The sequence below is a fragment of the Streptomyces sp. NPDC002776 genome (genome assembly GCF_053592195.1).
The window spans coordinates 112,858-225,005 of sequence record NZ_JBSFVG010000002.1 but is presented as its reverse complement, the minus strand read 5'-3'; the positions used below and the strand labels follow the sequence as shown (position 1 = coordinate 225,005).

Below are 112,148 nucleotides of genomic sequence, written 5' to 3'. Positions count from 1 at the left end.
CGGGCCCGTGCACCCATCACTCGCTCGCCGAACTCCGTTACACGCGGCAGGAGTTGGCGAAGGCCGCGCGCGAGGGCCGCCGTGCCAGGCCGAGGCCGCTGCTGCGGAGCTTCGCCGCCTACCGGTACCCGCGGAGCTTGGGCGAGCGAGGAGTGAGCCCGTACGAGTCGCGGGCGCGGGCGGGGCTCAGGTCGTTCCGTGTCACGGCGGTCAAGCAGGTGCGAGCGGCGTCTGCCGGAACCCTCGAAAGGGTGGCCGAGACCCTGGACCACCCGCCCACACGGCACCGCCACCGTGACCTCTGGGAGGCTTGAGCGACCATGCCCGACTTCCTCGAAGCGACGGCGGACCGCCTGGCCGCCCTCCCCGCCGTGCGGGCGGTGGCCCTGGGCGGTTCCCGGGCCCAGCGCACCCACCGCCCCGACAGCGACTGGGACTTGGCGATCTACTACCGGGGTCCCTTCGACCCGGCCGATCTGCGCGCGGTGGGCTGGGAGGGCGAGGTGTCGGAGATCGGCGACTGGGGCGGCGGTGTCTTCAACGGCGGCGCCTGGCTGACGATCGACGACCACCGCGTGGACGTGCACTACCGGGACCTGGACGTCGTGGAACACGAACTCGCGGAAGCGGAACAGGGGCGCTTCCGGGTGGAACCACTGCTGTTCCATCTCGCAGGAATCCCCAGCTACTTGGTGGTGGCGGAGCTGGCGATCAACCGGGTGCTGCGCGGTGAACTGCCGCGCCCGGCGGGCTATCCGGAGAAGCTACGGCGCACGGCGAGCGCGCGCTGGCACGGCACGGCCCGCGCGACCCTGGCCTACGCCGAGGCGAACCACGCGCCGGCGGGCCGCCTCACCGAGGTGGCCGGCGTCCTCGCCACCGCCGCCGTCCAGACGGGACACGGGGTGCTGGCGGCGCGGGGGGAGTGGGTGACCAACGAGAAGCGGCTGCTGGAGCGGGCGGGACTGCGCGCCATGGACGACGTCCTCGCGTCGCTCCCTGCCGCACCGCATCCGGAGGCCCTGATCCAGGCGATCCACCGGGCCCGGGCGCTGTGCGAAGAGGCGAGCCGGGAACGATAGCGTTCACAAAGAACATGGCGTTACCAAGCATGGTCACGCGGAGGTAATACGCCCGTTTCTCAACCTCCGGTTTTCCGGTCTACCGTCGGGGCACACCAGAAAACCCGGCCACCGTCGCCCGAAGGCACACCGCGCCCTCGTCCGGACAGGAGCCCTGTGTCCCGCCCCGTGTTTGCCCTGCCGCCCTGGCTTGCTCATGCTCTTCGTGCTCAGCGGGGGCCCGTGCCCTGGAGTGCCGTGGGGCGGGGAGGGCTGGCGGCCGGGCCGTTGCTGTGCGGGGCCGTTCTCGCCGGTCAGGCGTCCGTCGGGGTGGTGGCCGCGATCGCCGCCATGCTCGCCGGGATCAACGACCGGCCCGGGAGCCGGCGGGCGGCCGTCAGGCGGATGGGGGTGCCCGCGGTCGCGGGGGCCGTCGGGCTGCTGGTCGGCACGTACGGCGGGGAGCGCCTGGGGGCCGTCGGGCTCGCGCTGCTGCTCACCTTCGTCGGGCTGTTCGCCGGCGCCGTCAGTGCCGTCGGGCCGGTGGCCTCCGGTGCAGGGACCCAGTTGCTCGTCGCTTCCGCGATCGGCGCCGGGATGCCGTTGCCGGAGCCGGGATGGCAGCGGGCGCTCGCCTTTCTGTGCGGGGCCGGATGGCTGCTGGTGCTGCGGCTCGTGCTGCCCGGTCCCGGGTCCTTCGTCGGTGACTTCCGGTTCGACGGGGAGCGGGCCGCCGTCGCGTCCGTCTACGACGCCATCGCCGATCTCCTCGACGGCGCCGGTACCGACCGGGCCAACGCTCGGCGTGTCTCGCTCACCGCGGCGCTCGATCACGCGCAGGACGCCCTCGCCGGACCCCGGCTGCGGCGGTACGCCTCCTCCTCCGCCGAGCGACGCCTCCGTGCGCAGTACGCCGCCGCCCTTCCGCTCGCCGAGGCCGCCACGGCGCTCGCCTGGGTCGCGGAGGCGGTACCGGCGCGGGCCGCGGTGGGACCCCGGCGCCTCGCCTCCGCCGTACGCGCCAACACGGCCACCGGGCCACTGCCCGCGCCGTCCCGGAACGCGCCCGCTCTGCGCGCCCTCGACGACGCCCTGCTCCATGCCGCCGTGACCTTCGACCGGGGCGAAGGCGGCGCGGATCTGCACACCCGGCGGCGGTCCCTGTCCTCCCTGATCCGCAGTGTCCTCGGCGCCGGTGGGCGGGAGTACGGCCTTCGGGTCGCCCTCTGCTTCGGGGCCGGCGTCGCCGCCGCGCAGGGCCTGCACCACTCCCACTGGTACGGGCCGCACACGCACTGGTACTGGCTGCCCGCCACCGCCGTCTTCCTGGTCAAGCCCGATCTCGGGCCGCTGGTGTCCCGGGTGCTGTGCCGGGCGGCCGGGACCGTGCTGGGGGCCCTGCTCTTCGCCGGGTTCGCCGCCGTGCTGCCCCGGCCGGAAGGGCTCGTCGCGCTGGTCGCGGTGTGCGGTGCGCTCATTCCCGTCGCCACCCGGCACTTCGCCGCCCAGACCGCCGTCGTCACGCTGCTCGTCCTCGCCCTGGTGATGGTCGGGGGCGAACCGCAGGCCTCCGCCGGCCGCATCGGGGAGACCCTGCTGGCCTGCGCGATCGTGCTGGTCGTAGGACATCTGCCGATGCCCGGGCAGCGGGACGGGGGAGTACGGGCGCGACTCGGGGCGGCGGAGAACGCGGCGCGGGCGTATCTCGCGCATGTGCTGCGGGAGGCGGAGGGCAAGGCCGGTGGGATGGACGGTGAGGTCGGTGGAGCGGGCGGCGGGGTCGGTCGGGGGTGTGGCGGGGCTGGTGGGGCGGATGGCGGGGCCGGTCGGGGGTGTGGCGGGGCTGGTGGGGCGGATGGCGGGGCCGGTGGAGTGGGTGGCGGGGACCGTCGGCAGGGGCGTGGCATGGGCGGCGCGGCCGTCGGCGGCAGCCGGGTCGGTGGCGATCCCCGGGGCACCCGTTGGACCCTCCGCCGCGAGGCCTACCGCACGCTCGCCGAGGCCCGGGCCGCCATCTCCCTCGCCGCCGCCGAGCTTCCGCCGCTCGCCCGGCACGCGGAGGGGACCGAGGAGGTGGCCGGTGCTCTGGAGCGGCTCGTGGACACCACCACCGCCTGCGCGGTCCACCTCGACGACTCCGGCCGCCTCACCTCCCGGTACGAGCGGCAGCTCACCGGAGCGGTGGACGAATTGGCCGTACTCCGCCGCGCCGGCTGAACCGCGTACGAAGGCCGAACCCCGACCGCCGCCCTAGCCGAACCGCGCCCACACCGGCGCATGGTCCGAGCCGGGCTTTCCCCGGCGGTCCGTCGGGTCCGGGCCGATCGACGGCAGGTGCGGGGCGTTCGCGCCGGGGAGGCCCGTGCCGGACTCCGTCACGCGGTGGACCAGGCGGTGGCTCAGCAGGACGTGGTCGATCAGCTCGCGGCGGCCGGAATTGACGCGGGAGAAGCGCTGGGCGGCGGGGATCAGGGGCGCGGTGTTCCACAGCCGTACCGCGTCGCCCCGGTCCGGGGTGTCGAAGCCCGCCGTGCCGATCTCCGAGCCGGACGGGCCCAGCAGGATCTGGGTCGTGGCCGCCTGGACCTCGTCGTTCAGGTCGCCGACGACCGCCACGTCCCGCTCCTGGCCCGCGCCCGCCAGCAACTCGTCCGCCAGCGCCCGCACCGCCGCCGCCTCAGCCGCCCGTCGGTAGAGCGCGTAAGCTCCAAAACGCGCCCGCTCGCCCTCGTCCCGCGGCTGGAAACGGTCCCCGGGATAGCTCAGCAGCTTCGACTTCAGGTGGCAGACGGCGGCGCGCAACGGCCCCGCCTCCACCGCGAGGAAGCCCCGCCCCGCCACCGCGGTCTCCCCGCCCGTGTCGTCCACCTGCACGGGCCGCAGCTTCCGCGGGAACGCGCTCGTGTCGGCCAGCACCCGCAGCGGCACCCTGCTGAGGAAGCCGACCCGGATCCCCCGCCCGTCGGGATGCTCCGAGAGCGCGGTGTGCCAGTCGCCGCCCACCCTGTCGGCCAGGTCGCCGAGCGCCGCCGGATCGCCGACCTCCTGCACGCCGAGCAGCGTCGGGTCGAGTTCCGTGATCACGGCGGCCAGGGCGGCCAGTTTCGCCTCGTAGGCGGCCTTGTCCTTCGGGCCGGACGGGCCGCCGGGCAGGAAGAGGTTCTCCAGGTTCCAGGTGCCGAGGAGCATGCCGGGGCCCTTTCCGTAAGCCGTTGCGGCGGGCGGTGATGAGGCCAGGGTGCTCGCCCGGTGGGGTTCGCGACAGAGCTGCGGCGACATGCGCGGTCCGGGTCACACCGGGCGGGTACGCCGTCGTACGTTGGCGGCATGACGTCGACCGTCGCCGAGCTCATCATCACCGGATGCACCGTCCTGCTGCACGACGATCAAGAGCGGATCCGCTTCGAGGAGGACGCCGCGATCGTCGTACGGGACGGGGTGATCGAGGCCGTCACGGGTGCCGCGGAGGTGGGGGACCGGCCTGCCGTGGAGCGGCTCGACGGCCGTGGTCAGGTCGCCCTGCCGGGGCTCGTCAACTGCCACACCCACGCCCCGATGGTCGCGCTGCGCGGGGTCGCCGAGGATCTGCCCACCGAGCAGTGGTTCAACGACGTCGTCTGGCCCGTCGAGTCCAACCTCACCGGACGGGATGTGGAGTTGGGGGCGCGGCTCGCCTGCGCCGAGATGATCCGCGCGGGGGTGACCTGCTTCGCCGACCACTACTTCGCCATGGACGCCGTCGCCCGGGTCGTCGACGAGTGCGGCCTGCGGGCCCATCTCGGCGAGGCCTTCTTCTCCTCCCAGGGCCCGCAGGGCCGGGAGCGCTCACTGGAGTTCGCCCTCCGGCACCGGGGCGGCCGTATCACCACCGCCCTCGCTCCGCACGCCCCCTACACCGTCACCGGCGCCGATCTCGCCGCCACCGCCGCACTCGCCCGCGAGCACCACCTCCCCGTCCATCTGCACGCCTCCGAGAACCGCGACCAGACCGAGGCGAGCCTGGCCCGGCACGGAGTCACACCCATCGAGGTCCTCCGGCGCACCGGGATCCTCGACACCGACGTCCTGATCGCCCACGGCACCGGCATCCTCGACGCCGACCTGCCCCTTCTCGCGGAAGCCGGTGGCCAGGTGGCCGTCGCCACCGCTCCCCGTGGCTACCTCAAGTTCGGCTGGCCCACCACCACCCCGGTGCGCGCCCTGCGCGAGATCGGCGTTCCCGTGGGACTCGCCACGGACGGCGCCGCCTCCAACAACTCCCTCGACGTCTGGGAGTCGATGGCGCTCACCGCGCTCATCCAGAAGTCGACGACCGGTGACCCCCGCTGGCTGACGTCCCGTCAAGCCCTGCACCACGCGACCCTGCAGAGCGCGCGGGCCGTCGGACTCGGCGACCGGATCGGCAGCCTCGCCCCCGGCCGCCGGGCGGACATCGTCCTGGTCGACCTGACCGGCCCGCACACCCAGCCCGTCCACGACCTCGCCGCGACCCTGGTGCACAGCGCCCGCTCCTCCGACGTACGCACCACGATCGTCGACGGCCGTGTCCTGATGCGCGACCGCGAGCTGCTGACCCTCGATGTCGGCGCGGTGGTCGGGGAGTTGACGGAACGCCTGCCGGGGCTGCTCGACCGGGGCCACGGCAGGCGGATCCAGGAGTACGAAACGTAGCCGCGGGGCCCTCGGAAAGGTCGCACCAAAAAATCTTGGGCACGAGCGATGAGTTCCGCTCCTCCCCCCGGTCACCCCTCGGAACGGACCGTTCGCACAGGAGGGGCCCATGTCGCTTCCGGAGATCGTCTCGCGCGCTCAGTGGCGCGCGGCACGCGAGGAGTTACTGCTCAGGGAGAAGGCGGCCACGCGCGCGCGTGACGCGCTCAACGCCGAGCGGCGTCGGCTGCCCATGGTCGAGATCGACACGGAGTACGTCTTCGAGGGCGGCGACGGCAAGGCCACCCTCCTCGACCTCTTCGAGGGGCGGCACCAACTCGTCGTCCACCACTTCATGTTCGCGCCCGAGTGGGAGGCCGGCTGCCGCAGCTGCTCGGCGTTCCTGGACCAGGTCGGCCATCTCGCCCATCTGCGGGCCCGCGGCACCTCGTTCGTGGTGGTCTCCAGAGCGCCGTACACCAGGATCCTGCCGTTCAAGGCACGGATGGGGTGGACGCTGCCGTGGTTCTCGTCCCACGGCAACGACTTCAACCGCGACTTCGAGGTGACCCTGGAGGATGACGGGGAACCCGTAGAGCGTCCCGGCGTGAGCTGCTTCCTCAGAGTCCGCGACCGGGTGTTCCACACCTACTCGACGTTCGAGCGCGGGCTGGACGGTCTTGGCTCGACCACCAGCTTCCTGGACCTGACCGCGCTGGGCCGGCAGGAGGAGTGGGAGGAACCCGAGGGGCGTGCGTCGTCCCTGGGGACGCCCGCGGGCAGTGAGCGCGTGCGCTATCACGATGAGTACGAGGACTGAGGCGGAAAGTAACCGAAAACTACATAAAGCTGGGGCCCCGTTCACCCTCCGTGGTGAATGAGTGTCAACAATGTCTCAGTCCCGTCACTTCGCGAAGCGTTCACCCCGCTGTTGGCGTTTAACTCTTCGAGTACAGCGCTAGATGGAGGTGCAGGGTGAACAGGCGAACGGTGCTTGAGCGCTTTCCCGCCGGCGGTCCGCGAGGCTCCTGGCCGGCGGAGGAGTTCGCGCAGGCGCGGCGTCGGGAAGGCCTGGACGCCGAGGTCGTGATGGACCTGGCGACGGACACCTTCCTGGTGATCGTGCGCAGCGAGATGACCGTCGACGCGGCCGCCTGAGGGCGCCCCGAAGGGGCGCGGGGGACCGCGCGACCAGCCACGGCGTAGCGGCGGACGAAAGCCTGCCTCCCCGCGGGGCGCTACGCGCTGACCTGCCGGGCCCAGGGCGGATTGGTCCCCGTCAGCCGGCACAGCGCCAGGTACAGCGGGATCGGCGGCGTGTAGGGCACCGCCCCCTCCGGCCGGTGGATCAGCCGGACCTCGTCCGGAACCACCGCGCCCGTCGCGTACCGGCAGGGCTCCGGCCACTCCAGCGCGTAGTCGGAGTCGGACGGGACGATCCACCACCAGTACGCGTCATCGGCGTAGACACACCCCACCTGAGGCAGCCGGGGCAGGATGAGCGGCCCGAGGCGAGCGGGTACGGCCACCGCGTCGAAACCCAGCGGCGTGGTCATGCCTTCCGGCACCGCCAGCCTCGACGGCTCCAGCCGCGAAGCGAGCCCGCGGCGAAGCCGGACCAGTGTGTCCAGGTTCAGTACCTGACCGCCGCCGGACGTCACGCTCACGCAGGCCCCCCGTCCTCGTCTTCGCCGTCGGATCCCCCGGCGGGGCCGCCCGGCTTGGGCCGGGCTCCCCAGCCCAGGTCGTTGCGCGGCCCGGTGTCCTCGCGAGGCTCCTCCGCCTTGCGCGGCAGTTCCGCCCAGACCAGCAGGCCGGGCCCGTGCTCATGGGCGCCCCAGGAGTGACAGAGGGCGTCGACGAGGAGCAATCCCCTCCCGTGCTCCTCGTCGCCGCGCTGCGCCGCCGGGTGGGGCTCACCCGGTGCGCACCCCTGGTCGCGCACGGCTATTCGCACCAGGTCGTCGCCGTCGTGCAGCTCGCAGACGATGTGCCTGCTCGCCGTGTGCACGATGGCGTTGGTGACGAGTTCGGAGACCACCAGGGCCGCCGTGTCGCAGGTGTCCTCGCAGACCGACCAGCCGGTCAGCCGGGCCCTCGTCAGGCGTCTGGCCTGCGCGGGGGAGCCCGGATGTGCGGCCAGCTCGAAACGGAACCGGCGCTCGGCGGGGCCCCGCTGAGGGCCTACCGCCGTGGCGGCACCGAGGCCGAGCAGGCCTGCGGCGGCGTCTGTTCCTAAGGGCGCGGACGGAATCACGCTTGCCACTATCGCCCCGCCGTGAACACTTGGCAAGTGTCACTCTGAAAAATGCAGAGTGCTGTGTGACGCGGTGGATGGCCGTGGCACACTGCTCGCAACAGCTTGTCGAGCGGCGCCAATTGGGATCGCCGGAGGTCTGTCCAGATCTTCGAATAGGTCTTCGAATGGCGCCGCAGGGCTGTCAGGATTCATTGGTGGAGGTGGGAGCGTGAGCGAGCCGCGGTCCGCGCCGACGGTCGGCCAGGTCGTCCTCGGCCGGCGCCTGCTGGACCTGCGGGAACGCGCCGGGCTCAAGCGTGAGGAGGCCGCCCGCGTCCTGCGTGTCGCCCCCGCCACCGTCCGCCGGATGGAGATGGCCGAGGTCGCCTTCAAGATCCCGTACCTCCAGCTGCTGCTGAAGGCCTACGGGGTCGGTGACGAGGAGGCCGCGGCCTTCGTGCAGCTCGCCGAGGACGCCAACAAACCCGGCTGGTGGCAGCGGTTCCACGACATCCTGCCGGGCTGGTTCTCGATGTACGTCAGCCTGGAGGGGGCCGCGAGCCTCATCCGGTCGTACGAGCCGCACTTCGTGCCCGGCCTGATGCAGACCGAGGACTACGCGCGCGGGGTGCTGCGCTCGGGCGCCATCGGCCAGACCAAGCCCGACGACATCGAACGCCATGTGGCGCTGCGCATGCAACGCCAGGATCTGCTCACCCGGCCCGACGCCCCCCGCATGTGGGCCGTCATGGACGAGACCGTGCTGCGCCGCCAGGTCGGCGGCCCGGAGGTGATGCGTGCCCAGATCGACCGGCTGCTCGAGATGACGAAGCTGCCCAACGTGACGCTGCAGGTCGCCCCGTTCGAGAGCGGGCCGCACCCGGGCACGTACGGGCCGTTCGTGCTGTTCCGATTTGCCATGTCAGAACTGCCGGACATGGTCTACAGCGAGTACCTGACCGGCGCCGTCTACCTGGACGCGCGCCCCGAGGTGGCGACCCACCTGGAGGTCATGGACCGCATGGCGGCGCAGGCCGCTACGGCGCATCGCACGAAGGAGATTCTCCGGGATCTCCGCAAGGAGCTGTGAATGGATCGCATCAAGCCGCGGATACCCGTCTACAACGGCATGCCCGCGCGGGAGTTGGGCAGCGAGGGCTGGCACAAGCCGTGGAGCGGCGGCAACGGCGGCAACTGCCTGGAGGCGATGAAGCTTGCCGACGGACGGATCGCCGTCCGTCAGTCGACCGACCCGGACGGGCCGGCGCTGATCTACACCACCGACGAGATGACGGCATTCATCGAAGGCGCCAAGGCGGGTGCGGCGGACTTCCTGATCTCCTGAGGCAGTTCCCTCATCGGGTGTGCCGGTTGCTTTTCTAAGACACTGAGTTGCTGTGCTGCATTGCTGACTGACGGAAAGAACAGCCTTTTCGGACATACGGGAGGAGATTCACGGATCCGGAAACGCCGCGCAGAGGGCGTCCAGAGCCGCCGGGTAGGCGTGCTCGGAGGGCGTGGCGTAGCCGACGACCAGCCCGTCATGGGCCGGTACGGCGGCCTCCGACGCTCCCGGATGCCGGAACGCGGCGAGCCCGTCGAGGGCCACGCCGAGCCGCCCGGCCCGCTCGACGGTGGCCGCCTCGGACCCCGGCGGCAGTCGCAGTACGGCGTGCAGTCCGGCCGCCACCCCGGTGACCTCGATGTGCGGCGCCCGAGCGGCGAGCGCCGCGACGAGCCGGTCCCGGCGGCTCCGGTACCGCTGCCGCATGCGCCGCACATGACGGTCGTAGGACCCCCGGGTGAGGAAGTCGGCGAGGCAGAGCTGGTCGAGCACGCTCGCCCAGGCCTCCCGCTCGCCCTTGGCCGCGAGCACGCCCTCGACGTACTCCCCGGGCAGCACCATCCAGCCCAGGCGGACCGCCGGGGACAGGCTCTTGCTGACCGACCCGATGAAGATCACCCGTTCCGGGTCGAGCCCCTGCACGGCGCCGACGGGCTTGCGGTCGTAGCGGAACTCCCCGTCGTAGTCGTCCTCCACGATCACCGCGCCACGCGGGCGTGCCCAGTCGATCACCGCGGCGCGGCGGTCGGCGTGCAGCGGCCCGCCGGTCGGGAACTGGTGCGCGGGCGTGAGCAGGACCCCGCGCTCGCGGGTGAGCCGATCGACCCGGGCGCCGTCCTCGTCGAGAGGCAGCGGCACGGTCCGCACCCCGGCACCGGTCAGCAGTTCCCGGTGGAAGGGCAGCCCGTACGCCTCCACGGCCAGCGGAGCCCGCAGCACGCGCCCTTCGACGAGGAGCCGCAGCGCGTGGGCGAAGCCGGAGCAGATCACGATCCGGTCCGGATCGCAGCGGACGCCACGCGCGCGTGCGAGGTACTCCGCCAGCGCTTCCCGCAGCTCGACCCGGCCGGCGGGATCGCCGGGCCCGAATACCTCGTTGGGCGCCTGCTGCACGGCCCGCCGGTAGGAGGCGAGCCAGTCCGCGCGCGGGAAGCCCGAAGCGTCCGGGGTGCCCTGGCGCAGGTCGTGGCGCGGGCCACGCGCGCGTAGAGGGGTCCTCGGCGGGGTTTTCACGGCATGTCGCGGCGGTTCGGCCCGTTCGGCGACCCGTGTGCCCGAGCCCTGACGGGCGGTGAGCCAGCCCTCGGCGACGAGCTCGGCGTACGCGTCGGCCACGGTGTTCCGGGCGACACCCAGGTCGGCGGCGAGCGAGCGGTACGGCGGGAGCCGGGTGCCGGGGGCGAGCCGGCCACCGCGTACGGCGTCGCGCAGGGCACGGGTGAGGGCGGCCCGTCTGCCGCCGGGGCCGGACAGCTCCAGATGCAGGTCGGCGCCGATCCGCTCGGCGGAATTGACCCATGATTCGGACACAAGAATGCACCCTACCGGGGGTCTTTCCAGGCCGTAGGTTGAAGGCATGACGACGAACACGCCGGTCAGCACCGAGACGCCCCGCATCAACTTCGCCCGGACCGCCCCGAAGGCCTTCCGCGCCCTCGTCGGGTTCGACGCCGCCGCTCGTGAGGGCCTGGACCCGACGCTCGTCGAGCTGGTCCAGATCCGTGCCTCGCTGCTCAACAACTGCGCGTACTGCCTGCACATGCACACCAACGACGCCCGCAAGGCCGGCGAGAGCGAGGACCGGCTGCACATGGTGGCGGTCTGGCGGGAGGCCCGGCACTTCTTCTCCGAGCGCGAGCAGGCGGCGCTGGCCCTGACGGAGGCGGTGACGCTGGTCGCCGAGGGCGGTGTCCCGGACGCCGTCTACGCCGAGGCCGCGGCCCACTTCGACGAGGAGGAGCTGGCCCGGGTGCTGGCCCTCATCTTCACGATCAACACCTGGAACCGCGTGGCGCTGGCCACGGCAAAGGTGGCGGGGACGGACGAGCGGTAGGCGCCTGCTCCCGATGCGGGGCCTGCGCGGCCTGGGGGCGGTCGTGCGGCGTCCGATGTGGGGCCTGTGCGGTCATCGGGCGGTTGTACGACGTCCGATGTGGGGCCTGTGCGGCCATTGAGCGGTCGTACGGGGCCGGATGGGGTCTACACGGCCATCGGGCGGTCGTACGGGGAGATCGGCGCCGGCAGCCGCGAACTCCCGGTCAGATACCGGTCCACCGCCGCGGCCACCGCCCGCCCCTCCGCGATCGCCCACACGATCAGCGACTGGCCCCGGGCGGCGTCCCCGGCGGCGAACACCCCGGGGACGGCGGTGGCGAAGCCGACGTCCCGCGCGATCGTGCCGCGGGGCTCCAGCTCAAGACCCAGCTGCCCGATCAGCCCGTCCTCCCGGTCGGGCCCCGAGAAGCCGAGCGCGAGCAGGACCAGATCGGCCGGAATGGCCCGCCCGGTGCCCGGCACCGGCCGACGTCCCGAGTCGACCTCGACCAGGTGCAGGGACCGTACCCGCCCCTCCCCGTCCCCCGTGAAGCGGAGCGTTGACGCCGCGAACAGTCGCGCGTCCGCGTCCGCCGCCGGGGCGGTCCGCAGCTCCCCGGCCTCCTCGTGGGCCGCCGAGAGCCGGTAGATCCTCGGATACGTCGGCCAGGGCTCGGTGTCGTCGTCGCGCTCGGCGCCGGGCTGGGCGTAGATGTCGAGCTGGGTCACCGAGGCGGCGCCCTCCCGCACCGCCGTGCCCAGACAGTCGGCGCCGGTGTCCCCGCCGCCGACGATGACGACGTGCTTCCCGGCGGCGGACATCGGCGATGCCGGAAGGTCGCCCTCGCACACCCGGTTGGCCAGCGGCAGATACTCCATGGCCTGCTGGATCCCGGCCAACTCCCGTCCAGGCACGTCCAGTTCACGCCACGCGGTCGCACCGGTGGCGATCACCACGGCGTCGTGGCGGGTGCGCACTTCGTCCGCCCCGATGTCCCGCCCGACCGCCGTGCAGGTACGGAACCTGGTCCCCTCGGCGCGCATCTGGTCGATACGGCGCTCCAGCCGGGCCTTCTCCATCTTGAACTCGGGGATGCCGTACCGCATCAGCCCGCCGATGCGGTCGTCCTTCTCGTACACGACGACCGTGTGCCCGGCCCGGGTCAGCTGCTGCGCCGCCGCGAGCCCTGTGGGCCCCGACCCGATCACCGCGACCGTCCGTCCCGACAGCCGGTCCGGCGGCCGGGGCGGGGCGAACCCCAGCTCCCAGGCGCGGTCGGCGATCGCGCACTCGACGTTCTTGATGGTGACCGCGGGCTGGTTGATGGCGAGTACGCACCCCGCCTCGCAGGGCGCCGGGCACAACCGGCCGGTGAACTCGGGGAAGTTGTTGGTGGCGTGCAGCCGGTCGGCGGCCGACCGCCAGTCCTCCCTCGACACCAGGTCGTTCCACTCCGGGATCAGATTGCCGAGCGGACAGGCGTCGTGGCAGAACGGGATCCCACAGTCCATGCACCGGTCGGCCTGCTTGCTGACGATGGGCAGCAGCGCGCCGGGGACGTACACCTCGTCCCAGTCCCGGACCCGCTCCTCGACCGGCCGGCGGGGCCAGTCCTGGCGGGGTGTGGTCATGAATCCCTTGGGATCGGCCATGGCCGTCTCCCTCGCGTGCGGAGCGGGGCCGTACGTCATCGGTCGGCACTCTTCCGGCCACGATACGTCTCGTCAGCCTCTTGCGCTTTCGCTGGCCCGTGGCGTTTTCGCTCAGGTGAGGGCCAGGACGTAGCAGACTGTGGCGGCGGCCGAGGCGACCGTGCGGACGTGGTTCCAGGCCGTCCACTCCCGCACGTACGCGGTCCAGTACGCGGCGGCCTCGCGGGTGCCCGCCTCCATCTTCACCAGCTCGTCATTGCGGGGCACGTTGGCGAGGACGGTCACCCCGAACGAGCCGAACAGATACAGGGCGCTGCCCAGCAGCAGCTCCACCGTCCCCTCGTCCGGCCACACCACGAACGTCACCACGGCGAGCACGGCGCACAGGGCCGCCGAGCCGATGAACACGGTCATGAAGGCGGGGGTCACCGCGGCCACGTTGATCGCCTGCATCGCCGCGACGCCCTGCGCGGGCGGCAGCGCGGCGAGCCCCTTCATCACGAAGGCGGAGAACGCGCAGAAGGCCCCGGCCACCAAGCCGGTCCCCAGCACGCCCAGCACGGTCAGTACGAAAAACGGTCCCTCGATCATGTGACGTCAACTCCCCAGTCCTGCCGGGATCCTCCCCGGCACCGCCCGTCACCACAAGTGAAATCCGCCGCGCCGACGTATCCCATGGCCGAGCGCCGCGCGGGCATACGCGAGCGTCCAGATGGGGGCCGGGGTGGGCTACGGTCAGGTCTCGGGGCGCGACGGGCGGGTTTCCGGGTGGGCTGTCAGGGCTCTGGGCGGGCCGTCAGGGCTGTGGGTGGGCCGGTCAGCCCGCCTCCGCCGCCGGCTCGCGCCACTCCCTCAGTACGGTCTCCACCGCCGCCGCGATTCGCCGCCGGGCCTCGTGCCGCGGCACCCCGCTCATCAGTAACTGGTCGTACGGCGTGTCCGTGTGCCGCACGGACGCCACCACCGCCGAGGTCACCGCACCCTCGGACAGCGCCCGCCCCGCCGCACTCCGGCCCACCCGCCCGCTGCCCCGCACCGAGGCATGCGCGGCGGTCGCGGCCGCCCGCTCCGGCGGGCACCCCGGGAACAGCCGCCGGATCTCCGCCGCGAACGCCTCCGCGAACCGCCCGTCCTCGGCCTCCCTCCGCCGCGCGTCCCGCTGCCGTCGGCGCCGCCTCGCCTCGGCGTCCGCGAGGCACAGCTCCTCGGCCCGGGCCAGCCCCGCCTCCTCCACGAGAACGCCCTGCCGCTCATAGCGCCCCTTGCGCCGGTTGAACCGCACCACCACCGCCGACAGGGCGCTCTCCTGCCGGGACCTGCGGGTCAGCGCGGTGTCGCCACGCGGCAGGAAGACCAGATGCCCGAGGTCCGCGCAGTCGAGACACCGGGGCGTCCCGTCCTCCAGCACGAGCAGCGACAGCGGCCCGCCCCGGCACTCCGCGCAGTGCCGCCGCCGGAGCGGCTGGATCACGAGAAGTCCGCCGCGGTGCGGGGGAGTTGCCAGGTGCTCCATACGCGGTTCATTCCCCTCGACGTGCACTGACACCGCCCTCCTCCCGGCCCTGACGCATCATGGGCTCTGTGCGACTCGAAGCGATCACCTGGGAACGGCTCGGCGACCTGCTCGCCGACCGGCTGCTCGGCCTGCAGCCCGCCGACGGCGCCCCCTGGCCGCGCATCGCCTTCGACGGCGCCCCCGCGGCCCGCCCGGGAGGCCTCGCGGAACGCGTCGCCGAAGCCCTGCGCACCCGCGGCCGCCCCTCGCTGGTCGTCGGCGCCGAGGGCTTTCTGCGCCCCGCCTCCCTCCGGCTGGAACACGGCCGCCGGGACGTGGAGGCCTACTACGACGGCTGGTTGGACACCGGCGCCCTGTGGCGTGAGGTCTTCGGCCCCCTCGAACCCGGCGGCGACGGCCGCGTCCTGCCCGACCTGTGGGACCCGGTCACCGACCGGGCCACCCGCAGCCCTTACGTCCACCTCCCGCCCGGTGGTGTGCTGTTGCTGCACGGCCCCCTGCTGCTGCGGCACTGGTTCCCCTTCGACCTCTCCGTCCACGTCCTCCTCTCCGCGGGCGCCCTGCGCCGCCGTACCCCCGAACCCGACCACTGGACCCTCCCCGCCTTCGCGCGCTACGAGGACGAGACCGCCCCGGCCGCCACCGCCGACGTCCTGGTCCGCGCCGACGACCCCCGGCACCCGGCCTGGAGCGGCTGATCGGCGGGCCCGCCCCCGGGCCGAGCGGCTGATCGCTGGATGATCGGCAGACCCGGCATCCGGCCCGAGCGGTTGTTCGGCGGGTGATCGGCGGGCCCTGGCATCCGGCCCGAGCGGCTGATCGGCGGGCACCTCCCGGGTTCCGGCGGTGAAGGTGCGGGCGCTGTCCGGCGCGGCGAGAATGTGAGGCGCCGGGACTAGCGGTGCGCCCTGCGCCGCGCCGGCCGTCCGGCACAGGGAGGTACTCCATGACCACTGCCGGAGACATCATGCACCGCGGAGCCCAGTGGATCCCGGCGCACGAGACCCTGGACCGCGCCGCCCAGCTGATGCGCGACCTCGGCGTCGGAGCGCTGCCCATCAGCGACGCGAACGAACGCCTCTGCGGCATCCTCACCGACCGCGACATCGTCGTCGGCTGCGTGGCCATGGGGCACGACCCGGCCAAGGTCACCGCCGGCGAGATGGCCCAGGGCACCCCGCGCTGGATCGAGGCGGACGCCGACGTCGGCGAGGTGCTCCGGGAGATGCAGGAGCACCAGATCCGCAGGCTCCCCGTCATCGAGAACAAGCGCCTGGTCGGCATGATCAGCGAGGCCGACCTCGCCCGGCATCTGCCGGACGACCAGATCGGCGCCTGGGCCGAGAGCGTCTACGCCCGAACCCCCGCCCACTGAGGACCGTCCCTCGCACCCCCGGCCGGGCAACCGCGCCGGGGGTGTCGGCGCGCCCTACAGCCAGCCGTTGCGCCGGAACCCGCGGTGCAGCGTCAGACACGCCACGGCTATCACCCCTATGACCAGCGGGTAGCCGAACTGCCAGTGCAGCTCCGGCATGTGCTCGAAGTTCATGCCGTAGAGCCCGCAGACCATCGTCGGTACGGCGACCAGCGCGGCCCAGGCCGTGATCTTGCGCATGTCCTCGTTCTGCGCGACCGTGACCTGCGCGAGGTGCGCCTGGAGGATCGAGTTGAGCAGCTCGTCGAAGGAGGCGATCTGGTCCTTGACCCGCAGCAGGTGATCGGTGACGTCCCGGAAGTAAGCCTGTATCTCCGGGTCCACCACCCGTATCGGCCGGGTAGCGAGCTCCTCCAGCGGTCGCGCCAGCGGTGCCACCGCCCGCTTCAGTTCCAGCAGTTCACGCTTGAGCTGGTAGATCCGGCCAGGATCCACCCGGGCGCCGGCCTCCGCGAACACATCCGTCTCCACCTGGTCGAGGTCCCCCTGCACCGAGTCGGTGACGCTCAGATACTCGTCGACCACATGGTCCGCGATGGCGTGCAGCACCGCGGCCGGGCCCTTGGCCAGCTGCTCGGGCTCGGACTCCAGCCCTTCGCGCAGCGGGCCCAGTGAGCCGTGCCGCCCGTGCCGCACGGTGATCACGAAGTCATGACCGGTGAAGACCATGATCTCGCCGGTGTCCACCACTTCGCTGGTCGCCGTGAGCTCCTCGTGCTCGACATAGCAGACCGTCTTGAACACCGCGAACAGCGTCTCGTCGTAGCGCTCCAGCTTCGGACGCTGATGGGCCTCGATCGCGTCCTCGACGGCCAGTGGATGCAGCTCGAAGAGCTCGGCGACGTCCGCGAACTCCGATTCCGTCGGCTCGTGCAGACCGAGCCAGACGAAACCGTCGCCGTGCTTGCGCACCTGCTCCACGGTCTCGACCAGATCGCCGCCCCCCGGAACCCTCCGGCCCTCGCGATAGCTCACGCAGTTGACCACGGAGGAGCCCAGCGGGGAGCGAGCCGGGTGGCTCAGGTCGACGCGGCGCCGCCGCCGGGTCAGCCGCGCCACCTTGCGCAGGCCGCCGACCGGGCCGAGGCTCGTGACCTTCCGCAGATTTCCTGCCATGGACATCTGGATCTCCTTGCGTGCCGTGCGTGGATCTCCTCGCGCCGCTCTTCCCGCGCTGGTCGCGCCAGTCTGCCAGGTCGGCGTGAGAGCCGGGCGAGCCTGTGGGAGCATCGCATTCCGCTTGGTTCCCGGCTGTGGACAAAGCCGGTTCGGCCGGGTCGCGAACGGGGTCCGGGTGCGCGTCGCCCCCTCCGGACAAGAGGGGTAACTGGGATGATCCCGGCATGACGCGATCCGACGGGTACCTCCTGGACAACCGGCAGCGTGAAGCGGGCGAGCGCTTCGACGCCTTCGCCGCACTCTTCGATCCCACCACCTTCCGGCACTTCGAGTCCTTCGGCATCGGGTCCGGCTGGCGCTGCTGGGAGATCGGCGCGGGCGGCATCTCCGTGGTGTCGTGGCTGGCCAAGAAGGTCGGACCGACCGGACGGGTGGTGGCGACGGACATCGACACCTCGCGGGTCGCCGCGGCGGCCCGGCCGCCCGTCGAGGTGCGGGTCCACGACGTGGGAACCGAGCGGCCGCCCGGGGAGGGCTTCGATCTGGTGCATGCCCGGCTCGGCCTCGTTCATGTCCCCGACCGGGCAGGGGCGTTGCGGTCCATGGTCAGCGCCCTGCGGCCCGGCGGACGACTGCTGGTCGAGGACGCCGATCCCGCCCTGCAGCCCCTGGTCTGCCCCGACGAGTACGGCCCCGACCAGCAGCTGGCGAACCGTCTGCGGCAGGGCTTCCGCAAACTCCTCGCCGACCGCGGCGCCGACCTCTCCTACGGGCGCGGACTCCCGCGGCTGCTGCGTGAGGCGGGGCTGCAGCGGGTGCACGCCGACGCCTACTTCCCGCTGAGCTCTCCCGCCTGCGCGGCACTGGAGTCGGCCAGGATCCAGCATGTCCGCGAGCAGCTCGTCGCCGCGGGCTTCGCCACGGACGCGGAGGTCGACCGCCATCTGAGCAATGTCGCCTCGGGAGGGATGGACCTGGCCACGGCGCCGATGATCTCGGCGTGGGGGCGCAAGGGGTAAGGGGGAGGGGGAGTCGACGGTGTGGCCGGGGTGCGGCGTGCCGGGTAAGCGACGCGGCACCCGGTCCGTGCCGTCAGTCCGTCCCCGGCGGTCTGCCGCCCACCCGCTCCACCGCCAGCGCCCCCGCCCGGCACCCCTCCCGCGCCGCCTCCTCCGGCTCGGCGCCCCGGATCAGGGCCGCCAGGAACGCGCCGGTGAAGGCGTCACCCGCCCCCGTGGTGTCGGCCGGCGTCGCAGGCGCCGCCGGTAGCCGGGCGTACACCGCGCCGGCCCGCGCCACCAGCGCCCCGCCCGCGCCCCGCTTGACGACGACGAGCGGGACATGGCGGCTCAACTTGGCCGCCGCGTCGGTCGCGTCGGGCAACCCCGTCAGCAGGCACGCCTCGTCACGGCTGGGCAGCAGCACGTCGACGCCGTCGACGAGCGACAGGAAGCGGTCCACGCCCAGCTCCACCAGGAACCCGGCCGAGGCCGGGTCCAGACTCACCGGCACACCCCGCGCGCGTGCCGACTCCAGTGCCGCCGCCACCAGCGCGCGGCTCGGTCCGGAGAACAGCAGGTAGCCCGACAGGTGCAGCCGGGCGACCCCGTCGAGCAGCGCGTCCGACCAATCGCCGGGCTCCAGCCGCAGCGAGGCGCCGCTGTCGGTCAGGAAGGTCCGCTCGGCCGCCGCGCCGGTGTCCACCAGGCAGATCACGGTTCCGGTCGGCGCGTCCGGGTCGACGACCAGCCGGGGCCGGACACCGCAGGCGGCCAGCTCCCGCTCGTGCCAGGCCGCCGCGTCCGCGCCCACCCGCCCGAGCAGCCGTACCTCCACGCCCGAGCGGTAGGCGGCCCAGCAGGCCACGTTGGCGCCCGCGCCGCCGGGCACCGTACGGATCACGGCGGCCGTGTCCGTGCCCGAGGCGAGCGTCCCCCGGTGCCGGGCGATCACGTCCGTGACGACGTCGCCGACGACCAGCAGGGCACCGTCCGGCACAGTCGTCATGCCCGGGCCCAGGCCGCCGCGATCCGCGCCGCCAGCCCTACGTTGCCGCGTACCGCCGCCAGATTGGCGTTGAGCGAGGCCCCGTCGGTGTGCCGGACCAGGTAGTCGAGCAGGAACGGGGTGACCGCCTGACCGGTGACCCCCTCCTCCTCGCACGCGTGCAGCGCTTCGGCGAGCACACGTGCGTGCAGCTCGGGGTCCAGTTGCTCGGCCTCCGGGACGGGGTTGGCGACGATCAGCGCCGACTCCGGGCCGCCAAGGGCGTCCTGAGCGCGCATCACCTCCGCCGCCTCCTCGGGCGACCGCAGCGTCCAGTCCACGGGATGGCCCGAGTCCGACAGGTAGAAGCCGGGGAAGCGGTCCGTGCCGTACCCGGCCACCGCGACACCCAGCGTCTCCAGCCGCTGGAGCGTGGCCGGCACGTCCAGGATCGACTTCACGCCCGCGCAGACCACCGTGATGCGGGTGCGGGCCAGCAGGCCCAGGTCGGCCGACTCGTCCTGGGTCACCGTCCACTCCCGGTGCACCCCGCCGAGTCCGCCCGTCGCGAAGACCCGCACGCCCGCCAGGGCCGCCAGCAGGGCCGTCGCCGACACCGTGGTCGCCCCGCTCGCCCCGGCCGCCACCGCGAGCGGCAGATCGCGGTGGCCCAGCTTGCGGATCCCGTCCTCGTTGGCGACCCGCTCCAACTGCTCCTTGTCCAGGCCGACATGGGGGCGCCCGTCGAGCACGGCGACGGTCGCGGGCACGGCGCCCTCGCGCCGTACGACGTCCTCGAGCTCCAGGGCCACCTGGAGATTGCGCGGGCGGGGCAGCCCCTGCGCGATGATCGTGGACTCCAGGGCCACCACGGGTCGCCGCGCGTCGATCGCGTCCCGCACCTCTTCCGACACCACCAGCACCACGCGCCCGCCTCCTGTCCGTCGGTTCTCCCTCATCCCTGGCGGGCCCGGCGCCCGGTCAAACCACTTGCGGCCGGTGAGGGACGACACCAGCCTGGGACGCATGACCGACCACACCGCACGACTCGACCATGTCGTCCTCTGGGTGAGCGACCCGATCGGCTCGGCCGAGTTCTACGAGAAGACGCTCGGCACGGAGCCCGTACGACTCGCGGACTATGCCACCGGACAGGTGCCCTTCCCCTCGGTGCGGCTCAACGAGGAGACCATCCTCGACCTCATGCCGCTGGCCATGGCCGAACGCATGAAGATGCTCGCGGGAGCCGCGCAGAGCGCGGGCCACCCGGTCAACCACATCTGCGTCGCCCTCTCGGCGGACGCCTTCGACGCGCTCCTCGGCCGCCTTGAGGAGCACGAGGTACCGGTCTCCGACGTGACCTTCGACTCCTTCGGCGCCCGCGGCCTGGCCAAGCGCAGCTTCTACTTCCGCGACCCGGACGGGAACGTCTTCGAGGCCCGGCACTACGACTAGCGGCCGGACGCACCGCACGCGGCGCCGAGGGGCTCAGAACAGCGGCTCGGGCAGTACACCTTCCAGGGCGAGCAGCTTCCGCTTGGTCTCCAGGCCACCCCCGAAGCCGCCGATGCCGCCGTCGCTCTCCACCACCCGGTGGCAGGGCACGACCACCGGCAGCGGATTGGCGCCCATCGCCATGCCGACCGCCTGCGCGGCGCCCGGCTGCCCGGCCCGCGCGGCGAGATCGCCGTAACCGACGACCGAGCCGTACGGCACACCGGCGGCCAGTTCGCGCAGCACCTGCCGGTGGAAACCAGAGATCAGCGACCAGTCCAGCGGCAGCTCGAAGTCATGGCGCTCGCCCGCGAAGTAGGCCGTCAGCTGGCGTATCGCCTCGGTGAGCAGAGGGGAGCCGGGCGCCTGGACCGGCTCGGCGCCCAGCCGGGACGTGAGCCGGTCCAGGGCCCTCTCGCGCACCGCGTCGGTGGCGTGGAAGACGACGCTGACCAGGCCCTCGCGGGTCGCGGCCAGCAGCAGCGGACCGATGTCGGTGCCGACGACCGTCCATACGACCTGCCGCTCGTACTGCCCATGGCTGTCCATGTCTCCCACCGTACGGTCCGGCACTGACAACGCCGGGCTCCCTTCAGCCCGTCACCTGCCGCGCACCGCGTTCCGCACCACGTCCGGCTTGTTGGTGATGATGCCGTCGACGCCGTACCCGGCCACCCGCCGGGCGTTCACCGCGTCGTCGACGGTCCAGGTGAAGACCTCCAGCGGCTTGCCGTGCGCCCCGGTGAAGCCGTGCACGGCGGCGACGTAGCCCGTGGAGAGCGAGGTGTGGGAGGGGTTGATCTGGTCGGTGAACTCTGCGTACCGGGGCAGGTCCGCCACGGACGGTGTGCCGAGGAACCCGGTCTTCACCGCCGGCTTGAGGTCGTGGACGGTCCGCACGCTGTCGGCGCTGAAACTCTGCACGATCAGCCGGCCCAGGTGACGCCGGTCGAGCCAGCCCTCGGTGCCGAGCACCTTCAGGGTCTGCCGTTCGATGCCCGGGTACAGGCCGGGGTTCTTGATCTCCAGGAGCAGTTTCTGGCGGTGCCGTTCGACGCGGTCCATGTACTGCTCCAGCGTCGGCACGCGCGCGCCCGCGTATGCGGGGCCGAACCAGCTCCCGGCGTCCAGGCGGGCGATCTCGGCGGCCGTGAAGTCCTTCACCTTCCAGGGTGCCCGGCCGGGGAAGACCTCCTCCACGTCGGTCGTCCGCCGCAGGTTGTCGTCGTGGAGGACGACCAGCACGCCGTCCTTGGTGCGCTGGACGTCGTTCTCGACCCACCGGATGCCGAGCCGGGCCGCCGCGTCGACGGCGGCGAGGGTGTTCTCGGGCGCGTAGGCCGAGGCGCCCCGGTGGGCGAGGACGGTCGGCGGTGTGCCGGTGACGTCCGCGCGGGCGTCGGCGGGCGGCAGCAGGAAGGCGACGGTTCCCAGAAGCGCGGTGGTCGTGACGGCAACAACGCGCGCGGGCATGGGTACTCCTTTTGACGAGCGTCACGGACGGCTCCACTCTGACAGCAGCGCGTCAACATCAGGGGGTTGCAGAATGGCCATCGACTGAAGGGGTTGCCCAGGTCCGTTCACCACTGCCGCACAACTGGGGCAGGGCCGTGTTTCTTTGCCGGAAAGTCGTTCGACCATTCCGGTTGAGGTCATACTCTCTGCCTCGGCCCTGGCCGCTCGGGCGGTCCTGGGAGGGGGGCGGATATCAGCACATTCCGGGACGCAAGAGGGCGGAAGGACAGCCGCGCATGCAGGGCACGGTCGACGGATTCAGCTACGGCCTCGTCACACCGCTGGTGGCCTACGTCATGGCCTGCCTCGGCGGTGCCCTCGGCCTGCGCTGCACCACCAGAGCGATGCTCGTCACCCGCTCCTGGCGCCCCGGCTGGCTCGCCCTCGGCTCGGCGGCCATCGGGTCCGGCATCTGGACCATGCACTTCGTCGCGATGATGGGGTTCACGGTCCAGGAAACCCCGATCCACTACGACAGGCCGATGACGTTCGCGAGCCTCGCCGTCGCCGTCGTCATGGTCGGCATCGGGATCTTCATCGTCGGCTACCGGGGCGCGCGCGGCGCCGCCCTGTTCACCGGCGGCACCATCACCGGACTCGGCATCGCCTCCATGCACTACCTGGGCATGGCGGGCCTCCAGCTCAACGGCAAGCTGGAGTACAACACCCTCACCGTCGCCGCCTCGGTCGCCATAGCCATGGCCGCGGCCACCGCCGCCCTGTGGGCCGCCGGACAGGTCAGGGGCTTCCTGTGGAGCGTGGGCGCGAGCCTCGTCATGGGGCTCGCCGTGAGCGGCATGCACTACACCGGCATGGCCGCCCTCAGCGTCCATCTGCACACCGCCCAGGACACCACCACGGGCGACTCACCGGCGTCCCTGCTCGCGCCCATGATGATCGGCCCGCTCACCTTCCTGCTGCTGGCCGGAGTCGTGGTGATGGTCGACCCCCTGATGGTCATGGGCAAGCCCGCCCTGGCCCCCGTGGACGACAAGCCCGGCATCCCCGCCCACACCGCCGCCGCCCACACCGCCCGCCGGCCCACGCTCCGCACGCGCCGCACGCTCGGCGAGAACCGCCCCCGCACCCCGCAGAACCGCTGATCGGGACGCGTTGTCAGTGGGGGGCCGTACGGTGGATGCATGCGGCCCGTTTCCAGCATCGAACGCACGGTGGCGCCCTTCGAGGTCGTCAGCTCCTACCAGCCCAGCGGCGACCAGCCGCAGGCCATCGCCGATCTCGCCCGGCGCATCAAGGCAGGTGAGAAGGACGTCGTCCTGCTCGGCGCGACCGGCACCGGCAAGTCCGCCACCACCGCGTGGATGATCGAGCAGCTCCAGCGCCCCACCCTGGTCATGGCGCCGAACAAGACCCTGGCCGCCCAGCTGGCCAACGAGTTCCGCGAGCTGCTGCCGAACAACGCCGTCGAGTACTTCGTCTCGTACTACGACTACTACCAGCCCGAGGCGTACGTCCCGCAGTCGGACACCTACATCGAGAAGGACTCCTCGATCAACGAGGAGGTCGAGCGACTGCGCCACTCCGCCACCAACTCGCTGCTCACCCGCCGCGATGTCGTCGTGGTCGCCTCGGTCTCCTGCATCTACGGCCTCGGCACCCCGCAGGAGTACGTGGACCGGATGGTCCCCCTCAAGGTCGGCGAGGAGATCGACCGCGACCAGCTGCTGCGCCGCTTCGTGGAGATCCAGTACACCCGCAACGACCTGGCCTTCAGCCGCGGCACCTTCCGCGTGCGCGGCGACACCATCGAGATCTTCCCGGTCTACGAGGAGCTGGCCGTCCGCATCGAGATGTTCGGCGACGAGATCGAGGCGCTGTCCACCCTGCACCCGCTCACCGGCGAGATCATCAGCGACGACCAGCAGCTGTACGTCTTCCCGGCCTCGCACTACGTCGCCGGCCCCGAGCGCATGGAGCGGGCCGTCAACGACATCGAGAAGGAGCTGGCGGAGCGCCTCGCCGAGATGGAGAAGCAGGGCAAGCTGCTGGAGGCCCAGCGCCTGCGCATGCGCACCACCTACGACCTCGAGATGCTCCGCCAGATCGGCACCTGCTCCGGTGTCGAGAACTACTCGATGCACTTCGACGGCCGCCTGCCCGGCTCCCCGCCCAACACCCTGCTCGACTACTTCCCGGACGACTTCCTGCTCGTCATCGACGAGTCCCATGTGACCGTGCCGCAGATCGGCGCGATGTACGAGGGCGACGCCTCCCGCAAGCGCACCCTGGTGGACCACGGCTTCCGGCTGCCCTCCGCCCTGGACAACCGCCCGCTGAAGTGGGAGGAGTTCCAGGAGCGCATCGGGCAGACGGTCTATCTGTCGGCGACCCCGGGCCAGTACGAGCTCTCGCGCTCCGACGGCGCCGTGGAGCAGATCATCCGCCCCACCGGCCTGATCGACCCCGAGGTCGTGGTCAAGTCCACCGAGGGTCAGATCGACGACCTGGTGCACGAGATCCGCAAGCGCACCGAGAAGGACGAACGGGTCCTGGTCACCACGCTCACCAAGAAGATGGCCGAGGACCTCACCGACTACTTCCTCGAACTCGGCATCCAGGTGCGCTATCTGCACAGCGACGTCGACACCCTGCGCCGCGTGGAACTGCTGCGCGAGCTGCGCGCCGGTGAGTACGACGTGCTGGTCGGCATCAACCTCCTGCGCGAGGGCCTGGACCTGCCCGAAGTCTCCCTGGTGGCCATCCTCGACGCGGACAAGGAGGGCTTCCTTCGCTCGGGCACCTCCCTCATCCAGACCATCGGCCGCGCCGCGCGCAATGTCTCCGGCCAGGTCCACATGTACGCCGACAAGATCACCCCGGCGATGGAGAAGGCCATCGACGAGACCAACCGCCGCCGGGAGAAGCAGATCGCGTACAACAAGGCCCGGGGCATCGACCCGCAGCCGCTGCGCAAGAAGATCAACGACATCGTCGCGCAGATCGCCCGCGAGGACGTCGACACCGAGCAGCTGCTCGGCTCCGGCTACCGCAAGACCAAGGACGGCAAGGGCGCCAAGGCGCCGGTGCCCGCGCTCGGCGGCAAGGCAGCCAAGGGCGGCGCGAAGGGCAAGGCCAAGCAGACGGCGCCCACCGACCGGCCCGCCGCCGAGCTCACCGAGCAGATCGAGGAGATGACCGCGCGGATGCGCGCCGCCGCGGCCGACCTCCAGTTCGAGATCGCGGCCCGGCTGCGCGACGAGGTCTCCGAGATGAAGAAGGAACTGCGCCAGATGAAGGAGGCGGGCCTGGCCTGAAGGGACACCGGGGACCGCGCGGGCGCGCGAGTGTTGCAAGACCGACACAAAGTGCGGCCCTGGGTACGGCACTGTCAGTGCCCCTGCGTAGGGTTCTCGTCATCCGCGGACTCCGCGGCAACAGGGGACAGTTCGAGAGGGGAATCAGCGCGTGACCGTCAACATGACCAAGGGTCAGGCCATCAGTCTGCAGAAGAACGACGGCGGCAGCCTGACCGCGGTGCGCATGGGTCTCGGCTGGCAGGCGGCCCCCCGGCGCGGCCTGTTCGGCTCGCGCACCCGGGAGGTCGACCTCGATGCCTCCGCCGTTCTGTTCGCCGACAAGCAGCCGGTCGACGTGGTCTTCTTCCGTCACCTGGTGAGCGACGACGGCTCGGTCCGGCACACCGGTGACAACCTGGTCGGCGGTGTCGGCCAGGGCGGCGACGACGAGGCGATCCTCGTCGACCTGCAGCGCATCCCGGTCCACATCGACCAGATCGTCTTCACCGTGAACTCCTTCACGGGCCAGACGTTCCAGGAGGTGCAGAACGCGTTCTGCCGCATCGTCGACGAGACCAACGGCCAGGAGCTGGCCCGCTACACCCTCGCCGGCGGTGGTGCCTACACCGCGCAGATCATGGCGAAGGTGCACCGCAACGGCCCGGGCTGGACGATGACCGCCATCGGTACGCCGGCCAATGGCCGTACCTTCCAGGACCTGATGCCGGCGATCCTGCCGCACCTGTAGGCCCACCGGGCGAGCAGCACACACCACCAGAGATCAGCGACACAGGGGGACTAAGGCGATGACGGCCGAGCTGGTGCGGGGGCAGAACCACCCGCTTCCCCAGTCCCGTCTCGAGATCCGGGTCTCGGCCGGCGCGCCGGTCGTGGCGGGCGCCACGCTCAGCGACGAGAACGGCAAGGTCCAGGGCAGCGAGTGGGTGGCCCATCCGGGCGCGCCCACCCTGCCGGGCCTGGAGGTCTCCCGGCAGGCGGCGGCCGACCATCGCCTCGCGGTGGACCTGGACGCCGTGCCGGAGGCCGTGCACCGGGTCAGTGTGCTGCTCGCCCTGCCCACCGGCGTGGGGGGCCCGGTCCGCTTCGGCACGGTCGCCGCCCCCTTCGTCGCGGTCACCGGCCTCGACGGCTCCGAGGTGGCCAGCTACACCATCACCGGACTGGACGCCGAGTCGGCCGTCGTCGCCCTGGAGCTCTACCGCCGCCAGGGCGCCTGGAAGGTGCGTGCCATCGGCCAGGGCTACGCGGGCGGCCTCGCCGAACTCCTCGCCGACCAGAACCTGCCCGAGGCGGGTCTGCTGGCCGGCGGCATCAACGACGCGGTGGCCCAGGGCGTGGCCCGCTCGGTCCAGGCCCCCCTCCAGGGCGACCGCTCCCGGCAGCCGGCGGCCCCGGCCGTCGGCCCCGACCCGGGCGGCACCGCGCCCACCTCGCCGTACGCCACCCAGGGCGGCCCGGCCGTACCGCCGACGCCCGCCACCTCGCCGTACGGCGGACAGCCGCCGCAGCACACCCCCGCGGCCGGCTACCCATCCGCGCCCGCGGACCCGCCCGCCACCGGCGGCATCAACTACAGCCACCCGGGCCGGCAGAGCACCGCCCCGCCGCCGCCCGCCCCGCCCGCGCCCCCGGCCCGGCCGGGCCGGCCCGGGCAGCCCGTCGCGGGCGACGCCACCGGCTGGTCCATGGAGGAGCGGCTCTACAACCAGGTCTGGGGGATGTTCGAGGACCTGGCCCGTTCGACGGCCGCGTACCGCAGCGCCGTCGACTTCGCCGACTCGCGCATGGAGAAGGAGCTCGACCAGGTCCTGTCCGACCCGCGCAGCCGGATCGGCGGCCAGGGCGACGCGGCGCGCGAGGCGGCCCAGGCCAAGCACGCCCAGCTCGTGGACCAGGCCAGGGCCACCCTCGACCGGGACCTCGCCCAGCTCACCGCCGAGTCCGACGTCGTCGAGCCCGCCCTGCCGGCGGCGTACGCCCGCTGGGACAACCCCGTCTGGCACGCCTACCGGGTGCCGATGGAGACGCCCATGGCACTGCGCCTGGGCGATCTGCACCTGCCCGAGAGCGACCCGCTGCGCATACCGATGCTGGTCCGGCTGCCGCTGGAGCGCGGTCTGTGGATCGACAGCGGAGCGTCCGGGTCGCTCGACGACGCCTTCCACGACTCCCACGACCTGCGTCGGCTCGCGCTGGAGACGGCCGTGGCCCACGCGGCCCGGCTGCTCGCCGTCTACCCGGCGGGGGACTTCACGGTCCATGTGATCGACCCGGCCGGTTCCGGCGCCCAGGCGCTCGCCCCGCTGGTGCAGACCGGCGTGCTCGCGGCGCCGCCCGCCGTGGGGGCGGCGGGGGTGACGGAGGTCCTCGGCAAGCTCACCCAGCGCGTGGACCTGGTGCAGATGGCGGTGCGCGGCGGTGCGTCCGAGTCGCTGCCGCCCGGCTTCGACACCGCCGAGCAGCTGCTGATCGTCCATGACTTCCCGCACGGCTTCGACGACCGCGCCGTGAACCAGCTGCGCTACCTCGCGGACGAGGGGCCGTCCGTCGGCGTCCACCTGATGATGGTCGCCGACCGCGAGGAGGCCTCCGCATACGGGCCGCTGCTGGACCCGTTGTGGCGTTCGCTGCTGCGACTGACCCCGGTGGCCGAGGACCATCTCGCCGACCCCTGGGTGGGCCACGCTTGGACCTACGAGCCCCCGCTCGTGCCGCCCGGCAGTCAGGTGCTCCAGCAGGTGCTCACCCAAGTGGCGGCAGCGCGCCGTTCTTGGAACCGATGAGCTGATCCAGGCTTTACAAAGCAACCGTAAAGCCACGCTGACCTGGCTTTTTGGGTCTTCCTTTACTTCCCCCTTTACCAATCCTTGGTGATTGGGTACTCTCGTTGGTGCGGAGGGGAGTACTCCCTGACTACTGCGGCGTCCCGTCAATACGGATCAGGCCAGATCCCGGGGCGTCGGCCCGTGCGCGGGTGGAAGAGACCTCCGGCAGCGACGACGCTGACATTTGCCGTTACGTACTGCCGGAGGCGCAGTGGATGTTTCCCTGACCCTGTGGGTCCTGACGATCGTGGGCCTTGGCGCCCTCATCGCGGTCGACTTCTTCATCGGCCGCAAGCCGCACGACGTGTCCATCAAGGAAGCCGGGATCTGGACCGCCGTCTGGATCATCCTGGCCGGTCTCTTCGGCCTCGGCCTGCTGATCTTCGGCGGCGGCCAGCCCGCCGGTGAGTTCTTCGCCGGCTTCATCACCGAGAAGTCGCTGAGCGTCGACAACCTCTTCGTCTTCGTCCTGATCATGGCGAAGTTCGCCGTGCCCTCGCAGTACCAGCAGCGAGTGCTCCTCATCGGTGTGCTGATAGCGCTGGTACTGCGCGCGATCTTCATCGCCGCCGGTGCCGCGATCCTCGCCAGCTTCTCCTGGGTGTTCTACCTCTTCGGAGCCTTCCTGATCTGGACCGCCTGGAAGCTCATCCAGGAGGCCCGGGCCGACGCCGACGACGAGGAGTACGAGGAGAACAAGATCCTCAAGGCCGCCGAGCGCCGCTTCGGAGTCGCCGACCGCTACCACGGCACCAAGCTGTGGATCCAGGAGAACGGCAAGCGGGTCATGACCCCGATGCTGGTCGTGATGCTCGCGATCGGTACGACGGACGTCCTGTTCGCCCTGGACTCCATCCCCGCGATCTTCGGCCTGACCCAGGACCCGTACATCGTCTTCACCGCCAACGCCTTCGCCCTGATGGGTCTGCGGCAGCTGTACTTCCTGATCGGTGGCCTGCTCAAGAAGCTGGTCCACCTCAGCTACGGCCTGTCGATCATCCTCGGCTTCATCGGCGTGAAGCTGGTGCTGCACGCGCTGCACGAGTCCGGGGTGCACGTCCCGGAGATCAGCATTCCGGTCTCGCTGGGCGTGATCTGCTCCGTCCTGATCGTCACCACGATCACCAGCCTCCGTGCTTCCAAGAAGCAGGCGGCGGCCGAGGCGGCGCAGAAGGGGAGCGAGGGCGCTTCGAAGGACAGCATCGAGGCCTGACGGCTTCGGGCGTAGAAGCAACCATCACCGGGAGGGGTGCGCGGCGATTGCCGGGCATCCCTCCCGGTGCTTTGCGTCGTTCGGATACCGCGACACCCAGCAGCCCCGGCCCAGGAGCACGGACCCCGGCACGACCGACATGCGGCGCCCGTCCGCCTTTGCGACGATCACTGCATGATCGCTCGGCTCAGGTCGCTCGCCACCCGGTGGACGTCCGTCGTGCCGGTGCTCGCGGTGATCCTGCTGGTCCTCACCTGGGGCCGGGACCTGCCGGGCGCTGTCGTCGCGCTGGTGACCGTGGTGCTCGCCGGAGCCGTACTCGCCGCCGTCCACCACGCCGAGGTCGTCGCCCACCGGGTGGGCGAACCCTTCGGTTCCCTGGTTCTCGCCGTCGCGGTGACGGTCATCGAGGTCGCCCTGATCGTCACCCTGATGGCGGACGGCGGCAGCAAGGGCGCGACGCTGGCCCGGGACACGGTCTTCGCCGCCGTGATGATCACCTGCAACGGCATCGTCGGCCTGTGCCTCCTGGTCGCCTCCCTGCGCCACGGCATCGCGGTCTTCAACCCCGAGGGCACCGGCGCGGCCCTGGCGACCGTCGCCACCCTGGCCACCCTCAGCCTGGTTCTGCCGACCTTCACCACCAGCCAGCCGGGCCCGGAGTTCTCCAGCCTCCAGCTGACCTTCGCCGCGCTCTCCTCGCTCGTCCTGTACGGCCTGTTCGTGGCGACCCAGACCGTGCGGCACCGCGACTACTTCCTGCCCATCACCCGGCACGGCGAAGTGATCACCGCGGACGATCACGCCGACGCGCCCTCCGCCCGCACCGCGCTGATCAGCCTGGGCCTGCTGGGTCTGGCCCTGATCGGCGTCGTCGGACTGGCCAAGGCGGTGTCGCCCACCATCGAGGCCGGGGTGGAGTCGGCCGGCCTCGGGCCCGCCGTCGTCGGTGTGATCATCGCCCTGCTGGTGCTGCTGCCGGAGACGATCGCCGCGGTGCGCTCCGCCCGCCGTGACCGGGTGCAGACCAGCCTGAACCTCGCGCTCGGCTCGGCGATGGCCAGCATCGGCCTGACCATCCCCGCGGTCGCCCTGGCGACGATCTGGCTCTCCGGCCCGCTCGTCCTCGGTTTGGGCGCCACCCATATGGTGCTGCTCGCCCTGACGGTCGTGGTGAGCTCCCTGACCGTGGTGCCGGGGCGCGCCACGCCCCTCCAGGGCGGGGTGCACCTGGTGATCTTCGCCGCCTACCTGGAACTCGCGATCAATCCATGACCGCCGCCGGCGCCATCACCCGCGCCGGGCGCGTCTCCGGCAGCAGCGCGAAGCAGCCCAGACTGACCAGCGCGATCCCGGTCAGATACGCCCCCACCCCCCACGGCACCCGCCCGCCCTGCTCGGCCAGCGCGGTCGCCGCGATCGGGGTGAGCGCGCCGCCCAGGACCCCGCCGAGGTTGTAGCCGACCGCGGCGCCCGTGCAGCGCACCCGCGGCTCGTACAGCTCCGGCAGATAGGCGGCGATGACGGCGAACATCGTGATGAACGCCAGCATCGCCCCGAGGAAGCCGAGGAACATCAGCAGCGGCGCGCCGGTGGCGAGCAGCGCGACCATGGGGAACATCCACACCGCGGCCGCCGCGCACCCGGCCAGACACATCGGCCGCCGCCCGTACCGGTCCCCGAGCAGCGCCGCCACCGGGGTGAGCGACCCCTTCACCAGCACCGCGCCCATGATGCAGACCAGCATCACCGTACGGCTGACCCCGAGCCGTTCCGTCCCGTAGGCGAGGGACCAGGTCGTCACCGCGTAGAAGATCGCGTACCCGACCGCCAGGGCGCCGGCCGTCAGCAGGACGAGCCGCCAGTGGTCGCGCACCACCTCGGCGAGCGGCATGCGCGCGTGGTCGTCGATCTTCAGGAACTGCGGGCTCTCGGTGAGCGACGACCTGAGCCACAGCCCCGCCACGGCCAGCACCCCCGCCGCCCAGAACGGCACCCGCCAACCCCAGGCGGCGAACTGCGCCTCGGACAGGGTCGCCGCCAGCGCCAGCGTCACCCCGTTCGCGAGCAGAAAGCCGACCGCCGGGCCCACCTGCGGAAAGCTCGACCACAGCCCGCGCCGCTCGGCGGGCGCGTGCTCCGCGGTCAGCAGGACGGCCCCGCCCCACTCCCCGCCGAGCCCGAGCCCCTGCAGAAAGCGCAGCACCAGCAGCAGTACGGGCGCGGCCACCCCGATCGTGTCGTACGTCGGCACACAGCCGACCGCGACCGTGGAGGCGCCGGTCAGCAGCAGGGAGGCGACGAGGACCGGCCGCCGGCCGTGCCGGTCCCCGATGTGCCCGAACAGCACCGAGCCCAGCGGCCGGGCGAAGAACCCCACCCCGAACGTCCCGAACGCGGCCAGGGTTCCCGCCACCGGCGAGAAGGTGGGGAAGAACAGCGGCCCCAGAACCAGCGCGGCGGCGGTCCCGTAGACGAAGAAGTCGTAGAACTCGATGGCGGTCCCGGCGAGCGAGGCTGCCGCGAGCCGGAGCATGGAGGGCGCCCTTACGGTGCGTACATCGTGCATGCCGCGTCAACTACCCACGGTGACGGAGGGTTACGGGGAGGCAGGAGCGCCGGGCCTCAGTACGTGACGGTGATGCGCCGGGCCGGTCCGTCGACGCGGACCAGACCGCCGTAGGGGATCACCAGCTGCGGATCGGTGTGCCCGAAATCCACGTCGAAGACGATGGTGGTGGTGGGGGCATACACCTCCACGGCGCGCTGGACGGCCTCGCGCTGCTCCTCGGCGTAACGGGCCGCCTCCCGCGGAGCGTTGGGGCGCTCGAAGGACCAGGTCCGCGCGCGGCCCATCAGCAGCGCGGAGAAGCGCTGGAGAAGGCCGCGCTCGCCCATGGCGCGCAGGGTGCGGAAGACCTCGGCGCCGCTCGGCAGCTCCTCCGAGGTCTCCAGGAGCAGCACGCCGCCGTCGAACTCGGCGAGGTCGCGCGGGATCTCCCGGTCAGCCATCAGCAGCCAGGCGAGGATCTCCAGACAGCCGCCCCAACTGCGGCCCTCCACCACACGGTCGGCGTTCACCCACGTCCAGTCGGCGGCGGGCCGCATCTCCGGCTCGGCGTCGAAGGTGGCGGGGTCGGCCCAGTCGCCGTTGATGTCGTTCCAGCGCTCGGCGGGCCGCAGTTCATAGGCCCCGGAGGTGAACAGCGCCGCGCGCAGGGAGTCGGCGGTCTGCGGGTGCATGGCGCCGGGGCGGCCCAGCTCGCACATCACGGACCCGCCGTGATAGCTGACTATGCCGGTGGCGCGCAGGAAGGCGAGGAGGTTGGTGTTGTCGCTCATCCCGAAGAACGGCTTGGGGTTGGCGCGGATCAACTCCCGGTCCAGGAAGGGAAGCACGGTGATCTGGTCGTCGCCGCCGATGGACGCGATGACCGCCTTGATGTCCGGGTCGGCGAAGGCGGCGTGGATGTCGGCGGCCCGCTCCCGGGGCGACGAGCCCATCCGGCGGGTCGCCGGGTACTCCACCGGTTCCAGGCCGTACTCCTCGCGCAGCCGCTCCAGGCCCAGTTCGAAGGGGCGCGGGAAGAGGCCGGGCAGGCCGCTCGAGGGGGAGATGACGGCGATGCGGTCGCCGGGGGAGGGCTTGGCGGGATACGAGATCGTCGTCATGCCGGGCAGCGTACGGGCCGTCACCGCGCCCGCGCACCGTGATAAACCGGGTCTGAGCAGCGGTCCCCCCGAGGCCGCTGGACCCCGAACGGACCGGAGGAACCGTGCCCCGCACCCTGGCCAACGCCCCGATCATGATCCTCAACGGCCCCAACCTGAACCTGCTCGGCCAGCGTCAGCCCGAGATCTACGGCTCCGACACCCTCGCCGACGTCGAGGCGATGTGCGCCAAGGCGGCGGCCGCGCACGGCGGGACGGTGGACTTCCGCCAGTCCAACCACGAGGGCGAGCTGGTCGACTGGATCCACGAGGCGCGGCTGGACCACTGCGGGATCGTCATCAACCCGGCCGCCTACTCGCATACGTCGGTCGCGATCCTGGACGCGCTCAACACCTGTGACGGGATGCCGGTGTTGGAGGTCCACATCTCCAACATCCACCAGCGCGAGTCCTTCCGCCACCACTCCTATGTCTCGGCGCGCGCCGACGGGGTGATCGCGGGATGCGGTGTGCAGGGGTACGTCTTCGGCGTCGAGCGGGTCGCGGCGCTGGTGGGGGCGGCACAGGCCACGGCGTAAATGCCCCACCGCATAACCGGCCACGGTGTAACAGGCGCTGCCCATGGACGCGCGCCCCTTACCGGCGCCCGAGCCGGGCGCCGGCCCGGGCCGCCGGTCGAGGGCGGGGAAAGAGACCGGCGGCCCGTACCGCGCAGGAGCCGTCATCCTGAGCGGGCCGCTTCCAGTGGACCGCGCAAGGGCGTGCGCCGGGAGCGCGCGCAGTACGCGGATGCGTGCGAAGGCTTCACACGGGGCGCGCGCAGGAGAGACCGCGCCCCGCGCGTACCCGCCGTTCACCACCCGCGTGCGCGCCACTCCGGCAGGTGCGGCCGCTCCGCGCCCAGGGTCGTGTCGTTGCCGTGGCCCGGGTAGATCCAGGTCTCGTCCGGCAGCACGTCGAAGAGCTTGGTCTCGACGTCGTGGAGCAGGCTGGCGAACGCCTGCGGATCCTTGCGGGTGTTGCCCACGCCGCCCGGGAACAAGCAGTCCCCGGTGAAGACATGGGGATGGCCGTGCGGGTCGTCGTAGACGAGGGCGATCGAACCCGGGGTGTGCCCGACCAGGTGGCGCGCGGTGAGCTCCACGTGCCCCACCCGGATCACGTCCCCGTCGTCGACCAGGACGTCGGTCGGCACCGGAATGCCCTCGGCGTCCGCACGCCCCGCGTACGTGCGCGCGCCCGTGGCCGCGACGACCCGCGCGAGCGCCTGCCAGTGGTCGCCGTGCTGGTGGGTGGTGACGACGGCGGCGATGCCGTCGTCACCGATCATGCCGATCAGCGCGTCCGCGTCGTTCGCCGCGTCGATCAGCACCTGCTCGTCCGTCGCCCGGCAGCGCAGCAGATAGCAGTTGTTGTCCATCGGACCGACCGCGATCTTGGTGATCATCAGGTCCTTGAGCTCGTGCACGTCCGCCGGGCCCCCGACCGTCACCTCTCCGCTGTACGTCATGGCGGCAGCCTATAGCGGGGGAAGCGCCGGCAGGGGTCCGCCGGCCGCCGTGAGCGCCGATCCGTCGCGTCGGCCGCAGAGCCAGCCGATCACGTCCGTCGGACGCCCGCCGACCGTGATCGCCGCCCCCTCGGCACGGCCGCTGCGCAGCACCGGACCGCCCTCCGCCTCGATCACCAGAGAGGGGACGTCCGGGTGGCCCAGGAACCGCTCGGCGAGGAAGTGACTCTCGCGCCGGACGAACTCCTCGGGGAGATCCTCCAGCTCGTACCCGATCCCGAGGTCCACATGGTGCAGCTCCACCTCGACCCACCGCCGGAACGGCACCCGGGACGCGGAGTCGGTGACGCCGTTGCGCAGCTCCACGGTCCGGGACCAGTCCGCGGGCGCCTCCCCGGTCCGCGCGAACCGGGCCGCGCTCTCGCGGACGTCCGCGAGCTGGACGTCCAGCGCGCGCGGTGCGTCCCGCTCGATGTCGGCGTCCCGCGCGTCGGCGGAGACGTACATGGGGCGCCCTTCGAGCACGTTCACCAGGGCGTCCGCGTTGCGGGCGAGGTGGGCGAGGACATGGCCGCGGGTCCAGCCGGGCAGCCGTGACGGCTGGGCGACCGCGGCGTTGTCCAGCTTGGCGGCAGCGGTGAGCAGTCGTTCGGTCGCGTCACGTACAGACGCCAGGTCATGAGCGTGATCAATCATGCTGCTGACCTTAGTCCGGCCACACCTTCGGGTGAAGGTGGTGAAGCGGTGCCGGAATTCGAATGCACGTGCTATATGGTCGGAAGCGGCGTCGGGCATGCTGGAGAGCCGGGGATTGTTAACGCATCCAGGAATCCGACCGGCGTTGTCAGTGGCTCCCCCTAGTCTGGGAAAGACGGGGGCCTCGCCCCTGTCACTTCTCTCAAGAAAGGTGCGGACCGGCGTGGCCGACCGTCTCATCGTCCGTGGCGCGCGCGAGCACAACCTCAAGAATGTCTCGCTCGACCTGCCGCGCGACTCGCTCATCGTCTTCACGGGCCTGTCGGGGTCGGGCAAGTCCTCGCTGGCTTTCGACACCATTTTCGCGGAGGGCCAGCGGCGCTATGTGGAGTCGCTCTCCTCGTACGCCCGCCAGTTCCTCGGCCAGATGGACAAGCCCGACGTCGACTTCATCGAGGGCCTGTCGCCCGCGGTCTCCATCGACCAGAAGTCGACCTCGCGCAACCCGCGCTCCACGGTCGGCACCATCACCGAGGTCTACGACTATCTGCGCCTGCTCTTCGCGCGCATCGGCAAGCCGCACTGTCCCGAGTGCGGCCGCCCCATCGCCCGCCAGTCGCCGCAGGCCATCGTCGACAGGGTCCTGGAGCTGCCCGAGGGCAGCCGCTTCCAGGTGCTGTCCCCGCTGGTGCGCGAGCGCAAGGGCGAGTTCGTCGACCTCTTCGCCGACCTTCAGACCAAGGGCTACTCCCGCGCGCGGGTGGACGGCGAGACGATCCAGCTCTCCAGCCCGCCCACGCTGAAGAAGCAGGAGAAGCACACCATCGAGGTGGTCGTCGACCGCCTCACGGTGAAGGACACCGCCAAGCGCCGGCTCACCGACTCCGTGGAGACCGCCCTCGGCCTGTCCGGCGGCATGGTCGTGCTCGACTTCGTCGACCTCCCCGAGGACGACCCCGAGCGCGAGCGCATGTTCTCGGAGCACCTGTACTGCACGTACGACGACCTCTCCTTCGAGGAGCTGGAGCCGCGCTCCTTCTCCTTCAACTCGCCCTTCGGCGCCTGCCCCGAGTGCACCGGCATCGGCACGCGCATGGAGGTCGACCCCGAGCTGATCGTCCCGGACGAGGACAAGAGCCTCGACGAGGGCGCCATCCATCCCTGGTCCCACGGGCACACCAAGGACTACTTCGGCCGGCTGATCAGCGCCCTCGCGGACGCCCTGGGATTCCGGACCGACATCCCCTTCGCGGGGCTCCCGCAGCGCGCGAAGAAGGCGCTGCTGTACGGGCACAAGACACAGATCGAGGTCCGGTACCGCAACCGGTACGGCCGGGAGCGCGTGTACACCACGCCCTTCGAGGGCGCCGTCCCGTTCGTCAAGCGCCGGCACGGCGAATCCGAGTCCGACGCCAGCCGGGAGCGCTTCGAGGGCTATATGCGCGAGGTGCCCTGCCCCACCTGTGAGGGCACGCGCCTGAAGCCGATCGTCCTCGCGGTCACCGTGATGGAGAAGTCGATCGCCGAGGTCGCCGCGATGTCCATCAGCGACTGCGCGGACTTCCTGGGCAAGCTGAAGCTCAACGCCCGCGACAAGAAGATCGCCGAGCGCGTGCTGAAGGAGGTCAACGAGAGGCTCAGGTTCCTGGTCGACGTCGGCCTGGACTACCTCTCGCTGAACCGCGCGGCCGGCACCCTCTCCGGCGGCGAGGCCCAGCGCATCCGCCTGGCCACCCAGATCGGCTCCGGCCTCGTCGGTGTGCTGTACGTCCTCGACGAGCCGTCCATCGGTCTGCACCAGCGCGACAACCACCGGCTGATCGAGACCCTGGTCCGGCTGCGCGACATGGGCAACACGCTCATCGTCGTGGAGCACGACGAGGACACCATCAAGGTCGCCGACTGGATCGTCGACATCGGCCCCGGCGCGGGCGAGCACGGCGGCAAGGTCGTGCACAGCGGCTCGCTGAAGGAACTGCTCGCCAACACCGAGTCGCAGACCGGCCAGTACCTCGCGGGCAAGAAGGCCATCCCGCTGCCCGACATCCGGCGTCCGCAGGACCCGTCCCGCCGGCTCACGGTGCACGGCGCCCGGGAGAACAACCTCCAGGACATCGACGTGTCCTTCCCGCTGGGCCTGTTCACCGCCGTCACCGGCGTGTCCGGCTCCGGCAAGTCGACGCTGGTCAACGACATCCTGTACACGCACCTGGCGCGCGAGCTCAACGGCGCCCGCAGCGTTCCGGGGCGGCACACGCGCGTGGAGGGCGACGACCTCGTCGACAAGGTCGTGCACGTCGACCAGTCGCCCATCGGCCGCACCCCGCGGTCCAACCCGGCGACGTACACCGGCGTCTTCGACCACGTCCGCAAGCTGTTCGCCGAGACCACCGAGGCGAAGGTCCGCGGTTACATGCCGGGCCGGTTCTCCTTCAACGTCAAGGGCGGCCGCTGCGAGAACTGCGCGGGCGACGGCACCATCAAGATCGAGATGAACTTCCTCCCGGACGTCTACGTCCCGTGCGAGGTCTGCCACGGCGCCCGGTACAACCGGGAGACCCTGGAGGTCCACTACAAGGGCAAGAACATCGCCGAGATCCTGAACATGCCGATCGAGGAGGCCATGGACTTCTTCGAGGCCGTCCCGGCGATCAACCGCCACCTCAGGACGCTCAACGACGTCGGTCTCGGCTACGTCCGCCTCGGCCAGTCCGCGACCACCCTGTCCGGCGGTGAGGCCCAGCGCGTGAAGCTCGCCAGTGAGCTCCAGAAGCGTTCCACCGGCCGTACGGTCTACGTTCTCGACGAGCCGACCACCGGTCTGCACTTCGAGGACATCAGCAAGCTGCTGAAGGTCCTGTCCGGCCTGGTCGAGAAGGGCAACACGGTCATCGTCATCGAGCACAACCTCGATGTGATCAAGACCGCGGACTGGGTCGTCGACATGGGCCCCGAGGGCGGCGCCGGCGGCGGCCTGGTCGTCGCCGAGGGCACGCCCGAGGAGGTCGCCGCGGTCCCGGCCAGCCACACCGGCAAGTTCCTGCGGGAGATCCTCGGCGCCGACCGGATCAGCGACGCGTCCTCCGTGCGGGCCCCGCGCAGGGCGGCGGCGAAGAAGACGGTCGCGGCCAAGTCGGTGGCGAAGAAGACGGCCACCGCCCGGACCACCAAGTCCACGGCCGCCGACGGCACGGCCGCCAAGAAGGCCGCCGGAGCCACCAAGAAGGCGGCACCGGCGAAGAAGGCGACCCGGGCCCGCAAGGCCTGAGCCCGTCCGACCCCACCCGGCCACGCGCCCCCGCGGAATCCTCCCGCGGGGGCGCGCCGCGTCTCGGCTTGCGCCGACTGGGGGGTGTGCCGTGTCGGTCGGTGGCGTCCGGGGTGGGTGTGCCGTCTCTGCGGGTGTCGGGCGCGGGGCGTGCCGTGTTTCGGCTGACGTCGGCTGGGGGTGTGCCGTGTCGGTCGGTGGCGTCCGGGGTGGGTGTGCCGTCTCTGCGGGTGTCGGCTGAGGAGCGTGCCGTGTCTCGACTGGCGTCGACTGGGGGGCGCTCCGCGTTTCGACTGACGTCGGCGGCGGGGCGCGCTGACCCTCTTCAGGCGTCGGCTGGAAGTGCGCCGAGCCTCTTCCTGCGTCGACCGCGAGAGCGCGCCGAGCCTCTTCCTGCGTCGACCGCGGAAGCGCGCCGCGTCTCAGCCGGCGTCCGGCACCCCGTCCAGTTCGGAGGCGTACGGCGGTTCCGCGCCCGCGCGCGAGCAGGTGATCGCCGCCGCGCGGGCCGCGAACCGCAGCAGGCCCGTCCAGTCGTCCGCGCCGAGCCCCGTCAGCGCCCGAGGAGACAGCGCGCCGCGGACGGCCAGCCCGTGCAGCAGGGCCGCGTTCACCGTGTCCCCGGCCCCGATCGTGTCCACGACGTCGACCTTCTCGCCCGGCACCGCGTGCTCCCCGCCGTCCCGGGTGAAGACGGTGAGCCCGTCACCGCCACGGGTGACCACCACGGCCGCGGGGCCCTCGGCCAGCCACTCGCGCGGGGTGCCGCCGAGCCACTCGGCGTCCTCCGCGGACAGCTTGAGCAGCGACACCGACGGCAGCCAGCCGCGGAACCGGGCCCGGTAGGCGTCCGGGTCGGGGATCAGCCCCGGGCGGATGTTCGGGTCGAGGGCGGTGAACACACCCTGCGCGGCGGCCGCCCGCATCAGCTCCTCGTAGGCGGTGGCGCCCGGCTCCAGGACGAGCGAGCAGGTCCCGAAGGACACCGCGCGCGTGCCCTGCGGCAGCGCGGCGGGCGCGGTGAACAGCCGGTCGGCGGTGCCGTCGACGTAGAAGGAGTAGGCGGCCGAACCTCCCTCGTCGACGGTGGCGACCGCGAGCGTCGTCGGCTCGGGTCCGCGCTGGACGGCCGACACATCCACCCCGTCCCGCCGCAGCCCGTCCAGCAGGGCCTCGCCGAAGGCGTCGAAGGACGTGCGGGAGCAGAAGGCGGTGGGGGAGCCGAGGCGGCCGAGGGCGACGGCCGTGTTGAAGGGGCCGCCGCCGAGCGCCGGCCGCAGGCTCGCCAGGGCGCCCGTGCCCTGCGGCACGAGGTCGATCAGTGCCTCACCGGCGACGACGATCACGAGGCGGTTCCTTTCGGCAGGTGCGGGAGGTCCGGCGGCTGCTCGGGGCAGCCGCACGAGGTGCGGTGGACGAAGGCGCAGTCGAGCCGCACGGTCCGGGCGGGCCGGTCCGGCTCGGCGAGCCGGTCCAGCAGAACCCGTACGGCCTGGGCGCCGAGCTCCTTGCTGGGCTGGGCGATCGCGGTGAGCCGGGGTGAGAACAGGTCGGCCCAGGCGAAGTCGTCGAAGCAGCACAGGGCGATGTCGTCGGGCACGGACAGGCCGCGCTCGCGCAGGGCGCGCAGGGCGCCGATGGTCATCGCGTTGTTGGCGGTCACCAGGGCCGTGGGCGGCGCGGCGAGGTCCAGCAGGGCGGCGGTCGCGCGTTCGCCGCCGGGGGACTCGGAGTCGCCGTGCGCGATCAGGCGCTCGTCGTGGGCGAGACCGGCGTACGCCAGACCGTGCCGGTAGCCGGTGATCCGCTCGCTGGTGGTGCTGAGCCCGGGGCGCCCCGCGACCAGGCCGATCCGCCGGTGACCCAGCTCCGCGAGATGGGTGACCAGCCGGGTCGTGGGTTCGGCGCCCGCCGCGCACACCTGGTCGAAGTGCGGCGCGGCCCCGTCGTCGACCAGCCGGTCGAGGAACACCGTCGGGACGTCGTGCCGCCGCAGATAAGCCAGCAGCTCGCGCGGGTCCGCGGACGGCGCGACGATCATGCCGTCCACCCGCCGCTCGTGCAGCAGATGCACGACCTTGCACTCGTGGCCGGGGTCGTCGTGCGGGTCGGCGATGAGCAGGCTGTAACCGTGCTCCAGGGCACCCGCCTCGACGCCCTGCAGGATCTCCGTGAAGTAGGGGTTGCTGATCGCCGACACCGCGAGGCCGATGGACCGGGTGCGCGCGGTCACCAGGGAGCGGGCCAGGGAGTTCGGGGTGTAGCCGAGCCGGTCGATGGCGTCCAGGACGGCCTGCCGGGTGTGGGGGAGCACCGGGCGGGTGTCGTTGAGCACATGCGAGACGGTCGCCACGGAGACACCCGCGTCACGGGCCACGTCGGCCATCGTCGGCATCGGGTTCCTCTCCCTCCGGGCGCTGCTCTCGCTGCTTCTGGCCGGGAAGGTATCCCATTCAGCGGCAGACGTAAACGCTTGCGCAAGCGTTTACGTCACGGGTATCGCCGTCCCTCGTCTCCGCTCGCCCCGCCGCCGGGCCCGCCCTCCCCGGCCGGGTATCGTCGCCCTGCCCGCCCTCTGACCAGTGGAGCCCCCTATGCCCGGCCGCCCGACCCCGACCCGTCGTACCGTCCTGCGCGGAGCGGCCCTCACCCCAGTCGCCGGGCTCGGCCTGGCCGCCTGCTCACCGGGCGGCGGGACGACGGACGCCGAGCCGAGCGCGCCCGTCGACCTCGGCGCGGAGAGCGAGGTCCCCAAGGGCGGCGCGAAGCTGTACCGCGAGCACAAGGTGGTCGTCAGCCGGGACGCGAACGGCGCCCTGAAGGCGTACAGCACGATCTGCACGCACGCGTTGTGCCCCATCAACAAGCTGGACGGGACGAAGCTCGTCTGCCCCTGCCACGGCAGCGAGTTCGACGCCACGAGCGGCGAGGTGCTGCACGAGCCGGCGAGCGCGCCGCTGAAGGAGCTGCCGGTACGGGCCGAGGGCGGCCGGATCGTGGCGGGCCCGGCCCCCACCGCCTAGCCGGGGGCCGGCCGGGGCTCTCGCCCCGGCCCGCTCACTCCGCCCAGTCCCAGCCGATCCCCACGATCCCCGTCCGCAGCCGGGGCTCGACGAGGTGGACCGAATGGTGCCGCGGGCTGAGCGGGAGCTCCTGACGCCCGCTGCGCGGGGCCGCGGCCGAGTGCTGGGCGAACCGGTGGCAGCGCACCGGCGGACAGTGCTCGTCGAAGCGGATCTGCAGTGCGTACTGGCCGCCCGGGACGCCGAACCCGCGCGCGTACTCGTGGGACACCCCGGCGGTGCCGTCCTCGACGCCGTACCGGAAGAGGAAGGTGTCGCCGGAGCGCAGGCGGGTGTCGAAGAGCAGCTCGGCGACGAGGACGCCGGTGTCGTGGTGATACCGGACGCGGCCCGTGCGGCAGTTCTCCAGGGCCTGCACGCGCATGAGGTCCGGCGTGCAGCCGGGGTCGCCGTGGTACACGGCCGTGCAGCGGTCGACGCCGTCCCGGTGGGCGCGCACGATGTGGTGCGCCTCGCGGCCCGCCAGTTCCCGCCGCGCGCCGATCCGCACCCGCTCGTGCAGCCCCAGGGTGTGCAGCCCGCCGTCGACCGGCGCGTCCAGCTCGGCCAGCAGCCCCGCCAGGACGCCGTCGGCCTCGACCAGGGAGCGGTAGGAGCGGACCGCGGGCCGCCCCGCGGCCGGCTCGTCGCCCTCCGCCAGCAGCCGGATCAGCGACTCCTCCGGCAGCTGGAGGATCTCCTCCAGCGCCCGCACCGCACGCAGCGACTCGGGGCGCTGCGGCCGGCGGGCGCCCTGCTGCCAGTAACTGAGGCTGGTGACGCCGACCTTGACCCCGTAGCGCGACAGATGGTGCTGCACGCGCTGGAGCGGCAGCCCGCGCGCGGCGATGGCGGCGCGCAGGGCGACGTGGAAGGGGCCGCCGCTGAGCACCGCGTCCAGGGCCGGGTCCGCGTGCGTGACCCCGGCCACGTCCGGCACCGCGGTGACGGCGGCGACGTCCGCCTGCTGAGTGGCGTGCGGCATGCGGGGGCCTTTCTGGGCAGCGTTCACGACGGCTGGTCGGACCGTTCGCGCGGGCGGCAGAGGCCGGGCCCGAGTTCCCCCGCATTGAAGCGTGTTGACCAAGCCCCGACAACACCTGATGCCCAACCGTGCCCATGGCGGTCCGTCGGCGTTGTCCACAGCCTCGTCGCGCTGTCACCCCTCGCCAGTAGGGTGTGAAACATGGCCGACCCCTCCAGCTACCGCCCCAGGCCGGGACAGATCCCGGACTCCCCCGGGGTCTACAGGTTCCGTGACGAGCACCGCAGGGTGATCTACGTCGGAAAGGCGAAGAGCCTGCGCCAGCGCCTGGCGAACTACTTCCAGGACCTGGCGGGCCTGCACCCCCGCACCCGCACCATGGTCACCACGGCGGCGTCCGTGGAGTGGACGGTGGTGTCCACGGAGGTGGAGGCGCTCCAGCTGGAGTACTCCTGGATCAAGGAGTACGACCCCCGGTTCAACGTCAAGTACCGCGACGACAAGAGCTACCCCTACCTCGCGGTGACGATGAGCGAACAGTTCCCGCGGGTGCAGGTGATGCGCGGTCACAAGAAGAAGGGCGTGCGCTATTTCGGGCCGTACGCCCACGCGTGGGCGATCCGCGACACCGTGGATCTGCTGCTGCGCGTCTTCCCGGTGCGCACCTGCTCCGCCGGGGTCTTCAAGAACGCCGCCCGCACCGACCGCCCCTGTCTGCTCGGCTACATCGGCAAGTGCTCAGCGCCCTGCGTCGGCCGGGTCTCGCCCGAGGAGCACCGCGAACTGGCCGACGAGTTCTGCGACTTCATGGCCGGCCGCACGGGCACGTATCTGCGCCGGCTGGAGAAGCAGATGGTCCAGGCGGCCGACGAGATGGAATACGAGCGGGCCGCGCGTCTGCGCGACGACATCGGGGCCCTGAAGAAGGCCATGGAGAAGAACGCGGTCGTGCTGGCCGACGCGACCGACGCCGACCTGATCGCCGTCGCCGAGGACGAGCTGGAAGCCGCCGTGCAGATCTTCCACGTCCGCGGCGGACGCGTGCGCGGCCAGCGCGGCTGGGTCACCGACAAGGTCGAGGAGATCACCACCGGCGCCCTCGTCGAGCACGCCCTCCAGCAGCTCTACGGCGAGGAGAGCGGGGACTCCGTGCCCAAGGAGGTCCTCGTCCCGGCCCTGCCCGACCCGGTGGAGCCGGTCCAGGAGTGGCTCACCGAGCGCCGCGGGTCGTCCGTCTCGCTGCGCATCCCGCAGCGCGGCGACAAGAAGGCGCTGATGGAGACCGTCGCGCGCAACGCTCTTCAGGCCCTCGGACTGCACAAGACCAAGCGCGCCTCCGACCTGACCACACGCTCGCGCGCCCTGGAGGAGATCGCCGACGCCCTGGGCCTGGACAGCGCCCCGCTGCGGATCGAGTGCTACGACATCTCCCACCTCCAGGGCGAGGACGTCGTGGCCTCCATGGTCGTCTTCGAGGACGGCCTCCAGCGCAAGGGCGAGTACCGCCGCTTCCAGATCAAGGGCTTCGCGGGACAGGACGACGTCCGGTCCATGCACGAGGTGATCTCCCGCCGCTTCAAGCGGTACCTGGCCGAGAAGGAGCGGACGGGGGAGTGGGCCGAGGGGGAGGACGCCCTCACCGAGGACGACGGCCGCCCCAGGAAGTTCGCCTACCCGCCCCAGCTCGTCGTCGTCGACGGCGGGCAGCCCCAGGTCGCCGCCGCCAAGCGGGCCCTGGACGAGCTGGGCATCGACGACATCGCCGTGTGCGGCCTGGCCAAGCGCCTGGAGGAGGTCTGGGTGCCCGGGGAGGACGACCCGGTGGTCCTGCCGCGCACCAGCGAGGGCCTGTATCTGCTCCAGCGCATCCGTGACGAGGCCCACCGCTTCGCCATCACCTACCAGCGCACCAAGCGCGCCCAGCGCTTCCGGTCCAGCCCCCTGGACGACGTACCGGGCCTCGGCGAGACCCGCAAGCAGGCGCTGATCAAGCACTTCGGTTCGGTGAAACGGCTGCGATCGGCGACAATCGACCAGATCTGTGAAGTTCCGGGCATAGGTCGTAAAACGGCCGAGACCATTGCCGCGGCCTTCGCCCAGGCGGCCCCGGCCGCGCCCGCCGTGAACACGGCGACTGGAGAGATCATGGAAGACACCGAGGACGGGGCGCCCGAGACGACCGCGGGCACCCCGGGGGAGCCCGTGACCGCGGGCACCCCGGACGAACGACGGGGGCAGGAGACATGACCGAGCAGGAGAAGCCCACAGCGGAGCGAGATCAGGCCCACATGGAATCGGGCGATGATCGGACCCCGCAGCAGACACCCCAGGAGAACGGAGCACAGGTGAGTACGGCCGGCGACACCGCCGCGGTCCCCGAGGCCACCATCCCCGAGCTGGTGATCATCTCCGGCATGTCCGGAGCCGGCCGCTCGACCGCCGCGAAGTGTCTGGAGGACCTCGGCTGGTTCGTCGTCGACAACCTGCCGCCGGCGCTGATCCCCACCATGGTGGAGCTCGGCGCCCGCTCCCAGGGCAATGTCGCCCGGATCGCGGTCGTCGTCGACGTCCGCGGGCGCCGCTTCTTCGACAACCTCCGCGAGTCGCTCGCCGACCTCGACACCCGTGGCGTCACCCGGCGGATCGTCTTCCTGGAGTCCTCCGACGAGGCGCTGGTACGCCGCTTCGAGTCGGTGCGCCGCCCGCACCCGCTCCAGGGCGACGGCCGGATCGTCGACGGCATCGCCGCCGAGCGCGAGCTGCTGCGCGAGCTGCGCGGCGACGCCGACCTGGTGATCGACACCTCCAGCCTGAACGTGCACGAGCTGCGCGCCAAGATGGACGCCCAGTTCGCGGGCGAGGAGGAGCCCGAGCTGCGGGCCACCGTGATGTCCTTCGGCTTCAAGTACGGCCTGCCCGTCGACGCCGACCTGGTCGTCGACATGCGGTTCCTGCCGAACCCGCACTGGGTCCCGGAACTGCGGCCGTACACCGGTCTGAACGAGGAGGTGTCGGCGTACGTCTTCAACCAGCCCGGCGCCAAGGAGTTCCTCGACCGGTACACCGAGCTGCTGCAGCTGATTGCCGCAGGCTACCGTCGTGAGGGCAAACGCTATGTGACCATCGCGGTCGGCTGCACCGGAGGCAAGCACCGTTCGGTGGCCACCTCGGAGAAGCTCGCCGCACGGCTCGCCGCGCAGGGTGTGGAGACAGTGGTCGTCCACCGGGACATGGGACGCGAATGACAGGACGTACTCCGCGGCTGATCAGGGTCGGCCGGGTGGTGCCGGAAGGACGGATCGGCCGGCCCGTCGAGGCCCGTGGCGGCCGACCGCGCCGCCGGGGCACCCAGCCCAAGGTCGTCGCCCTCGGCGGCGGCATGGGGCTGTCCGCCTCGCTCGCCGCGCTGCGCCGGATCACCGGTGACCTGACCGCCGTCGTCACCGTCGCCGACGACGGCGGCTCCAGCGGGCGGCTGCGCGACGAGCTGGGGGTGCTGCCACCCGGCGATCTGCGCAAGGCGCTGGCCGCGCTGTGCGGCGACGACGACTGGGGCCAGACCTGGTCGCGGGTGATCCAGCACCGCTTCGCCTCCCAGGGCGACCTGCACGACCACGCGGTCGGCAATCTGCTCATCGTCGCCCTGTGGGAACAGCTCGGCGACCATGTCCAGGCCCTGGACCTGGTCGGCAAGCTGCTCGGCGCGCACGGGCGCGTGCTGCCCATGTCCGCCGTACCCCTGGAGCTGCAGGCCCTGGTCAAGGGGCACGACCCGGAGCGGCCCGAGGACGTGGACACCGTGCGCGGCCAGGCCACCGTCGCCCTCACCCCCGGTGAGGTGCAGTCCGTGCACCTGGTGCCGCTCGACCCGCCCGCCGTCCCCGAGGCCGTCGAGGCCGTGCGGGACGCGGACTGGGTGGTGCTGGGCCCGGGGTCCTGGTTCTCCTCGGTCATCCCGCATCTGCTGGTGCCCCAGCTGCTGGACGCGCTGACGGAGACGAAGGCCCGCCGGGTGCTCTCGCTGAACCTCGCCCCCCAGCCCGGAGAAACCGAAGGCTTCTCCCCGCAGCGTCATTTGGAGGTTTTGGGACGACACGCCCCTAAACTCGCCCTGGACGTGGTGCTGGCCGACGAGGCAGCCGTGCCCGACCGCGAGGTGCTGACCGAGGCCGCCAAGCGGCTCGGGGCCGCGGTCGAGCTGGCTCCGGTCGCACGGGGGGACGGATCTCCACGGCACGACCCGGAGCTGCTGGCCGCCGCGTACGACCGTATTTTTCGGATGCATGGAAGGATCGGCCCATGGCGATGACGGCAGCGGTGAAGGACGAGATCTCCCGGCTCCCCGTCACCCGGACCTGCTGCAGGAAGGCGGAGGTCTCCGCCATTCTGCGGTTCGCCGGCGGCCTTCACCTGGTCAGCGGGCGCATCGTGATCGAGGCGGAGCTGGACACCGCGATGGCGGCCCGCCGGCTCAAGCGGGACATCCTGGAGATCTTCGGCCACAGCTCCGAACTGATCGTGATGGCACCGGGCGGACTGCGCCGCGGCTCGCGCTACGTCGTGCGCGTGGTCGCCGGCGGGGACCAGCTGGCCCGGCAGACCGGCCTGGTCGACGGACGGGGCCGCCCGATCCGGGGGCTGCCCCCGCAGGTCGTCTCCGGCGCCACCTGTGACGCGGAGGCCGCCTGGCGCGGCGCCTTCCTGGCGCACGGCTCGCTCACCGAGCCCGGCCGCTCCTCCTCCCTGGAGGTGACCTGCCCGGGCCCCGAGGCCGCGCTCGCGCTCGTCGGCGCCGCCCGCCGGCTGTCCATCGCCGCCAAGGCCCGTGAGGTGCGCGGGGTGGACCGGGTCGTCGTCCGCGACGGCGACGCGATCGGCGCCCTGCTCACCCGGCTCGGCGCCCATGAGTCGGTGCTGGCCTGGGAGGAGCGCCGGATGCGCCGCGAGGTCCGCGCCACGGCGAACCGCCTCGCCAACTTCGACGACGCCAACCTGCGCCGCTCCGCGCGGGCGGCCGTCGCCGCCGGTGCCCGCGTCCAGCGCGCCCTGGAGATCCTCGGTGAGGAGGTCCCCGAGCACCTCGCCGCCGCCGGCCGGCTGCGCATGGAGCACAAGCAGGCCTCCCTGGAGGAGCTCGGCGCGCTCGCCGACCCGCCGCTGACCAAGGACGCCGTCGCCGGCCGCATCCGCCGGCTGCTCGCGATGGCCGACAAGCGCGCCCAGGATCTCGGCATCCCCGGCACCGAGTCCAGCATCACCGAGGAGATGGCCGACAACCTCGTGGGCTGACGCCCCGCTCGACACGCCGGTGACCGCGCCCCAACGGGCGACGGTCACCGGCGTTTTCGGGTGCTCGACACACCCCTGACTCGATCATGAGGCACCCTTGACTCGATCATGAAGTGTCATGAGCCTGGCATCTGTTCGCTGACGTGGCGAACCCACGCAAGGGGGGTTCATGAGACACAGAGCGAGATCGATCCTCGCTGTCGGCGCGCTCCTGATCGGCGGAGCGAGCATCGCACCCATCGCCCAGGCACAGAACGGCAGTTCGGACGCACCGGACGCCGACGAGGTCAAGGTCTTCCGCGCCGAGGTCACCAAGAAGCAGATCCCGCTGCTGCTGGCCGCCGGGCAGGACGGCCACGAACTCAGTGAGCAGGCGCCCGAGAAGGGCACCGCCACCATCGAGGTCTACCTCACCGACCAGCAGGCCGAGAAGCTGGAGAAACAGGGCGTCGAACTCACCGAGCACACCCTGTCCGCCAAGGCCGAGCGGCGCGTCGAGGCGGCTGCCGAGGGCGTCTACCGGCCCTACAGCGGCAGCGGCGGCCTGAAGGAGGAGATCCTCCGCGCCGGGCAGGAGAACCCCGGCCTCACCAAGGTCGTCTCCCTCGGCAAGACCGTCCAGGGCCAGGACATCCTGGCGCTGAAGCTCACCAAGAACGCCAAGAAGTCCAAGGACGGCGCCAAGCCCTCCGTGCTCTACATGTCCAACCAGCACGCGCGGGAGTGGATCACCCCGGAGATGACCCGGCGGCTGATGCACCACTACCTGGACAACTACCGGACCGACAAGCGGATCAAGAAGATCGTCGACACCACCGAGCTGTGGTTCGTGATCTCGGCCAACCCCGACGGCTACGACCACACCTTCGAGGAGGCGGGCGACCGCCTGTGGCGCAAGAACATGCGGGACGTCAACGGCGACGGCACCATCAGCACCGGCGACGGCGTCGACCTGAACCGCAACTTCGCCTACAAGTGGGGCTACGACGACGAGGGTTCGTCCCCGAACCCCACCAGCCAGACCTACCGCGGTGACGCCCCCGGCTCCGAACCCGAGACCAAGGCGATCGACGCCCTCCAGAAGCGCATCGGCTTCGAACTCGGCATCAACTACCACTCGGCCGCCGAACTCATCCTCTACGGCGTCGGCTGGCAGGTGGCCACGCACACCCCCGACGACGTGATGTACAAGGCGCTCGCGGGCACCCCCGAGAACCCCGCCGTCCCGGGCTACCACCCGCAGGTCTCCTCCGAGCTGTACACCACCAACGGCGAGGCGGACGGACACGCCGCCAACGTCAACGGCCTGGCGATGTTCACGCCCGAGATGTCGACCTGCCAGACCGTCTCGAACGTCGACCCGAACGACGCCTGGCTGCCCGGCGACTGCCAGTCCATCTTCAACTTCCCGGACGACGAGAAGCTGATCCAGCAGGAGTTCGCCAAGAACGTCCCGTTCGCGCTCTCCGTCGCCGAGTCCGCCGCCCACCCGGACCGGCCGTCCTCCTCGGTCGGCCTGAAGGCCGCCGACTTCACCCCGGCGCCGTTCACCACGTCCTACTCCCGCGGCGCCGACCAGGAGGTCTCCGTCGTCGCCCGCAAGTCCGTGCGCGACAAGGAGCTCAAGTACCGCGTCAACGGCGGCCGTACGCACGACATGGCGCTGCGGCCGTGGAAGGGCGGCGAGACCTACGGCGGTGAGGACAACCTCTACTTCGACGAGTACCGGGCCAAGGTCGCCGACGGCGATGCCGGGGACAAGGTCGAGGTGTGGTTCACCGGCGAGACCAGGAGCGGAAAGCCGGTCTCCAGTGAGCGCTTCACCTACACCGTGGCCGAACGCCCGCGCGCGGACATCCTGGTCGTAGCCGAGGAGGGCGCGGCCGCCACCCAGGCGCAGCTCTACGTCGACGCGCTCAAGGCCAACGGCCGCAAGGCCGCCGTCTGGGACGTGGCCACCCAGGGCGCGCCCGACGCGCTCGGCGTGCTCGGCCACTTCGACACCGTCGTCCACTACACGGGCGCCGGCGTCCCGGGCAACGCCACCCAGCTCCAGCTGCGCGCCTTCCTCAACGAGGGCGGCAGGCTGATCGAGGCCGGCGAACAGGCCGGCGGCAGCGTCGACCTCGGCGGCGGCAACCTGTCCAACGACTTCAGCCAGTACTACCTGGGCGCCTACAGCCGTACGTCCCTTCCCGGGGCCACCGCCTTCGAGGGCGCCGGTGAACTCGCGGGCACCAAGGGCACGCTGGCCGGGGCGCCGGGCAACCCGCTGAACGCGGCCGGTTCCTACAGCGTGACCTCCGAGACCCTGCCCGTGGACCGGTTCCCGCAGTTCGCGAGCGCCGGAGCGGGCCGCTACCCGGGCACCGTCAACCCCTACGGCCCCTTCGAGGGCAGCTCCATGGCGGCCGTCACGCACAGCGACTACGCCTGGAACCGCCTGACCCGCACCATCGACCTGACCTCGGTGACCGCCGCGCAGGCACCCACCCTGCGCACCCGCATGCTGTGGAGCACCGAGCCGGGCTACGACCACGCGGTCCTGGAGGCCCGTACGGCGGGCGGCGACGACTGGACGACGCTGCCGGAGCAGGGCGGCGCGACCGGCACCGCGGTGCCCGAGGAGTGCTCGGCCGGGTACTTCATCCAGGCCCACCCCGCGCTCGAGCGGTATCTGACGCTCGCCGACGGCGCCTGCACGCCGACCGGCACCAGCGGCTCCTGGAACAGCTTCACCGGGGCGTCGGCCGGCTGGCAGGAGGTCTCCTTCGACCTGTCCGCCTACGCGGGCCGGACCGTCGAGGTCTCGCTCGGCTACATCAGTGACCCCGGCTCCGGTGGCCGAGGCGTCCTCGTCGACAACGCCTCGGTCGTGATCGGCGGCACCGCCGTCGAGACCGAGGGCTTCGAGACGTCGCTCGGCGCCTGGCGCGTCCCGGGTCCGCCCGCGGGCAGCCCCGCGGTCGTCAAGGACTGGGCGCGGGTCGGCCGGCTCTTCCAGACGTACGGCGCGGTCACCACGGACGACACCGTGCTGCTGGGCTTCGGCCTGGAGCACGTCGTCGCCCCGGCCGACCGTGCGGCCCTGATCCGCAAGGCCCTCACCTCTCTCGACACTCCGTGATCGCACGATGACGGGGCGATAGCACGAACGGGCGGTCCGTACCCCTACTGGCGGGTACGGACCGCCTGCCCGTGTATGGGGCATCTCGATGTCACCTCGGGGGCCGCAGAGAGGTAGGGTCGTAGGCGGTCGGGGACATCCCAAATACAGCTCGCCGGCACCGCATGGCCGGCGTACCAACGAGGAGATCGGTTCGTGACGATCCGCGTAGGCATCAACGGCTTCGGTCGTATCGGTCGCAACTACTTCCGCGCACTGCTGGAGCAGGGTGCTGACATCGAGATCGTGGCTGTCAACGACCTGGGTGACACCGCTACCACCGCGCATCTGCTGAAGTACGACACGATTCTGGGCCGCCTCAAGCAGGAGGTCACCCACACCGCCGACACGATCACGGTCGACGGTCACACCATCAAGGTCCTGTCCGAGCGCAATCCCGCCGACATCCCGTGGGGCGAGCTCGGCGTCGACATCGTCATCGAGTCGACGGGCATCTTCACGAAGAAGGCCGACGCCGAGAAGCACATCGCCGGCGGCGCCAAGAAGGTCCTCATCTCGGCTCCGGCCTCGGGCGAGGACATCACCATCGTGATGGGCGTCAACCAGGACAAGTACGACGCGGCCAACCACCACGTCATCTCCAACGCCTCCTGCACCACCAACTGTGTGGCGCCGATGGCCAAGGTCCTCGACGAGAACTTCGGCATCGTCAAGGGCCTGATGACGACGGTGCACGCGTACACCAACGACCAGCGCATCCTGGACTTCCCGCACAAGGACCTGCGCCGCGCCCGCGCCGCCGCCGAGAACATCATCCCGACCACGACGGGTGCCGCCAAGGCCACCGCTCTGGTCCTGCCGCAGCTCAAGGGCAAGCTCGACGGCATCGCGATGCGCGTCCCGGTTCCCACCGGTTCCGCCACCGACCTGGTGGTCGAGCTCCAGCGTGAGGTCACCAAGGACGAGGTCAACGCCGCGTTCAAGAAGGCCGCCGACGACGGCGACCTGAAGGGCTACCTGTTCTACACCGAGGACGAGATCGTCTCCTCTGACATCGTCAGTGACCCGGCCTCCTGCACCTTCGACTCCTCCATGACCATGGTCCAGGAGGGCAAGACGGTGAAGATCCTCGGCTGGTACGACAACGAGTGGGGCTACTCCAACCGCCTCGTCGACCTCACGGTCTTCGTCGGCAACCAGCTCTGATCCCCGGAGCAGGCACTTCGATGTGACAGCAGGGCTCGGGCGGCGCAGGGACGCGCCGCCCGGGCCCTGTGTCACGTACCGACCGGCCCTCTTAGGATCACGAGCATCACGAACACTTCTCGGGAGCCCTCTCAATGAAGACGATCGACGAACTCCTCGCCGAAGGCGTCACCGGCAAGCGGGTCTTCGTCCGCGCCGACCTCAACGTGCCGCTGGACGGCGCCACGATCACCGACGACGGCCGCATCCGCGCCGTCCTGCCCACCGTCAAGGCCCTCGCCGAGGCGGGCGCCCGGGTGGTCGTGGCCTCCCACCTGGGCCGCCCCAAGGGCGCCCCGGACCCCGCCTTCTCGCTCGCCCCGGCCGCCGCCCGGCTCGGTGAACTCCTCGGCGTGGAGGTGGCGTTCGCGACCGACACCGTCGGCGAGTCCGCCCAGGCCGTCGTCGCGGGCCTCGCCGACGGCCGCGTCGCCGTCATCGAGAACCTGCGCTTCAACGCCGGCGAGACCGCCAAGGACGACGCCGAGCGCGCCGCCTTCGCCGACCGGCTGGCCGCCCTCGCGGACGTCTACGTCGGCGACGGCTTCGGCGCCGTGCACCGCAAGCACGCCTCCGTGTTCGACCTCCCGGGCAAGCTGCCGCACTACGCCGGCCACCTCATCGCCACCGAGGTCGGCGTCCTGAAGAAGCTCACCGACGACCTCCAGCGCCCGTACGTGGTCGCGCTCGGCGGCGCCAAGGTCTCCGACAAGCTCGCCGTCATCGACCAGCTGCTCGGCAAGGCCGACCGCATCCTCATCGGCGGCGGCATGGCGTACACCTTCCTCAAGGCCAAGGGGTACGAGGTCGGCGGCTCCCTCCTCCAGGAGGACCAGGTCCCGGCCGTGCGGGAGTACATCGAGCGCGCGGAGGAGAACGGCGTCGAGCTGGTCCTCCCCGTCGACGTCCTCGTCGCCGGCGAGTTCCCGGACCTGAAGGCCAAGGCCCCGACCCACCCCACGACCGTCGCCGCGGACGCCGTCCCCGCCGACCAGCAGGGCCTGGACATCGGTCCGGAGACCCGCAAGCTGTACGCCTCGAAGCTCGCCGACGCGGCCACCGTCTTCTGGAACGGCCCCATGGGCGTCTTCGAGCACCCCGACTACGCCGAGGGCACCAAGTCGGTCGCCCAGGCGCTCATCGACTCCCCGGCCTTCACGGTCGTCGGCGGCGGCGACTCCGCGGCCGCCGTCCGCACCCTGGGCTTCGACGAGACCGCATTCGGCCACATCTCGACCGGCGGCGGCGCCTCCCTCGAATACCTCGAGGGCAAGACGCTCCCCGGCCTCGCCGCACTGGAGGACTGACCCTCAATGAGCACCCGTACGCCGCTGATGGCGGGCAACTGGAAGATGAACCTCAACCACCTCGAGGCCATCGCCCACGTCCAGAAGCTCGCCTTCGCCCTGGCCGACAAGGACTACGAGGCCGTAGAGGTCGCCGTCCTGCCGCCCTTCACCGACCTGCGCTCCGTGCAGACCCTGGTCGACGGCGACAAACTGAAGATCAAGTACGGCGCCCAGGACCTGTCCGCCCAGGACTCCGGCGCCTACACCGGCGAGATCTCCGGTGCGATGCTGGCCAAGCTGAAGTGCACGTACGTGGCCGTCGGCCACTCCGAGCGCCGCCAGTACCACGACGAGACCGACGAGATCGTCAACGCCAAGGTCAAGGCCGCCTACAAGCACGGCCTGACCCCGATCCTGTGCGTCGGCGAGGAGCTGGACGTCCGCGAGGCGGGCAACCACGTCAGCCACACCCTCGCCCAGGTCGAGGGCGGTCTGAAGGACCTCCCGGCCGAGCAGGCCGAGACCGTCGTGATCGCCTACGAGCCCGTGTGGGCCATCGGCACCGGCAAGGTCTGCGGCGCCGAGGACGCCCAGGAGGTCTGCGCCGCCATCCGCGCCAAGCTCGCCGAGCTGTACACCCAGGAGCTGGCCGACAAGGTCCGCATCCAGTACGGCGGCTCGGTCAAGTCCGGCAACGTCGCCGAGATCATGGCGCAGGCCGACATCGACGGCGCGCTGGTCGGCGGCGCCTCGCTCGATGCCGACGAGTTCGTCAAGATCGTGCGCTTCCGCGACCAGTAAGTATGCGGTAGCGGCGATCCGTCGTACCCTTGCGGGGGCACAGCCCGGTGGCTGTGCCCCTGTCGTCCATCCAGATCCGAGGAAGTTGGTCCAGCCGTGGTTATGGGGTTCTCGATCGCCCTGATCGTGTTCAGCGGTCTGCTGATGCTGCTGGTGCTGATGCACAAGGGCAAGGGCGGCGGCCTCTCCGACATGTTCGGTGGCGGCATGCAGTCGTCCGTCGGCGGCTCCTCGGTCGCCGAGCGCAACCTCGACCGGATCACCGTCGTGGTCGGTCTGCTCTGGTTCGCGTGCATTGTCGTGCTCGCCCTTCTGATGAAGGTGAACAACTGACCGGCACGCACAATCCGTACGTAAGGCCCCATGTTCGGTACGCGCAGCTGAGCGCCGCCTATCATGGGGCTTGCGTCTAGATGTGGGAGCTGTAACTCCAACCACTGGACGCGCGTTGGGCCTTACGTAGACTGAGGCGCTCGCAACGAAGCGAAACGCCGACTCGCTTCGCGGCACCATCACGCAGGGAGTTACGACCGTGGCAAGTGGCAACGCGATCCGAGGAAGCCGGGTCGGGGCGGGGCCGATGGGCGAGGCCGAGCGTGGCGAGTCCGCGCCCCGGCTGCGCATCTCCTTCTGGTGCTCCAACGGGCACGAGACCCAGCCCAGCTTCGCCAGCGACGCGCAGGTTCCCGACACCTGGGACTGCCCGCGCTGCGGCTTCCCCGCAGGGCAGGACCGGGACAACCCGCCGGACCCGCCGCGCACCGAGCCGTACAAGACGCACCTGGCGTATGTACGGGAGCGGCGCAGCGACGCGGACGGCGAGGCGATTCTCGCCGAGGCGCTCGCCAAACTGCGCGGCGAGATCTAGGAGTCGATGAACGGCCAGGCACCGGACGGTGCCTGGCCGAAGCTGTTTCACGGCCGCCTTCTTCGTCCTGTCGTTCCTCGCGCTCATACCTGTGCTGATCAATTAGGTTGGGAACAGCGGGGACAGGTACGAAAGAAGGCTGAAGTCCGAGATGAACCAAGACGGCCGTACCAGGCTCAACCAGACGCCCGAGTGGACCGCTCTGGCCAAGCATCGCGAGGAACTCGGCGAGCTCGCCCTGCGCGAGATCTTCGCCGCCGACCCCGGCCGCGGCACCGGCTACACGCTCCAGGTCGGCGATCTGTACATCGACTACTCCAAGCACCTCGTCACCGACGAGACGCTGCGCCTGCTGCGTGAGCTGGCCGCCGCCACCGACGTGTTCGGGCTGCGCGACGCCATGTTCCGCGGCGAGAAGATCAACGTCACCGAGGACCGGGCGGTACTGCACACCGCGCTGCGCGCCCCGCGGGACGCGGTCATCGAGGTCGACGGGGAGAACGTGGTGCCGGGTGTGCACGCGGTCCTCGACCGGATGAGCGACTTCGCCGACCGGGTCCGCTCCGGCGCCTGGACCGGGCACACCGGCAAGCGCATCAGGAACGTCGTCAACGTCGGCATCGGCGGCTCCGACCTCGGCCCGGCGATGGCGTACGAGGTGCTGCGCGCGTTCACCGACCGCGAGCTGACGGTCCGGTTCGTGTCCAATGTCGACGGCGCCGACCTGCACGAGGCCACCCGCGACCTGGACGCGGCGGAGACGCTGTTCGTCATCGCCTCGAAGACCTTCACCACCATCGAGACGATCACCAACGCCACCTCGGCGCGCAACTGGCTGCTGGGCGAGCTGAACGCCGGGCAGGAAGCGGTCGCCAAGCACTTCGTGGCGCTGTCGACGAACACCGAGAAGGTGGCGGAGTTCGGCATCGACACCGCGAACATGTTCGAGTTCTGGGACTGGGTCGGCGGACGCTACTCCTACGACTCGGCGATCGGCCTCTCCCTGATGATCGCCATCGGCCCGGACCGCTTCCGCGAGATGCTCGACGGCTTCCGGCTGGTCGACGAGCACTTCAGGACCGCCCCCGCCGAGTCCAATGTGCCGCTGCTGCTGGGCCTGCTGGGCATCTGGTACGGCAACTTCCATGACGCGCAGTCGCATGCCGTGCTGCCCTACAGCCACTACCTGTCCAGGTTCACCGCCTACCTCCAGCAGCTCGACATGGAGTCCAACGGCAAGTACGTCGGCCGGGACGGGCGACCCGTGGACTGGCAGACCGGGCCGGTGGTGTGGGGCACGCCCGGCACCAACGGGCAGCACGCCTACTACCAGCTGATCCACCAGGGCACCAAGCTGATCCCGGCCGACTTCATCGGCTTCGCCGAGCCGGTCGCCGAACTGAGCGAGGAACTGAAGGCGCAGCACGACCTGTTGATGGCGAACTTCTTCGCCCAGACCCAGGCGCTGGCCTTCGGCAAGACTCCCGAGGAGGTGCGTGCGGAGGGGGTGCCGGAAGAACTGGTCAGCCACAAGACCTTCCAGGGCAACCACCCGACCACCACGATCCTCGCCCGTGAACTGACCCCGTCGGTGCTCGGCCAGCTGATCGCCCTCTACGAGCACAAGGTGTTCGTCCAGGGCGCGGTGTGGAACATCGACTCCTTCGACCAGTGGGGCGTCGAACTCGGCAAGGTCCTCGCCAAGCGCGTCGAGCCCGCCCTCACCGAGGGCGCCGACGTCCCCGGTCTGGACGCCTCCTCCCGGGCACTGGTCGCCAAGTACCGGGAACTGCGCGGACGGTGAGCCGGAAAGCGGGCGGCGAAGCGCCGCCCGCTTCCACTAGACTCCCCCGACGATCAAGGAGACGATCACTCGGGGGAGTGCAAGTTGACCAGTCCTCAGGGGAGTTGGACCGGCGGCACGCTGACCGCGCGGGACTTTCTGAAGCCGCAGCGGGTGGCGCGGGCGATGTTCCACCCGCGGTGGATACCGGCCTCGCTCGATGCGTCCGTCGAGACCCTGAAGCGGATCAGGATCATCGCCGGGGCGGTCGCGGCGGTGGGCGTCTACACCTTCGTCGAGGGCGGGTTCGCATTCGACGAGATCCTGGAGAACGCGCTGACCGCGTCCGCGGTGCTGCTGCTGATCACGCCGCTCACGGTCGGCGTGATGCTCTACCGCTGGCGGCGCGCGGGCAACTGGCGGCTGGTGCGGCAGCCGTTGATGAACTCGCTGAAGCTGCTGTTGCTGTTCATCGGCTCGGTCGTCACGACGGTGCTGCTGTTCCAGCTGTCCACGGCGATCGGGGGCCTCGCGATGCTGCCGGTCGGCCTCGCGGCGCTGTGGATGACCGGCTTCGTCGCCGCGGGCGCCTTCCGGATCTCCGGCAACTTCTTCGGCACGGCCGCGGTGCACCGGTGTCTGCCGCCGCTGCTCGCCACGGTGACGACCTGGCTGATGGCCCTTCCCGATCTCCTCACGGGTGATCTGCACGGCCTCGGCCTGGCGATGGGCATCCTGTTCATCCTGGGGGCGCCGGTGACTGTCACGAGCATCGCGCTGCTGGAGATGGGGCGGCTGAAGCGGTACTACGGCATACGGCTGGACGCGCATCCGGCGACCCTGCCCACGGTGATTCCGCCGATGCCGTCGGATCCGCCGCCGTACGTTCCTCAGCAGGGCCATCCGTACGGGCCCTACGGGGTGTGACGGCCGTCGGGGTGCGTCAGGCCACGGCGCTCAAGGTGTCCGTCAGCCGGCGCCGGGCGGCCCGAGCCGCCGGAAGCGCGGCGAGCGGCCCCGATGCCGCTCGAACTGCCCTGGGCGTCGATCAGCCACCGCCCGAGCGGCGCCCCCAGGGCCGTGCCGACGACCACCGCGGCCAAGCCGTGCAGGCCGTCGAACTGGGCGGAGTTGTCTGGCTGGACTTCACCGCCGGCGGGGGAGGGCAACAGGGCAAGGTCGACCAGTGGGAGAGTGGGCTGCCCGAGATCACCGTCGAGGCGGTGCGCGAAGGACGCACCGCCGCAGGTGCCGGTGGTGGTCTTCTTCGCCTTCCAGCGGCACTTCGTGCAGGGCGTCATGGCCGGGTCGGTGAAGTAGCAGGAGCGGTGGGGGAGTTGCCTCCCCCACCGCTCTTCGTCCTACGCGGACGCCGGCGGGTACAGCGACCGCGGGAGCCGGCCGGCCGCCGCCGTGTCCAGCAGCCACAGGGTGCGCTGCCTGCCGTGCGCGCCCGCCGCCGGGGCCTGGACCTCGCCCGCGCCCGACAGGGCGATGGCCGCGGCCTGGGCCTTGTCCTCGCCGGCCGCCAGCAGCCACACCTCACGGGCCGCCCGGATCGCCGGGAGGGTGAGGGTGATCCGGGTCGGCGGGGGCTTGGGCGCGCCGTGCACGCCGACCACCGTCCGCTCGGTCTCGCGGACCGCCGGCAGCTCCGGGAACAGCGACGCCACATGCGTGTCCGGCCCGACGCCCAGCATCAGGACGTCGAACGTCGGAACCGCGCCGTGGTTCTCGGGGCCTGCCGCGCGGGCCAGTTCGGCGGCGTAGGCGGCCGCCGCCGCGTCCGCGTCGGCGCCGTACGGGCCGTCCGAGGCGGGCATGGCGTGCACCCGCTCGGGGGCAAGGGGCACCGAGTCCAGCAGGGCCTCGCGGGCCTGCGTGACATTGCGCTCCGGATCCCCCTCGGGCAGGAACCGCTCGTCGCCCCACCACAGGTCCAGGCGCCCCCAGTCGATGGCGTCCCGGGCCGGGGCCGCCGCCAGCGCGGCCAGCACGCCGTTGCCGTTGCGGCCCCCGGTGAGGACCACCGACGCGGAGCCCCGGGAGGTCTGGGCGTCCACGATCTTCGTGATCAGCCGGGCCGCCGCGGCCTGCGCCATCAGCTCCTTGTCGTGGTGCACGACCAGCTGCGGAGTGCTCACTTCGCCGTCGCCTTCTTCGCGGGGGCCTTCTTCGCCGGAGCCTTCTTCGCGGCCTTCTTGGCGGGGGCCTTCGCGGCCTCCTCCACGGGCGTCTCCACCGCGACGGGCCCCTCTTCGGCCACCGCCTTTTCGGCCTCCGCGTTCAGCCGCTCCACCCCGAACTTCAGCGCCGAGGCGTAGGTGTCGTCCGGGTCGAGCCGCCGCAGCTCCTCCGCGATCAGCTCGGCCGTGTCCCGCCGCTTCAACGCCACGGCACGGTCGGGCTGGCCCTCGATGGACAGCGTCGCCAGCGAGCCGTCCGCCCGGTCCAGCACGATCGGACCGCAGTCGGTGGCCATCCGTACCGCCGTCAGACCGGGGCCCGCCGACAGCGACCGCTTCACGGGGACGTCGAGCCGGTCCGCGAGCCACATCGCCAGCAGCTCACAGCTCGGGTTGAACTCCTCGCCCTCCACCTCGACGCCCTTGACCTCGCAGGTGACCTGGTCCAGCGCCGCGGCCAGCATCGAGCGCCAGGGCGTGATGCGGGTCCACGACAGGTCCGTGTCGCCGGGGGTGTAGGCGCCGGCCCGGGCCTCAAGGTCCCGTACCGGCTGCTCGGAGGCGTAGGTGTCGGTCACCCGGCGCTGGGCCAGGGCGCCCAGCGGGTCGCTGGCCGGGTCCAGCGGCGCGTCCACCGGCCACCAGACCACCACCGGCGCGTCCGGCAGCAGCAGCGGCAGGACCACCGACTGGGCGTGGCCGACGACATCGCCGTACAGCCGCAGCACGATCGTCTCGCCGGTGCCCGCGTCCGCGCCCACCCGCACCTCGGCGTCCAGCCGGGACTTCGTGCGGTCCCGGGGGGAACGCGAGACGCGCTTGATGACCACGAGCGTGCGCGAGGGATGCTCGCGCGAGGCGTCGTTGGCGGCCTTGAGCGCGTCGTACGCGTTCTCCTCGTCCGTCACGATGACCAGCGTGAGCACCATGCCCACGGCAGGCGTGCCGATGGCCCGGCGGCTCTGGACGAGGGCCTTGTTTATCTTGCTGGCCGTGGTGTCCGTCAGGTCTGTCTTCATGGCCGGCGCCAGCTCCGTCCGTCTCGCTCGAGCATCTCGTCCGCCTCGACGGGCCCCCAGGTACCGGCGGGGTACTGGGCCGGAGTGCCGTTCTTGTCCCAGTACTCCTCGATCGGGTCGAGAATCTTCCAGGACAGCTCGACCTCCTCCGTGCGCGGGAAGAGGTTCGAGTCGCCGAGCAGGACGTCCAGGATGAGGCGCTCGTACGCCTCCGGGCTGGACTCCGTGAACGACTCGCCGTAGGCGAAGTCCATGGACACGTCCCGGATCTCCATGGAGGTGCCGGGCACCTTGGAGCCAAAGCGGACCGTGACGCCCTCGTCCGGCTGGACGCGGATCACGATCGCGTTCTTGCCCAGCTCCTCCGTCGCCGTGTGGTCGAAGGGGGAGTGCGGCGCCCGCTGGAACACCACCGCGATCTCGGTGACCCGGCGGCCGAGGCGCTTTCCGGTGCGCAGGTAGAAGGGGACGCCCGCCCAGCGGCGGTTGTCGACCTCCAGCTTGACCGCGGCGTAGGTGTCGGTCTTCGACTTGGCGTCGATGCCCTCCTCCTGGAGGTAGCCGACCGCCTTCGCACCGCCCTGCCAGCCGGCCGCGTACTGCGCGAACACGGTGTCCCGGCCCAGGTCCTTCGGCAGCCGTACGGCACCGAGCACCTTGGTCTTCTCGGCGGCCAGCGCGTCCGCGTCGAAGGAGGCGGGCTCCTCCATGGCCGTCAGGGCCATCAGCTGGAGCAGGTGGTTCTGGATGACGTCACGGGCGGCGCCGATGCCGTCGTAGTAGCCCGCCCGGCCGCCGATGCCGATGTCCTCGGCCATCGTGATCTGCACATGGTCCACGAAGGACCGGTTCCAGATCGGCTCGAACATCGTGTTGGCGAAGCGCAGCGCCAGGATGTTCTGGACGGTCTCCTTGCCCAGGTAGTGGTCGATGCGGAAGACCTGGTCCGGGGCGAAGACCTCGTGCACGACCTTGTTGAGCTCCTCGGCCGACTTCAGGTCGTGGCCGAAGGGCTTCTCGATGACCGCGCGGCGCCAGGAGCCGCCCGTCTGGTCGGCGAGACCGTGCTTCTTCAGCTGCTGGATGACCACCGGGAAGGAGCGCGGCGGCACCGACAGGTAGAAGGCGAAGTTGCCGCCCGTGCCCTGCTGCTTGTCCAGCTCCTGGATGGTGTCGCGCAGCCGCTCGAAGGCGTCGTCGTCGTCGAACGTGCCCTGGACGAACCGCATGCCCTGGATGAGCTGGTGCCAGACCTCCTCGCGGAAGGGGGTCCGGGCGTGCTCCTTGACCGCGTCGTGGACCTCCTGGGCGAAGTCCTCGTGCTGCCACTCACGCCGGGCGAAACCGACCAGCGAGAAGCCCGGCGGCAGCAGACCCCGGTTCGCGAGGTCGTACACGGCGGGCATGAGCTTCTTTCGTGACAAATCGCCCGTGACGCCGAAGATGACCAGGCCCGACGGCCCCGCGATACGCGGGAGCCGTCGGTCGGCGGGGTCACGCAGCGGGTTGCTGCTCGACAAGATGTCAGCCCTCCGAGGGGGCGAGGCGCTGAAGCTCCGCCTCGGTCGACTTCAGCAGGTCGTTCCAGGACGCCTCGAACTTCTCGACGCCCTCTTCCTCCAGCAGCTGCACCACCTCGTCGTACGAGATCCCGAGCTTCTCGACGGCGTCGAGTTCGGCGCGGGCCTGCTCGTAGGTCCCGGCGACGGCGTTGCCGCGGATCTGGCCGCTCTCCTCGGTGGCCTGCAGCGTGGCCTCCGGCATGGTGTTCACCGTGTTCGGCGCGACCAGCTCGTCGACGTACAGGGTCGCCTTGTAGGCCGGGTCCTTCACGCCGGTGGAGGCCCACAGCGGACGCTGCTTGTTGGCGCCCGCCTTCTCCAGCGCCAGCCAGCGGTCCGAGGAGAAGACCTCCTCGTACGCCTGGTAGGCGAGCCGGGCGTTGGCGACGCCGGCCTTGCCGCGGGCGGCCTTGGCCTCGTCGGTGCCGAGCGCGTCCAGCCGCTTGTCGATCTCGGTGTCCACGCGGGACACGAAGAAGGAGGCCACCGAGTGGATCTTGGAGAGGTCCAGACCCCTCTCCTTGGCCTGCTCCAGGCCCGACAGGTAGGCGTCCATGACCTGGCGGTAGCGCTCCAGCGAGAAGATCAGCGTGACGTTGACGCTGATGCCGAGGCCGATCACCTCGGTGATGGCCGGCAGGCCGCCCATCGTGGCCGGGATCTTGATCAGCGTGTTGGGCCGGTCCACCAGCCAGGCCAGCTGCTTGGCCTCGGCGACCGTCGGCTTGGTGTGGTGGGCCAGACGCGGGTCGACCTCGATCGACACGCGGCCGTCCTGGCCGTTCGTGGCGTCGAAGACCGGGCGCAGGATGTCGGCGGCGTCGCGGACGTCCGCCGTGGTGATCATGCGGACGGCCTCTTCGACGGTCACCTTGCGGGCGGCGAGGTCCGACAGCTGCTGGTCGTAGCCGTCGCCCTGCGAGATGGCCTTCTGGAAGATGGACGGGTTGGTGGTGACGCCCACGACGTGCTGCTGGTCGATCAGCTCGGCGAGGTTGCCGGACGTGATCCGCTTGCGCGACAGGTCGTCCAGCCAGATCGCGACGCCCTCCTCGGAGAGGCGCTTGAGTGCGTCTGTCATGGAATTACATCTCCTACGTGTCGTATGTGAGCGTCAGCGCTGGGCGGCAGCGAGGGATTCCCGCGCCTTCGCGGCCACGTTCTCCGCAGTGAAGCCGTACTCCTCGAAAAGGACCTTGCCGTCGGCCGAAGCACCGAAGTGCTCCAGGGAAACGATCCGACCGGCGTCCCCGACGTACTTGTGCCAGGTGAGCCCGATGCCGGCCTCGACCGCGACACGCGCCCTGACCGCGGGGGGCAGAACGCTGTCCCGGTACCCCTGGTCCTGCTCCTCGAACCACTCCACGGACGGCATCGACACGACCCGCGTCGGCACCCCGTCGGCCTCGAGCTGCTCGCGCGCCGCGACGGCCACGTGCACCTCGGAACCGGTCGCGATCAGGATCACCTCGGGCGTCCCCGTCGAGGCCTCGAACAGGACGTAACCGCCCTTGGCGGCGTCCTCGTTGGGCTCGTACGCCGGCACGCCCTGGCGGGTCAGCGCCAGACCGTGCGGGGCACCCTTGCCGAAGACCTTCGTGTACCGCTTGAGGATCTCTCGCCAGGCGATGGCGGTCTCGTTGGCGTCGGCCGGGCGGACCACGTTCAGGCCCGGGATGGCGCGCAGCGAGGCCAGGTGCTCGACCGGCTGGTGGGTGGGGCCGTCCTCGCCGAGACCGATGGAGTCGTGCGTCCACACGTACGTCACCGGCAGGTGCATCAGGGCCGACAGCCGTACGGCGTTGCGCATGTAGTCGGAGAACACCAGGAAGGTGCCGCCGTAGACGCGGGTGTTGCCGTGCAGCGTGATGCCGTTCATCTCCGCGGCCATGGAGTGCTCGCGGATGCCGAAGTGGATCGTGCGGCCGTACGGGTTCGCCTCCGGCAGCGGGTTGCCCGCCGGGAGGAACGACGACGTCTTGTCGATCGTCGTGTTGTTGGAGCCGGCCAGGTCGGCCGAGCCGCCCCACAGCTCCGGGAGCACCGGGCCGAGCGCCTGGAGCACCTTGCCGGACGCGGCACGGGTGGCGACACCCTTGCCGGGCTCGAACACCGGGATCGCCGACTCCCAGCCCTCGGGCAGCTCGCCCTTGCTGATGCGGTCGAACTCGGCGGCGCGCTCGGGGTTGCTGTTGCGCCACTCCTGGAAGGACTTCTCCCACTCCGCCTTGGCCTGACGGCCGCGCTCCAGCGCCTGGCGGGTGTGGTCGATCACCTCGTCGGCGACCTCGAAGCTCTGCTCCGGGTCGAAGCCGAGGACGCGCTTGGTGGCCGCGACCTCGTCGTCGCCGAGCGCCGAGCCGTGCGCGGCCTCGGTGTTCTGGGCGTTCGGGGCCGGCCAGGCGATGATCGAGCGCATCGCGATGAACGACGGCCGGTCCGTGACGGCCTTGGCCTGCTGGATCGCGGCGTAGAGGGCGGCCGGGTCGAGGTCGCCGTTGGCCTGCGGCTCGACACGCTGCACATGCCAGCCGTAGGCCTCGTAGCGCTTGACGGTGTCCTCGGAGACGGCCGTCTCGGTGTCGCCCTCGATCGAGATGTGGTTGTCGTCCCACAGCAGGATCAGGTTGCCGAGCTGCTGGTGCCCGGCGAGCGAGGATGCCTCGGCGGAGATGCCCTCCTGGAGGCAGCCGTCACCGGCGATGCAGTAGATGTAGTGGTCGAACGGCGACTCACCGGCCGGAGCCTCCGGGTCGAACAGACCGCGCTCGTAGCGGGCGGCCATCGCCATGCCCACCGCGTTGGCGACACCCTGGCCGAGCGGGCCGGTGGTGGTCTCCACGCCCGTGGTGTGGCCGTACTCCGGGTGACCGGGGGTCTTCGAGCCCCACGTCCTGAAGGACTTCAGGTCGTCCAGCTCCAGGCCGAAGCCGGCCAGGTACAGCTGGGTGTAGAGGGTCAGGGACGAGTGGCCCGCGGACAGCACGAAGCGGTCCCGGGCGACCCAGTCGGCGTCCGCCGGGTCATGCCGCATCACCTTCTGGAAGAGGGTGTACGCGGCGGGCGCAAGGCTCATCGCCGTACCGGGATGGCCGTTGCCGACCTTCTGTACGGCGTCGGCGGCCAGGACGCGGGCGGTGTCCACGGCCCGCTGGTCCAGTTCGGTCCACTCGAGGTCTGTGGTGGTCGGCTTGGTGCTCACCCTGGGTCAGGGCTCCTCTCCACATGTCACGCATGTCGAATTGCCGGTGCACGGGGCGCCCCGGCCGTTGTCGAGCCTACCCCCGTATGTACGTGCGTTTTTTCGAGTCATTCCAGACTGCCGGGACTCGTCGGCATCCGCCTCCCGACTGGTCCGTACCGCGTTCGGCAAGTGAATGCGAAGCCGCTCGAACGAGTGCTCAATCGAGTGCCGACCGGCTCTTCCAGCGGAGCGTGCCAACACGAAGCCACCCCCGCGAATGCCGGGGTCTGGGCAACGTCTACAGTGGCGTGGTACGCGCGAGCCTTTACCGGGACTTCACACCGGGAGGCTTGCTGGGAGTCTCTGTCAGGGGTGTGCGTGACGGCCGTTGAATCCCGTCCAGCGGGGATTATCGGGGCGAGCCAGAGCCCGAGCCGGCGGCCGATCGGGGCCCGGGTCAAGGCGTTCGTGGCGCTGACCAAGCCGCGGATCATCGAACTGCTGCTGATCACCACCGTTCCGGTGATGTTCCTGGCGCAGCAGGGCGTGCCCGACCTCGGCCTCGTCCTCCTGACCTGCCTCGGCGGCTATCTCTCCGCGGGCGGCGCCAACGCGCTCAACATGTACATCGACCGCGACATCGACGCACTCATGGACCGCACCTCGCAGCGCCCCCTGGTCACCGGCATGGTCAGCCCGCGCGAGTGCCTGGCCTTCGGCATCACCCTGGCGGTCGTCTCCACGCTGCTGTTCGGCCTGACCGTCAACTGGCTGAGCGCCTGGCTCGCCCTCGGCGCGCTTCTCTTCTACGTCGTCGTCTACACGATGATCCTCAAGCGCCGCACCTCGCAGAACATCGTGTGGGGCGGCATCGCGGGCTGCATGCCGGTGCTGATCGGCTGGTCCGCCGTCACGAACTCGCTGTCGTGGGCGCCGGTCGTGCTGTTCCTCGTCATGTTCTTCTGGACGCCGCCGCACTACTGGCCGCTGTCGATGAAGGTGCGCGAGGACTACGCGCGCGTGGGCGTGCCGATGCTCCCCGTCGTCGCCTCCAACAAGACCGTCGCCAAGCAGATCGTGCTCTACAGCTGGGTCATGGTCGCGGTCTCGCTGCTGCTGACCCCGCTCGGCTACACGGGCTGGTTCTACACGCTGGTCGCCCTGGTGGCGGGCGGCTGGTGGCTGTGGGAGGCGCACGCCCTGCAGAACCGGGCGAAGGCCGAGGTGACGGGCGCGAAGCTGAAGGAGATGCGGCTGTTCCACTGGTCCATCACCTATGTCTCGCTGCTGTTCGTGGCCGTCGCGGTGGACCCCTTCCTGAGGTAAGGGTCACTCCGCCCCGGGATCGCCCTTTGATCTACTCGTCGGTAGCATCCTGGCCATGGCAGACACGCAAGCGGTTGACGCGAAGGCCGAGCGCCGGGCGGCCAAGCTGGCCAAGCAGATCGGCGCCTTCTCCAAGGCACACGGCGGCGCCGAGGGCCAGGTGGCCTATCTCGGCGAGCGCGGCGCCCGGATCGTCCTCGTCGGCGAGGACGGCGCCTGGGGCGACCTGGTGGCCCCGACGTACGCGATCGCCGAACAGGCGGTGCGGCAGGCCGGCATCACTGTTCACGAAGAGTTCGACGGCGAGTTCGCGGCGAAGGTGAAGACGGGGCCGTACGAGTGGTCCCGGATGGCCGGAATCCAGGTCGGCGGCCCGAAGAACGGCTGAGGAAATACCGGCCGGCTGAGGAATCCCGGCCGCACCCCTGGCACCGGTTCACCCGTTAAGCCCCGTAAAGGCGAGCACGGGGAGTCCGGATGATCGAAACGTCGTCCCTCGTGGACCAGTACTGCCACGGAGTGCTCCGCACCGAGCTGGGCCTCGGCACCTTCGAGGCCCGACTCGCCCGTACCGAGGGCCCGCCCGCCCCCGGCACGACCCTCTTCGACACGCAGACCGGTTTCGCCGTACGGCGCTGGTGCCCCCCGCTGCTCGGCCTGGAACCGCACTGCCCACCCGCCCGCTATCTCGCCCGGCGCCGTGAACTGGGCGTCCTGGAGGCGGGCCGGCGACTGCTGCGCGGCAGCGGCATCACCACGTACCTGGTCGACACCGGCGTCCCCGGCGACCTCACCGGACCCGACGAACTGGCCAGCACCGGGGCCGCGCGGGCGCACGAGATCGTGCGCCTGGAACTCCTCGCGGAACAGGTCGCCGACACCTCGGGAACCGTCGAGTCCTTCCTGGCCAACCTCGCCGAATCGGTGCACGGCGCCGCCGCGCACGCGGTCGCCTTCACGTCGGTCGCGGGCGTACGGCACGGCCTCGCGCTGGCGCCGGAGCCGCCGGGGCCCGGCGAGGTGCGCGGCGCGGCGGGGCGCTGGCTGGCCGCCCGCCGGGTGGGCGGCGAGGTGACCGACCCGGTACTGCTGCGGCACCTGCTGTGGAGCGCGGTGGCCTCGGGGCTGCCGCTCCAGCTGCACGCGGGCCTGGGCGAGCCGGGCCTGCGCATCGACCGTACGGATCCGGTGCTGCTCACGGACTTCGTCCGCGCCACGGCGGGCCTCGGCACGGACCTGGTCCTGCTGCACGGCTACCCGTACCACCGGCACGCCGCCCACCTGGCCGGCGTCTTCCCCCATGTCTACGCCGACTCGGGCGCCGCCCTGGTCCGCACCGGCGCCCGCGCGGCGACCGTCCTCGCGGAGATCCTGGAACTCGCCCCCTTCGGCAAGATCCTCTTCTCCAGCGGCGGCCAGGAACTCCCGGAACTCCACGTCGTGGGCGCCCGCCTCTTCCGCGAGGCCCTCGCCCGGGTCCTGGGCACCTGGGTCGCGGACGACGCCTGGTCCCTGGCGGACGCCCAGCGGGTGGCGGGCCTGATCGCGGCGGGGAACGCCCGGCGGGTGTACGGGCTGGACTGATCGCGCCGCGGTCAGCCGGAGGCGGGTTCGAGCCGGTCGGTGAGGGCCGGGGCCGGGACGGCCGGGTCGGTGACCGGACGCTCACGCAGCGACAGCAGCACCCGCAGGACAGCGATCCACACCAGGCAGGAGCCGAACATGTGGAGGCCGACCAGGACCTCGGGCAGGTCCGTGAAGTACTGGACGTAGCCGACGGCACCCTGGGCCAGCAGGATCAGGAACAGGTCCCGGGTGCGGGCCGGCGGGCCCTTCGGCGCGTCGACCGCCTTGAGGACGAACCACAGGGCGAAGGTCAGGGTCACCACGATCCAGGCCAGGACCGCGTGCAGCTTGCTCACGCTCTCCCAGTCCAGGGGCATGCGCTCGACCTCGCTGGAGTCGCCCGCGTGCGGTCCGGCCCCGGTGACGACCGTGCCGACCGCGATCAGCAGCACGCTCGCCGCGACCAGGACCCAGACCAACTGCTGCACCGCCTTGCCCACCAGCGGACGGGGCTCGGTGTCACCCTCCCGGGTGCGCTGCCACATCACCGTGGCGACCGCGATCAGCGCCGAGGAGAGCAGGAAGTGCGCGGCGACCGTGTACGGGTTCAGGCCGACGAGCACGACGATCCCGCCGAGAACGGCGTTGCCCATCACCACCCAGAACTGCGTCCAGCCCAGCCGGGTCAGGCTGCGCCGGTACGGCTTCTGCGAGCGGGCGGCGATGATCGCCCAGCCGACGGCCGCGCACAGCACGTACGTCAGCAGGCGGTTGCCGAACTCGATGTAGCCGTGGATGCCCATCTCGGCGGTGTTGTTGATCGAGTCCTCGGTGCACTTCGGCCAGGTGGGGCAGCCGAGCCCGGAGCCGGTCAGCCGCACCGCTCCGCCGGTGACCACGATGACCACCGACATGACGAGCGCGGCGAGCGCCGCCCGCCGGACCGTCCTGGGATCCGGGGTCCAGCGTGCGGCGATGAAGGCGAGCGGGTTGCGCACGGCCGCTACGGCGTCGGCGCGGGTCAGATTCGGCACGCGACCTATCGTAGGCCCGGGCTTGTGCACGCTTTCACGAGGGGTTACTCCCAGCGGAAGAACTTCCCGGCCGCGGCCAGCCCGGCCACCGCCCACACCGCGAGGATCCCCAGATCGGCCCAGGGCATCCCGGTCCCGTGCCGCAGCACGTCCCGCAGCCCGTCCGACAGCGCCGCGATCGGCAGCAGCCCGAGCACGTCCTGCGCCGCGTCCGGGAACCTGTCCAGCGGCACGACGACCCCGCCGCCCAGGAGCAGCAGCAGGAAGACCAGGTTGGCGGCGGCGAGCGTGGCCTCCGCCGGGAGCGTGCCCGCCATCAGCAGGCCCAGGCCGGAGAAGGCGGCCGTGCCCAGGATCAGCAGGAGCACCACGGCCGCCGGACTGCCCTGCGGGTCCCAGCCGAGCGTGAAGGCGATCACCGTCACCAGGAGCACCTGGAGCACCTCGGTGACCAGGACCGACAGCGTCTTCGCCGTCATCAGGCCCCAGCGCGGCAGCGGGGAGGCGGCGAGCCGCTTCAGCACGCCGTAGCGCCGCTCGAAGCCGGTGGCGATGGCCTGGCCGGTGAACGCGGTCGACATCACCGCGAGCGCGAGGATGCCGGGGGCGAGGAAGTCCACGGCCTCGCCCTCGCCGGTGTCGACGATGTCCACCGTGGAGAACAGCACCAGCAGCAGGGTCGGGATGATCACGGTGAGCAGCAACTGCTCGCCGTTGCGCAGGAGCATCCTCGTCTCCAGCGCGGCCTGGGCCATGATCATGCGGGGGAGCGGGGCGGCCCCGGGCCTCGGTGTGTAAGTACCGGCGGTCATGAGCGCAATTCCTTGCCTGTGAGCTCCAGGAAAACGTCTTCCAGGGTGTGCCGTTCCACCGAGATCCGGTCCGGCATCACCCCGTGCTGGGCGCACCAGGAGGTGACCGTGGCGAGCAGTTGCGGGTCGACCTTCCCGGCCACCCGGTACGAGCCCGGGGTCAGCTCGGCGGCCGTGCACTCGGCGGGGAGCGCCTTGAGCAGGGAGCCGACGTCCAGGCCGGGGCGGCCGGAGAAGCGCAGGGTGTTCTCGGCGCCGCCGCGGCACAGCTCCTCGGGGGAGCCCTGGGCGATGACCCGGCCGGCGTCGATGATCGCCACGTCGTCGGCGAGCTGCTCGGCCTCGTCCATGTAGTGGGTGGTGAGGATGACGGAGACCCCGTCGGCGCGCAGATCGCGGACCAGGTCCCAGGTCGAGCGGCGGGCCTGCGGGTCGAGCCCCGCGGTCGGCTCGTCCAGGAACACCAGCTCGGGGCGGCCCACGACGGCCATGGCGAGCGCGAGCCGCTGCTGCTGGCCGCCGGAGAGCCGACGGTAGGTGGTCCGGCCGCAGCCGCCCAGGCCCAGCCGCTCGATGAGGGCGTCCACGTCCAGGGGGTGGGCGTGCAGCCTCGCCACGTGGCGGAGCATCTCGTCGGCGCGGGCGCCGGAGTACACGCCGCCGGACTGGAGCATGACGCCGATCCGCGGGCGGAGTTCGGCGGACTGCCGCACCGGGTCCAGGCCCAGCACCCGTACCGTCCCGGAGTCCGGCCTGCGGTATCCCTCGCAGGTCTCGACCGTGGTCGTCTTGCCCGCGCCGTTGGGCCCCAGTACGGCGGTCACGCCCGCCCGGGCCACCAGGTCGAGGCCGTCCACCGCGGTCTTCGTGCCGTACCGCTTCACCAGGGCCCGGACCTGGACCACGGGGTCAGTTCGCATGGCTCAAGAGTCTAGGTAGCCGCCCGCCCGCCGGGAGCGCCGGGTTCAGGTCTCCTCCCAGGGACGGTGCGTCTCCAGCCACTGCCGCGCGTAGCCCACCGCGTCCGCCATGGGGAACAGCCGCACACCGGCCGCGCCCACCCGGCCCCGGACGACGGGACGGTCCCGCTCGAAGTCGTGCCCCAGCTCGTCGAAGCGGTCCGAGCTGATCGACACCTCGGTGACGGTCTCCCAGCCGCGCAGGCCGGGGCGGCCCACCGTCACGCGGGGAGCGGGGATGCGGTATTCGGCGAGGTGGAAGCTGGTGCAGGCGTCGTAGCCGGCACCGAGCAGCAGCACGCGCGCGTGCAGCGCCTCCAGCCGCGCCAGCGGGCTCCGCTCGCCGAGCCGGCAGTCCGGGGCGTGTCCGTCCAGGATCTCGGCCGCGCGCGGTCCGAGAGCGGCGAAGGAGGTCTGCGGGTGTGCGCTGCGCAGGGCGCCGGGCCAGGTCCGTACGGTCTCCGGGATCACGCCGACCCCCCGGGTGGGCGTGACCAGCGGGTCGTACGCGGGCATGGTGGCCCGGATCGTCTCCCACCACTCCTCGGGGACCGGGGGATTTCCCCAGACGGCGGGGTCGGACAAGTCGCCGGACTGGGCGGGGACCACCACCGTGCCCTCGGGGCCGAGCGCGTCGAGCAGTCCCTGGACGACCGCGACGGCGCCGCCGCAGACCCAGCCGAGCGAGCTGAGCGAAGCGTGCACGAGGAGGATTTCACCGGGTTTGACGCCCAGGTCGCGAAGGCCGTCGGCGACGGTCGTCCGAGTGACAAGTGGGCCGGTCGGAGGGGGTGTGGGCATGTCTGGGGAGTGTCCTCGAAGGGGGTGCGCGGCGCCAGTGGATTCCGGTCGGGTGTGATCGATCAAAGATCGTTTGCCCAGGTCACGTTAGGTTTACCTAAGTGACGCAGGGCACCGTCCACGGGTTCGAGTGCCGCTTGCCGGAGTCTGAGGAATTACGCAACAATGGCGTTGTGAAAAACGTCGGCGAGGCCCATGAGGAGCTCGCGACCGGTGAGCGGTCCACCCGCAACCGGGTCGCGCGGTCCATCCTGGATCACGGCCCGTCGACCGTCGCCGAGCTGGCCGTCCGGCTGGGGCTCACCCAGGCCGCCGTACGACGGCATCTGGACGCCCTCGTCGTCGACGACGTCGTGGAAGCGCGCGAGCAGCGGGTGTACGGCGCCCGGACCCGGGGTCGCCCCGCCAAGGTCTTCGCGCTCACCGACTGCGGACGTGACGCCTTCGACCAGTCCTACGACAAGCTCGCCACGGACGCCCTGCGCTTCATCCAGGAGCGGTTCGGCGGGGACGAGGCCGTCGTCGCCTTCGCCCGCGCGAGGATCGCCGAGCAGGCGACCGCGTACCGCGAGGCCATCGAGGCCGCCGCCCCCGAGGAGCGGACCGAAGCCCTGGCCAGGGCCTTGAGCGCGGACGGGTACGCTGCTACCGCGCGTAGCGCCCCGGTCGGCGAACAGCTGTGCCAGCACCACTGCCCCGTCGCCCACGTCGCGGAGAAGTTCCCGCAGCTCTGCGAGGCGGAGACCGAGATCTTCTCCCAGCTGCTCGGAACCCACGTCCAGCGACTGGCGACCATCGCGCACGGCGACGGCGTCTGCACGACGTTCATCCCCAAGATTTCCCACAACGCATCTGCAAGCACGGCCGGGAGGAACCCCGCATGACTCTCCCCACGGAGACTGCCCACCCTGAGCTCGAGGGCCTGGGCAAGTACGAGTACGGCTGGGCCGACTCCGACGTAGCCGGTGCTGCGGCCAAGCGCGGTCTCAACGAGGACGTCGTCCTGGACATCTCCTCGAAGAAGTCCGAGCCGGAGTGGATGACCAAGCTCCGCCTCAAGGGTCTGAAGCTCTTCGCGAAGAAGCCCATGCCGAACTGGGGCTCGGACCTGTCGGGCATCGACTTCGACAACATCAAGTACTTCGTGCGCTCGACGGAGAAGCAGGCGGAGTCCTGGGAGGACCTGCCCGAGGACATCAAGAACACCTACGACAAGCTGGGCATCCCCGAGGCGGAGAAGCAGCGCCTCGTCGCCGGTGTCGCCGCCCAGTACGAGTCGGAGGTCGTCTACCACCAGATCCGCGAGGACCTGGAGGAGCAGGGCGTCATCTTCCTCGACACCGACACCGCGCTGAAGGAGCACCCGGAGCTCTTCAAGGAGTACTTCGGCACCGTCATCCCGGTCGGCGACAACAAGTTCGCCTCCCTGAACACCGCCGTGTGGTCGGGCGGCTCCTTCATCTACGTGCCGCCGGGCGTCCACGTCGAGATCCCGCTCCAGGCCTACTTCCGGATCAACACGGAGAACATGGGCCAGTTCGAGCGGACCCTGATCATCGTCGACGAGGGTGCCTACGTGCACTACGTCGAGGGCTGCACCGCCCCGATCTACAAGTCGGACTCGCTGCACTCCGCGGTCGTCGAGATCATCGTCAAGAAGAACGCCCGCTGCCGCTACACGACCATCCAGAACTGGTCGAACAACGTCTACAACCTGGTCACCAAGCGCGCCGTGGCGTACGAGGGCGCGACCATGGAGTGGATCGACGGCAACATCGGCTCCAAGGTGACGATGAAGTACCCGGCCGTCTACCTGATGGGCGAGCACGCCAAGGGCGAGACCCTGTCCATCGCCTTCGCCGGCGAGGGCCAGCACCAGGACGCCGGTTCCAAGATGGTCCACATGGCGCCGAACACCTCCTCCAACATCGTCTCCAAGTCGGTGGCGCGCGGCGGCGGCCGCACCTCCTACCGCGGTCTGGTGGAGATCGGGGAGGGCGCCCACGGCTCCAAGTCGAACGTGCTGTGCGACGCGCTGCTCGTCGACACCATCTCCCGCTCCGACACGTACCCCTACGTGGACGTCCGCGAGGACGACGTGTCCATGGGCCACGAGGCGACCGTCTCCAAGGTCTCCGAGGACCAGCTCTTCTACCTGATGAGCCGCGGTCTGAGCGAGTTCGAGGCGATGGCGATGATCGTGCGCGGCTTCGTCGAGCCGATCGCCAAGGAGCTGCCCATGGAGTACGCCCTCGAGCTCAACCGGCTGATCGAGCTGCAGATGGAAGGCGCGGTCGGCTGACGCCCGCCCTCCGGAACAGCTAGCGAATTTCTGACGTAGGAAGAGAGCAGACCGACAGCCATGGCTGAGGCTCAGAACATCCCGGTGGGCTCGACCACCGCCGGCCAGATCGCGGTGGCCGCAGAGTCGACCGTCGCCACGCGCATGAGCGCGCCCCCCTCCTTCGACGTGGCGGACTTCCCGGTCCCGCACGGCCGTGAGGAGGAGTGGCGGTTCACCCCGCTGGAGCGCCTGCGCGGCCTGCACGACGGCACCGCCACCGCCACCGGCGACGGCGTGAAGGTCACCGTCGAGGCGCCCGAGGGTGTCGTCGTGGAGACCGTCGGCCGCGACGACGCGCGGCTCGGGCGGGCGGGCACCCCCGTGGACCGCATCGCGGCCCAGGCGTACTCCGCCTTCGAGAAGGCCTCCGTGGTGACCGTGCCGAAGGAGACCGTGCTCACCGAGCCGATCCGCATCGCGGTGCACGGCGAGGGCGGCACCGCCTTCGGCCACCAGGTCATCGAGCTGGGCGCCTTCGCCGAGGCCGTCGTGGTCATCGACCACACCGGTGACGCGGTGCTCGCCGCCAACGTCGACTACCTCCTGGGCGACGGCGCCAAGCTCACCGTCGTCTGCGTTCAGGACTGGGACGACAAGGCCGTGCACGTCGCTCAGCACAACACCCTGATCGGGCGGGACGCGAGCTTCAAGTCGGTCGTGGTGACCTTCGGCGGCGACCTCGTACGGCTGCACCCGCGCGTCACCTACGCGGGCCCCGGCGGCGAGGCCGAGCTGTTCGGGCTGTACTTCACCGACGCCGGTCAGCACCAGGAGCACCGCCTCCTGGTCGACCACAACACCCCGCACTGCAAGTCGAACGTCGTCTACAAGGGCGCGCTCCAGGGCGACGCTGCGCATGCGGTCTGGATCGGCGACGTGCTCATCGAGGCCAAGGCCGAGGGCACCGACACCTACGAGATGAACCGCAACCTGGTCCTCACCGACGGCGCCCGCGTCGACTCGGTGCCGAACCTGGAGATCGAGACCGGCGAGATCGTCGGCGCCGGCCACGCTTCGGCCACCGGCCGCTTCGACGACGAGCAGCTCTTCTACCTGATGGCCCGCGGCATCCCGGAGCACGACGCCCGCCGCCTCGTGGTCCGCGGCTTCTTCGCCGAGCTGGTCCAGCAGATCGGTGTCGACGACATCGAGGAGCGGCTCCTCGTGAAGATCGACGAGGAGCTGGAGGCCACGGTCTGATGGCTTTCGTACGCGCCTGTGGGCTGAGCGAGCTGGAGGAGGACACCCCGAGGCGGGTGGAACTCGACGGCACGCCGGTCTCGGTCGTCCGTACCGAGGGGGAGGTGTTCGCCATCCACGACATCTGCTCCCACGCGAACGTCTCGCTCTCCGAGGGCGAGGTGGAGGACTGTCAGATCGAGTGCTGGCTGCACGGCTCCGCGTTCGACCTCCGCACCGGCAAGCCGTCCGGCCTTCCCGCGACGCGCCCCGTCCCCGTATACCCCGTAAAGATCGAAGGGGACGACGTGCTCGTCTCCCTCACCCAGGAGTCCTGAGGCACCCATGGCTACGCTTGAAATCCGAGACCTGCACGTCACCGTCGAGGTCGAGAACGGCACGAAGGAAATCCTCAAGGGTGTCGACCTCACCGTGAAGCAGGGCGAGACGCACGCCATCATGGGCCCCAACGGCTCCGGCAAGTCGACTCTCGCCTACTCGCTGGCCGGTCACCCGAAGTACACGATCACCGGCGGCACCGTCACCCTCGACGGCGAGGACGTCCTGGAGATGTCCGTCGACGAGCGCGCCCGCGCCGGCCTGTTCCTCGCGATGCAGTACCCGGTCGAGGTCCCCGGTGTGTCCGTGTCGAACTTCCTGCGCACCTCCGCCACCGCCATCCGCGGCGAGGCCCCCAAGCTGCGCACCTGGGTGAAGGAGGTCCGGGAGGCCATGGAGCGCCTCAACATGGACCCCTCCTTCGCCGAGCGCAACGTCAACGAGGGCTTCTCCGGCGGTGAGAAGAAGCGCCACGAGATCCTCCAGCTGGAGCTGCTCAAGCCGAAGGTCGCCATCCTCGACGAGACCGACTCCGGCCTCGACGTCGACGCCCTGCGCATCGTCTCCGAGGGCGTCAACCGGATCCGTGAGAGCGGCGAGGTCGGCACCCTGCTGATCACGCACTACACGCGCATCCTGCGCTACATCAAGCCCGACCACGTCCACGTCTTCTCCGGCGGCCGCATCGTCGAGTCCGGCGGCGCCGAGCTCGCCGACAAGCTGGAGAACGAGGGTTACGAGGTATACACGAAGGGTGGGGCATCAGCGTGACGCAGCTGCCGGGCCTCCTCGACACCGAGGCGATCCGCAAGGACTTCCCGATCCTGGACCGCATGGTCCACGACGACCGGAAGCTCGTGTACCTGGACAACGCGGCGACCTCGCAGAAGCCGCGCCAGGTGCTGGACGCCCTGAGCGAGTACTACGAGCGCTACAACGCCAACGTCCACCGCGGTGTGCATGTGCTCGCCGAGGAGGCCACGGCGCTGTACGAGGGCGCGCGCGACAAGGTCGCCGCGTTCATCAACGCGCCCAGCCGCGACGAGGTGATCTTCACCAAGAACGCCTCGGAGTCGCTGAACCTCGTGGCGAACATGCTGGGCTGGGCCGACGAGCCCTACCGCGTGGACGCCGAGACCGAGATCGTCATCACCGAGATGGAGCACCACTCCAACATCGTGCCGTGGCAGCTGCTCGCGCAGCGCACGGGCGCGAAGCTGAAGTGGTTCGGCCTGACCGACGACGGCCGGCTCGACCTGTCCAACATCGACGAGATCATCACCGAGAAGACGAAGATCGTCTCCTTCGTGCTGGTCTCCAACATCCTGGGCACGGTCAACCCGGTCGAGACGATCATCCGGCGCGCCCAGGAGGTCGGTGCGCTCGTCTGCATCGACGCCTCCCAGGCCGCCCCGCACATGCCGATGGACGTCCAGGCCCTCCAGGCCGACTTCGTGGCCTTCACCGGCCACAAGATGTGCGGCCCGACCGGCATCGGCGTTCTGTGGGGCCGTCAGGAGCTGCTGGAGGACCTGCCTCCGTTCCTCGGCGGCGGCGAGATGATCGAGACGGTGTCGATGCACTCGTCGACGTACGCTCCCGCCCCGCACAAGTTCGAGGCGGGCACCCCGCCGATCGCGCAGGCGGTCGGTCTGGGCGCGGCGATCGACTACCTGAACTCGATCGGCATGGACAGGATCCTCGCCCACGAGCACGCGCTCACCGAGTACGCGGTGCGGCGCCTGCAGGAGGTCCCCGACCTCAGGATCATCGGCCCCACCACGGCCGAGGACCGGGGCGCTGCGATCTCCTTCACGCTCGGGGACATCCACCCGCACGACGTCGGCCAGGTACTGGACGAGCAGGGCATCGCGGTCCGGGTGGGCCACCACTGCGCCCGTCCGGTCTGCCTGCGGTACGGAATTCCTGCGACCACGCGAGCGTCGTTCTATCTGTACTCCTCGCCGGCCGAGATCGACGCTCTGGTGGACGGCCTGGAGCACGTGCGGAACTTCTTCGGCTGAGGGACGGGACGAGCGATCGCATGAAGCTGGACTCGATGTACCAGGAAGTCATCCTGGACCACTACAAGCACCCGCACGGGCGTGGTCTGAGGGATGGCGATGCCGAGGTGCACCACGTCAACCCGACGTGCGGCGACGAGATCACACTCCGCGTGAAGTACGACGGCACGACGATCAAGGACGTCTCGTACGAGGGCCAGGGCTGCTCGATCAGCCAGGCCTCGGCCTCGGTGCTGAACGACCTGCTGGTCGGCAAGGACCTCTCCGACGCGCAGAAGATCCAGGAGACCTTCCTGGAGCTGATGCAGTCCAAGGGGAAGATCGAGCCCGATGACGCGATGGAGGAGGTCCTGGAGGACGCGGTCGCGTTCGCGGGAGTCTCCAAGTACCCGGCGCGGGTCAAGTGCGCTCTCCTGAGCTGGATGGCGTGGAAGGACGCAACGGCCCAAGCCCTGGGCGGAGCCGACGCGGAAAGGAAGACGGCATGAGCGAGACCGTTGAGATGAAGCCGGCCTCGGAGGAAGAAGTCCGCGAGGCGCTGTACGACGTCGTCGACCCCGAACTGGGGATCGACGTGGTCAACCTCGGCCTGATCTACGGCATCCACATCGACGACGCGAACATCGCGACGATCGACATGACCCTGACCTCGGCGGCCTGTCCGCTGACGGATGTCATCGAGGACCAGGCCAAGTCCGCCACGGACGGCCTCGTCAACGAGCTGCGCATCAACTGGGTCTGGATGCCGCCGTGGGGCCCGGACAAGATCACGGACGACGGCCGCGAGCAGCTTCGGGCGCTCGGGTTCAACGTCTGAGATGGCAAGCGCGGAAGCGGCGATGCCCCTAGGGGGCGTCGCCGCTTCCGCGTTGTGACGGCTTGTGCGGCCTCCCTGTGTACAGGTGTACGCATGATGTGTACGCTCGTACACATGGGATACCTCACGCTCGCCGGCGCCATCGCCGCCGAGGTGGCCGCGACCACCGCCATGAAGTACAGCGCCGGTTTCAGCAAGCTCTGGCCCTCGCTGCTGACGGCGTTCGGCTACGTCGTCTCCTTCGCGCTGCTCGCCCAGACCCTGAAGACCGTGGGGATCGGCGCCGCGTACGCGATCTGGGCCGGGGTCGGCACCGCGAGCATCGCCGTCATCGGGCTCGTGGCGTTCGGGGAGGCGCTGACCGTCACCAAGGTCGCGGGGATCCTGCTGATCGTGGCGGGGGTCGTGGTGCTGAACCTGGGCGGCGCGCACTGATGGCCCGGCGCTACGACCCCGAGCGGCGGCAGCGGATCATCGACGCCGCGATCCGGGTCGTGGGCGAGAAGGGCCTCGCGGGGCTCACCCATCGCTCGGTCGCGGCGCAGGCCGATGTCCCGCTCGGCTCGACGACGTACCACTTCGCGACCCTCGACGAGCTGATGGTCGCGGCCCTGCGCCAGGCGAACGAGGGCTTCGCCAAGGTCATCGCCGCCCGCGGCGGCCTCCAGGAACCGGGCGCCGACCTCGCCCGCGAACTCGCCGGATGGATGGGCGAATGGCTGGCGGGCGACCGCACCGGTGTCGAGCTGGAGTACGAGCTGTACCTGGCGGCCCTGCGCCGCCCCGCCCTGCGTCCCGTCGCCGCCGAATGGGCGGCCGACCTCGTCGCCCGGCTCGCCCGGCACACGGACCCGGTCACGGCACGGGCCCTGGTAGCACTGATGGACGGCATCTGCCTCCAGGTCCTGCTCACCGGGACGCCGTACGACGAGGAGTACGCACGGGAGATGCTGAGGCGGGTCATCGGCCCCTGAGCCGCCCGAGGCGGGCGTGAACCCTCCACCGGCGTGCGCCCGGCACGTGAGATGGCGGGGGGATCGGTTCGCCCTGGTGGGGGCTGCCAAGTTAGGTTGCCGTCATGACCGACACGACTGCACCTCGCACCACCGGCGCCGTTGCCGCCGGGCTCGCCACGATCGCTGCCGACGGCACCGTCCTCGACACCTGGTTCCCCGCGCCCGAGCTCGCCGCCGAGCCCGGCCCGTCCGGTACGGAGCGGCTGTCCGCCGAGGCGGCCGTGGAACTGCTCGGCGAGGGCGCCGCCAAGGCGATCGGCCCGGACGCCCGCCGGGGTGTCGAGGTCGTCGCGGTCCGCACGGTCATCTCCTCGCTCGACGCGAAGCCGATCGACGCGCACGACGTGTACCTGCGGCTGCACCTGCTCTCGCACCGCCTGGTCAAGCCGCACGGCCAGAGCCTGGACGGCATGTTCGGCTTCCTCGCGAATGTCGCCTGGACCTCGCTCGGGCCGGTCGCCGTCGACGACATCGAGAAGGTCCGGCTGAACGCCCGCGCGGAGGGACTGCACCTTCAGGTGACGTCCGTGGACAAGTTCCCGCGCATGACGGACTACGTCGCGCCGAAGGGCGTGCGGATCGCCGACGCCGACCGGGTCCGCCTGGGCGCGCACCTCGCCGAGGGCACGACCGTCATGCACGAGGGCTTCGTGAACTTCAACGCGGGCACGCTCGGCACGTCGATGGTCGAGGGCCGCATCTCCGCGGGCGTCGTCGTCGGGGACGGTTCGGACATCGGCGGCGGCGCCTCCACGATGGGCACGCTGTCGGGTGGCGGCAACGTGATCATCTCCATCGGCGAGCGGTGCCTGGTCGGCGCCGAGGCGGGCGTCGGCATCGCCCTGGGCGACGAGTGCGTGGTGGAGGCGGGGCTGTACGTCACCGCCGGCACCCGCGTCACGATGCCCGACGGCCAGATCGTGAAGGCTCGCGAGCTGTCCGGGGCGTCGAACATCCTGTTCCGCCGGAACTCCGTCACGGGAACGGTCGAGGCCCGTCCGAACAACGCGGTGTGGGGCGGCCTGAACGAGATCCTGCACAGCCACAACTAGCTGGTGCCGGGGGCGTGGTGAAGCTGCGGGCCGGTGGGAGCCGGTCGCGCAGTTCCCCGCGCCCCTAGGCGGCAAGCGTGGCCGCGAATTCCTCCAGGGCCGTGAAGTCTTCCTCCCGCAGACCGATCCTCGGGTCGACGTGGTGCAGCAGTGCCGGGCCCGCGTGATGTTCCGCCACGTACGCCTCGTCCGCCCCGCTCTGTTCGTCGTCCACCCACGCGAACGGGCGGCCCGCCGCGTACTCCACGATCGCCGCCGTCTTCCAGTGCACCCCGTCCGGGCGCTCCGCGAACAGGACCTCGCCGAAGTCGACCCAGGGGAGCTCGGGGAGGCCGATCACCGGGGCGATCCAGCGGTTGGCGGCGTCCATCCAGGTCGTGGCCCAGCACAGGTCGTAGGCGAGGGTCAGCAGGGACGGGCCGTGGGAGGGGTTGAGCCAGACGCGCAGCGGGCGGCCGGGGCGGACGGTCGCACGGATCGTGGTGTAACCCTCCGGGCGGCGCTGGGGCTTGGCGGCCCAGGGGTTGAGGGGGCCGTCGACGTCCAGGAACAGCAGGGGGCGGCTCACCTCGTCACCGTACGGGAGCCGTGGCGGGGCGGCGGGAAATTTTTCTCGGGGGACCTGGCATAGCGGGGCGCCGCCGTGCGCGTCATTCCCGGTGGAGGGGCGGGCAGCGGGTCCGGCCGGGGGAGTGAAGGTGGCGATGGACGCCGAGGCGCAGGCCGGGTTCCGGGAGTTCGTGGAGAACCGTTCGTCCGCGTTGCTGAGGACCGCCGTGCTGCTCAGCGGAGGGGACCGGCACGCCGGCGAGGACCTGCTGCAGAACGCGCTGATCAGGGCGGCCGGACGCTGGCACCGGATCGAAGAACCCGAGGCGTACGTCCGGCAGATCCTGTACCGGCAGCAGATCAGCCGCTGGCGGCTGAAGTGGCGGCGGCGCGAGCTGAGTGTCGCCGAACCGCCCGACACCGGCGCCCGTCCCGACGACTCCGCCGCCGCCGACCTGCGGCTGGTGCTGCGCGGCGCGCTCGCCCGGCTCACCCCCCGGCAGCGCACCGTGCTGGTGCTGCGCTACTTCGAGGACCTGCCCGAGGCCGAGGTGGCCGCCCTCCTCGGCTGCTCCGTCGGCACCGTACGGTCCACCACCCACCGCTCCCTCGCCCGGCTGCGCACCCTCGCGCCGGAGCTGGCCGCCCTCACGGCGGCGGAACGCCTGCCCGGCCTGTCTCCCGCGGAGGTACATCCGTGAACGTCGAGGAACTCGTCCGTGCCGCCCTGCGGGAGACCGCCGAGGAACAGCCCCCGGCCCGCCCCGGATGGGCGGACCGCGTCCTGGCCGTACGGCGGCGCCGGCGCACCCGGAGGATCACCGCCGTCGCCGCGGCCGCCGTGACCGTCGTCGCCCTCGCGGTCGCCGTCCCGCACCTGGACTCCGGCAAGGACGACGTGCGGCCCGCGGGCCTCCTGGACGGCGGCCACGGCACCAGCGCGCACCCCGACCAGTCGCCGCCCCGCGAGCTGATCGCGGCGGGCGAGGCGGTGCTGGCCGCCTACTTCACGACGGAGCTCGAGCAGCGGACCACCGAGACCGGCATCGCCCGGCGGACCTACTGGCTGCTTGATCCCGGGACCGGCCGGTACGAGAAGGACGACCGGTGGTCGTTCGTCGCCGTCGCCCCGGGCGTGCGCACCGCCGCCGTGCTGGAGCGCACGCTGCCCGCCCGCCGGATCGGGCTGCTCGACCTCGCGACGGGGGAGGTCGAGCGGTGGATCCCGGTCCGGCGGGGCGTCGGCGGGCTCGCCTGGTCGTACGACGGGACGCAGCTCCTGGCGACGACCTACGACCGGCATCCCGATGCCCGCGAGAAGGCGTACGGCACGGAGGGCGACGTGGCCTGGCGCGAGCCCTTCGGGGAGACGCCCCGGACCGGCTTCATCGTCCTGGATCCCGCACAGGGCACCGGCGGCCCATGGCGCCCCCTCCCCTCCGAGCGGCGGCACGTCAGCGTCCGTTCGGACCTCCAGTTCAGCCGCGACGGGCGACTGGTGCAGTCGAGGATCATCGGCAGCCGGGACGGGATGCAGAATTTCTACGACCTCACCGGCGCCCCGGTCGCCGCTCCGGCCGCCGAGCGGCATCTGAGGTCGGACGTCGCAGCCCGGCTCTCCCCGGACGGCACCCTCGCCGCGCTCGGCCTGACCCGGCAGGTGCCGGACAAGTCGTACTCCTCGATCCGGGACCCCCGCACCGGCAAGGAGATCGCCAAGGTGCGCGGCGTCGAACTCCTCGCCTGGGCGGACGAGCGGCGGCTCATCGCCTGGGAGCGGTCCGCGGGCAAGGAGGCGTACGAGCCCCGGCTCGCGCTGGTCACCATCGGCAGTGACCGGCTGCGCTGGCTCAGCGGGCCGCGCGCCCAGGGGGACTCGCTGCAGTGGGGCTGGGAGCCGGTCTTCGCCCGGCGCTGATCAGGCGTCCACCAGGCTCCGGTACGCCCTCAGCAGCCCGTCGGTCGCCTCGCGGCCGGCGGGACGCAAGGGGGCGCGGACCGGGCCCGCGGGCAGGCCCAGTTCGGTCAGCAGCGCCTTGGCGGTGACCGAGCCGGGCAGGCCCGCCGCCATCATCGCCTCCACCAGCGGGGTGGCCCGCTGCTGGAGCCGGGCCGCTTCCGCCGTCTCACCCGCGTCGAACGCGTCCAGCACGGCCCGGAGTCGGCCGGGCGCCGCGTTGGACACCGTACTGATGTACCCCGCGCCGCCCACCGCGTACAGCGCGAGGTTGTGCTCGTCGCAGCCCGCGTAGTACGCCAACTCCGTGCGGGCCATGACCTTCTGGGCGGCGAGGAAGTCGTAGGAGCAGTCCTTCACCGCGACGATCCTCGGGTGCTCGGCGAGCCGGAGCAGGGTGTCCGGCTCGACGCGGACGCCGGTGCGGCCGGGGATGTCGTAGACCACGAGCGGGAGTCCCGAGGCGTCGGCGACCTCACGGAAGTGCGCCTCCAGCGCGTCCTGCGGGGGCTTGCTGTAGTACGGCGCCACCACCAACACCCCGTCCGCGCCCGCCTTTTCGGCGGCCAGGGCCAGCTCGACGGTGTGCCGGGTGTCGAAAGTGCCGACCCCGGCCAGTACCGAGGCCCGCTCGCCCACCGCCTCCCGCACCGCGCGGACGAGCAGGGTCTTCTCCTCGGCCGTCGTGGTCGGCGACTCGCCCGTGGTGCCCGACAGCACCAGACCGTCGCAGCCCTCGGACACCAGCCGGTCGGCGAGCCGCTGCGCCCCGGCGAGATCGAGCGCACCCTCCTCGGTGAAGGGCGTGATCATGGCGCAGAGGGCGCGGCCGAAGGGGGAGTTCGTGGTCGTCATGCCTGTAGTGTCGGCAGTACGACTGTGAAGCTCCACTTAAATTTCCTACGGGGTATCGTTAAGCATGCCTGTCGGGTGGGGAGTCGAGGCCCTCTGTTCCGACCGGGGCGCCATGGGTCACCATGGCCGGGACGGTCAACGACCCCTGGTCCTGGAGGCGTCATGAAGCTCGGCAAGGCACTCGCCACCGGAGTCGCTGAAGAGCGGCCGCTGATCCACGACGAAGAGCCCGAACTCCCCGCGCCCACCGAGGAGATCACGGAAGCGCGGGCCGCCGAAGAGGTACCGGCGGCCCGATGAGGCCCTGGCTTCCGGAGGAACGCCCGACGGAGCCGCCGACCGGCTACAAGATCGCCCACCCGGTGCTGTCCCACGACCGCACCCGGGCGGGCTTCACCGGCGTGTCGCTCGGCGGCGCGCTGCCCTACGGGGTCCTGGCCGACGCGTCCTGCGTCTACGGCCTCCGGCACCGGGCGCCGCACCGGCGCTGCGACTGCGGCTTCCACTGCGTGCACGACCGTACGGCCGCCGAGGCGCTGCTGTGCACGGCCGAGCACCGGGCCGCCGTGCTGCTGGAGGTCACGGTGCTGGGCCGCTACCTCCGCTTCGAGCTGGGCTTCCGCTACGCGCGGCAGCGGGTGCGCACCGCCACCGTCGGCCCCTGCCGGTGCGGCGCGGTCGCCGTCGCGCTGGCCGACGCGGGCTGGGGCCGGCCCGGCTGGCTGGGCCTGGCCCCCTCCTGCGCGGGCTGTCTGCGGGACCGTACGTCCGTCTCGCTCGCGGGGTTCGCGCGGCTGGCCGGGGAAGGGCTGCGGGTGGTGGCGGGGGAGGGCGGTGCCGTCGCCTCCGGCGAGGAGCTCGGGGTGCCCGAACTAGCCGCCGAGGCAGCCCTGTTGCAGGCGCGTCTGGACTGGTTCCAGAGTCAGCTGGCGCGGCTCGGGCAGCGCGGTCCGGGCGGCGGACGCCAAGGGTAGCGGGGACCGGTGCGGGTACCCGGAGTGTTCCGAACCGAGAGGAGGCGGACACCGTGACCGGGACCACGGCCACCGGGTCGGAGCACGACGAGCGTCGTTCGGTCGGCTCCCTCTCGCCGGAGCTGTCCGTCTGGGCGGCGGCACTGATCGTGACGGCGGTGCTGTTCGCCGTCGCGGGCGTGCTGGGCGCGACCGGTCGTGCCCGGCTGAGGCGTGCCGCGCCTGCCACACCCGAGGAAACCCCCGGCAACGTCAGGGCGGACGTCGAGGAGATCAGGGAAAGGGCGCACCGATGACGGACATGGCAGGGGACGCGGGCACAGGGGCCAAGGGCCCCGACGAACTGCGTCGGCAGATACAGCGTACGAGGAAGGAACTCGGCATCACCGTCGAGGAGTTGGCGGGCAAGGCCGATGTGAAGGGGCGGGCCAGGGCGCGCGCCGCCGACCTGAGGGACCGGGCGGGCGCGATGACCGTGCAGCTGCGCAGCAGCGCGGCCCAGGCCGGTCACCACGCGCAGGACAAAGCGACCCGGGCCCGACACCTGGTCCAGGACCGGGCCTCCCGCGCCGGTCACACGGTCCAGGGCCGGGCCTCCTGCGCCGGTCACACGGTCCAGGGCCGGGCCTCCCGCACCGGTCACTCCGTCCAGGGCCGGGCCGGCTGGGCCGGTCACACGGTTCAGGAGCGGGCCACCCGGGCGGGCCACGCCGTGGAGTACCACGCGCCGCGTCCCGTCCGTACCGTCGTACAGGCCGGGCTGCGGCATCCGCGACCGGTGCTGCTCGCGGGCGCGGCCGCCGTGGGCGCGATGCTCGTCGTCCAGGCGGTGCGGCGGCGCGGCGGCCGTCGCTGAGCCGGATCGAGGGCGGCGCGGAACCGGGCGACCGGACCCGCGCCGCCCTTCGTCGTGCCCCGGTCCAACAACCGTCCCGCAACCCGCACTTGACCTCAAGCAAGGTTGAGGTCGGAGGCTGGTCCCCGTACCGATCACCGACGTACCGGAGGCCCGCCATGACCCGCCGTACCGACGCCCACCCCGACCCGACCCGCCCCGAGATCGGGGCGCCCTTCTTCAGCACCTGGCGGGTGGGCACCCCCGAGCGCCAGGCGGCAACCGTCGAGGCCATCGCCCGCACCTGGGACGGCCGCCCCTGGGGCAGCGACCGGCTCCTCGGCTACCACATCTACGCGGGCCACGACGGCACCACCCTGCTGCACTACTCGCAGTGGCGCGACGAGCAGGGATACGAGGCCTACGTCAAGACCCTCCGCCAGGAACGCAACGACGAGATCGACACCGCCGTGCCCGGCATCGAGCGGGTCCGCCTGGACCGCTACCGCCTCTACCGCAGCCACGCCCGCGCCGCCGGGGACACCCGGGTGCCGGGGCTGATCGTGACGGTCCGCGTCGACTTCGAGCTGGACGCGGAAGGCAAGCGGGCCGACTGGGTGGACCTGGTCCTGTCCGCGCTCGCCGGACCGGACGCCGACCGCGGCCTGATCTCCGCGCACTTCCACCTCAGCACCGACGGCACCCATGTCCTCAACTATGCCGAGTGGGAGAGCGACGCGGCCTACGACGAGGCCATCGCCGGGCCCGGCTCGCCCCAGTGGGAGCGGGTGCGGACGTATCCGGGCATGCGGGGGTCCACCGGCAGCCGGTACCGGCACGCCCTCGGACTCGTACCCTGAGCCGCCCTCCTGCCTGGCAGGGCCGGCTGAACCAGGTGTTCAGCCGGCCCTGAGCGGGCGGGAGTTACGGCTTGAAGCGCAGGACCTGCGGGTCGTGGTCGCTGATCTGGTCGTGGAACTCCGCGTTGATGTGCACGCTGTCGTACTCGAGGTCACAGCCGCGCCGGATCGACGGGCTGACCAGGATCTGGTCCAGGACCTGGCTGTTGCCCTGGTAGACGTACGAGTAACGCTCGCTCCGCGGCAGCGACTTGACCGCCGACCACAGGGCGCCGTCGCTCTCCAGGATCTTGGTGGTCCCGGAGAACTCGAAGTCGTTGATGTCGCCGAGCGTGACGACGTCCGCGTTCTTCTGGGTGGCGAGGATGTCCTTGACGAAGGAGTTCACCAGCGTCGCCTGCTGGTGCCGCTGCGTCTCAGAGCTGCGCCGGACCGGCTGGTACTGCGAGGTCAGACCGTGGTCGCCGCCCTTGGAGTTGAAGTGGTTGGCGATCACGAAGACCGTACGGCCCCGGAAGGCGAACTCCCCGACCAGCGGCTTGCGGCTGGAGTTCCAGGCCGCGTTCGCCGGGTCGATACGGCCCGGGGAGACCGTCAGCGCGGCCTTGCCCCGCTCCTCGGTGACCCCGGCGGCCGTCGTGGCGTCGCCGCCCGCGCGGTCCGTGAACGAGACCCGCTCCGGGTTGAACAGGAACGCCTGACGGATGTTGCCGCCCGGCTCACCCCCGTCGGTGTTGTTCACCGGGTCGATGGAGCGCCAGTCGTAGCGCGGGCCGCCGGCGGCGACGATCGCGTCGATCAGCTTCTGCATCGTCTGGTCGGCGGCGACCGTACCGTCGTTCTTCGCGCCCGTGTTGTCCTGGATCTCCTCCAGGGACACGATGTCGGGCGCCTGGAGGTGGTGCACGATCGCGGAGGCGTGCTCCTCGAAGGTGGCGTCGGACGGGTCGAGGTTCTCGACGTTGTACGTCGCGACCGCCAGCTCGCCGTTCTTCTGCTTCTCGGTGGTCTCCCGCTCCAGGCCGCCGCTCTCCAGGGTGCCGAGCCGGTTCGCGATCAGCGTGTAGCCGCCGAACTGGTTGTAGTCCAGCGGGCCCGCGGTGGTGCCGGTGAGGGTGTCGCCGACGTTCGCCTTCGGGAAGTCGGCGACCGCGCCGAGCGACTGGATCTGGATGCGGCCGGTGTTCTGCGACGCGTAGGAGCCGTACACCGTGCCGCCGCGGTGGTTGCGGTTCTCCCACGGCTTCACCGTGACCCACAGCTCGGTGTACGGGTCGGTGGCGCCGACCACCCGGGTGTCGGAGACCTGGACGTTCATGCCCTCCAGCGACTCGAACAGGTCCAGGGCGTACGCGGACGGCTTCAGCGGCAGGCCGTTGACCGAGTCGCCGGCGGCGCTGTCCCCCACCGGGACGTAGGCGCTCGGCACCGAGTCCGCGTCGATGACCGTCGCCGCCGGGACGGCGTTGCCGCTGGAGACCACGGTGGTGGTCGGGCGGGTGATCTCGGTCAGCGCCTGGTTGCCGGAGGAGGTCCCGCCGGGCACGAACTCCGTGACCGTGCCGGAGACCTTCACCAGGTCGCCGACGGCCACGCCCCTCGGCGTGGAGCCGGTGAAGACGAAGACGCCCTCACTGGTGGCCGGATCGGCGTCCGCGGCCGGGTCCTGGATCCAGAAGCCGCGGGACGAGCCGTAGGTGCGCACCCCGGTGACGATGCCGGTCACGTCCGTGACCTGCTGCCCGGCGTACGGGGATATGCGGGTGTTGCCCTGGATGTCATGGATGCGCACCGAGTCGGCGTGCGCGGGCGAGGTGAGGACGACGGTGGACGCCGCGGAACAGACAGCGGCGACGGTGAGCGCGGCGAGGCGCGCGGACGACTTGCTCGGCAACGGGATCCCTCCGGGGACGTGCGTGGGCGCCGGGACGAGGGTGGAGCGAGGATGGCGGGAGCCGCGACCGGCGAGGCCGGTGCGACGCGCGTAGAGATTCGGTGAACACGTGTCCTTTGAATGTCTACGCGCGTAATCTCCTGCCTGGTCAGGCCACTTGTCAAGGTTTCGGCCATGTACACGGGCCAACGGGCAGATGAACCGGGCGGCATGGGGCCAAATCCGTCTAGGCTGAGCGGCTGAGTAGTACGACGCGTCCTAGGAGAATCAGCCGATGTCAGACAGCTCCCCCCTGCCGCCGGTGCGGCTGCATCCCGAAACGGAGCTGGCGCGGGACGCGCTGTCCACGCCCCTGCTCTCCCGGGCCGCCCGGCTCGCCCGCTGGGCCGGCCCCGACACCCGCGTCGACGCCGGCGGCGGGCTCGCCGAGGAACAGCTCCCCGCCGCCGCCGAGGTCCTCGGCCTGACCGGGGACGACGCCGCCGCCCACGCCAGTGAGGCCTGGCGCGTCGCCGTCGACACCGGGCTCGTCGAGATCACCGACGAGCAGGAGGGCACCGTCACGGCGGGCGAGGACCTGGCGCTGCTCACCGGCGGCTCCCCGCACGATGTGCTCGCGGTGTGGCAGGCGGCGCTGGAGACGGTGCTCGCGGACGCCGGGGTGCCGGACCTCGACGACCTGGTCGACGCCATGGGCGAGGGCGGCGAGCTGGACCTCTCCCAGCTGGACTGGGACCCCGACGCCGAGGCGGAGTTCCTCGACGGGGTGCTCGGGAACCTCTACCTGCTGACGGCCAGCGAGGACGGCCCCGGCGACTCCCCGGTGCCGCTGCCGGCCCTCGCCGCGTCGATGATCGTGCCCAACGACATGGGGGAGCCGACCAACGACGTCCTGGAACAGGTCTCCGACGCGATGATGCGCCTCGACGACCAGTTCCGGCTGCTGGAGCCGGTCGGGCTCGTGGAGTACCAGCCGGTCGACGAGGCGCTGATGGCCGACGCCGACGAGGAGCCGTCCGCGCCCGTCGACGAGACGGACGTCTCGCGCTACGGCCTGGTGCGGCTGACCCCGCTCGGTCTGTACGGCCTGCGCGCCCGGCTGCTGGAGGCCGGCTTCACGGCGCCGGCCGTCGGGGACCTGGTGGACAAGGGGGCCGACGCGCTCCTCGACGGCACGGCCGACTTCCCGCCGGGTGCCGCGCAGGCGGAGACCGAGCAGTGGCTGAGCCGACGTCAGGCGCTGCCCGCCGCACGGGAGTTGCTGGCGGCGGCCCGTGGGTCGGACTCCGGGGCACCGCTGCGCCGGCTGCGGTGCCAGCAGGCGCTGTCGCTGGTGGGCGCCGAGGCGGAGCCCGCCTTGCGGGAGGTCCTGGACGACCCCGAACTGGGCGGCCTCGCCCGGGTCTGGCTGACCGAGCGGGGCGCCCCGGACGTGCCGGCGCCCTCCGAGGCGATGGTGTTCTGGCTGACCATCGACACGGTCGCCGCGCAGCTCGCGGCCGAGGGGAACTCCGAGGAGCTGCGAGCCCTGGTGTCCGGGCTCGCCGAGCAGCACAGCGGGTTCTTCACGGCGGTGTGGCGGGTGGACCATCCCGCTACCGCGGAGGTGCTGGAGGCGATGGGGCGGCTGCATCCGGACAAGCGGATCGCCAAGGAGGCGCGGAAGGCCGCGTTCAAGGCACGGTCGCAGGGCTGACGAGGGGGCGGGGTGTGGGGCGCGCCGGCGGCCGGTCGCGCCCCCCGCGGTACCGCCGCGCATCGCCACCGCCCCGCGCACCTGGGGGAGTTGGTGTGCCCGAACAGAACCTGGGGGAGTTGGTGTGCCCGAACAGTGGCGCCCCGGAAGTTTTCTCGGCGGACTGAGCGGCGCCGCCCGCCTCGCGCTCTCCGCCCGGGCGGAACCCGTCTCCTTCGGGCGCGGCGCACTCCTGATGGCCGAAGGCGAGGCCGGCTCCGATGTCTTCGTGCTGCTCTCCTCGTACGTCAAGGTCACCGCCTCCCTCGCCGGCGGGGGGTGGACCCTCGTCGCCGTGCGGATGGGAGGGGATCTGGTCGGGGAGCTCGCCGGGATGAGCGGGGCTCCGCGCAGTGCCTCGGTGAGGGCCTGCGGGAGCGAGCCCGTCACCGCGCTCCGGCTGGCGTGGGAGGAGTTCGAGCGGGTCAAGTCCGAGCACCCGGAGGTGCTGCTGCGGTTGCAGGAGTCCGTCAGCCGGAAGCTGGCGGCCGCCACCCGGCGGCGCGTCGACTTTCACCGGCGCAGCCCCACTGTCCGGCTTGCCCGTGTTCTGGTGGAGATGGCCGATGACTTCGGGCAGTCGGTGCGCGGTCGCGAGGTAATCCTTCCGATGGACCTCAAGCACATGGAGTGGGGCGAGCTGATCGGCGTCTCGGAGAGCACCGCGTACCGCGCGCTGCGGGACCTGCGTGATCTCGTGGACGCCCATCACCGGCGCCTCATCGTCACGGATCTGACAGGGCTTCAGGCGGTGGCCGAACAGGAGTGAGCGCCGGGGCGTGCGACGGGCGCCGGGACAGGTGGCGACCCTTCGTTCGGGTGTGATATTCACCTGTTGTCACCACGTCAGGGACTTCGTCCTCCTCGGGAGAGGTCGCACGCATTTGCACGGCTACGACTCCGAGTCCGCTGACGGACCGGGATCAGATCCAGTCGAGGATCTCTTCGAAGCGGTTTTTGTCCGAGCCGATCTGGGCGACTACAGCAGTTTTCTCGGCCCCGAGATGGTCGAGGCGCAGGCGGCGCTGTACGGGGCGTACCAAGAGGCGCTCGGACAGATGCCCGAGGCGTTGCGCGGGGAGTGGCGGGGCTTCCAGAAGGACGGCGACGGATTCCTTGTCCTGTGGCCCAGCAAGCGGATGAGCCTGGTCGTCGCCAGATTCGTCACGGCCTTCCAGGACACCCTCGCCAAGAAGAACATCGGCCGGGAACCCGCCAAGCTGCTGCGGGTGCGCCTCTCGGTCGTCACCGGCCTCGCCGCGGACAGCGCGCTCGGCACCGCGGGCGAGGGGGCCGTCGAGGCCAAGCGGCTGGTCGACTGCCGGCAGGCCAAGTGGCTCCAGCGGGAGTTCGCCGACCAGCAGCTCGTGGTGGTCGTCAGCCAGTACGTGTACGAGCAGACCGTGCGCGGGGGCTGGGCCGCCGGTGTCGCCCCGGAGAGCTTCCAGCCGGTCCAGGTGCTCGACAAGCACAAGAAGCGCCGCGGCGCCTATCTCAGCGCCCCCGGCCGCACCGCGGAAGAGGTGCGCAGGACGGTCCACCCCTCGGTGTTCGCCTGGCTCCGGCGCCGTTTCGGCAGCACCCTCGCACCCCGGGTCCGCCGGATCTCCCGGGCCGTCAACCGGACGCCGCGGCTGGTCCTGGTCTCCCTGGCGGCATCGGCCGTGGCCGTCCTGACGGCGGCGGCGCTCCTCGGCACCCCGCGGTTCGGCTGGCCCTCCGGCGGGGCCGGAACCGTGGACGCCTCGGTGTGGACGGCGGAGACGGCCTACCCCTGGCCGGACGAGCGACCGGGGCCCTCGACCTCGCGTTCGGAGGCCGGGCGGCCCTCCCTGTCCGTCCCCTCGGCCACCGCCGGGGACGAGCGCGGCACCGTCGGCAACGTCGGCGACGGCGGGTTCCTCGCCGCCGGCCCGGAGGGCGTCCGGGTCCTGGCCGACCCGGACGGCATCGGGCGGACCTGGCGGTGGAGTCCGGCGGGCGGCGGACGGCTGCGGCTGACGACCGGCCAGGACCGGGTACTGACCGTCGCCCCGGGCAGCGGCGAGGTCTTCCTCGCCGGCCATGCCGGCACTCCCGCCCAGGAGTGGTGGGCCGTGCCCGTGCCCGGTGGCAAGGGCTCCTTCCGGCTCCACAACGCGGCCCGCCCGGACGACTGCCTCACCGCCGGCGGCGAGGGCGGCGCGCCCTCGATGCGGACCTGCCGGCCGGGGGACCGCGGACAGGAGTGGACGGCCGGCTGACACCCGCCCCCGCACGCGCGCCCGCATGACCCCCCACGCCCCGGCGCCGCCCCGTCACCTGACGGGCGATGCCCGGCGCGGGGGCTGGTCCCGGCACCCTGGTGGGACGGGAGCCGGGGTAGGGAGCATCGATGTCGGAGTACGGGGGCGGCCGGGCGATGGAGATCGCCGTGGCCGCGGGGCTCGGGGCACTGTCGGCCTTCCAGGGATACGTCCAGGAAGCCGACGCGAAGATCAACAGCATGCTGGTGGTGCACACCGGGGCCGTCGTCGCCGTGGTGACCATGCTCGGCAACGGCGGCCGGGAGCGGCACGGAACCGTCACCGACGTCGCCCTCACCCTGTTCGCCGTCGCCTTCCTGGTCTCCGGCTACCACATGGCCCGGGCCATCCGGCCCCGGCTGCGGGTGCCGCTGCCGCTCAGCCCGTTCGGTTTCATGGGCCTCGACATCGCGCCGGCCGTCGAGCCGGGCGAACTGTGCGGCCAGCTGTGGGACATGGCCCGCCTGCTGGGCGTCATCGCGCACGCCAAGAACCGCCATCTGCTGCGGGCCATGCCGTGGACGGGCCTGATGCTGTGCTGCGGAGTCGCGGTGGCGGTGTCGAGCGGGTAAGTGCCGGGTCCGCGTCCATGGCCGGGCTCGGGCCCCCGGCGCCGGGCGCCCCCTTTAGCGGGGGCGCCCCGGAGTTTGTGCCTACAGTGCCTGGGCCGCGGGCTTGACCATGCCGCGGACCGTGCGGGACTTCACGAAGTCGCCCAGGGCCGTCATCTCCCACTCGCCGGAGAACTGGCGGATGAGCTTGGCCATCATCACGCCGGTCTGCGGTTCGGCGGAGGTCAGGTCGAAGCGGACGAGCTCCTCGCCGGTGGTGCCGTCGAGGAGCCGGCAGTAGGCCTTGGCGACCTCGGTGAACTTCTGGCCGGAGAAGGAGTTCACCGTGAAGACCAGACCGGTGACGTCCTGGGGGAGCCGGCCGAGGTCGACGCTGATGACCTCGTCGTCGCCCCCGCCCTCGCCGGTGAGGTTGTCGCCGGAGTGGCGGATCGCGCCGCTGACGATCTGCAGCTTGCCGAAATAGCAGCTGTCGACGTGGTTGCGCTGCGGGCCGTAGGCGATGACCGAGGCGTCCAGGTCGATGTCCTTGCCGCGGTACGCCGGCTCCCAGCCGAGGCCCATCTTGACCTGCGAGAGCAGCGGGCGGCCGCCCTTCATCAGGGAGACGGTCTGGTTCTTCTGGAGACTGACGCGGCCCTTGTCGAGGTTGATCTTCCCGGCGCCGGGGGCCGGGGGCGCGGGCGGGGCGGGGGGTGCCGCCTGGGCCGGGGCCGGGGGCGTCGCCATCGGTGCCGCGGGCGGGGCGGCCGGGGGCTGCACGGCCGGCTGGGCCGGGGCCACGGGGGTCGGCGCCGGTGCCGGTTCCTCGACGGTGACGCCGAAGTCGGTGGCGATGCCGGCGAGGCCGTTGGAGTAGCCCTGGCCGACCGCTCGGGCCTTCCAGGCGCCGTTACGGAGGTAGATCTCCACGATGACCAGCGCGGTCTCGTTGCCGAGCTGCGGGGGAGTGAAGGAGGCCAGGACGCTGTTGTCGTCGGCGTTGCGGATCGTCGCCGTCGGTTCGACGCCCTGGAAGGTCTGGCCGGCGGCGTCCGGGCTGGCGGTGACGACGATCTTCTCGATCCCCGGGGGGACGGCGGAGGTGTCGACCGTGATCGCGTCCGGGGCCGTGCCGCCGCCCGAGCGGTAGGTCACGCCCGGGCCGGCGGGCTGGTTGTAGAAGATGAAGTCGTCGTCGGAGCGCACCTTGCCGTCGGCGGTGAGCAGCAGGCCCGATACGTCGAGCCGCACCGGAGCGGCGACGTCCACCGTCACACGCGCGACGGGGAGTGGGATGTTCGAGCCGGGGGTCATAGCTGTCATGCCCGGTGAACGAGCGAGGTCTCTTTGCCGTTCCCTTACCGGGGGACCGTTCGGGTCACGCGCGGTTGCGCGGATGGCTACGTCCGGCCCGCCCCGGCGGCACCGGGGTTCTTCGCCCCCGCCGCGTTCCGCTAGGGGACCACCACGATCTTGCGGCCCACCCCCGCCGCGAACTGGTCCAGTGCCTGCGGGTACCGGGCCAGGGGGATGCGGTCACTGATGAAGACGTCGGGGTCCAGGACGCCGCCCGCGAAGAGTTCCGCCGCTCGTTCGAAGCTGTGCAGGACGGCCATGGAGCCGGTGATGGTGATCTCCTGGTTGTAGATGCGGTACGGGTCGATCGACACGCGCGTGCCGTAGTCCGCCACCCCGAACTGCAGGAACGTGCCGGCCTTCGCCACCCTCTCCAGGCCGTCCTGGATCGCCGCCGCGTTGCCCGTCGCGTCGACCACCAGGTCCCAGCCCTGCGGCCGGTCCAGCTCGTCCGCGCTCCCCGCCGACGCCGACACCCCCAGCCGCCGGGCCGTCTCCAGGCGCGCCGGGTTCACGTCCACCACGTCGACGCTCGCCGCCCCCGTCCGCTTCGCCAGTTCCAGCATCATCAGGCCCATGGTTCCCGAGCCGTAGATCAGGACGTGCGCCCCGAGGCGGGACTGCAGGACGTCGTAGCCGCGGACGGCGCACGACAGCGGCTCCACCAGCGCCGCGTCCTGGGTACGGACGTGGTCGGGCAGCCGTACGCAATTCGCGACCGGGGCCAGCGCGTACTGCGCGGCGCCTCCCGGCGTCGTCACGCCGATCGCGGCCCAGCGTGCGCAGAGGTTGTTGTGGCCGGTACGGCAGTAGCGGCACTCGTGGCAGTACAGGGACGGGTCCACCGCCACCCGGTCGCCCTCCGACAGTTCGGTGACCTGGGTGCCCACGCCGACCACCGTGCCCGCGAACTCGTGCCCGGGCACGATCGGCAGTTCCGGTGCGAACTCGCCCTGGAGGATGTGCAGGTCCGTTCCGCACAGGCCGCACGCGGCGACCTCCACGACGACGTCGCGCGGGCCCGGCGTCGGATCCGGGACCTCGGCGACCACGGCCCGGCCCCTGGACTCGATGACGGCGGCCTTCATTTCACGGCTCCCAACGACAGGCCCTGGACCAGTTTGTCCTGGGCGGCGAACCCCGCGGCGAGCACCGGCAGGGAGATGACGAGCGACGCGGCGCACACCTTCGCCAGGAACAGGCCCTGGCTGGTGATGAAGCCGGTCAGGAAGACGGGGGCGGTCTCGGCCACCACGCCGGTCAGCACCCGGGCGAAGAGCAGTTCGTTCCAGCTGAAGATGAAGCAGATCAGGGCGGTGGCGGCGATGCCGGGGAGGGCGATCGGGGCGACCACGCGGGCCAGGATCGTGGGCAGCTTCGCGCCGTCCACCCGGGCCGCCTCGATGATCGCCACCGGTACCTCGGACAGGAACGACTGCATCATCCAGACCGCGATCGGCAGGTTCATCGAGGTGTAGAGGACGACCAGCAGCCAGATGTTGTCGAGCAGGCCGGTGTTCTTCGCGAACAGGTAGATGGGCAGCAGGCCCGCCACGACCGGCAGCATCTTCGTGGACAGGAAGAAGAACAGGACGTCCGTCCACTTCTTCACCGGGCGGATGGACAGGGCGTAGGCCGCCGGGATCGCCAGCAGCAGCACCAGCAGCGTCGAACCCAGCGAGGCCACGGTCGAGTTGATCAGCGACGGCCAGGGGCTCGCCCCGCCGTCGGTGCCGAAGAACTCCCGGTAGCCGTCCAGGGTGAGCGCCGCCCCGAACGACGGCGGGTTCGTCGCCGCGTCCTCCTCCGAGTGGAAGGACGTCAGGGCCATCCAGGCGATGGGCAGGAAGAACAGGATGCCGAGGAACCAGGCCAGCAGGCCGAGGCCGTTTCTGCGTACGGCGTTCATGCGCGGGACACCTCCTCGCGGAACAGGGACGAGACGACCCGCAGCGCGAAGGTCGCGATGATGATCGAGCCGATGACGACCAGGACGCCGGCCGCCGAGGCGAGGCCGTTCTCATGGGCCTGGTAGAAGCTCTGGTAGACGGTGTAGGGGAGGTTCGCCGTGCCCAGGCCGCCCGAGGTGAGCGTGAACACCGCGTCGAAGTTCTGGACGATGTAGATCGAGCCCAGCAGGGCCCCGAGTTCGAGGTAGCGGCGCAGGTGCGGGAGCGTGAGATGGCGGAAGATCTGCCAGTCGCTCGCGCCGTCCACCCGGGCCGCCTCGATCTGCTGCTGGTCGCGGCTCTGGAGCCCCGCCAGCAGGATCAGCATCATGAACGGCGTCCACTGCCAGACCAGGGCGGCTTCCACGGCGAGCAGCGGAGTGGTGGAGATCCAGTCCGGCTGCGGGCCGCCCACATAGTGCAACAGGCCGTTGAACAGGCCGTACTCGGGGTTGTAGAGGACGTGCTTCCACAGCAGCGCCGCTGCCACGGGGACCACCAGGAACGGGGCGATCAGCAGGGTGCGGACCACGCCCCGGCCCTTGAACCTCCGGTCCAGCAGCAGGGCGAGGGCCAGGCCCAGGACCAGGCTCGCCAGCACCACCGCCAACGTGAGCAGGATCGTCGTCCACACCGAGCGGCGCAGGTCGGCATCGGTGAGGACGTCCGCGTAGTTCGCGAGGCCGGTGAAGCTGCGGGCGTCGGGGTACAGCGAGTTCCAGTCGAAGAACGAGATCACCAGCGTGGCCACGAACGGCAGCTGGGTCACCGCGATCATGAAGATCAGGGCGGGCAGGAGCGGGGCGCGGGTCGCCCACGCGCGCAGCCGGTCCGAGGGGGGTTTCCCGGTGCGGACGGCGGGTGTCGCGGTCGGGGCTGTGGTGGTGGCGGTCATCGTCCCTCGTACTCCTCGGAGATCTTCTCGGCGAGGTCCTGTGCCTTCTTCAGGGCCGACTCGACGGACTGGCGTCCGGCGATGGCCGCGCTGATCTCCTGGGAGACCTTGGTGCCGAGGTCGGTGAACTCGGGGATGCCGACGAACTGGATGCCGGGTGCCGGGCGCGGCTGCACTCCCGGGTCGCCCGGGCGGGCGCCCTCGATGGCCTCCTTCGTCATCTCCTGGAAGGCGGCGGCCTCTTCGCGGTACGCCGGGTTCTGGTACGTGGAGGCGCGCTTGCCCGCCGGGACGCTGGACCAGCCGATCTCGTCGCCGACCAGTTGCTCGTACTCCTTGCTCGACGCCCAGGAGACGAACCGCCAGGCCTTGTCGGGGTTGCGGGAGGCATCCTGGATGCCCCAGGCCCAGGTGTAGAGCCAGCCGGAGGAGTCGGTCCGCTCGACCGGCGCGGGCGCGTAGCCGACCTTGCCCTTGACCGGGGAGTCGGCGGACTCCAGGGAACCGGCCGCGGAGGTGGCGTCGTACCACATGGCGACCTTGCCCTGGGTCATGTTGTTCAGGCACTCGGCGAAGCCGGACTGGGCCGCGCCGGACTGGCCGTGCTCCCGGACGAGGCCGACATAGAACTTCGTCGCCTCCGCCCACTCCGGGGAGTCGAGCCGGGCGTGCCAGTCCTGGTCGAACCAGGTGCCGCCGAAGGTGTTCACGACCGTGGTGAGGGGTGCCATGACCTCGCCCCAGCCGGGCAGACCGCGCAGGCAGATGCCCTTCATGCCCGGCTCGGCGCCGTCCAGCCGGGCGGCGAGGTCGGCCACCTGCCGCCAGGTGGGGCGGGCGGGCATCGTCAGGCCCTGCTCGTCGAAGACGTCCTTGCGGTACATCAGGAAGGACGACTCGCCGTAGAAGGGCTGGCCGTAGAGCTTGCCGTCGTCGCCGGTCAGGGACTGGCGCATCGGCTTGAGGATGTCCTGCTCGTCGTAGGCCGGGTCGTCGGCGACGTAGGAGTCCATCTCCTTCAGCCAGTCGTTGCGGGCGTAGATCGGTATCTCGTAGTTGGAGAGGGTGGCGACGTCGTACTGGCCGGCCTGGTTGGCGAAGTCCTGGCTGATCTTGTCGCGGACGTCGTTCTCGGGCAGCACGGTGAAGTTGACCTTGATGCCGGTCTCTTCGGTGAAGTGGGGGGCGAGTTTCTGCAGCTCCACCATCTGCGGGTTGTTGACCATGAGGACGTTGATCGAGTCGCCGCCCGATCCGGCCCCGCCCGCTCCGACCCAGCAGCCGGAGAGCAGCGGGGCGAGCAGCGTCCCTACGGCGGCCGTGGCGAGCGCGGCTCGCGGCCTCCGTCGGCTCTGGGTTCGCATGGATCGCTCCTGGACCTCGGGAAATGACATAGGGGGATATAAGGGGCGTCGATGGGGCTACGACCCCCCTGGGGACGTCAGTTTGAAAGTCAGACCCTGATGACCTGCGGGCCCAGCAGGGAGTAGCGGTGCGCCTCCGCCGAGGGCAGCAGGGTGCTCGTCACGATCGCCTCCAGGGCGCCGACCTCGGCGAACCGGCAGAAGCTGACCGCGCCGAACTTGGTGTGCACACCCACGAACACGGTCCGCCGGGAGGCCCGTACGGCCTGGGCCTTGACCTCGCTGACCGCCGGGTCGGGAGTGGTCAGACCGTGCTCCCGGGAGATGCCGTTGGCGCCGATGAACGCCAGGTCGATGACGAAGCCGGCCAGCATCTTCGTCGTCCAGTGGTCCACGGTGGCCAGGGTGCCGGCCCGGACCCGGCCGCCGAGCAGCAGCACCGAGACGTTCTCGGCCTCCGCGAGCGCGCCCGCCACCGGCAGGGACGCGGTGACCACGGTCAGCGGCCGGTCCCGGGGGAGTGCCTCGGCGATGAGCTGGGGGGTGAAGCCCTCGTCGACGAAGACGGTCTCGGCGTCCCCGAGCAGGTCCGCCGCGGCGGTCGCGATCCGGCGCTTCTCGGGTACGTGGCTGGTGGCGCGGAAGGCGAGCGTCGTCTCGAAGCCGGCGCTCTCCACGGGGTAGGCGCCGCCGTGGGTGCGGCGGACCAGGCCGTGGTCCTCCAGGGCGCGGAGGTCCCGGCGTACGGTCTCCCTGGCCACGCCCAGGTCGGCGGCGAGGGCGTTGACGTCGACGGAGCCGTTCGCGCGGGCGGCGCGGATGATCTCGCGCTGGCGTTCTTCCGCGGTTCTGGTCATCTTCGTCGCCCGCCTTCTCGCATGTGCTGCCCGTTCGGGCTCATGCAGGAAGTTCTACAGCGGCGGTTCTTCGGTGACCAGGTCTGTTGCGCGCCCATTGCTGCCCGGGTGTGCCCGTTCGGTCTCGGGGCGGCCACGGGCTCGGCGGGCGCTCCTGTCACTCGGCCGCGGGTTCGTCGTGGCTGGTCGCGCAGTTCCCCGCGCCCCTGAACCGGTGCTGTCCCGCCGTACGCCGGAAGGCTCGGTCCGTTGTTCTCCCGTGCCCGAATGGGTGGGCGGAGCGGTCCGTTCTGTGCCCGTCCGCCCTTGCCACGCGTCCTTTTCGGTCAGTACGGCCAGATCGGCGGGTCGTTCACGAAGTGGCCGCCCAGGCAGGCGTGGGCCTCGTTCGCGGGATCCAGGTCGCCGTGTTCCGCGATCAGCTTCTCGGCGTAGGGCTCGGAGTCGTCCTCGGGGGTGTAGCCGAGGGAGCGGGCCGTGGTGAGGTCCCACCACAGGCGGGTGTTGGCGGAGGAGCCGTAGACGACCGTGTGGCCGACCTCCTCGGCGGTCAGGGCCGCGTGGAAGAGGCGGGCGCCGTCGGCGGGGCTCATCCAGACCGACAGCATGCGGACGCTGGTGGGCTCCGGGAAGCAGGAGCCGATGCGCACCGAGACGGTCTCCAGACCGTACTTGTCCCAGTAGAACTGGGCGAGGTCCTCGCCGAAGGACTTGGACAGGCCGTAGAAGGTGTCCGGGCGGCGCGGGGTGTCGACCGGGATCAGCGGGTCGTCGCCCTGCGGGCGGGGGGTGAAGCCGACCGCGTGGTTGGAGGAGGCGAAGACGATGCGCCCGACGCCCTCCTCGCGCGCGGCCTCGTAGAGGTGGTAGGTGCCCTCGATGTTCGCCCGGAGGATCTTCTCGAAGGGGGCTTCCAGGGAGATGCCCGCCAGGTGGATGATCGCGTCGACGCCCCGGACGGCCTCGCGCAGCGCCTCCCGGTCGGCGAGGTCCGCCACGATGGCGTCCGGCTCGCCCTCGATCGGGCGCAGGTCGAGCAGGCGCAGCTCATAGCCGTACTCGGGCAGCAGGTCCCGCATCAGGGTGCCGAGGCCGCCGGCGGCGCCGGTGAGCAGAACGGTGCGGGGCGCTGGCATCCTCGGTCTCCTTGAGTGGGCAGCCGGAGCGGAACGGCCGTATGAGTGCACGGTATTCACATTCGTGGACAAGCTATGGATCATCACCCCGCCTCGTCAAGAGTGGCGGAGCAGGTGTTCATAAACATAAACTCCGATCAGAAACCTGCACATCGTCGTGACCGACCCGTTCTAGGGAGAGCCTGTGACGCCAGCCGACCTCGCCGCTCGACTCGGCCTCCCCAGCGGGCCGCTGTTCTTCCCCGTCACCGCCTACGGCCCCCAGGGCGCCGTCGATCCCGACGTCTACCGCGAGCATGTGCGCCGGGGAGTGGAGGCCGGGGCCGCCGCCGTCTTCGCCTGCTGCGGGACCGGGGAGTTCCACGCGCTGACGCCCGAGGAGTACCAGGAGTGCGTACGGGCGGCCGTGGAGGTGACGGCGGGGCGGGTTCCCGTCGTCGCGGGCACCGGATACGGCACCGCGCTCGCCGTGCGGTACGCGCGGCTCGCCGAGGCGGCCGGCGCCGACGGGCTGCTCGCCATGCCGCCGTATCTCGTGCTCGCCGCACAGGAGGGGCTGCTGCGGCACTATCGGGAGGTCGCCGCGGCCACCGCGCTGCCCGTGATCGTCTACCAGCGCGACAACGCCGTGTTCACGCCGCAGACGGTCGTCGAGCTCGCCCGCACGGACGGGATCATCGGGTTCAAGGACGGACTCGGCGACCTGGACCTCATGCAGCGGACCGTCAGTGCCCTGCGCACCGACGTCCCCGGCGACTTCCTCTGCTTCAACGGACTGCCCACCGCCGAGCTGACCCAGCTCGCGTACCGCTCCCTCGGCGTCACGCTCTACTCGTCGGCCGTGTTCTGCTTCGCCCCGGAGATCGCCCTCACCTTCCATCAGGCGCTGCACCACGGCGACGAGGCCACCGCCCGCCGCCTCCTGGACGGCTTCTACCGGCCGTTCACCGAACTGCGCGCCCAGGGCCGCGGGTACGCCGTCGCGCTCGTCAAGGCGGGCGTCCGGCTGCGCGGCCTCGACGTGGGGGAGGTCCGGCCGCCGCTGCACGAGCCGGGCGAGGATCATGTCAAGCAGCTCGCGCTGCTGATCGAGCGCGGGTACGCGCTGCTCGACGACGAGGAGGACGGCAAGTGAAGGCGTCGGCGTTCGTCTACCCCTGGGACGTCAACGGAGACCCGGAGGCGGCCGGGCGGATCGCCGCCCTCGGCGTCGGACAGGTGACGCTGGCCTCCGCCTACCACTCCACGCGCGCGCTCACCCCCCGCCACCCGCGTCACCGCATCGTCACGGCCGAACACGCCGCCGTGCTCTACCCGGCGGACGCGCGCTGGGACGGCCGGGAACTGCGCCCCTACGCGGCCGGGGACTGGGCGCCCGGGGACGCCTACGGCGAGGCGGCGGCCGCGCTCGCGGAAACCGGCCTGGAGGTGCACACCTGGGTCGTGCTCGCGCACAACTCCCGCCTCGGCGCCGAGCATCCGCACACCTCGGTGGTCAACGCCTATGGTGACCGCTACCCGTGGGCCCCGTGCATCGCACAGCCCGCCACGCGCGCGTACCTGACCGACCTGGCCGCCGAGGCGGCGGTACGGCCCGGCGTGCGCGGCACCGAACTGGAGTCCCTCGGCTGGTACGGCCTCGCCCATCTGCACGCCCACGACAAGACCGGCGGCGTCGGCCTGGGGGAGGCCGGGCAGTACCTGATGTCGCTCTGCTTCTGCCCGGCCTGCCGTCAGGGTTACGGCGACCGGGGCCTGGACGCCGACGAGTTGGCGGCGGCCGTCCGGGCCGCGCTGGAGCCGCTGTGGCGGGGCGTGGCCGCCGACGAGGGGTGGGCGGGCGTCGAGAAGCTGCTCGGGGAGGGCCAGGCGGCCGCCACGCGCGCGTGGCGCGACGAGACGGCCCGCACGCTCCAGGAGGCAGTCGTCGCCGCGGTCCGTGCCGCGGCGCCGGCCGGGTTCCAGGTGCTGCTGCACGCCGATCCCGTGTCCTACCACTGCGGGGCGAACGCCGGTGTGGATCCCGCGCACATCCTGTCGGTCGCCGACGGTGTGGTCGTGCCCTGTACCGGCGGCCCCGATCCGCTGACGCCGTTCGCCGAGCAGGGGCGCGGGGTGCTGGCCGCCAACTTCACCGTGGTCTCCGGAATGGGCGGCAGCCCGGGCACCCTCGCCGCGGACGCGGCACGCGCGCGTGCGCTCGGGGCGACGGAACTGCGGCTGTACCACGCGGGTCTGGCGTCCGACGGGGACCTGGAACTGGTGCGGTCGGCGCTCGCCGAGGGCTGACGGGCGTCCGGGTGGCGCTCGCCGAGGGCTGACGGGCGTCCGGGTGGCGCTCGCCGGGGGCTGACGGGCGTCCGGGTGGCGCTCGCCGGGGGCTGACGGGCGTCCGGGTGGCGGTGGTTCGCGGCGGGGTGGGTGTCCGGGGGCGGTGGTCCCGGCGGGGCGGGAGGCGGTGGTCCGCGACGGGGTGGGGCGTCCGGGCGGCGGCGGTCCCGGCGGTGGTGCGTTCGGGTGGCGGTGGTCCCGGTGGGGTGGGGTGTCCGGGTGGCGGCGGTCCCGGCGGGGGAGCGTTCGGGCGGTGGCGGTCCCGGCAGGGGGAGGTGTCCGGGCGGCAGTGGTTCGCGGAGGGGTGGAGGGTTCGGGCGGAGGTGGTCCCGGCGGGTGAGGGCTCGCGGGCTCCGTCGTCGCGGGAGCTGTTTCCTCGGGTACGGGCGATGAGTTTCCGGGGTCAAGGTGGTCCACCCTTCATGACCGCCGCGCAGACCCCGAGGAGCAGCCCCATGACGGACTCGATCATCGACCTGGGACCCCAGACCCAGATCCTCGCCCGCCTCGCCGAGGGCGTGACCGACGAACAGTTGACGGACCCGACACCGTGCCCGGACCTGAGGGTCCGCAACCTGCTGGGCCATCTGCTGGGCCTGAGCATCGCCTTCCGCGACGCCGGCCGCAAGAACCTCGGCGCCACGACCGACACCCCGCCCACCGCCTCCCTCCCCGACATCGGCCCCGGCTGGCGCGAGGAGCTCCCGAAGGTCCTGGACGAACTCGCCGGGGCCTGGCGCGACCCGGCCGCGTGGACCGGGATGACCCGGGCGGGCGGCGTCGACCTGCCCGGCGACGTCGCCGGTGCCGTGGCCATCGACGAACTGGTCGTCCACGGCTGGGACCTGGCCCGCGCCACGGGGCAGCCGTACGCCCCCGACCCGGCCGCCCTGGAGGCCGCCCACGACTTCCTCCTCGCCTCGAAGGACGACCCCGGCCGCGGCGAGATCTTCGGCCCGATCGTCTCCGTACCGCAGGACGCCCCACTTCTCGACCGGGCGATGGGCCTGAGCGGGCGGGATCCGCACTGGACGCGGCCGTAACCGAAGGCGGTGAGCGGGGCGGCGATCGAGCCGCCCCGCAGGTCCCTCACGGGTACCACGCGGTTGCAGCGGCACACGGACCAGCTCGGGCTCCACGCCGCCCGGACAGCGCACCTGCACTCCGACGACCCTCCCGGTCTCGGCTTACCCCGATCGGGCCGCGCCCCCCGCCGCCGCGTGCTCACGCGGCATCGACCGACATCGCGAAGGCGAACCGGTTCATGTGACTCGTGCGGCCTCGGCCTTCGTCGGCGCACCGCCACGCCAGGCCCGGAGTCACCCACTCCGTCCGAACGCAACTTCGACTTTCTTTGTCGGAAGCATTGACGAAACACAGGGGCGCTCCTACCTTCAACGCGTCGTACTTCGTACGTCATATATGAGACGCGATATGTGAGATCCGAGAGGCGCGCATGACCTCTGTGCCCACGCCGATCCCCTCCCGCACGCAGTACGTGCTGGAGGAGATCAAACGCCGTATCCTCACCGGCCAGTTGACCCCCGGCCAGGCCCTGGTGGAGACCGAGCTGGCCGCGCAGTTCGGGGTCTCCAAGACCCCGGTGCGCGAGGCGCTCAAGACGCTCGCCGGGACCGGGCTCGTCGTGATGAACCAGTACAAGGGCGTCACGGTGCGCATGGTGGACGCGGACATGGCGCGCGAGGTCTACGACGTGCGGCTGCTCCTGGAGCCCGAGGCGCTGAAGCGGGCCGTCCGCCGGGGCGCCTCCCTCGACGCCGCCCGCGACGCCCTGACCCGGGCGGACCAGGCCACCGACACCGCCGAACGCTCCCTGGCCAACCGGGAGTTCCACCGCGCCCTGTACCTGCCCTGCGGCAACCCGCTGCTCGGCCGGATGCTCGACGAGGTCCGGGACCAGGCCGCCCTCGTCTCCGCCGTCGCCTGGGCCGCCTCGCCCTCCTGGGAGCGGGAGGCCGGTGAGCACGAGGAGATCCTGCGGCTCGCCCTCGGCGGCGACGCGGACGGCGCGGCGCGCGCCCTGCACGCCCACATCGCGTCCTTCGTCGAGCGGGCGTTTCCCGGCGCCGCCAACCAGGAAGGTCAGGAATGAGCAGCGAGACGTTCGAGACCCAGCGGGCGGCCCTGGCCGACGTGGTGTCGATCCCGGTGACCCCGTTCGCCGAGGACGGCAGCATCGACCAGGACGTCCACCGGGCCCTGCTGCGTCGACTGCTCGACGGGGGGATCCGGACCCTGACCCCCAACGGCAACACCGGTGAGTTCTACGCCCTCAGCCCCCAGGAGCGCCGCCTCGTCACCGAGCTCACCGTCGACGAGGCCGGCGACCGCGCCGTGATCCTCGTCGGCGTCGGCCACGACGTGCCCACCGCGATCGCCTCCGCCCGGCACGCCCGGGAACTGGGCGCCGCCATGGTGATGGTCCACCAGCCCGTCCACCCCTACGTCTCGCAGGACGGCTGGGTCGACTACCACCGGGCCATCGCCGAGGCCGTGCCCGAGCTGGGCGTGGTCCCGTACATCCGCAACGCCCAGCTCACCGGCGCCCGGCTCGCCGAACTCGCCGACTCCTGCCCGAACGTGATCGGCGTCAAGTACGCCGTCCCGGACGCCGCCAGGTTCGCGGCCTTCGCCCGGGACGCGGGGCTCGACCGGTTCGTCTGGGTCGCCGGGCTCGCCGAGCCGTACGCCCCCTCCTACTTCTCGGCGGGCGCCACCGGCTTCACCTCCGGGCTGGTGAACGTCGCCCCGGCCGTGTCGCTGAACATGATCGAGGCGCTGCGGTCCGGTGACTACCCGGCCGCGATGAAGGTCTGGGAGCAGATCCGCCGCTTCGAGGAACTGCGGGCTGCCAGTGGCTCCGCCAACAACGTCACCGTGGTGAAGGAGGCCCTCGCCTCCCTCGGCCTGTGCCGCCGGGACGTCCGCCCGCCGAGCAGGCAGCTGCCCGAGAGCGAGCGCGCCGAGGTCGCCGCCATCGCCGCCGGATGGTCCATATGAAGGCGCCGGAGGAGCTCAGAAGCCACCAGTGGTACGGCACCGAGGGCCAGTTGCGGACCTGGTCGCACAACGCCCGGATGCGCCAGCTGGGGTACGAGGCGGAGGAGTACCGGGGCCGCCCGGTGATCGCCGTGCTCAACACCTGGTCCGACATCAACCCCTGCCACGTCCATCTGCGTGAGCGCGCCGAGGCGGTCAAGCGGGGCGTGTGGCAGGCCGGGGGCTTCCCGCTCGAGTTCCCGGTCGCCACGCTCTCGGAGACCTACCAGAAGCCCACCCCGATGCTCTACCGCAACCTCCTCGCCATGGAGACGGAGGAGCTGCTGCGGTCGTATCCGATCGACGCGGCGGTGCTGCTCGGCGGCTGCGACAAGTCGACGCCGGCGCTGCTCATGGGCGCGGCCTCGGCCGACGTCCCCTCGCTCTTCGTGCCCGCGGGGCCGATGCTGCCGGGGCACTGGCGGGGGGAGACCCTCGGCTCCGGCACCGACATGTGGAAGTACTGGGACGAGCACCGCGCCGGCAATCTGACCGACTGCGAACTGCGGGAACTCCAGGGCGGGTTGGCCCGCTCCCCGGGTCACTGCATGACCATGGGGACCGCGTCCACGATGACCGCGGCGGCCGAAGCCCTCGGCATGACGCTGCCGGGCGCCTCCTCGATCCCGGCGGTCGACTCCGCGCACGAGCGGATGGCCGCCGCCTCCGGGCGCCGCGCCGTGCACCTCGCCTGGAGCGGGCTGCTTCCGTCGGCGATCCTGACCCGCGCGGCCTTCGAGGACGCCGTCACCACGGTGCTCGGCCTGGGCGGCTCCACCAACGCGGTCATCCATCTGATCGCGATGGCCGGCCGCTGCCAGGTCCCGCTCACCCTGGACGACTTCGACCGCATCGCGCGTACCGTGCCGGTGCTCGCCAACGTCCGTCCCGGCGGCCGGACGTACCTCATGGAGGACTTCTACTTCGCCGGGGGCCTGCCCGGGTTCCTGTCGCGGATCACCGATCTGCTGCACCTGGACCGGCCGACCGTCAACGGCACCCTCCGGGAGCAGATCGCGGGCGCCGTCGTCCACGACGACGACGTCATCCGCACCCGTGACAACCCGGTCGCGAGCGAGGGCGGGGTCGCCGTGCTGCGCGGCAACCTCTGCCCGGACGGCGCCGTCATCAAGCACATCACCGCCGAGCCGCACCTGCTCAAGCACACCGGCCCCGCCGTCGTCTTCGACGACTACCGGACCATGCAGCGGACCATCAACGACCCGTCGCTGGACATCACCGCCGACAGCGTGCTGGTGCTGCGCAACGCCGGGCCCAAGGGCGGCCCCGGCATGCCCGAGTACGGCATGCTGCCCATCCCGGACCACCTGCTCAAGCAGGGCGTACGGGACATGGTGCGGATCTCCGACGCCCGGATGAGCGGCACCAGTTACGGCGCCTGCGTCCTGCACGTGGCGCCCGAGTCGTACGTCGGCGGCCCGCTGGCCCTGGTGCGCACCGGGGACTCCATCACCCTGGACGTCGAGGCGCGCACCCTGCAACTCCACGTGGACGACGAGGAGCTGGCCCGCCGCCGGGAGCGGTGGACGGCACCGCCCGCGCGCTACGAGCGCGGCTACGGCGCCCTCTACAACGAACAGATCACCCAGGCAGACACCGGCTGCGACTTCGAGTTCCTGGCCCGTCCGGGCACGGTGCGCGACCCCTACGCCGGCTGAACCACCCCTTCGACCACCGCCCTCTTCGGTCGAGACCCCGAACAGTGATCGGAAAGCGCTTCACCGAGAACGGAGAACAGTCATGGCCCAAGCCGCAGCCGTGGCGAAACCGCCCGCGCCACCGAGGCGGCGCCGTGCCTCCGCCACCCCGCGCAGGCTCCCCTATCTGCTGATCGCCCCGGCCGCCCTGCTCATGCTGGGCTTCATCGCCTACCCGGTGATCAGCGTCTTCTACTACAGCCTGCAGCACTACAACCCCACCAAACCGTGGCGCAACGGCTACGCGGGCTTCGACAACTTCGTCCACGCCTTCACCGAGGACCCGCTGTTCTGGGACACGCTGGTCTTCAGCGCCAAGTGGGTCTTCGTCGAGGTCGGACTCCAGCTGCTGTTCGGACTCGCGCTCGCCCTCATCGTCAACCAGACCTTCGTCGGCCGGGGACTGGGCCGCGCGATGGTCTTCTCCCCCTGGGCCGTCTCCGGAGTGCTGACCTCCGCGATCTGGGTGCTGCTCTACAACTCCCAGACGGGCATCACCCGTTACCTCGCGGACATGGGCATCGGCACCTACGGCACCAGCTGGCTGTCGGACACCTCCACCGTCTTCCCGGCGGCGATCATCGCCGACCTGTGGCGCGGTGTCCCCTTCTTCGCGATCCTCATCCTCGCCGACCTGCAGTCCGTCTCGAAGGACCTGTACGAGGCCGCCGAGGTCGACGGGGCCGGCCGGCTCAAGCAGTTCTGGCACATCACGCTGCCCCATCTGAAGGACGCCATCATCCTGTCCACGCTGCTGCGCGCGGTGTGGGAGTTCAACAACGTCGACCTGCTCTACACCCTCACCGGCGGCGGACCCGCGGGCGAGACCACGACACTCCCGCTCTACATCGCCAACACCAGCGTCGACGCCCACAACTTCGGCTACGCGTCGGCCCTGACCACGGTGGCGTTCGTGATCCTGCTCTTCTGCTCGATGGTCTATCTGCGGCTGAGCAAGTTCGGAGGCGACAGCAAGTGAGCATCAAGGAAGCCATCCCGGTCGTGCCCGCCGCCCGCCGGACCCCGCCGCCGCCCCGCTCCACCAGCAAGCACCGCGCCTGGGACGAGGCCCCGCGCTGGCAGATCTATCTCCCGCTCGGCATCTATCTGCTCTTCACCCTGATCCCCTTCTACTGGATCCTGCTCTTCGCGCTCCGCCCGGCCGGATCCACCTCGCTCGTGCCCTGGCCGGTCACCTTCGACCACTTCGAGAAGGTCTGGAACGAGCGGAGCTTCGGCACCTACTTCCAGAACAGCGTCCTGGTCGGCGTCGCCACCCTGGTGATGACGACCGTCGTCGCCCTGGCCGGCGGTTACGCCCTCGCCCGGTTCGACTTCAAGATCAAGCGGGCGTTCATGCTCGCCCTGCTCTGCTCGCAATTCGTGCCGGGCGCGCTGCTGCTGGTGCCGCTGTTCGAGATCTTCGCCGAACTCCAGATGATCAACTCGCTGATCAGCGTCATCCTCGCGGAGACCGTCTTCCAGCTGCCGCTGTCGATGATCCTGATCAGCAACTTCATCAAGAACGTGCCGTACTCCCTGGAGGAGGCCGCCTGGGTGGACGGCTGCGGACGGATGCGGGCCTTCCGGGTCGTCGTGCTGCCGCTGCTGCGGCCCGGCCTGATCGCCGTCGGCTCCTTCGCCTTCGTGCACTCCTGGAACCACTTCCTGTTCGCCCTGATGTTCCTCAACAACCAGGACAAGCAGACCATCCCGGTCGGCCTCAACACCCTGATGAGCGCCGACAGCGTCGACCTCGGCGCGCTCGCGGCGGGCGGCATCATCGCGGCCGTACCCGTGGTGCTGGTGTTCGCCTTCATCCAGAAGTGGCTGATCACCGGCTTCAGCGCGGGGGCGGTGAAGGGATGAGACGGCACCGGTTCATCGTCCCGCTCGCCCTGCTGGGCCTGCTGGGCTTCCCCGCGCACGCCGAGGGCCGCGACCTCGGCCGCGACACCCTGCCCGCCGGTGACGGCTGGGCGTCCCACGGCACCGGCACCACCGGAGGCGCCGCCGCCGACGACGCCCAGGTGTTCACGGTGACCGACCGCGCCGGACTCGTCCGTGCCCTCGACGGCGGCAGCGACACCCCGAAGATCATCAAAATCGCGGGGACGATCGACGCCAACACCGACGACGACGGCGAGCACCTGGACTGCGCCGACTACGCCACCGACGGCTACGACCTGAAGCGGTACCTCGCCGCCTACGACCCCCGCACCTGGGGCTCCGCCAAGCCCAGCGGCCCTCAGGAGCAGGCCCGCCAGGCCTCCGCCGCCCGGCAGGCCGAGCGCGTCGAACTGGCCGTCGGCTCCCACACCACGATCGTCGGCCTCGGCGACAAGGCGGTCCTGAAGGGCGCCAGTCTCCAGATCAAGGACGCCACCAATGTCATCGTCCGCAACCTCGAACTGCGCGACGCCTACGACTGCTTCCCCGTCTGGCAGCCCAACTCCGGCGGCCTCGGCGACTGGAAGACGGCCTACGACAACCTCTGGCTGCGCGGCGCCACGCACGTCTGGGTCGACCATGTGACGTTCACCGACAAGGGCCGGCCCGACTCCGCCGAACCCACCCACTTCGGCCGCACCTACCTGCGCCACGACGGCCTGCTCGACATCACAGGCGGCTCCGACCTGGTCACCGTCTCCTGGAGCCGGTTCGCCGGCCACGACAAGGCGATGCTCATCGGCAACGGCGACACCGCCACCGGCGACCGGGGCAAGCTCCGGGTCACCCTGCACCACAACGCGTTCGAGTCCGTCGTCCAGCGGGCACCGCGCGTCCGCTTCGGGCAGGTGCACGTCTACAACAACCGGTACGTCGTCGAGGACGGCCACCGGTACGCGATCGGCGTCGGCACCGAGTCCGCCCTGTACGTCCAGAACAACGCCTTCACCACCCCGGGCCATGTCGAGGTCGCCGACCTGGTCAAGAGCTGGAACGGCAGCGCCCTGCACGACGAGGGCACCCTCTTCAACGGCTTCCCCGTCGACCTGCGCACGACCTACAACGCCTACAACTCCGGCAGCGAGCGCGACCTCACGGCCGACGTCGGCTGGACACCTGCCCTGCACACAAAGATCGACAGCGCCGCGGCGGCCGACCGAGCGGTGGCACGCGGCGCGGGCGCGGGGAGGATCCCATGAGCACCGTGGACATCGTCCTGGCGGGCGCGCGCGGCCACGGCCGCTGGCATCTGGAGAACATCCGCCGGCTCCAGGACAAGGGCGTCGTCCGGCTGGCCGGCATCTGCGAGCTGATCCCGCTGACCGCCCAGGAACTCCCCGAGGGACTCGGCACGCCCGAGCAGTCCGCCGACTTCGGTGCTCTCCTGGACTCCACCGGCGCCCGCGTCGCGGTGATCTGCACCCCGATCCCGACCCACACGGACCTCGCCCTGGAAGCCGCCCGGCGCGGCGTGCACCTCCTGCTGGAGAAGCCGCCCGCTCCGTCCTTCGCCGAGTTCCGGCGCATGGCCGAGGGGGTCGCCGAGGCCGGGGTCGCCTGCCAGATCGGGTTCCAGTCGCTCGGTTCGCAGGCGGTGCCCGCGATCCGGCGGATGATCGCCGAGGGCACCATCGGCGAGCCGGCCGGCATCGGCGGAGCCGGCGCCTGGGCCCGCGCCGAGTCCTACTACCGGCGCGCGCCCTGGGCCGGCAAGCGCCGCCTGAACGGCGTCGAGGTGATCGACGGCGTGCTGACCAACCCGCTCGCGCACGCCGTCGCCACCGCCCTGGCGCTCGGCGGCACGACCCGCGCCGAGCACGTCACCGACGTCGAGACCGAACTGCTGCGCGCCAACGACATCGAGGCCGACGACACCTCCTGCGTCCGCGTCGCCACCGCCCAGGGTCACTCGGTCACCGTCGCCGCCACCCTGTGCGCCGAGCACCCCGCCGAGCCGTATGTCGTGGTGCACGGCAGCAGCGGCCGGATCACCTTCTGGTACAAGCAGGACCGGGTGCTGCTCCAGCGCGCGGGCCACGGCCCCGAGGAGTCCGAGTACGGCCGCACCGACCTGCTGGAGAACCTGGTCCGGCATCTCACCGACGGCGAGGACCTGCTGGTCACCCCGGAGGAGACCGGCGCCTTCATGAAGGTCGTCGAGGCGGTCCGGCGGGCCCCCGACCCCGCTCCGCTGCCCGCCGGGTCCTGGCACCTGCTGCCCGACGAACAGCGCCGGGTGGTCCCCGGCATCGACGGCCTGGTCACGGCCGCCGCCGACACCCTCGCCCTCTACTCCGAGCTGGGCGCCCCCTGGGCGCTGCCGCACGGACTCCGCACAGAGGTGAGCACATGATGACGACCCACGACACCCCCGTCCTGCGGGTCGCGGGCCGCCCGGTCGGCCGGTACGTCACCCGGCCCGAACTGCCGGAACGGCTCTCCCCACGCCCGTATCTGCACCCGGTCACCACCCTGGCCGGCACGGCGGTCACCGAGCTGGGCCCCGCCGACCACACCCACCACCTCGGCGTCGGTGTCGCCGTTCCCGACGTCGAGGGGCACAACTTCTGGGGCGGGCGCACCTTCGTCCGCGACCAGGGGCCGACCGAGCTGGACAACCACGGCGCCCAGCGCCACGTGGGCTTCCCGCTGCGCGACCCCGACGGCTTCGTCGAGGAGCTGCGCTGGATGGCCGCCGGCACCGAACTGCTGCGCGAGCGCCGTAGCGTCGCGGCCACCGGACTCACCGACTCCGCCTGGGCGCTGGACTTCACCTTCTCCCTCACCAACGCCACCCCGGCCACCCTGACCATCGGCAGCCCGGCCACCAACGGACGCCCCGGCGCGGCCTACGGC

The 112,148-nt window shown here is 71.4% G+C and carries 108 protein-coding genes and 1 pseudogene (2 of these 109 only partly in view); 70 read left to right on the top strand and 39 right to left on the bottom strand.

Annotated elements, in window-relative coordinates; genetic code table 11:
- The 3 genes from ACWD11_RS05170 to ACWD11_RS05160 form a co-directional block, all read left to right on the top strand.
- Positions 1-314 carry the 3' portion of a hypothetical protein gene (locus tag ACWD11_RS05170; protein WP_389418662.1) on the top strand. 70 nt of this gene lie to the left of the window's left edge, so only the last 314 of its 384 coding nucleotides appear in the window; its start codon lies off the left edge, out of view; the stop codon is at positions 312-314.
- Positions 315-320: 6 nt separating this feature from the next.
- Positions 321-1,082 (top strand): nucleotidyltransferase domain-containing protein, encoded by a 762-nt coding sequence (locus ACWD11_RS05165; RefSeq protein WP_389418663.1) that lies wholly within the window; start codon positions 321-323, stop codon positions 1,080-1,082.
- Positions 1,083-1,238: 156 nt separating this feature from the next.
- Positions 1,239-3,278 (top strand): FUSC family protein, encoded by a 2,040-nt coding sequence (locus ACWD11_RS05160; protein ID WP_451281372.1) that lies wholly within the window; start codon positions 1,239-1,241, stop codon positions 3,276-3,278.
- Between the two features lie 33 nt (positions 3,279-3,311).
- Here ACWD11_RS05160 and ACWD11_RS05155 read toward each other — a convergent pair whose 3' ends face one another.
- Complete coding sequence (locus ACWD11_RS05155; RefSeq protein ID WP_451281370.1) at positions 3,312-4,250, bottom strand: endonuclease/exonuclease/phosphatase family protein; 939 nt, start codon at positions 4,248-4,250, stop codon at positions 3,312-3,314.
- Positions 4,251-4,388: 138 nt separating this feature from the next.
- On the opposite strand from ACWD11_RS05155, the gene ACWD11_RS05150 reads away from it, so the two are divergent.
- The 3 genes from ACWD11_RS05150 to ACWD11_RS05140 all read left to right on the top strand — a co-directional run bounded on the left by ACWD11_RS05150 (position 4,389) and on the right by ACWD11_RS05140 (position 6,869).
- On the top strand, positions 4,389-5,732 hold the full coding sequence (locus ACWD11_RS05150) for an amidohydrolase (protein ID WP_451281368.1): 1,344 nt from the start codon (positions 4,389-4,391) through the stop codon (positions 5,730-5,732).
- A gap of 109 nt (positions 5,733-5,841) precedes the next feature.
- The gene (locus ACWD11_RS05145) at positions 5,842-6,531 is read left to right on the top strand and encodes a DUF899 domain-containing protein (protein ID WP_389418667.1); all 690 of its coding nucleotides are present in this window, start codon (positions 5,842-5,844) and stop codon (positions 6,529-6,531) included.
- A 155-nt stretch (positions 6,532-6,686) separates the two neighbouring features.
- Positions 6,687-6,869, top strand: coding sequence for a hypothetical protein (locus tag ACWD11_RS05140; RefSeq protein ID WP_250070490.1), 183 nt, complete (start codon positions 6,687-6,689; stop codon positions 6,867-6,869).
- A gap of 80 nt (positions 6,870-6,949) precedes the next feature.
- Here ACWD11_RS05140 and ACWD11_RS05135 read toward each other — a convergent pair whose 3' ends face one another.
- Both ACWD11_RS05135 and ACWD11_RS05130 read right to left on the bottom strand, forming a co-directional pair.
- On the bottom strand, positions 6,950-7,378 hold the full coding sequence (locus ACWD11_RS05135; RefSeq protein WP_389418668.1) for a hypothetical protein: 429 nt from the start codon (positions 7,376-7,378) through the stop codon (positions 6,950-6,952).
- Positions 7,375-7,977 (bottom strand): ATP-binding protein, encoded by a 603-nt coding sequence (locus ACWD11_RS05130; protein ID WP_389418669.1) that lies wholly within the window; start codon positions 7,975-7,977, stop codon positions 7,375-7,377. Before ACWD11_RS05130 ends, ACWD11_RS05135 begins: the two co-directional genes overlap by 4 nt.
- Before the next feature lie 202 nt (positions 7,978-8,179).
- Here ACWD11_RS05130 and ACWD11_RS05125 point away from each other — a divergent pair, with 202 nt between their 5' ends.
- The gene (locus ACWD11_RS05125) at positions 8,180-9,040 is read left to right on the top strand and encodes a helix-turn-helix domain-containing protein (protein WP_389418670.1); all 861 of its coding nucleotides are present in this window, start codon (positions 8,180-8,182) and stop codon (positions 9,038-9,040) included.
- On the top strand, positions 9,041-9,295 hold the full coding sequence (locus ACWD11_RS05120) for a DUF397 domain-containing protein (RefSeq protein ID WP_389418671.1): 255 nt from the start codon (positions 9,041-9,043) through the stop codon (positions 9,293-9,295).
- Between the two features lie 108 nt (positions 9,296-9,403).
- On the opposite strand, the gene pdxR is transcribed toward ACWD11_RS05120, so the two are convergent.
- Positions 9,404-10,825, bottom strand: coding sequence for a MocR-like pyridoxine biosynthesis transcription factor PdxR (gene pdxR, locus ACWD11_RS05115; protein WP_451281364.1), 1,422 nt, complete (start codon positions 10,823-10,825; stop codon positions 9,404-9,406).
- Between the two features lie 46 nt (positions 10,826-10,871).
- Here pdxR and ACWD11_RS05110 point away from each other — a divergent pair, with 46 nt between their 5' ends.
- A complete protein-coding gene (locus tag ACWD11_RS05110) occupies positions 10,872-11,348 on the top strand; it encodes a carboxymuconolactone decarboxylase family protein (protein WP_389418673.1) in 477 nt (158 codons plus the stop codon).
- A gap of 146 nt (positions 11,349-11,494) precedes the next feature.
- Here ACWD11_RS05110 and ACWD11_RS05105 read toward each other — a convergent pair whose 3' ends face one another.
- The 3 genes from ACWD11_RS05105 to ACWD11_RS05095 all read right to left on the bottom strand — a co-directional run bounded on the left by ACWD11_RS05105 (position 11,495) and on the right by ACWD11_RS05095 (position 14,495).
- On the bottom strand, positions 11,495-12,982 hold the full coding sequence (locus ACWD11_RS05105; protein ID WP_451281361.1) for a glutamate synthase subunit beta: 1,488 nt from the start codon (positions 12,980-12,982) through the stop codon (positions 11,495-11,497).
- 111 nt (positions 12,983-13,093) lie between these two features.
- Positions 13,094-13,573, bottom strand: a complete 480-nt coding sequence (locus ACWD11_RS05100) for an anthrone oxygenase family protein (protein WP_389418675.1) — start codon at positions 13,571-13,573, stop codon at positions 13,094-13,096.
- Between the two features lie 226 nt (positions 13,574-13,799).
- On the bottom strand, positions 13,800-14,495 hold the full coding sequence (locus ACWD11_RS05095; RefSeq protein ID WP_451281359.1) for a DUF2293 domain-containing protein: 696 nt from the start codon (positions 14,493-14,495) through the stop codon (positions 13,800-13,802).
- Between the two features lie 68 nt (positions 14,496-14,563).
- Here ACWD11_RS05095 and ACWD11_RS05090 point away from each other — a divergent pair, with 68 nt between their 5' ends.
- A complete protein-coding gene (locus ACWD11_RS05090; protein WP_451281357.1) occupies positions 14,564-15,196 on the top strand; it encodes a uridine kinase in 633 nt (210 codons plus the stop codon).
- Between the two features lie 248 nt (positions 15,197-15,444).
- The gene (locus tag ACWD11_RS05085; protein WP_389418678.1) at positions 15,445-15,873 is read left to right on the top strand and encodes a CBS domain-containing protein; all 429 of its coding nucleotides are present in this window, start codon (positions 15,445-15,447) and stop codon (positions 15,871-15,873) included.
- A gap of 54 nt (positions 15,874-15,927) precedes the next feature.
- On the opposite strand, the gene ACWD11_RS05080 is transcribed toward ACWD11_RS05085, so the two are convergent.
- The gene (locus ACWD11_RS05080) at positions 15,928-17,055 is read right to left on the bottom strand and encodes a magnesium and cobalt transport protein CorA (RefSeq protein WP_451281355.1); all 1,128 of its coding nucleotides are present in this window, start codon (positions 17,053-17,055) and stop codon (positions 15,928-15,930) included.
- 221 nt (positions 17,056-17,276) lie between these two features.
- Between ACWD11_RS05080 and ACWD11_RS05075 the strand changes: the two genes are divergently transcribed.
- Complete coding sequence (locus ACWD11_RS05075) at positions 17,277-18,071, top strand: methyltransferase domain-containing protein (RefSeq protein WP_389418680.1); 795 nt, start codon at positions 17,277-17,279, stop codon at positions 18,069-18,071.
- A 73-nt stretch (positions 18,072-18,144) separates the two neighbouring features.
- Here ACWD11_RS05075 and ACWD11_RS05070 read toward each other — a convergent pair whose 3' ends face one another.
- Positions 18,145-19,059 carry a carbohydrate kinase family protein gene (locus ACWD11_RS05070; protein ID WP_451281353.1) on the bottom strand — a complete coding sequence of 305 codons (915 nt, stop codon included), beginning with the start codon at positions 19,057-19,059 and terminating at the stop codon, positions 18,145-18,147.
- On the bottom strand, positions 19,056-19,964 hold the full coding sequence (locus ACWD11_RS05065) for a pseudouridine-5'-phosphate glycosidase (RefSeq protein WP_389418682.1): 909 nt from the start codon (positions 19,962-19,964) through the stop codon (positions 19,056-19,058). Before ACWD11_RS05065 ends, ACWD11_RS05070 begins: the two co-directional genes overlap by 4 nt.
- Before the next feature lie 100 nt (positions 19,965-20,064).
- Between ACWD11_RS05065 and ACWD11_RS05060 the strand changes: the two genes are divergently transcribed.
- A complete protein-coding gene (locus ACWD11_RS05060) occupies positions 20,065-20,493 on the top strand; it encodes a VOC family protein (RefSeq protein ID WP_389418683.1) in 429 nt (142 codons plus the stop codon).
- A 33-nt stretch (positions 20,494-20,526) separates the two neighbouring features.
- On the opposite strand, the gene ACWD11_RS05055 is transcribed toward ACWD11_RS05060, so the two are convergent.
- Together ACWD11_RS05055 and ACWD11_RS05050 are read right to left on the bottom strand one after the other, a co-directional pair.
- Positions 20,527-21,081 carry a methylated-DNA--[protein]-cysteine S-methyltransferase gene (locus tag ACWD11_RS05055; protein ID WP_451281350.1) on the bottom strand — a complete coding sequence of 185 codons (555 nt, stop codon included), beginning with the start codon at positions 21,079-21,081 and terminating at the stop codon, positions 20,527-20,529.
- Positions 21,082-21,132: 51 nt separating this feature from the next.
- Positions 21,133-22,005, bottom strand: coding sequence for a glycerophosphodiester phosphodiesterase (locus ACWD11_RS05050; protein ID WP_451281348.1), 873 nt, complete (start codon positions 22,003-22,005; stop codon positions 21,133-21,135).
- Between the two features lie 278 nt (positions 22,006-22,283).
- On the opposite strand from ACWD11_RS05050, the gene ACWD11_RS05045 reads away from it, so the two are divergent.
- The 6 genes from ACWD11_RS05045 to ACWD11_RS05020 all read left to right on the top strand — a co-directional run bounded on the left by ACWD11_RS05045 (position 22,284) and on the right by ACWD11_RS05020 (position 30,638).
- A complete protein-coding gene (locus tag ACWD11_RS05045; RefSeq protein WP_451281346.1) occupies positions 22,284-23,150 on the top strand; it encodes an MHYT domain-containing protein in 867 nt (288 codons plus the stop codon).
- Positions 23,151-23,189: 39 nt separating this feature from the next.
- Positions 23,190-25,322, top strand: coding sequence for an excinuclease ABC subunit UvrB (gene uvrB, locus ACWD11_RS05040; RefSeq protein ID WP_451281344.1), 2,133 nt, complete (start codon positions 23,190-23,192; stop codon positions 25,320-25,322).
- Between the two features lie 151 nt (positions 25,323-25,473).
- Positions 25,474-26,052 (top strand): TerD family protein, encoded by a 579-nt coding sequence (locus ACWD11_RS05035; RefSeq protein WP_250070511.1) that lies wholly within the window; start codon positions 25,474-25,476, stop codon positions 26,050-26,052.
- A gap of 58 nt (positions 26,053-26,110) precedes the next feature.
- Entirely contained in the window at positions 26,111-28,108 is a 1,998-nt protein-coding gene (locus ACWD11_RS05030; protein WP_451281342.1) for a TerD family protein, read from the top strand.
- A gap of 253 nt (positions 28,109-28,361) precedes the next feature.
- Positions 28,362-29,363: a TerC family protein gene (locus ACWD11_RS05025; RefSeq protein WP_389418689.1), complete on the top strand. Its 1,002-nt coding sequence runs from the start codon at positions 28,362-28,364 to the stop codon at positions 29,361-29,363.
- A gap of 174 nt (positions 29,364-29,537) precedes the next feature.
- A complete protein-coding gene (locus ACWD11_RS05020) occupies positions 29,538-30,638 on the top strand; it encodes a calcium:proton antiporter (protein ID WP_389418690.1) in 1,101 nt (366 codons plus the stop codon).
- Here the strand turns inward: ACWD11_RS05020 and ACWD11_RS05015 are convergent.
- Together ACWD11_RS05015 and ACWD11_RS05010 are read right to left on the bottom strand one after the other, a co-directional pair.
- A complete protein-coding gene (locus tag ACWD11_RS05015; RefSeq protein WP_451281340.1) occupies positions 30,628-31,899 on the bottom strand; it encodes an MFS transporter in 1,272 nt (423 codons plus the stop codon). The genes ACWD11_RS05020 and ACWD11_RS05015 overlap by 11 nt on opposite strands.
- A gap of 89 nt (positions 31,900-31,988) precedes the next feature.
- Positions 31,989-33,035 (bottom strand): S66 family peptidase, encoded by a 1,047-nt coding sequence (locus ACWD11_RS05010; RefSeq protein WP_451281338.1) that lies wholly within the window; start codon positions 33,033-33,035, stop codon positions 31,989-31,991.
- Positions 33,036-33,139: 104 nt separating this feature from the next.
- On the opposite strand from ACWD11_RS05010, the gene aroQ reads away from it, so the two are divergent.
- Positions 33,140-33,613: a type II 3-dehydroquinate dehydratase gene (gene aroQ / locus ACWD11_RS05005; RefSeq protein ID WP_389418693.1), complete on the top strand. Its 474-nt coding sequence runs from the start codon at positions 33,140-33,142 to the stop codon at positions 33,611-33,613.
- Positions 33,614-33,888: 275 nt separating this feature from the next.
- On the opposite strand, the gene ACWD11_RS05000 is transcribed toward aroQ, so the two are convergent.
- The gene (locus tag ACWD11_RS05000; protein WP_389418694.1) at positions 33,889-34,545 is read right to left on the bottom strand and encodes an MBL fold metallo-hydrolase; all 657 of its coding nucleotides are present in this window, start codon (positions 34,543-34,545) and stop codon (positions 33,889-33,891) included.
- 9 nt (positions 34,546-34,554) lie between these two features.
- Entirely contained in the window at positions 34,555-35,241 is a 687-nt protein-coding gene (locus ACWD11_RS04995; protein ID WP_451281336.1) for a maleylpyruvate isomerase family mycothiol-dependent enzyme, read from the bottom strand.
- Positions 35,242-35,464: 223 nt separating this feature from the next.
- Between ACWD11_RS04995 and uvrA the strand changes: the two genes are divergently transcribed.
- Positions 35,465-38,509 carry an excinuclease ABC subunit UvrA gene (uvrA, locus tag ACWD11_RS04990; RefSeq protein WP_451281335.1) on the top strand — a complete coding sequence of 1,015 codons (3,045 nt, stop codon included), beginning with the start codon at positions 35,465-35,467 and terminating at the stop codon, positions 38,507-38,509.
- A 422-nt stretch (positions 38,510-38,931) separates the two neighbouring features.
- Here uvrA and ACWD11_RS04985 read toward each other — a convergent pair whose 3' ends face one another.
- Together ACWD11_RS04985 and ACWD11_RS04980 are read right to left on the bottom strand one after the other, a co-directional pair.
- Positions 38,932-39,855 (bottom strand): carbohydrate kinase family protein, encoded by a 924-nt coding sequence (locus ACWD11_RS04985; protein ID WP_389418697.1) that lies wholly within the window; start codon positions 39,853-39,855, stop codon positions 38,932-38,934.
- Positions 39,852-40,904, bottom strand: coding sequence for a LacI family DNA-binding transcriptional regulator (locus tag ACWD11_RS04980; protein WP_451281333.1), 1,053 nt, complete (start codon positions 40,902-40,904; stop codon positions 39,852-39,854). Before ACWD11_RS04980 ends, ACWD11_RS04985 begins: the two co-directional genes overlap by 4 nt.
- A gap of 199 nt (positions 40,905-41,103) precedes the next feature.
- Between ACWD11_RS04980 and ACWD11_RS04975 the strand changes: the two genes are divergently transcribed.
- Positions 41,104-41,532, top strand: a complete 429-nt coding sequence (locus ACWD11_RS04975; RefSeq protein ID WP_389418699.1) for a Rieske (2Fe-2S) protein — start codon at positions 41,104-41,106, stop codon at positions 41,530-41,532.
- A 34-nt stretch (positions 41,533-41,566) separates the two neighbouring features.
- Here the strand turns inward: ACWD11_RS04975 and ACWD11_RS04970 are convergent, their stop codons facing one another.
- Positions 41,567-42,556, bottom strand: coding sequence for a hypothetical protein (locus ACWD11_RS04970; protein WP_451281331.1), 990 nt, complete (start codon positions 42,554-42,556; stop codon positions 41,567-41,569).
- Positions 42,557-42,757: 201 nt separating this feature from the next.
- On the opposite strand from ACWD11_RS04970, the gene uvrC reads away from it, so the two are divergent.
- The 12 genes from uvrC (at position 42,758) to ACWD11_RS04910 (ending at position 57,885) form a co-directional block, all read left to right on the top strand.
- Positions 42,758-44,803, top strand: coding sequence for an excinuclease ABC subunit UvrC (gene uvrC, locus ACWD11_RS04965; RefSeq protein WP_451281329.1), 2,046 nt, complete (start codon positions 42,758-42,760; stop codon positions 44,801-44,803).
- On the top strand, positions 44,800-45,801 hold the full coding sequence (gene rapZ, locus ACWD11_RS04960; protein ID WP_389418703.1) for an RNase adapter RapZ: 1,002 nt from the start codon (positions 44,800-44,802) through the stop codon (positions 45,799-45,801). The genes uvrC and rapZ overlap by 4 nt, the downstream gene beginning before the upstream one ends.
- Positions 45,798-46,865, top strand: a complete 1,068-nt coding sequence (locus tag ACWD11_RS04955; RefSeq protein ID WP_389418704.1) for a gluconeogenesis factor YvcK family protein — start codon at positions 45,798-45,800, stop codon at positions 46,863-46,865. The genes rapZ and ACWD11_RS04955 overlap by 4 nt, the downstream gene beginning before the upstream one ends.
- Positions 46,856-47,845 (top strand): DNA-binding protein WhiA, encoded by a 990-nt coding sequence (whiA, locus tag ACWD11_RS04950; protein ID WP_250070529.1) that lies wholly within the window; start codon positions 46,856-46,858, stop codon positions 47,843-47,845. The genes ACWD11_RS04955 and whiA overlap by 10 nt, the downstream gene beginning before the upstream one ends.
- 169 nt (positions 47,846-48,014) lie before the next feature.
- Positions 48,015-50,972 (top strand): M14 family zinc carboxypeptidase, encoded by a 2,958-nt coding sequence (locus tag ACWD11_RS04945; RefSeq protein WP_451281327.1) that lies wholly within the window; start codon positions 48,015-48,017, stop codon positions 50,970-50,972.
- A 195-nt stretch (positions 50,973-51,167) separates the two neighbouring features.
- Positions 51,168-52,178 (top strand): type I glyceraldehyde-3-phosphate dehydrogenase, encoded by a 1,011-nt coding sequence (gap, locus tag ACWD11_RS04940; protein ID WP_389418706.1) that lies wholly within the window; start codon positions 51,168-51,170, stop codon positions 52,176-52,178.
- Positions 52,179-52,312: 134 nt separating this feature from the next.
- Positions 52,313-53,524 carry a phosphoglycerate kinase gene (locus ACWD11_RS04935; protein WP_389418707.1) on the top strand — a complete coding sequence of 404 codons (1,212 nt, stop codon included), beginning with the start codon at positions 52,313-52,315 and terminating at the stop codon, positions 53,522-53,524.
- Positions 53,525-53,530: 6 nt separating this feature from the next.
- Positions 53,531-54,307: a triose-phosphate isomerase gene (gene tpiA, locus ACWD11_RS04930; protein ID WP_389418708.1), complete on the top strand. Its 777-nt coding sequence runs from the start codon at positions 53,531-53,533 to the stop codon at positions 54,305-54,307.
- Between the two features lie 102 nt (positions 54,308-54,409).
- Entirely contained in the window at positions 54,410-54,640 is a 231-nt protein-coding gene (gene secG, locus ACWD11_RS04925) for a preprotein translocase subunit SecG (RefSeq protein ID WP_105869397.1), read from the top strand.
- Between the two features lie 199 nt (positions 54,641-54,839).
- Positions 54,840-55,175, top strand: a complete 336-nt coding sequence (locus ACWD11_RS04920) for an RNA polymerase-binding protein RbpA (RefSeq protein WP_003957010.1) — start codon at positions 54,840-54,842, stop codon at positions 55,173-55,175.
- A 151-nt stretch (positions 55,176-55,326) separates the two neighbouring features.
- A complete protein-coding gene (gene pgi, locus ACWD11_RS04915; protein ID WP_451281324.1) occupies positions 55,327-56,979 on the top strand; it encodes a glucose-6-phosphate isomerase in 1,653 nt (550 codons plus the stop codon).
- Positions 56,980-57,063: 84 nt separating this feature from the next.
- Entirely contained in the window at positions 57,064-57,885 is an 822-nt protein-coding gene (locus ACWD11_RS04910) for a hypothetical protein (RefSeq protein WP_451281322.1), read from the top strand.
- Here the strand turns inward: ACWD11_RS04910 and ACWD11_RS04905 are convergent.
- The 6 genes from ACWD11_RS04905 to tkt are packed head-to-tail and all read right to left on the bottom strand — an operon-like array spanning position 57,873 to position 64,927.
- A complete protein-coding gene (locus tag ACWD11_RS04905; protein WP_389418711.1) occupies positions 57,873-58,259 on the bottom strand; it encodes a hypothetical protein in 387 nt (128 codons plus the stop codon). The genes ACWD11_RS04910 and ACWD11_RS04905 overlap by 13 nt on opposite strands.
- Before the next feature lie 60 nt (positions 58,260-58,319).
- Positions 58,320-59,102, bottom strand: a complete 783-nt coding sequence (gene pgl / locus ACWD11_RS04900) for a 6-phosphogluconolactonase (RefSeq protein ID WP_389418712.1) — start codon at positions 59,100-59,102, stop codon at positions 58,320-58,322.
- Positions 59,099-60,163, bottom strand: a complete 1,065-nt coding sequence (gene opcA / locus ACWD11_RS04895; protein WP_451281320.1) for a glucose-6-phosphate dehydrogenase assembly protein OpcA — start codon at positions 60,161-60,163, stop codon at positions 59,099-59,101. The genes pgl and opcA overlap by 4 nt, the downstream gene beginning before the upstream one ends.
- On the bottom strand, positions 60,160-61,683 hold the full coding sequence (zwf, locus tag ACWD11_RS04890) for a glucose-6-phosphate dehydrogenase (RefSeq protein ID WP_389418714.1): 1,524 nt from the start codon (positions 61,681-61,683) through the stop codon (positions 60,160-60,162). Before zwf ends, opcA begins: the two co-directional genes overlap by 4 nt.
- A 4-nt stretch (positions 61,684-61,687) precedes the next feature.
- Positions 61,688-62,806, bottom strand: coding sequence for a transaldolase (tal, locus tag ACWD11_RS04885; protein ID WP_389418715.1), 1,119 nt, complete (start codon positions 62,804-62,806; stop codon positions 61,688-61,690).
- Between the two features lie 33 nt (positions 62,807-62,839).
- Positions 62,840-64,927, bottom strand: a complete 2,088-nt coding sequence (gene tkt / locus ACWD11_RS04880) for a transketolase (RefSeq protein ID WP_389418716.1) — start codon at positions 64,925-64,927, stop codon at positions 62,840-62,842.
- A gap of 354 nt (positions 64,928-65,281) precedes the next feature.
- Between tkt and ACWD11_RS04875 the strand changes: the two genes are divergently transcribed.
- From ACWD11_RS04875 to ACWD11_RS04865, 3 genes are all read left to right on the top strand, one after another.
- A complete protein-coding gene (locus tag ACWD11_RS04875; RefSeq protein ID WP_389418717.1) occupies positions 65,282-66,235 on the top strand; it encodes a heme o synthase in 954 nt (317 codons plus the stop codon).
- Between the two features lie 55 nt (positions 66,236-66,290).
- Entirely contained in the window at positions 66,291-66,623 is a 333-nt protein-coding gene (locus ACWD11_RS04870; RefSeq protein WP_389418718.1) for a hypothetical protein, read from the top strand.
- Positions 66,624-66,712: 89 nt separating this feature from the next.
- Positions 66,713-67,819: an amidohydrolase family protein gene (locus tag ACWD11_RS04865; RefSeq protein WP_451281317.1), complete on the top strand. Its 1,107-nt coding sequence runs from the start codon at positions 66,713-66,715 to the stop codon at positions 67,817-67,819.
- 11 nt (positions 67,820-67,830) lie between these two features.
- On the opposite strand, the gene ACWD11_RS04860 is transcribed toward ACWD11_RS04865, so the two are convergent.
- Genes ACWD11_RS04860 through ACWD11_RS04845 form a run of 4 tightly spaced genes read right to left on the bottom strand, consistent with a single transcriptional unit; the run spans position 67,831 to position 71,407 of the window.
- Entirely contained in the window at positions 67,831-68,826 is a 996-nt protein-coding gene (locus ACWD11_RS04860; protein ID WP_451281861.1) for a COX15/CtaA family protein, read from the bottom strand.
- A 53-nt stretch (positions 68,827-68,879) separates the two neighbouring features.
- Positions 68,880-69,647 carry an ABC transporter permease gene (locus ACWD11_RS04855; RefSeq protein ID WP_389418720.1) on the bottom strand — a complete coding sequence of 256 codons (768 nt, stop codon included), beginning with the start codon at positions 69,645-69,647 and terminating at the stop codon, positions 68,880-68,882.
- Positions 69,644-70,567 (bottom strand): ABC transporter ATP-binding protein, encoded by a 924-nt coding sequence (locus tag ACWD11_RS04850; protein WP_389418721.1) that lies wholly within the window; start codon positions 70,565-70,567, stop codon positions 69,644-69,646. Before ACWD11_RS04850 ends, ACWD11_RS04855 begins: the two co-directional genes overlap by 4 nt.
- Before the next feature lie 45 nt (positions 70,568-70,612).
- On the bottom strand, positions 70,613-71,407 hold the full coding sequence (locus tag ACWD11_RS04845) for an aminoglycoside N(3)-acetyltransferase (RefSeq protein ID WP_451281314.1): 795 nt from the start codon (positions 71,405-71,407) through the stop codon (positions 70,613-70,615).
- A gap of 173 nt (positions 71,408-71,580) precedes the next feature.
- On the opposite strand from ACWD11_RS04845, the gene ACWD11_RS04840 reads away from it, so the two are divergent.
- The 11 genes from ACWD11_RS04840 to dapD all read left to right on the top strand — a co-directional run bounded on the left by ACWD11_RS04840 (position 71,581) and on the right by dapD (position 80,178).
- Complete coding sequence (locus tag ACWD11_RS04840) at positions 71,581-72,291, top strand: helix-turn-helix transcriptional regulator (protein WP_389418723.1); 711 nt, start codon at positions 71,581-71,583, stop codon at positions 72,289-72,291.
- Positions 72,288-73,709, top strand: coding sequence for a Fe-S cluster assembly protein SufB (gene sufB / locus ACWD11_RS04835; protein WP_389418724.1), 1,422 nt, complete (start codon positions 72,288-72,290; stop codon positions 73,707-73,709). The genes ACWD11_RS04840 and sufB overlap by 4 nt, the downstream gene beginning before the upstream one ends.
- 60 nt (positions 73,710-73,769) lie before the next feature.
- Positions 73,770-74,951: a Fe-S cluster assembly protein SufD gene (gene sufD / locus ACWD11_RS04830; RefSeq protein WP_451122491.1), complete on the top strand. Its 1,182-nt coding sequence runs from the start codon at positions 73,770-73,772 to the stop codon at positions 74,949-74,951.
- A complete protein-coding gene (locus ACWD11_RS04825; protein ID WP_389418726.1) occupies positions 74,951-75,268 on the top strand; it encodes a non-heme iron oxygenase ferredoxin subunit in 318 nt (105 codons plus the stop codon). The genes sufD and ACWD11_RS04825 overlap by 1 nt, the downstream gene beginning before the upstream one ends.
- Positions 75,269-75,275: 7 nt before the next feature.
- Complete coding sequence (sufC, locus tag ACWD11_RS04820) at positions 75,276-76,040, top strand: Fe-S cluster assembly ATPase SufC (protein WP_389418727.1); 765 nt, start codon at positions 75,276-75,278, stop codon at positions 76,038-76,040.
- Positions 76,037-77,293, top strand: coding sequence for a cysteine desulfurase (locus ACWD11_RS04815; protein ID WP_389418728.1), 1,257 nt, complete (start codon positions 76,037-76,039; stop codon positions 77,291-77,293). Before sufC ends, ACWD11_RS04815 begins: the two co-directional genes overlap by 4 nt.
- A 20-nt stretch (positions 77,294-77,313) precedes the next feature.
- Complete coding sequence (sufU, locus tag ACWD11_RS04810) at positions 77,314-77,781, top strand: Fe-S cluster assembly sulfur transfer protein SufU (RefSeq protein WP_067016112.1); 468 nt, start codon at positions 77,314-77,316, stop codon at positions 77,779-77,781.
- A complete protein-coding gene (locus ACWD11_RS04805; RefSeq protein ID WP_073494514.1) occupies positions 77,778-78,110 on the top strand; it encodes a metal-sulfur cluster assembly factor in 333 nt (110 codons plus the stop codon). The genes sufU and ACWD11_RS04805 overlap by 4 nt, the downstream gene beginning before the upstream one ends.
- 114 nt (positions 78,111-78,224) lie before the next feature.
- A complete protein-coding gene (locus ACWD11_RS04800; protein ID WP_389418729.1) occupies positions 78,225-78,545 on the top strand; it encodes a DMT family transporter in 321 nt (106 codons plus the stop codon).
- Positions 78,545-79,084, top strand: a complete 540-nt coding sequence (locus ACWD11_RS04795; protein ID WP_389418730.1) for a TetR/AcrR family transcriptional regulator — start codon at positions 78,545-78,547, stop codon at positions 79,082-79,084. Before ACWD11_RS04800 ends, ACWD11_RS04795 begins: the two co-directional genes overlap by 1 nt.
- Positions 79,085-79,188: 104 nt before the next feature.
- On the top strand, positions 79,189-80,178 hold the full coding sequence (dapD, locus tag ACWD11_RS04790) for a 2,3,4,5-tetrahydropyridine-2,6-dicarboxylate N-succinyltransferase (RefSeq protein WP_389418731.1): 990 nt from the start codon (positions 79,189-79,191) through the stop codon (positions 80,176-80,178).
- 64 nt (positions 80,179-80,242) lie between these two features.
- Here the strand turns inward: dapD and ACWD11_RS04785 are convergent, their stop codons facing one another.
- Positions 80,243-80,746 (bottom strand): hypothetical protein, encoded by a 504-nt coding sequence (locus tag ACWD11_RS04785; protein ID WP_451281310.1) that lies wholly within the window; start codon positions 80,744-80,746, stop codon positions 80,243-80,245.
- Between the two features lie 136 nt (positions 80,747-80,882).
- Between ACWD11_RS04785 and ACWD11_RS04780 the strand changes: the two genes are divergently transcribed.
- The gene (locus ACWD11_RS04780) at positions 80,883-81,428 is read left to right on the top strand and encodes a SigE family RNA polymerase sigma factor (protein WP_451281859.1); all 546 of its coding nucleotides are present in this window, start codon (positions 80,883-80,885) and stop codon (positions 81,426-81,428) included.
- The gene (locus ACWD11_RS04775; protein ID WP_451281308.1) at positions 81,425-82,645 is read left to right on the top strand and encodes a WD40 repeat domain-containing protein; all 1,221 of its coding nucleotides are present in this window, start codon (positions 81,425-81,427) and stop codon (positions 82,643-82,645) included. Before ACWD11_RS04780 ends, ACWD11_RS04775 begins: the two co-directional genes overlap by 4 nt.
- On the opposite strand, the gene dapA is transcribed toward ACWD11_RS04775, so the two are convergent.
- The gene (gene dapA, locus ACWD11_RS04770; RefSeq protein ID WP_451281306.1) at positions 82,646-83,539 is read right to left on the bottom strand and encodes a 4-hydroxy-tetrahydrodipicolinate synthase; all 894 of its coding nucleotides are present in this window, start codon (positions 83,537-83,539) and stop codon (positions 82,646-82,648) included. It abuts the gene before it with no gap.
- Positions 83,540-83,701: 162 nt separating this feature from the next.
- Here dapA and ACWD11_RS04765 point away from each other — a divergent pair, with 162 nt between their 5' ends.
- The 5 genes and pseudogenes from ACWD11_RS04765 (at position 83,702) to ACWD11_RS04745 (ending at position 86,208) form a co-directional block, all read left to right on the top strand.
- Positions 83,702-83,839 (top strand): hypothetical protein, encoded by a 138-nt coding sequence (locus tag ACWD11_RS04765; RefSeq protein ID WP_451281304.1) that lies wholly within the window; start codon positions 83,702-83,704, stop codon positions 83,837-83,839.
- Positions 83,836-84,513, top strand: a complete 678-nt coding sequence (locus ACWD11_RS04760; RefSeq protein ID WP_389418736.1) for a hypothetical protein — start codon at positions 83,836-83,838, stop codon at positions 84,511-84,513. The genes ACWD11_RS04765 and ACWD11_RS04760 overlap by 4 nt, the downstream gene beginning before the upstream one ends.
- A 101-nt stretch (positions 84,514-84,614) precedes the next feature.
- A pseudogene (locus tag ACWD11_RS04755) lies at positions 84,615-84,809 on the top strand (phage holin family protein); the annotation flags it as partial.
- Positions 84,806-85,369: a DUF3618 domain-containing protein gene (locus ACWD11_RS04750; protein WP_451281302.1), complete on the top strand. Its 564-nt coding sequence runs from the start codon at positions 84,806-84,808 to the stop codon at positions 85,367-85,369. The pseudogene ACWD11_RS04755 and the gene ACWD11_RS04750, both read left to right, overlap by 4 nt.
- A gap of 158 nt (positions 85,370-85,527) precedes the next feature.
- Positions 85,528-86,208, top strand: a complete 681-nt coding sequence (locus ACWD11_RS04745) for an antibiotic biosynthesis monooxygenase (RefSeq protein ID WP_451281300.1) — start codon at positions 85,528-85,530, stop codon at positions 86,206-86,208.
- Positions 86,209-86,272: 64 nt separating this feature from the next.
- Here ACWD11_RS04745 and ACWD11_RS04740 read toward each other — a convergent pair whose 3' ends face one another.
- Positions 86,273-88,102, bottom strand: a complete 1,830-nt coding sequence (locus ACWD11_RS04740; protein ID WP_451281298.1) for an endonuclease/exonuclease/phosphatase family protein — start codon at positions 88,100-88,102, stop codon at positions 86,273-86,275.
- Between the two features lie 274 nt (positions 88,103-88,376).
- Here ACWD11_RS04740 and ACWD11_RS04735 point away from each other — a divergent pair, with 274 nt between their 5' ends.
- From ACWD11_RS04735 to ACWD11_RS04720, 4 genes are all read left to right on the top strand, one after another.
- Positions 88,377-89,798 (top strand): hypothetical protein, encoded by a 1,422-nt coding sequence (locus ACWD11_RS04735; protein ID WP_451281296.1) that lies wholly within the window; start codon positions 88,377-88,379, stop codon positions 89,796-89,798.
- A 124-nt stretch (positions 89,799-89,922) separates the two neighbouring features.
- A complete protein-coding gene (locus ACWD11_RS04730) occupies positions 89,923-90,606 on the top strand; it encodes a Crp/Fnr family transcriptional regulator (RefSeq protein ID WP_389418741.1) in 684 nt (227 codons plus the stop codon).
- Between the two features lie 235 nt (positions 90,607-90,841).
- Positions 90,842-92,080, top strand: coding sequence for a hypothetical protein (locus ACWD11_RS04725; RefSeq protein WP_389418742.1), 1,239 nt, complete (start codon positions 90,842-90,844; stop codon positions 92,078-92,080).
- Between the two features lie 131 nt (positions 92,081-92,211).
- Positions 92,212-92,694, top strand: a complete 483-nt coding sequence (locus tag ACWD11_RS04720; RefSeq protein WP_451281291.1) for a hypothetical protein — start codon at positions 92,212-92,214, stop codon at positions 92,692-92,694.
- A gap of 81 nt (positions 92,695-92,775) precedes the next feature.
- On the opposite strand, the gene ACWD11_RS04715 is transcribed toward ACWD11_RS04720, so the two are convergent.
- The 7 genes from ACWD11_RS04715 to ACWD11_RS04685 form a co-directional block, all read right to left on the bottom strand.
- Positions 92,776-93,990, bottom strand: a complete 1,215-nt coding sequence (locus ACWD11_RS04715) for a TerD family protein (protein ID WP_389418873.1) — start codon at positions 93,988-93,990, stop codon at positions 92,776-92,778.
- A gap of 140 nt (positions 93,991-94,130) precedes the next feature.
- Positions 94,131-95,120: a zinc-dependent alcohol dehydrogenase family protein gene (locus ACWD11_RS04710; RefSeq protein ID WP_389418744.1), complete on the bottom strand. Its 990-nt coding sequence runs from the start codon at positions 95,118-95,120 to the stop codon at positions 94,131-94,133.
- On the bottom strand, positions 95,117-95,941 hold the full coding sequence (locus tag ACWD11_RS04705; RefSeq protein WP_451281289.1) for a carbohydrate ABC transporter permease: 825 nt from the start codon (positions 95,939-95,941) through the stop codon (positions 95,117-95,119). The genes ACWD11_RS04710 and ACWD11_RS04705 overlap by 4 nt, the downstream gene beginning before the upstream one ends.
- Complete coding sequence (locus ACWD11_RS04700; protein ID WP_451281287.1) at positions 95,938-96,876, bottom strand: carbohydrate ABC transporter permease; 939 nt, start codon at positions 96,874-96,876, stop codon at positions 95,938-95,940. Before ACWD11_RS04700 ends, ACWD11_RS04705 begins: the two co-directional genes overlap by 4 nt.
- The gene (locus ACWD11_RS04695) at positions 96,873-98,240 is read right to left on the bottom strand and encodes an ABC transporter substrate-binding protein (protein WP_451281285.1); all 1,368 of its coding nucleotides are present in this window, start codon (positions 98,238-98,240) and stop codon (positions 96,873-96,875) included. The genes ACWD11_RS04700 and ACWD11_RS04695 overlap by 4 nt, the downstream gene beginning before the upstream one ends.
- Positions 98,241-98,329: 89 nt before the next feature.
- Positions 98,330-99,097, bottom strand: a complete 768-nt coding sequence (locus ACWD11_RS04690; RefSeq protein WP_389418748.1) for a DeoR/GlpR family DNA-binding transcription regulator — start codon at positions 99,095-99,097, stop codon at positions 98,330-98,332.
- 326 nt (positions 99,098-99,423) lie between these two features.
- Positions 99,424-100,233 carry an NAD-dependent epimerase/dehydratase family protein gene (locus ACWD11_RS04685; protein WP_451281283.1) on the bottom strand — a complete coding sequence of 270 codons (810 nt, stop codon included), beginning with the start codon at positions 100,231-100,233 and terminating at the stop codon, positions 99,424-99,426.
- Between the two features lie 184 nt (positions 100,234-100,417).
- On the opposite strand from ACWD11_RS04685, the gene ACWD11_RS04680 reads away from it, so the two are divergent.
- The 11 genes from ACWD11_RS04680 to ACWD11_RS04630 form a co-directional block, all read left to right on the top strand.
- Entirely contained in the window at positions 100,418-101,368 is a 951-nt protein-coding gene (locus ACWD11_RS04680) for a 5-dehydro-4-deoxyglucarate dehydratase (protein WP_451281281.1), read from the top strand.
- Positions 101,365-102,522: a hypothetical protein gene (locus ACWD11_RS04675; RefSeq protein ID WP_451281279.1), complete on the top strand. Its 1,158-nt coding sequence runs from the start codon at positions 101,365-101,367 to the stop codon at positions 102,520-102,522. The genes ACWD11_RS04680 and ACWD11_RS04675 overlap by 4 nt, the downstream gene beginning before the upstream one ends.
- A gap of 497 nt (positions 102,523-103,019) precedes the next feature.
- Positions 103,020-103,607 carry a TIGR03086 family metal-binding protein gene (locus ACWD11_RS04670; RefSeq protein WP_451281277.1) on the top strand — a complete coding sequence of 196 codons (588 nt, stop codon included), beginning with the start codon at positions 103,020-103,022 and terminating at the stop codon, positions 103,605-103,607.
- 413 nt (positions 103,608-104,020) lie between these two features.
- Positions 104,021-104,677: a GntR family transcriptional regulator gene (locus ACWD11_RS04665; protein WP_389418753.1), complete on the top strand. Its 657-nt coding sequence runs from the start codon at positions 104,021-104,023 to the stop codon at positions 104,675-104,677.
- Positions 104,674-105,585: a dihydrodipicolinate synthase family protein gene (locus ACWD11_RS04660; protein WP_389418754.1), complete on the top strand. Its 912-nt coding sequence runs from the start codon at positions 104,674-104,676 to the stop codon at positions 105,583-105,585. The genes ACWD11_RS04665 and ACWD11_RS04660 overlap by 4 nt, the downstream gene beginning before the upstream one ends.
- Entirely contained in the window at positions 105,582-107,303 is a 1,722-nt protein-coding gene (gene araD, locus ACWD11_RS04655; protein WP_451281275.1) for an L-arabinonate dehydratase, read from the top strand. Before ACWD11_RS04660 ends, araD begins: the two co-directional genes overlap by 4 nt.
- Before the next feature lie 82 nt (positions 107,304-107,385).
- Positions 107,386-108,321 carry a carbohydrate ABC transporter permease gene (locus tag ACWD11_RS04650; protein WP_389418756.1) on the top strand — a complete coding sequence of 312 codons (936 nt, stop codon included), beginning with the start codon at positions 107,386-107,388 and terminating at the stop codon, positions 108,319-108,321.
- Complete coding sequence (locus ACWD11_RS04645; protein WP_389418757.1) at positions 108,318-109,211, top strand: carbohydrate ABC transporter permease; 894 nt, start codon at positions 108,318-108,320, stop codon at positions 109,209-109,211. Before ACWD11_RS04650 ends, ACWD11_RS04645 begins: the two co-directional genes overlap by 4 nt.
- Positions 109,208-110,491, top strand: a complete 1,284-nt coding sequence (locus ACWD11_RS04640; protein WP_451281273.1) for a pectate lyase family protein — start codon at positions 109,208-109,210, stop codon at positions 110,489-110,491. The genes ACWD11_RS04645 and ACWD11_RS04640 overlap by 4 nt, the downstream gene beginning before the upstream one ends.
- Complete coding sequence (locus tag ACWD11_RS04635; protein ID WP_451281271.1) at positions 110,488-111,645, top strand: Gfo/Idh/MocA family protein; 1,158 nt, start codon at positions 110,488-110,490, stop codon at positions 111,643-111,645. Before ACWD11_RS04640 ends, ACWD11_RS04635 begins: the two co-directional genes overlap by 4 nt.
- On the top strand, positions 111,645-112,148 hold the 5' portion of the coding sequence (locus ACWD11_RS04630; RefSeq protein WP_451281857.1) for a DUF6807 domain-containing protein. The gene runs 342 nt beyond the window's last position; 504 of the gene's 846 nt are visible here — the first part of the coding sequence; its start codon is at positions 111,645-111,647; its stop codon lies beyond the right edge, outside the window. Before ACWD11_RS04635 ends, ACWD11_RS04630 begins: the two co-directional genes overlap by 1 nt.

Bases quoted from the DNA above. Each gene is read 5' to 3' on its own strand.
- ACWD11_RS04970 (WP_451281331.1), bottom strand. From the start codon at position 42,556: ATGCCGCACGCCACTCAGCAGGCGGACGTCGCCGCCGTCACCGCGGTG.
- ACWD11_RS04855 (WP_389418720.1), bottom strand. From the start codon at position 69,647: ATGACCGCCGGTACTTACACACCGAGGCCCGGGGCCGCCCCGCTCCCC.
- ACWD11_RS05080 (WP_451281355.1), bottom strand. From the start codon at position 17,055: ATGTCCATGGCAGGAAATCTGCGGAAGGTCACGAGCCTCGGCCCGGTC.
- ACWD11_RS04695 (WP_451281285.1), bottom strand. From the start codon at position 98,240: ATGCGAACCCAGAGCCGACGGAGGCCGCGAGCCGCGCTCGCCACGGCC.
- ACWD11_RS04710 (WP_389418744.1), bottom strand. From the start codon at position 95,120: ATGAAGGCCGCCGTCATCGAGTCCAGGGGCCGGGCCGTGGTCGCCGAG.
- ACWD11_RS05050 (WP_451281348.1), bottom strand. From the start codon at position 22,005: ATGCCCGCGCGCGTTGTTGCCGTCACGACCACCGCGCTTCTGGGAACC.
- ACWD11_RS04685 (WP_451281283.1), bottom strand. From the start codon at position 100,233: ATGCCAGCGCCCCGCACCGTTCTGCTCACCGGCGCCGCCGGCGGCCTC.
- ACWD11_RS05045 (WP_451281346.1), top strand. From the start codon at position 22,284: ATGCAGGGCACGGTCGACGGATTCAGCTACGGCCTCGTCACACCGCTG.
- ACWD11_RS05015 (WP_451281340.1), bottom strand. From the start codon at position 31,899: ATGCTCCGGCTCGCGGCAGCCTCGCTCGCCGGGACCGCCATCGAGTTC.
- ACWD11_RS04805 (WP_073494514.1), top strand. From the start codon at position 77,778: ATGAGCGAGACCGTTGAGATGAAGCCGGCCTCGGAGGAAGAAGTCCGC.
- ACWD11_RS04735 (WP_451281296.1), top strand. From the start codon at position 88,377: ATGTCAGACAGCTCCCCCCTGCCGCCGGTGCGGCTGCATCCCGAAACG.
- ACWD11_RS05100 (WP_389418675.1), bottom strand. From the start codon at position 13,573: ATGATCGAGGGACCGTTTTTCGTACTGACCGTGCTGGGCGTGCTGGGG.
- ACWD11_RS04765 (WP_451281304.1), top strand. From the start codon at position 83,702: ATGAAGCTCGGCAAGGCACTCGCCACCGGAGTCGCTGAAGAGCGGCCG.
- tal (WP_389418715.1), bottom strand. From the start codon at position 62,806: ATGACAGACGCACTCAAGCGCCTCTCCGAGGAGGGCGTCGCGATCTGG.
- ACWD11_RS05155 (WP_451281370.1), bottom strand. From the start codon at position 4,250: ATGCTCCTCGGCACCTGGAACCTGGAGAACCTCTTCCTGCCCGGCGGC.
- ACWD11_RS05150 (WP_451281368.1), top strand. From the start codon at position 4,389: ATGACGTCGACCGTCGCCGAGCTCATCATCACCGGATGCACCGTCCTG.
- sufD (WP_451122491.1), top strand. From the start codon at position 73,770: ATGGCTGAGGCTCAGAACATCCCGGTGGGCTCGACCACCGCCGGCCAG.
- dapD (WP_389418731.1), top strand. From the start codon at position 79,189: ATGACCGACACGACTGCACCTCGCACCACCGGCGCCGTTGCCGCCGGG.
- ACWD11_RS04690 (WP_389418748.1), bottom strand. From the start codon at position 99,097: ATGACCAGAACCGCGGAAGAACGCCAGCGCGAGATCATCCGCGCCGCC.
- ACWD11_RS04980 (WP_451281333.1), bottom strand. From the start codon at position 40,904: ATGCCGACGATGGCCGACGTGGCCCGTGACGCGGGTGTCTCCGTGGCG.
- sufC (WP_389418727.1), top strand. From the start codon at position 75,276: ATGGCTACGCTTGAAATCCGAGACCTGCACGTCACCGTCGAGGTCGAG.
- ACWD11_RS05010 (WP_451281338.1), bottom strand. From the start codon at position 33,035: ATGACGACGATCTCGTATCCCGCCAAGCCCTCCCCCGGCGACCGCATC.
- ACWD11_RS04760 (WP_389418736.1), top strand. From the start codon at position 83,836: ATGAGGCCCTGGCTTCCGGAGGAACGCCCGACGGAGCCGCCGACCGGC.
- ACWD11_RS04945 (WP_451281327.1), top strand. From the start codon at position 48,015: ATGAGACACAGAGCGAGATCGATCCTCGCTGTCGGCGCGCTCCTGATC.
- ACWD11_RS04725 (WP_389418742.1), top strand. From the start codon at position 90,842: ATGGTCGAGGCGCAGGCGGCGCTGTACGGGGCGTACCAAGAGGCGCTC.
- ACWD11_RS05105 (WP_451281361.1), bottom strand. From the start codon at position 12,982: ATGGCCGATCCCAAGGGATTCATGACCACACCCCGCCAGGACTGGCCC.
- ACWD11_RS04780 (WP_451281859.1), top strand. From the start codon at position 80,883: ATGGACGCCGAGGCGCAGGCCGGGTTCCGGGAGTTCGTGGAGAACCGT.
- ACWD11_RS04660 (WP_389418754.1), top strand. From the start codon at position 104,674: ATGAGCAGCGAGACGTTCGAGACCCAGCGGGCGGCCCTGGCCGACGTG.
- ACWD11_RS04995 (WP_451281336.1), bottom strand. From the start codon at position 35,241: ATGATTGATCACGCTCATGACCTGGCGTCTGTACGTGACGCGACCGAA.
- ACWD11_RS04745 (WP_451281300.1), top strand. From the start codon at position 85,528: ATGACCCGCCGTACCGACGCCCACCCCGACCCGACCCGCCCCGAGATC.
- ACWD11_RS04865 (WP_451281317.1), top strand. From the start codon at position 66,713: ATGATCGAAACGTCGTCCCTCGTGGACCAGTACTGCCACGGAGTGCTC.
- whiA (WP_250070529.1), top strand. From the start codon at position 46,856: ATGGCGATGACGGCAGCGGTGAAGGACGAGATCTCCCGGCTCCCCGTC.
- ACWD11_RS04670 (WP_451281277.1), top strand. From the start codon at position 103,020: ATGACGGACTCGATCATCGACCTGGGACCCCAGACCCAGATCCTCGCC.
- tpiA (WP_389418708.1), top strand. From the start codon at position 53,531: ATGAGCACCCGTACGCCGCTGATGGCGGGCAACTGGAAGATGAACCTC.
- ACWD11_RS05055 (WP_451281350.1), bottom strand. From the start codon at position 21,081: ATGGACAGCCATGGGCAGTACGAGCGGCAGGTCGTATGGACGGTCGTC.
- ACWD11_RS05075 (WP_389418680.1), top strand. From the start codon at position 17,277: ATGACGCGATCCGACGGGTACCTCCTGGACAACCGGCAGCGTGAAGCG.
- sufB (WP_389418724.1), top strand. From the start codon at position 72,288: ATGACTCTCCCCACGGAGACTGCCCACCCTGAGCTCGAGGGCCTGGGC.
- ACWD11_RS04750 (WP_451281302.1), top strand. From the start codon at position 84,806: ATGACGGACATGGCAGGGGACGCGGGCACAGGGGCCAAGGGCCCCGAC.
- ACWD11_RS04975 (WP_389418699.1), top strand. From the start codon at position 41,104: ATGCCCGGCCGCCCGACCCCGACCCGTCGTACCGTCCTGCGCGGAGCG.
- ACWD11_RS05110 (WP_389418673.1), top strand. From the start codon at position 10,872: ATGACGACGAACACGCCGGTCAGCACCGAGACGCCCCGCATCAACTTC.
- ACWD11_RS04635 (WP_451281271.1), top strand. From the start codon at position 110,488: ATGAGCACCGTGGACATCGTCCTGGCGGGCGCGCGCGGCCACGGCCGC.
- ACWD11_RS05070 (WP_451281353.1), bottom strand. From the start codon at position 19,059: ATGACGACTGTGCCGGACGGTGCCCTGCTGGTCGTCGGCGACGTCGTC.
- ACWD11_RS04935 (WP_389418707.1), top strand. From the start codon at position 52,313: ATGAAGACGATCGACGAACTCCTCGCCGAAGGCGTCACCGGCAAGCGG.
- ACWD11_RS04955 (WP_389418704.1), top strand. From the start codon at position 45,798: ATGACAGGACGTACTCCGCGGCTGATCAGGGTCGGCCGGGTGGTGCCG.
- ACWD11_RS04650 (WP_389418756.1), top strand. From the start codon at position 107,386: ATGGCCCAAGCCGCAGCCGTGGCGAAACCGCCCGCGCCACCGAGGCGG.
- ACWD11_RS04640 (WP_451281273.1), top strand. From the start codon at position 109,208: ATGAGACGGCACCGGTTCATCGTCCCGCTCGCCCTGCTGGGCCTGCTG.
- ACWD11_RS04845 (WP_451281314.1), bottom strand. From the start codon at position 71,407: ATGCCCACACCCCCTCCGACCGGCCCACTTGTCACTCGGACGACCGTC.
- ACWD11_RS04795 (WP_389418730.1), top strand. From the start codon at position 78,545: ATGGCCCGGCGCTACGACCCCGAGCGGCGGCAGCGGATCATCGACGCC.
- ACWD11_RS04825 (WP_389418726.1), top strand. From the start codon at position 74,951: ATGGCTTTCGTACGCGCCTGTGGGCTGAGCGAGCTGGAGGAGGACACC.
- ACWD11_RS04905 (WP_389418711.1), bottom strand. From the start codon at position 58,259: ATGACGCCCTGCACGAAGTGCCGCTGGAAGGCGAAGAAGACCACCACC.
- uvrB (WP_451281344.1), top strand. From the start codon at position 23,190: ATGCGGCCCGTTTCCAGCATCGAACGCACGGTGGCGCCCTTCGAGGTC.
- opcA (WP_451281320.1), bottom strand. From the start codon at position 60,163: ATGAAGACAGACCTGACGGACACCACGGCCAGCAAGATAAACAAGGCC.
- sufU (WP_067016112.1), top strand. From the start codon at position 77,314: ATGAAGCTGGACTCGATGTACCAGGAAGTCATCCTGGACCACTACAAG.
- rapZ (WP_389418703.1), top strand. From the start codon at position 44,800: ATGACCGAGCAGGAGAAGCCCACAGCGGAGCGAGATCAGGCCCACATG.
- araD (WP_451281275.1), top strand. From the start codon at position 105,582: ATGAAGGCGCCGGAGGAGCTCAGAAGCCACCAGTGGTACGGCACCGAG.
- ACWD11_RS05165 (WP_389418663.1), top strand. From the start codon at position 321: ATGCCCGACTTCCTCGAAGCGACGGCGGACCGCCTGGCCGCCCTCCCC.
- pgi (WP_451281324.1), top strand. From the start codon at position 55,327: ATGAACCAAGACGGCCGTACCAGGCTCAACCAGACGCCCGAGTGGACC.
- ACWD11_RS04705 (WP_451281289.1), bottom strand. From the start codon at position 95,941: ATGAACGCCGTACGCAGAAACGGCCTCGGCCTGCTGGCCTGGTTCCTC.
- ACWD11_RS04715 (WP_389418873.1), bottom strand. From the start codon at position 93,990: ATGACCCCCGGCTCGAACATCCCACTCCCCGTCGCGCGTGTGACGGTG.
- ACWD11_RS05000 (WP_389418694.1), bottom strand. From the start codon at position 34,545: ATGACGTACAGCGGAGAGGTGACGGTCGGGGGCCCGGCGGACGTGCAC.
- ACWD11_RS04720 (WP_451281291.1), top strand. From the start codon at position 92,212: ATGTCGGAGTACGGGGGCGGCCGGGCGATGGAGATCGCCGTGGCCGCG.
- dapA (WP_451281306.1), bottom strand. From the start codon at position 83,539: ATGACGACCACGAACTCCCCCTTCGGCCGCGCCCTCTGCGCCATGATC.
- ACWD11_RS05120 (WP_389418671.1), top strand. From the start codon at position 9,041: ATGGATCGCATCAAGCCGCGGATACCCGTCTACAACGGCATGCCCGCG.
- ACWD11_RS04800 (WP_389418729.1), top strand. From the start codon at position 78,225: ATGGGATACCTCACGCTCGCCGGCGCCATCGCCGCCGAGGTGGCCGCG.
- ACWD11_RS04700 (WP_451281287.1), bottom strand. From the start codon at position 96,876: ATGACCGCCACCACCACAGCCCCGACCGCGACACCCGCCGTCCGCACC.
- secG (WP_105869397.1), top strand. From the start codon at position 54,410: ATGGGGTTCTCGATCGCCCTGATCGTGTTCAGCGGTCTGCTGATGCTG.
- ACWD11_RS05145 (WP_389418667.1), top strand. From the start codon at position 5,842: ATGTCGCTTCCGGAGATCGTCTCGCGCGCTCAGTGGCGCGCGGCACGC.
- ACWD11_RS05095 (WP_451281359.1), bottom strand. From the start codon at position 14,495: ATGGAGCACCTGGCAACTCCCCCGCACCGCGGCGGACTTCTCGTGATC.
- uvrC (WP_451281329.1), top strand. From the start codon at position 42,758: ATGGCCGACCCCTCCAGCTACCGCCCCAGGCCGGGACAGATCCCGGAC.
- ACWD11_RS04665 (WP_389418753.1), top strand. From the start codon at position 104,021: ATGACCTCTGTGCCCACGCCGATCCCCTCCCGCACGCAGTACGTGCTG.
- ACWD11_RS05085 (WP_389418678.1), top strand. From the start codon at position 15,445: ATGACCACTGCCGGAGACATCATGCACCGCGGAGCCCAGTGGATCCCG.
- ACWD11_RS05060 (WP_389418683.1), top strand. From the start codon at position 20,065: ATGACCGACCACACCGCACGACTCGACCATGTCGTCCTCTGGGTGAGC.
- ACWD11_RS05030 (WP_451281342.1), top strand. From the start codon at position 26,111: ATGACGGCCGAGCTGGTGCGGGGGCAGAACCACCCGCTTCCCCAGTCC.
- ACWD11_RS05020 (WP_389418690.1), top strand. From the start codon at position 29,538: ATGATCGCTCGGCTCAGGTCGCTCGCCACCCGGTGGACGTCCGTCGTG.
- ACWD11_RS04850 (WP_389418721.1), bottom strand. From the start codon at position 70,567: ATGCGAACTGACCCCGTGGTCCAGGTCCGGGCCCTGGTGAAGCGGTAC.
- ACWD11_RS04870 (WP_389418718.1), top strand. From the start codon at position 66,291: ATGGCAGACACGCAAGCGGTTGACGCGAAGGCCGAGCGCCGGGCGGCC.